General features: G+C 42.2%; 89 protein-coding genes and 2 pseudogenes. 63 read left to right on the top strand and 28 right to left on the bottom strand.

Annotated features, from left to right (window positions below; translation table 11 throughout):
- Positions 1-399 precede the first annotated feature (399 nt).
- The 7 genes from AB5217_RS09445 to AB5217_RS09415 all read left to right on the top strand — a co-directional run bounded on the left by AB5217_RS09445 (position 400) and on the right by AB5217_RS09415 (position 11,930).
- On the top strand, positions 400-3,666 hold the full coding sequence (locus AB5217_RS09445) for a SusC/RagA family TonB-linked outer membrane protein (RefSeq protein ID WP_229036791.1): 3,267 nt from the start codon (positions 400-402) through the stop codon (positions 3,664-3,666).
- Positions 3,667-3,680: 14 nt separating this feature from the next.
- Entirely contained in the window at positions 3,681-5,444 is a 1,764-nt protein-coding gene (locus AB5217_RS09440) for a RagB/SusD family nutrient uptake outer membrane protein (RefSeq protein ID WP_032843250.1), read from the top strand.
- Between the two features lie 38 nt (positions 5,445-5,482).
- Positions 5,483-6,451 carry a phosphodiester glycosidase family protein gene (locus tag AB5217_RS09435; protein WP_004326534.1) on the top strand — a complete coding sequence of 323 codons (969 nt, stop codon included), beginning with the start codon at positions 5,483-5,485 and terminating at the stop codon, positions 6,449-6,451.
- A 12-nt stretch (positions 6,452-6,463) separates the two neighbouring features.
- Positions 6,464-8,383: a BACON domain-containing protein gene (locus tag AB5217_RS09430; RefSeq protein WP_032843251.1), complete on the top strand. Its 1,920-nt coding sequence runs from the start codon at positions 6,464-6,466 to the stop codon at positions 8,381-8,383.
- A gap of 93 nt (positions 8,384-8,476) precedes the next feature.
- On the top strand, positions 8,477-10,909 hold the full coding sequence (locus AB5217_RS09425; protein WP_032843252.1) for a PQQ-binding-like beta-propeller repeat protein: 2,433 nt from the start codon (positions 8,477-8,479) through the stop codon (positions 10,907-10,909).
- Between the two features lie 15 nt (positions 10,910-10,924).
- Positions 10,925-11,263 carry an ADP-ribosylglycohydrolase family protein gene (locus tag AB5217_RS09420; RefSeq protein ID WP_333527318.1) on the top strand — a complete coding sequence of 113 codons (339 nt, stop codon included), beginning with the start codon at positions 10,925-10,927 and terminating at the stop codon, positions 11,261-11,263.
- Between the two features lie 43 nt (positions 11,264-11,306).
- A complete protein-coding gene (locus AB5217_RS09415; protein ID WP_032843253.1) occupies positions 11,307-11,930 on the top strand; it encodes a hypothetical protein in 624 nt (207 codons plus the stop codon).
- 123 nt (positions 11,931-12,053) lie between these two features.
- On the opposite strand, the gene AB5217_RS09410 is transcribed toward AB5217_RS09415, so the two are convergent.
- Complete coding sequence (locus AB5217_RS09410; protein ID WP_032843255.1) at positions 12,054-13,343, bottom strand: DcaP family trimeric outer membrane transporter; 1,290 nt, start codon at positions 13,341-13,343, stop codon at positions 12,054-12,056.
- Between the two features lie 163 nt (positions 13,344-13,506).
- On the opposite strand from AB5217_RS09410, the gene AB5217_RS09405 reads away from it, so the two are divergent.
- Positions 13,507-14,013, top strand: a complete 507-nt coding sequence (locus AB5217_RS09405) for an RNA polymerase sigma factor (protein WP_004326549.1) — start codon at positions 13,507-13,509, stop codon at positions 14,011-14,013.
- A gap of 231 nt (positions 14,014-14,244) precedes the next feature.
- Here the strand turns inward: AB5217_RS09405 and AB5217_RS09400 are convergent, their stop codons facing one another.
- Positions 14,245-15,249, bottom strand: coding sequence for a virulence RhuM family protein (locus AB5217_RS09400; RefSeq protein ID WP_032843257.1), 1,005 nt, complete (start codon positions 15,247-15,249; stop codon positions 14,245-14,247).
- Positions 15,250-15,480: 231 nt separating this feature from the next.
- Between AB5217_RS09400 and AB5217_RS09395 the strand changes: the two genes are divergently transcribed.
- From AB5217_RS09395 to AB5217_RS09370, 6 genes and pseudogenes are all read left to right on the top strand, one after another.
- The gene (locus tag AB5217_RS09395) at positions 15,481-16,161 is read left to right on the top strand and encodes a queuosine precursor transporter (RefSeq protein WP_032843259.1); all 681 of its coding nucleotides are present in this window, start codon (positions 15,481-15,483) and stop codon (positions 16,159-16,161) included.
- Between the two features lie 8 nt (positions 16,162-16,169).
- On the top strand, positions 16,170-16,829 hold the full coding sequence (queC, locus tag AB5217_RS09390; RefSeq protein WP_032843260.1) for a 7-cyano-7-deazaguanine synthase QueC: 660 nt from the start codon (positions 16,170-16,172) through the stop codon (positions 16,827-16,829).
- A 580-nt stretch (positions 16,830-17,409) separates the two neighbouring features.
- Positions 17,410-17,865 (top strand): preQ(1) synthase, encoded by a 456-nt coding sequence (queF, locus tag AB5217_RS09385; RefSeq protein ID WP_004304260.1) that lies wholly within the window; start codon positions 17,410-17,412, stop codon positions 17,863-17,865.
- A gap of 37 nt (positions 17,866-17,902) precedes the next feature.
- Entirely contained in the window at positions 17,903-18,544 is a 642-nt protein-coding gene (locus AB5217_RS09380; RefSeq protein ID WP_032843261.1) for an HD domain-containing protein, read from the top strand.
- Positions 18,545-18,621: 77 nt separating this feature from the next.
- A complete protein-coding gene (locus tag AB5217_RS09375; protein WP_004311349.1) occupies positions 18,622-18,921 on the top strand; it encodes a DUF6922 domain-containing protein in 300 nt (99 codons plus the stop codon).
- Positions 18,876-19,474: pseudogene (locus AB5217_RS09370) on the top strand (nucleotidyl transferase AbiEii/AbiGii toxin family protein). Before AB5217_RS09375 ends, AB5217_RS09370 begins: the two are co-directional and overlap by 46 nt.
- Before the next feature lie 19 nt (positions 19,475-19,493).
- Here AB5217_RS09370 and rlmH read toward each other — a convergent pair.
- Positions 19,494-19,967: a 23S rRNA (pseudouridine(1915)-N(3))-methyltransferase RlmH gene (gene rlmH / locus AB5217_RS09365; protein ID WP_004314516.1), complete on the bottom strand. Its 474-nt coding sequence runs from the start codon at positions 19,965-19,967 to the stop codon at positions 19,494-19,496.
- A gap of 127 nt (positions 19,968-20,094) precedes the next feature.
- Here rlmH and AB5217_RS09360 point away from each other — a divergent pair, with 127 nt between their 5' ends.
- The 7 genes from AB5217_RS09360 to AB5217_RS09330 all read left to right on the top strand — a co-directional run bounded on the left by AB5217_RS09360 (position 20,095) and on the right by AB5217_RS09330 (position 25,708).
- On the top strand, positions 20,095-20,487 hold the full coding sequence (locus AB5217_RS09360) for a DUF4783 domain-containing protein (protein ID WP_004326554.1): 393 nt from the start codon (positions 20,095-20,097) through the stop codon (positions 20,485-20,487).
- Entirely contained in the window at positions 20,480-21,328 is an 849-nt protein-coding gene (nadC, locus tag AB5217_RS09355) for a carboxylating nicotinate-nucleotide diphosphorylase (RefSeq protein WP_004300759.1), read from the top strand. Before AB5217_RS09360 ends, nadC begins: the two co-directional genes overlap by 8 nt.
- Positions 21,329-21,576: 248 nt before the next feature.
- Positions 21,577-22,128 carry an RNA polymerase sigma factor gene (locus tag AB5217_RS09350; protein ID WP_032843268.1) on the top strand — a complete coding sequence of 184 codons (552 nt, stop codon included), beginning with the start codon at positions 21,577-21,579 and terminating at the stop codon, positions 22,126-22,128.
- Entirely contained in the window at positions 22,112-23,161 is a 1,050-nt protein-coding gene (locus AB5217_RS09345) for an outer membrane beta-barrel protein (RefSeq protein WP_004304254.1), read from the top strand. The genes AB5217_RS09350 and AB5217_RS09345 overlap by 17 nt, the downstream gene beginning before the upstream one ends.
- A gap of 11 nt (positions 23,162-23,172) precedes the next feature.
- Complete coding sequence (locus tag AB5217_RS09340) at positions 23,173-23,697, top strand: DUF4943 family protein (RefSeq protein ID WP_004304253.1); 525 nt, start codon at positions 23,173-23,175, stop codon at positions 23,695-23,697.
- 177 nt (positions 23,698-23,874) lie between these two features.
- Positions 23,875-24,600 (top strand): DUF4858 domain-containing protein, encoded by a 726-nt coding sequence (locus AB5217_RS09335; RefSeq protein WP_008648769.1) that lies wholly within the window; start codon positions 23,875-23,877, stop codon positions 24,598-24,600.
- Positions 24,601-24,769: 169 nt separating this feature from the next.
- The gene (locus AB5217_RS09330) at positions 24,770-25,708 is read left to right on the top strand and encodes an NAD(P)H-dependent flavin oxidoreductase (protein ID WP_032843263.1); all 939 of its coding nucleotides are present in this window, start codon (positions 24,770-24,772) and stop codon (positions 25,706-25,708) included.
- Between the two features lie 148 nt (positions 25,709-25,856).
- Here AB5217_RS09330 and ald read toward each other — a convergent pair whose 3' ends face one another.
- From ald to AB5217_RS09305, 5 genes are all read right to left on the bottom strand, one after another.
- The gene (ald, locus tag AB5217_RS09325; RefSeq protein ID WP_032843264.1) at positions 25,857-26,963 is read right to left on the bottom strand and encodes an alanine dehydrogenase; all 1,107 of its coding nucleotides are present in this window, start codon (positions 26,961-26,963) and stop codon (positions 25,857-25,859) included.
- Between the two features lie 129 nt (positions 26,964-27,092).
- The gene (locus AB5217_RS09320) at positions 27,093-27,776 is read right to left on the bottom strand and encodes a WG repeat-containing protein (protein WP_032843265.1); all 684 of its coding nucleotides are present in this window, start codon (positions 27,774-27,776) and stop codon (positions 27,093-27,095) included.
- Positions 27,777-28,216: 440 nt separating this feature from the next.
- Entirely contained in the window at positions 28,217-29,554 is a 1,338-nt protein-coding gene (locus tag AB5217_RS09315; RefSeq protein ID WP_032843266.1) for a RagB/SusD family nutrient uptake outer membrane protein, read from the bottom strand.
- A 10-nt stretch (positions 29,555-29,564) separates the two neighbouring features.
- Positions 29,565-32,912 (bottom strand): SusC/RagA family TonB-linked outer membrane protein, encoded by a 3,348-nt coding sequence (locus tag AB5217_RS09310; protein ID WP_032854660.1) that lies wholly within the window; start codon positions 32,910-32,912, stop codon positions 29,565-29,567.
- Between the two features lie 32 nt (positions 32,913-32,944).
- Positions 32,945-35,578, bottom strand: coding sequence for a zinc-dependent metalloprotease (locus tag AB5217_RS09305; protein ID WP_032843270.1), 2,634 nt, complete (start codon positions 35,576-35,578; stop codon positions 32,945-32,947).
- A 198-nt stretch (positions 35,579-35,776) separates the two neighbouring features.
- On the opposite strand from AB5217_RS09305, the gene AB5217_RS09300 reads away from it, so the two are divergent.
- The 3 genes from AB5217_RS09300 (at position 35,777) to AB5217_RS09290 (ending at position 41,047) form a co-directional block, all read left to right on the top strand.
- Complete coding sequence (locus tag AB5217_RS09300; protein ID WP_032843300.1) at positions 35,777-37,429, top strand: M23 family metallopeptidase; 1,653 nt, start codon at positions 35,777-35,779, stop codon at positions 37,427-37,429.
- Positions 37,430-37,454: 25 nt separating this feature from the next.
- Positions 37,455-39,092 (top strand): C69 family dipeptidase, encoded by a 1,638-nt coding sequence (locus AB5217_RS09295; RefSeq protein ID WP_032843271.1) that lies wholly within the window; start codon positions 37,455-37,457, stop codon positions 39,090-39,092.
- Positions 39,093-39,301: 209 nt separating this feature from the next.
- Entirely contained in the window at positions 39,302-41,047 is a 1,746-nt protein-coding gene (locus AB5217_RS09290; protein WP_032854661.1) for a phospho-sugar mutase, read from the top strand.
- A 360-nt stretch (positions 41,048-41,407) separates the two neighbouring features.
- Here the strand turns inward: AB5217_RS09290 and AB5217_RS09285 are convergent, their stop codons facing one another.
- The 9 genes from AB5217_RS09285 to cdd all read right to left on the bottom strand — a co-directional run bounded on the left by AB5217_RS09285 (position 41,408) and on the right by cdd (position 51,067).
- The gene (locus AB5217_RS09285; RefSeq protein ID WP_032843274.1) at positions 41,408-42,583 is read right to left on the bottom strand and encodes a DUF418 domain-containing protein; all 1,176 of its coding nucleotides are present in this window, start codon (positions 42,581-42,583) and stop codon (positions 41,408-41,410) included.
- Positions 42,584-42,592: 9 nt separating this feature from the next.
- Positions 42,593-43,642 (bottom strand): acyltransferase family protein, encoded by a 1,050-nt coding sequence (locus AB5217_RS09280; RefSeq protein ID WP_032843301.1) that lies wholly within the window; start codon positions 43,640-43,642, stop codon positions 42,593-42,595.
- Positions 43,643-43,722: 80 nt separating this feature from the next.
- Positions 43,723-44,286: a Crp/Fnr family transcriptional regulator gene (locus AB5217_RS09275; protein ID WP_004304240.1), complete on the bottom strand. Its 564-nt coding sequence runs from the start codon at positions 44,284-44,286 to the stop codon at positions 43,723-43,725.
- A gap of 7 nt (positions 44,287-44,293) precedes the next feature.
- On the bottom strand, positions 44,294-45,088 hold the full coding sequence (gene nudC, locus AB5217_RS09270; RefSeq protein ID WP_256387956.1) for an NAD(+) diphosphatase: 795 nt from the start codon (positions 45,086-45,088) through the stop codon (positions 44,294-44,296).
- 431 nt (positions 45,089-45,519) lie between these two features.
- A complete protein-coding gene (locus AB5217_RS09265) occupies positions 45,520-47,220 on the bottom strand; it encodes an ABC-F family ATP-binding cassette domain-containing protein (RefSeq protein ID WP_009040805.1) in 1,701 nt (566 codons plus the stop codon).
- A gap of 379 nt (positions 47,221-47,599) precedes the next feature.
- Positions 47,600-48,973, bottom strand: a complete 1,374-nt coding sequence (locus AB5217_RS09260) for an FAD-dependent oxidoreductase (protein WP_008644648.1) — start codon at positions 48,971-48,973, stop codon at positions 47,600-47,602.
- A gap of 99 nt (positions 48,974-49,072) precedes the next feature.
- Positions 49,073-49,654: a DUF417 family protein gene (locus tag AB5217_RS09255; protein WP_032843277.1), complete on the bottom strand. Its 582-nt coding sequence runs from the start codon at positions 49,652-49,654 to the stop codon at positions 49,073-49,075.
- Positions 49,655-49,742: 88 nt separating this feature from the next.
- Positions 49,743-50,582, bottom strand: coding sequence for an AraC family transcriptional regulator (locus AB5217_RS09250; RefSeq protein ID WP_004304233.1), 840 nt, complete (start codon positions 50,580-50,582; stop codon positions 49,743-49,745).
- 2 nt (positions 50,583-50,584) lie between these two features.
- Positions 50,585-51,067, bottom strand: coding sequence for a cytidine deaminase (gene cdd, locus AB5217_RS09245; RefSeq protein WP_004304232.1), 483 nt, complete (start codon positions 51,065-51,067; stop codon positions 50,585-50,587).
- Between the two features lie 111 nt (positions 51,068-51,178).
- Here cdd and AB5217_RS09240 point away from each other — a divergent pair, with 111 nt between their 5' ends.
- From AB5217_RS09240 to AB5217_RS09105, 28 genes are all read left to right on the top strand, one after another.
- Positions 51,179-52,084, top strand: a complete 906-nt coding sequence (locus AB5217_RS09240) for a glucosaminidase domain-containing protein (RefSeq protein WP_004311330.1) — start codon at positions 51,179-51,181, stop codon at positions 52,082-52,084.
- Between the two features lie 81 nt (positions 52,085-52,165).
- Entirely contained in the window at positions 52,166-53,542 is a 1,377-nt protein-coding gene (locus tag AB5217_RS09235; protein ID WP_022200182.1) for an NAD(P)/FAD-dependent oxidoreductase, read from the top strand.
- 181 nt (positions 53,543-53,723) lie between these two features.
- Positions 53,724-54,971, top strand: coding sequence for an efflux RND transporter periplasmic adaptor subunit (locus AB5217_RS09230; protein WP_022200181.1), 1,248 nt, complete (start codon positions 53,724-53,726; stop codon positions 54,969-54,971).
- A 17-nt stretch (positions 54,972-54,988) separates the two neighbouring features.
- Positions 54,989-55,654 (top strand): ABC transporter ATP-binding protein, encoded by a 666-nt coding sequence (locus tag AB5217_RS09225; protein ID WP_004300704.1) that lies wholly within the window; start codon positions 54,989-54,991, stop codon positions 55,652-55,654.
- Between the two features lie 67 nt (positions 55,655-55,721).
- Positions 55,722-56,348 (top strand): GIN domain-containing protein, encoded by a 627-nt coding sequence (locus tag AB5217_RS09220; protein WP_004326571.1) that lies wholly within the window; start codon positions 55,722-55,724, stop codon positions 56,346-56,348.
- Positions 56,349-56,404: 56 nt separating this feature from the next.
- Positions 56,405-57,682 carry an ABC transporter permease gene (locus AB5217_RS09215; RefSeq protein WP_368112708.1) on the top strand — a complete coding sequence of 426 codons (1,278 nt, stop codon included), beginning with the start codon at positions 56,405-56,407 and terminating at the stop codon, positions 57,680-57,682.
- Position 57,683: 1 nt separating this feature from the next.
- A complete protein-coding gene (locus tag AB5217_RS09210) occupies positions 57,684-58,952 on the top strand; it encodes an ABC transporter permease (protein WP_195647137.1) in 1,269 nt (422 codons plus the stop codon).
- Positions 58,953-58,984: 32 nt separating this feature from the next.
- Positions 58,985-60,274, top strand: coding sequence for an ABC transporter permease (locus AB5217_RS09205; RefSeq protein WP_070782841.1), 1,290 nt, complete (start codon positions 58,985-58,987; stop codon positions 60,272-60,274).
- Positions 60,275-60,303: 29 nt separating this feature from the next.
- Complete coding sequence (locus AB5217_RS09200) at positions 60,304-61,557, top strand: ABC transporter permease (protein WP_032843279.1); 1,254 nt, start codon at positions 60,304-60,306, stop codon at positions 61,555-61,557.
- Positions 61,558-61,641: 84 nt separating this feature from the next.
- Positions 61,642-64,251 (top strand): PAS domain-containing sensor histidine kinase, encoded by a 2,610-nt coding sequence (locus tag AB5217_RS09195; RefSeq protein ID WP_032843280.1) that lies wholly within the window; start codon positions 61,642-61,644, stop codon positions 64,249-64,251.
- Between the two features lie 129 nt (positions 64,252-64,380).
- Positions 64,381-65,859: a TolC family protein gene (locus tag AB5217_RS09190; protein WP_004326575.1), complete on the top strand. Its 1,479-nt coding sequence runs from the start codon at positions 64,381-64,383 to the stop codon at positions 65,857-65,859.
- A gap of 301 nt (positions 65,860-66,160) precedes the next feature.
- Positions 66,161-67,510, top strand: a complete 1,350-nt coding sequence (locus AB5217_RS09185; protein WP_032843281.1) for a sigma-54-dependent transcriptional regulator — start codon at positions 66,161-66,163, stop codon at positions 67,508-67,510.
- A 54-nt stretch (positions 67,511-67,564) separates the two neighbouring features.
- Entirely contained in the window at positions 67,565-68,857 is a 1,293-nt protein-coding gene (locus AB5217_RS09180) for a sensor histidine kinase (protein ID WP_032843282.1), read from the top strand.
- Positions 68,858-68,954: 97 nt separating this feature from the next.
- Positions 68,955-71,507 (top strand): DUF5686 and carboxypeptidase-like regulatory domain-containing protein, encoded by a 2,553-nt coding sequence (locus tag AB5217_RS09175; RefSeq protein ID WP_032843283.1) that lies wholly within the window; start codon positions 68,955-68,957, stop codon positions 71,505-71,507.
- 108 nt (positions 71,508-71,615) lie between these two features.
- Positions 71,616-72,905: an inositol-3-phosphate synthase gene (locus AB5217_RS09170; protein WP_004300682.1), complete on the top strand. Its 1,290-nt coding sequence runs from the start codon at positions 71,616-71,618 to the stop codon at positions 72,903-72,905.
- A 162-nt stretch (positions 72,906-73,067) separates the two neighbouring features.
- Positions 73,068-73,547, top strand: a complete 480-nt coding sequence (locus AB5217_RS09165) for a phosphatidylglycerophosphatase A (RefSeq protein WP_004311319.1) — start codon at positions 73,068-73,070, stop codon at positions 73,545-73,547.
- Positions 73,548-73,561: 14 nt separating this feature from the next.
- Entirely contained in the window at positions 73,562-74,029 is a 468-nt protein-coding gene (locus AB5217_RS09160) for a GtrA family protein (protein WP_004304217.1), read from the top strand.
- A gap of 103 nt (positions 74,030-74,132) precedes the next feature.
- The gene (locus AB5217_RS09155) at positions 74,133-74,783 is read left to right on the top strand and encodes a CDP-alcohol phosphatidyltransferase family protein (RefSeq protein WP_004304216.1); all 651 of its coding nucleotides are present in this window, start codon (positions 74,133-74,135) and stop codon (positions 74,781-74,783) included.
- Positions 74,784-74,906: 123 nt separating this feature from the next.
- Positions 74,907-75,824 (top strand): phosphatase PAP2 family protein, encoded by a 918-nt coding sequence (locus tag AB5217_RS09150; RefSeq protein ID WP_004326585.1) that lies wholly within the window; start codon positions 74,907-74,909, stop codon positions 75,822-75,824.
- A gap of 108 nt (positions 75,825-75,932) precedes the next feature.
- Positions 75,933-76,943, top strand: a complete 1,011-nt coding sequence (locus tag AB5217_RS09145; protein WP_032843285.1) for a lysylphosphatidylglycerol synthase transmembrane domain-containing protein — start codon at positions 75,933-75,935, stop codon at positions 76,941-76,943.
- Between the two features lie 133 nt (positions 76,944-77,076).
- Positions 77,077-78,249 (top strand): iron-containing alcohol dehydrogenase, encoded by a 1,173-nt coding sequence (locus AB5217_RS09140; RefSeq protein ID WP_008644673.1) that lies wholly within the window; start codon positions 77,077-77,079, stop codon positions 78,247-78,249.
- Positions 78,250-78,469: 220 nt separating this feature from the next.
- Positions 78,470-81,607, top strand: coding sequence for a SusC/RagA family TonB-linked outer membrane protein (locus tag AB5217_RS09135; RefSeq protein WP_070782845.1), 3,138 nt, complete (start codon positions 78,470-78,472; stop codon positions 81,605-81,607).
- 8 nt (positions 81,608-81,615) lie between these two features.
- Positions 81,616-83,175, top strand: coding sequence for a RagB/SusD family nutrient uptake outer membrane protein (locus AB5217_RS09130; RefSeq protein WP_070782847.1), 1,560 nt, complete (start codon positions 81,616-81,618; stop codon positions 83,173-83,175).
- A gap of 12 nt (positions 83,176-83,187) precedes the next feature.
- Entirely contained in the window at positions 83,188-83,913 is a 726-nt protein-coding gene (locus AB5217_RS09125) for a DUF4843 domain-containing protein (protein WP_004304209.1), read from the top strand.
- Between the two features lie 9 nt (positions 83,914-83,922).
- Complete coding sequence (locus tag AB5217_RS09120) at positions 83,923-85,563, top strand: PKD-like family lipoprotein (protein WP_070782849.1); 1,641 nt, start codon at positions 83,923-83,925, stop codon at positions 85,561-85,563.
- Between the two features lie 55 nt (positions 85,564-85,618).
- Positions 85,619-86,575, top strand: a complete 957-nt coding sequence (locus AB5217_RS09115; RefSeq protein WP_004311311.1) for a fimbrillin family protein — start codon at positions 85,619-85,621, stop codon at positions 86,573-86,575.
- Positions 86,576-86,617: 42 nt separating this feature from the next.
- Positions 86,618-89,185: a zinc-dependent metalloprotease gene (locus AB5217_RS09110; RefSeq protein ID WP_032854667.1), complete on the top strand. Its 2,568-nt coding sequence runs from the start codon at positions 86,618-86,620 to the stop codon at positions 89,183-89,185.
- Between the two features lie 268 nt (positions 89,186-89,453).
- The gene (locus AB5217_RS09105) at positions 89,454-89,684 is read left to right on the top strand and encodes an AAA family ATPase (RefSeq protein ID WP_004321419.1); all 231 of its coding nucleotides are present in this window, start codon (positions 89,454-89,456) and stop codon (positions 89,682-89,684) included.
- On the opposite strand, the gene AB5217_RS09100 is transcribed toward AB5217_RS09105, so the two are convergent.
- From AB5217_RS09100 to AB5217_RS09080, 5 genes and pseudogenes are all read right to left on the bottom strand, one after another.
- A complete protein-coding gene (locus AB5217_RS09100; RefSeq protein WP_004300662.1) occupies positions 89,653-90,102 on the bottom strand; it encodes an N-acetylmuramoyl-L-alanine amidase in 450 nt (149 codons plus the stop codon). The genes AB5217_RS09105 and AB5217_RS09100 overlap by 32 nt on opposite strands.
- 27 nt (positions 90,103-90,129) lie before the next feature.
- Positions 90,130-90,423 (bottom strand): hypothetical protein, encoded by a 294-nt coding sequence (locus AB5217_RS09095; protein ID WP_032843288.1) that lies wholly within the window; start codon positions 90,421-90,423, stop codon positions 90,130-90,132.
- 121 nt (positions 90,424-90,544) lie between these two features.
- On the bottom strand, positions 90,545-91,051 hold the full coding sequence (locus AB5217_RS09090) for an HU family DNA-binding protein (RefSeq protein WP_004300660.1): 507 nt from the start codon (positions 91,049-91,051) through the stop codon (positions 90,545-90,547).
- A 188-nt stretch (positions 91,052-91,239) separates the two neighbouring features.
- A complete protein-coding gene (gene dnaB, locus AB5217_RS09085; RefSeq protein ID WP_032843289.1) occupies positions 91,240-92,619 on the bottom strand; it encodes a replicative DNA helicase in 1,380 nt (459 codons plus the stop codon).
- Positions 92,620-92,663: 44 nt separating this feature from the next.
- Positions 92,664-93,289, bottom strand: a pseudogene (locus tag AB5217_RS09080) (hypothetical protein).
- 41 nt (positions 93,290-93,330) lie between these two features.
- Here AB5217_RS09080 and AB5217_RS09075 point away from each other — a divergent pair.
- Positions 93,331-93,636: a hypothetical protein gene (locus AB5217_RS09075; RefSeq protein ID WP_221936571.1), complete on the top strand. Its 306-nt coding sequence runs from the start codon at positions 93,331-93,333 to the stop codon at positions 93,634-93,636.
- Positions 93,637-93,792: 156 nt separating this feature from the next.
- On the opposite strand, the gene AB5217_RS09070 is transcribed toward AB5217_RS09075, so the two are convergent.
- On the bottom strand, positions 93,793-94,062 hold the full coding sequence (locus tag AB5217_RS09070; RefSeq protein WP_032843292.1) for a DUF4248 domain-containing protein: 270 nt from the start codon (positions 94,060-94,062) through the stop codon (positions 93,793-93,795).
- A gap of 201 nt (positions 94,063-94,263) precedes the next feature.
- Here AB5217_RS09070 and AB5217_RS09065 point away from each other — a divergent pair, with 201 nt between their 5' ends.
- The 6 genes from AB5217_RS09065 to AB5217_RS09040 all read left to right on the top strand — a co-directional run bounded on the left by AB5217_RS09065 (position 94,264) and on the right by AB5217_RS09040 (position 106,914).
- The gene (locus AB5217_RS09065) at positions 94,264-95,208 is read left to right on the top strand and encodes a tyrosine-type recombinase/integrase (protein ID WP_032843293.1); all 945 of its coding nucleotides are present in this window, start codon (positions 94,264-94,266) and stop codon (positions 95,206-95,208) included.
- A 372-nt stretch (positions 95,209-95,580) separates the two neighbouring features.
- On the top strand, positions 95,581-98,598 hold the full coding sequence (locus AB5217_RS09060) for a hypothetical protein (protein WP_368112707.1): 3,018 nt from the start codon (positions 95,581-95,583) through the stop codon (positions 98,596-98,598).
- A gap of 482 nt (positions 98,599-99,080) precedes the next feature.
- A complete protein-coding gene (locus AB5217_RS09055) occupies positions 99,081-100,019 on the top strand; it encodes a tyrosine-type recombinase/integrase (RefSeq protein WP_032843295.1) in 939 nt (312 codons plus the stop codon).
- Positions 100,020-100,393: 374 nt separating this feature from the next.
- A complete protein-coding gene (locus tag AB5217_RS09050) occupies positions 100,394-102,964 on the top strand; it encodes a hypothetical protein (protein WP_230595675.1) in 2,571 nt (856 codons plus the stop codon).
- 567 nt (positions 102,965-103,531) lie between these two features.
- Positions 103,532-105,088: an ATP-binding protein gene (locus tag AB5217_RS09045; RefSeq protein WP_032843297.1), complete on the top strand. Its 1,557-nt coding sequence runs from the start codon at positions 103,532-103,534 to the stop codon at positions 105,086-105,088.
- 269 nt (positions 105,089-105,357) lie between these two features.
- The gene (locus AB5217_RS09040) at positions 105,358-106,914 is read left to right on the top strand and encodes an ATP-binding protein (RefSeq protein ID WP_032843298.1); all 1,557 of its coding nucleotides are present in this window, start codon (positions 105,358-105,360) and stop codon (positions 106,912-106,914) included.
- A gap of 43 nt (positions 106,915-106,957) precedes the next feature.
- On the opposite strand, the gene AB5217_RS09035 is transcribed toward AB5217_RS09040, so the two are convergent.
- The gene (locus AB5217_RS09035) at positions 106,958-108,532 is read right to left on the bottom strand and encodes a ribonuclease E/G (RefSeq protein WP_004300647.1); all 1,575 of its coding nucleotides are present in this window, start codon (positions 108,530-108,532) and stop codon (positions 106,958-106,960) included.
- 283 nt (positions 108,533-108,815) lie between these two features.
- The gene (locus tag AB5217_RS09030) at positions 108,816-109,091 is read right to left on the bottom strand and encodes an HU family DNA-binding protein (RefSeq protein ID WP_004300646.1); all 276 of its coding nucleotides are present in this window, start codon (positions 109,089-109,091) and stop codon (positions 108,816-108,818) included.
- Between the two features lie 211 nt (positions 109,092-109,302).
- Here AB5217_RS09030 and mutY point away from each other — a divergent pair, with 211 nt between their 5' ends.
- The 4 genes from mutY to AB5217_RS09010 all read left to right on the top strand — a co-directional run bounded on the left by mutY (position 109,303) and on the right by AB5217_RS09010 (position 112,966).
- A complete protein-coding gene (mutY, locus tag AB5217_RS09025) occupies positions 109,303-110,352 on the top strand; it encodes an A/G-specific adenine glycosylase (protein ID WP_008774655.1) in 1,050 nt (349 codons plus the stop codon).
- A 91-nt stretch (positions 110,353-110,443) separates the two neighbouring features.
- Positions 110,444-110,923, top strand: a complete 480-nt coding sequence (locus AB5217_RS09020) for a single-stranded DNA-binding protein (RefSeq protein ID WP_004304191.1) — start codon at positions 110,444-110,446, stop codon at positions 110,921-110,923.
- Between the two features lie 77 nt (positions 110,924-111,000).
- Complete coding sequence (locus AB5217_RS09015) at positions 111,001-112,356, top strand: gliding motility-associated protein GldE (protein ID WP_004300642.1); 1,356 nt, start codon at positions 111,001-111,003, stop codon at positions 112,354-112,356.
- Positions 112,334-112,966 (top strand): 4'-phosphopantetheinyl transferase family protein, encoded by a 633-nt coding sequence (locus tag AB5217_RS09010; protein ID WP_004311252.1) that lies wholly within the window; start codon positions 112,334-112,336, stop codon positions 112,964-112,966. The genes AB5217_RS09015 and AB5217_RS09010 overlap by 23 nt, the downstream gene beginning before the upstream one ends.
- A gap of 161 nt (positions 112,967-113,127) precedes the next feature.
- Here the strand turns inward: AB5217_RS09010 and AB5217_RS09005 are convergent, their stop codons facing one another.
- The 3 genes from AB5217_RS09005 to AB5217_RS08995 all read right to left on the bottom strand — a co-directional run bounded on the left by AB5217_RS09005 (position 113,128) and on the right by AB5217_RS08995 (position 115,117).
- Positions 113,128-113,352: a (4Fe-4S)-binding protein gene (locus tag AB5217_RS09005; protein ID WP_004300640.1), complete on the bottom strand. Its 225-nt coding sequence runs from the start codon at positions 113,350-113,352 to the stop codon at positions 113,128-113,130.
- Positions 113,353-113,360: 8 nt separating this feature from the next.
- Positions 113,361-113,663, bottom strand: a complete 303-nt coding sequence (locus AB5217_RS09000; RefSeq protein ID WP_004300639.1) for a GNAT family N-acetyltransferase — start codon at positions 113,661-113,663, stop codon at positions 113,361-113,363.
- Between the two features lie 80 nt (positions 113,664-113,743).
- Entirely contained in the window at positions 113,744-115,117 is a 1,374-nt protein-coding gene (locus AB5217_RS08995) for a tryptophanase (protein ID WP_032845249.1), read from the bottom strand.
- Between the last annotated feature and the right edge of the window lie 226 nt (positions 115,118-115,343).

Below are 115,343 nucleotides of genomic sequence, written 5' to 3'. Positions count from 1 at the left end.
CCCTTAAAAAGAACAAACCGGATAATATCTGCGAAATATCATCCGGTTCAAATTAGAACTGAACATAACTCACCAAAGTTATAACCAATCTAACAATACAAAAATATGAAAAATAACTCTCAAATAAGGGCTAAAAGTAAATATTTAACCAATATTGGGCTTCGATTTTTACTTTTATGCATTCTTTTAACGTCTTATTTGCCGAAGGTTTCGGCAGAAGACGGATTTATGCTCCTTCAGTCCACGAATGTTACATTGAACTTGACGAATGTTTCTTTAGAGACTTTGTTTAAAACATTGGAAAGAAAGAGTAATTACGTTTTCTTCTTTAAAGAAAATGTTCTTCAAGAAAACGAAAAAGTAACAGTCAAAGCACAAAACGAGTCAGTTGTATCTATTTTGAATAGAATATTGCCCCCAAGACAACTGACATATACAGTAAAAGGAAGACAAGTGATTATTGTCCGCCTTCCCCGAAAAGAAGAAAGAAAATCAGAAACACCTGTAGAATTTAAAGAATACACTGTAAAAGGAACAGTCATTGATGCTACCGGACAACCGTTGCCGGGAGTTAATATAACCGTACAGGGTACTACTCAAGGAGCGACAACCGATCTTTCCGGTTCGTTTACACTACAGATAAAAGATAGCAAACGCGTTCTGCTTGTCGCATCCTATATTGGTTTTTCCACAAAGAAAGTCTGGGTGTCGGGTGAGACTCATTCTTTGAAGATCATGCTTGAAGAAAGCTCGGCATCTTTGAATGAAGTGGTAGTTGTAGGTTATGGTACGCAGAAAAAGCTGAATCTGACAGGAGCCGTAACAACTGCTTCCGGTGAAATTCTTGAAAATCGTCCTATTGGTAATATTGCTCAAGGACTTCAGGGTATGGTTCCTAATCTAAATATAACTTTCAATAGTGGCCAGCCGAATCAAGCTGCCAAGATTAATATCCGTGGTAATACATCTTTGAATGGCGGTAATGCTTTGATTTTAGTAGATGGGGTTGAAATATCCGATTTGTCATTGGTTAATCCGCAAGATGTAGAAAGCGTTTCAGTTCTGAAAGATGCTTCCGCGGCTGCTGTATACGGAGCGCGTGCAGCTTTCGGTGTGATGCTTGTTACTACTAAAAAAGGAAAGCGTAATCAGAAGACACGGGTGACTTATAGCAATAACCTTTCATGGAGCTCACCTGCCCGTTTACCGGAGATGCCCCGTTCGGATGTCTGGGCACGTATGTGGAATAAGATTTCTGATTATGATTCTCCGGGAAGCTATTATTTTAATGAGAAGTTTATGAAGGCTTTGGATGCGCACATTGCTGACCCGGAACATAATCCGGCAATTCTGGTCGATACGGAAGGAATACAGCATTCCAGCTATACTCCCGCAACTCCGGGGTGGGCCTATGTCGGAAACACAGACTGGCTGGATGAGTTCTATAGAAAGTCTGCTTTTATGCAACAGCATAATGCCAGTCTTTCAGGTGGCACAGAACGCAACAACTATTATGCTTCTATCGGTTATAAAGACCAGTCCGGTATTTTTCGTTATGGCAATGATTCGTACAAACGTTTTAATCTGTCGTTCAACTTCGATACCAAGATTACTGACTGGCTGGATATGAGCTTCTCCACTCGAATGAGTAATATAAAGAATGATGAACCATATATGGACAATGGAGGATCGGATGCGGTAACCTGGTATTATGAAGTATATCGTATGTATCCCACATTATCTGTCTTTCTTCCGAATGGTGATTTTGCAGGTATTTATTTAAATGGTGGAAATTATAACATCATAGGTAAGATGGCCCTTGCCGGTCGCAATAAAAAAGAAACCTGGGACCAATGGTATACCGGACGTTTTGACCTTCATCCGATGAAAGGTTTGTCCGTTAAAGGTGATTATTCATGGAATCGTTATTCCACTGTCCAGAAGTTCCATCGTAAGGAAATGACACAGACGTTTCCGGAAGGAAGAGACCCTTATTTAGTGGAGACGCCTAACTATGTGAGAAATTATAATTCGAACAATATTTATCAGGCAATCAATGTATGGGCTGAATATAAGAAATCTTTCAATGATGTTCATAATCTTTCTTTAATGGCCGGTTACAATCAGGAAGAAAAAACATACGCTTCCACTTCATATACCATGACAGATTTGTATGATAATGAAATGCCTATATCCGATCTTGCCATCAACTATAAAGAAAATGAAGAAGGATCTGATATATGGAGGGTACAAGGTGCTTTTTTCCGGTTGAACTACGATTATCGCTCCAAATATTTGTTGGAGGTGAACGGACGTTATGACGGTTCTTCCAAATATGCCAAACATGACCGTTGGGCTTTTTTCCCTTCCGCTTCTGTAGGGTGGCGTATTTCTGAAGAGAAATTTTTCAAATCATTGAGCAAAGTGGTCGATAATCTAAAAATAAGAGCTTCTATTGGTGCTTTAGGAAATCAGATTACTGACGGTAACCATTCTTTCATGTCTATCATTTCAGGTAAGGTACTTACTAATTATATGATGGATGGTAAGATTGTGAATGGGTTGAATATACCTACTCTGCCTAGTATGGTTACTTGGGAGAAAGTTATAACAAAAGATATCGGGTTGGACTGGTCGTTGTTTAAAAACCGTCTGTTTGGTTCGTTCGACTTTTACGTGCGTGATACGAAAGATATGGTACGTTCCGTAACGTTGCCTGCTGTATTGGGAACTTCCGGTGGTAAGGAGAATATAGCAGATATGAGAACCGTTGGCTGGGAATTGGAAATGACTTGGAAAGACCGGATACAGAATGTACTAGGCAGTCCGTTGGACTACTCACTCACAGTCGGATTGTCTGATTATCAGGCAGAAATAACCAAGTATGATAATCCGAACGGCTCGTTGGCTTCCGGTATGTATCATAAAGGACAGAAGTTGGGTGAAATCTGGGGATATGTGACAGATGGATATATTCAGGACGATTTTGAGGCTGCGAAGATGAATTACCTACAGAAGTTTATTTCGAGCAAATGGTATCCGGGAGATATTCGTTATAAAGATTTGAATGGAGATGGTATTATTGATAAAGGCAAAGTGACGTTGGACAATCCGGGTGACCAGAAAGTGATAGGTAATTCTACCCCGCGCTATCGTTTTAATCTGCAAGGAGGAATTGGTTGGCATGGTTTTGATATACGTGCTATTTTCGAAGGTGTAATGAAACGGGATTTGTGGACGGGAAGTGATGTCTTTTGGGGATTTTCCCGAGGAATATATAACTCTAATGTTACCCAATATCATATAGATAATACGTGGACTTATGAAAATCCGACTGCTTATTACCCTCGTCCCAATACAGATGGAAATGGCAGGAGCAGGCAGGTACAGACAAAATATTTGCAGAATGCCGCTTATATCCGTTTAAAGGATATTACCCTTAGTTATAATATACCTAGGAAGTGGTTGTCTAAGTTAAAAATGGAGCAAATCCGTGTTTATGTCAGCGGCATGAATTTGTGGGAGAAGACAGGATTACCACCTTTTATGACTCCGGATATTGTGGACCAGATAACAAGTGAGGGCGTAAGTTTACAAAGCGAAAATGCCGGTAAGCAATACGCTTTTATGAGAAGCTATTCATTCGGGATAAATATTACATTTTAATATAATCAGCTACTATGAAACAGTATATAATTTCATTTATTTGTTTTTCATGTCTCCTTTTGTCCGGATGTAATTATCTGGATACGGAACCCGGTGATGCCATCTCCGGTGATTATTTCTGGGAAACTGCGAATGCTGCTGCCTTGGAGCAATATTGCAATTTATATTATCCAAAGCTGATTAAAGGACATGGAGACCCTCTGTCGTGGAATGTGGGTGCTATGATTATGGCCGATTATCAATCTGATAATATATTAGTGTCAGGAGGTAGTAGCATTACGTATGGTCAGAATACCAAATTGACGAGCAATTCAGATTGGAATTGGTCAACGGTGAGAGGCTGTAATAGCTTTTTGCAGAACTATCAGCGATCTCCGGCTTCGGAAATGGATAAGAAGAAGTATGCCGGTGAAATCTTATTTTTCAAAGCATTCGATTATTATAATAAAGTGCGTCTTTTTGGAGATGTGCCCTGGTATGATACAGCATTGGACAAAGATGACCCAGATTTATATAAGGGACGTGATTCGCGAATAGTAGTGATGGCTTCTATTTTGAAGACGATTAACCAGGCTATTGAATTTTTGCCTCGTAAAACGAAGGTATATCGGGTCAGTCGTGATGCAGCTTTATTGTTGAAAGCGCGTATTTGCCTGTATGAAGGAACCTGGAGGCGCTATCGTGATATGGAAGGAGATGTGGAATATCTGAAAGAGGCTTATAATGCTGCCGGAGAACTGATGGATTATGGATATTCTTTATATAAAGCTTCCGCTACGGGCGAAAATTATTTCGATCTTTTTATTCAGGATAATTATAATGGCAATCCGGAGATTATCTTGTCTCGTGAGTATGACCCGGCTATCAATGAGGGACACAATGTTTCCAGTGGTATTCCTAATGGTGAGATGGGAATGAGTCGTGATTGTTTTGAAGAGTATCTCTGCTCGAATACAGGGAAACCTATTTCTCTTTGTGGTTGCCATCATCCCAATATGGGATATAATGCAGAAATGAAGAATCGTGACGGGCGTTTGTTACAAACCCTTTGTCTTCCGGAACCGGGCAGGTATGCACGCTATCTATATCGTGAAGACGGTGGTTCGCTAAAAGGCGGTGCTCCTAATATCTATACTATCCTTCCTAACTCCGATACGCGAACGTTTTATGGAGCTTCTTGTACAGGATATTCAATATGCAAATTTTACAAAGCATCCGAATTTTTAGTTGGAAATCATAAAGGAGGCATCGATGCTCCGGTAATGCGGTATGCCGAAGCCTTGTTGATTCGTGCTGAAGCGGGAGCTGAATTGGGTGAAGATCCGGAACTGGATAAGACAGTCAATGCGCTTCGTGCCCGTGCCGGTTTTACTTTCAAATTGGATGAGAATCCGTTGGAAGATCCTGATTTAGTGGCCAAATATCCTGATATAAAAGGACCGAATAAAAATCTGATCCGTGAAATCCGTCGCGAACGTCGTGTCGAGCTTTTTGCGGAAGGTTATCGTTGGGATGATGTTTGCCGTTGGAATGTAGGAGAAATTGTTTTCAATCGTGTGCGTAGAGGAACTAAGATGGATCCGGATTTATATACGACCGATGAAATTAAGACTATTCGGGACCAAATCGGGTTCGACCAGGATGGGTTTATTACTCCGTATGCCAAGAAAATCACCTATTCTATGAATTTTAAGGCGAAGAACTATTTGTATAATATTCCGTTGGATGAAATCTCCTTGAATCCGAACTTGTTGCCACAAAATCCGGGATGGGAGTAATTACTGACTCAATTTTAATTAAAGAATAACAGAAGACTATGAAATACAATTATATGTATATACTTAAAAGTTTACGTACCTCATTGCTGTTGATGGTCATGGTACTTTCATGCAGTTGTTCCAATGAAGAAAATTCAGCTCCCCATAAAGGGGCTACTCTTCCGATAATGCAAGGAATAGCAGATAATGTCCCATACATTCAGTCGGTAGAGAAAGAGGCTGCTTATGATCTTCATGAAGGGATTCATATAACCGACGTTACTTTTACATATTGTGCACATCCTACCCGTATGTTGATAGCAGAGATTGACTTGACTAAAAATGTAACGATTGCAGTTTCCACTCCTGATAACAAACCCGAAGTCGGGATACTAAAACAACAAGTGAAAGTGCAAGCGGAAAAGGCGGAGGCTAGCGGGAGAAAAGTGTTGTTAGGAACGAATGGTGATTATTATTCGCAGTCGAAAACGGACGATACATGGATACCGGGTGGTTTAGTCTATAAAGACGGCGTTGCGCTTTGGACTAAACTGGGATGGGAAGCCGACCATGCTTTTTATTTGTTGGATGACGGAACAGCCCATATCACGCCTGTTGAAGAGTTTAATGCTGTGAAAGACCATGTCCGGGATGCTCTCTCCGGTTGGCAACGTTTGCTTATAGACGGACAGTTGGCTGGTAAATTCACGGTTAATGATAATGCGATGCAGTTTCATCCCCGTACATTTGTCGGAGTATCTAAAGATAATAAGAAGGTATATCTGTTTGTGATTGACGGACGCCAACCGGAATATTCCAATGGCATGCTTCTGGAAGACATGATGCTGTTATGTCAGGGAGCCGGGTGTTATCAGGCATTGAATCTTGATGGCGGAGGTTCTACAACGATGGTGCGCAGGGTGGAACAAGCGGGAAGTCCTGTCTCTTTTGAAATAATGAATACCCCTTCTGATGTACCATCGAGAGCAGTATTGAATGGATTGCAAGTCATTGAAAAGAATAACTAAAAGTAGAATATTATGAGAAAATATATTAGTCCTCACTATTTGTTGAGTGGATTATTGGGAATGCTGGCGCTTGTCTTGTCCGTTTCGTGTGACGACACAGATGTGGTGCGCAGGGTAGATCCCCAAATAGAAGTACAGGCTGACCTTTTTACGGGTCCTGCCGCTTCACGGCAAGTATTGCCGCTTCATTCTACTTATCCATGGTTTGCAGAAGCGTCTGCTTCTTGGATTAAGTTGCAACGTTATCGTGGACAGGCTTTGCTGCCGGACTCCATTGTTACGGAAATAGACGAAAATCCAAACATGGAACCGCGTGAAGGCTGGATTGAAATCCGTCTGATGGACCAGATGTCTACTCGTATTGTAGTCAAGCAGAATGGACGTGGTTCTCTTATCACTTTACAGAAAAAAATAATTTATTTTAATGTAAATGGCGGAGAAACAATCTTGGATGTAATAACGGACAAGGACTGGACTACCGATGTACAACAGGAAGATGGGTTTACTTTTACGAAGATTGACAAGAACCACTTGAAAGTAAAAGTTGCTCCGAATACTACAGGTCGTGAATTGAAGAAGGTGGTGACACTAACAGATACAGAGAAGACTATAAAAACTGAACTGACTGTCATTCAGACTAACGTAGAGAAAATGTTGTCTATTTCGTTAACAGAAGCTGATAAAGACAGATTGGTTGTCAAGGCTGGTGAAAATATAGATATGCCGGTTTCCTTAAATGTCGGCTATGACTGTGTTGCGTCCGAAAGTTGGATAAAAGTATTGGCAACTCCACCGTTTGAAGGAGATATTGTACAGGATATCATGATAAAGATAGCTATAGATCCCAATACAGGAGATGAAGAACGTAATGGATATATTGTAGTGAAAAATTCCGGAGACGTTACTGATGTTTCGGATACCTTATTTATCTCACAACGTGCTTGTAATCAGATAGTCTATGTGAAAGCAGGTGCATCTGGTGACGGTACAAGCTGGGAAAGGGCTTTCGGTACAGTAGAAGAGGGGCTGGCGGCATGTACGGATTATGGTAGCATGGAGCTTTGGATAGCGGAAGGTGAATATCATTTGAAGAGCTGGACTTATCTTAAGAAAGGAGTTAATACGTATGGAGGATTTAATGGTACGGAAAATAAACTGAAAGACAGGGATATGACCAAGAAATCTACTCTTGTCGCTGCACCTACCAATACCTGGCCTTCAATATATGGTAATGTTTTGTCTGCCGGTGTTCATTGCTATGTGGACGGATTCGTATTTACAGGTTCAAATGTTACTCAAGGAGAAGGTTCTGTGGCTTTCTGGGGTGGTTGGATTCTAAGGAATTGTATGATAAGAAATAATAAGTCTTATAGAGATGCCGGTGGTGCTTTCTTTAATGTAACGTTGATTAATTGTTTGATTTGCAATAATACGACTGCTGATAACGGATCGGCAAAGGCAACTTCTTCTATTGTTAATGCGCAGGAGGGTACGCGATTGTATAATGTGACCATTGTGAATAATGAAAGTAGCGGGAGCAGTAGTGGCTTGCGTATAAATCGCGGTGCTGTATATAATTCCGTTATTTGGGGCAATGTGCATAAAATCGGTACGAATCATCAAGGATATTTGGATGTAAATAAGAGCACCCTTTTCGTAAATAATGCAATACAGGGAGGTCTTGTCTATAATGGTGGAAATACGCCAAGTTCAACCGAAGGGTGTATCATCTTGAATGCGAGCAATGCAGCTGCCGACGGACCTGGTTTTATGGATGCCGGTTCGGGTGATTATCAGTTGCAGTCTACTTCGCCTTTGATTGATGCCGGTTCAAATCCGGCAGTTCAAAGTGCTTGGGATATTATTGGCAATAAGCGTATCTGGGGTGAGAAAATAGACATAGGAGCTTTTGAATACATTACAAAAGAATAGTTTCAGATAACTATAAGAAGAGGGCGATGGTGCCGATAGATTCAGCTACTGTCGCCCTTTTTATTAAAGATACAGATAGCTAAAGGTGAGTAAATGTGTGGTATTATTATAAAATATGGAATGGTTATTAGTCTGTTGAGCTGCATCGCTCATCAAACTATGGCACAATATGCAGGGAAAGTTTTTGTCGATGAAAACAAGAATGGACTTTTCGACAAAGGAGAAAAATTGTTGCAAGATGTATCAGTCTCTGATGGTTTGAACGTAGTGTCTACAGATTCAGATGGCACCTTCAGACTGCCGGGACATACTCGTGCGCATTTTCTTTTTATAACTACTCCTTCCGGATATAAAACGGACAATGCATACTATCGACCGATAGAGACGGGACGTATGGAATATGATTTTCCTGTATATCCTTGTCGGAATGGTATTCTGGCAGATGGAACCCATCGGTTTATACATATTTCAGATACGGAGATTCGTGGAAAAGAAGGTAATCAAGAGTGGGTAGATAATCTTTGTGATTACTCAAATAATGAGAAAATAGCTTTTATCGTACATACAGGAGACATTTGTTATGAAGCAGGTTTGAATAGTCATATTCAACTGTTGAATACGTCTTTAATGGAAGATACACAGGTATTCTATGGTATGGGTAATCACGATTTAGTCAAAGGAGGTTATGGAGAAGAGCTTTTCGAGAAGATTTACGGACCCACTTTTTATTCTTTTGAAGTAGGAAATATACATTATGTCATGACTCCCATGCTTCATGGGGATTATTCGCCTTACTATACGAAAGAAGATGTATATCATTGGTTGAAGAATGATTTGGCTCATACTGATAAGAGGAAATCTGTGATTGTCTTTAATCATAGTATATCAGAAGATACATTGTCTTTTAAGTATGGTATTAGTGACACAGAATATATAGATCTACCGGCAGCCGGTTTGAAAGCTTGGCTATATGGACATTGGCATGTGAACCAAATGTATAGACATGAACCGACAGGGGTATATACGATTTGTACGCCTTCGCCTGCTTGTGGGGGAATAGATCATGCGCTTTCTTCTTTCCGGGTGCTGACAGTTGATGCGAAAGGCGGACTGACTTCAGAGTTGCGCTACAGTTATCTCTCTCCTTTTTTGCATATCGTGTCATTGGAAAATGGGCAGGTACCTGTGCTGCCTTCGGGCAGTGTCCCCCTATCTGTTAATGCTTATTATACAGCATCGCCAATACGTTCTATACGCTATTGGTGTGAATATGAGGGACGAAAAGTCGTATCGGATAAGTTTTTGGTACGTCAAAGTGATTTTAATTGGTATGATGAGATTCCCTTGTTTTCTCGATGGAAGAATCGGCGAATAACGGTAGTAGTTGAAGCGATTTTCAATAATGGAGAAGTAAAGCAAACTAGACGTTCGGTTCTATATGGAAAACCTATAGAACAACAGCAGCGTTTGAGGTTGACATGGGTTAAAAATATAGGTGCTTCCGTATATATGTCTGTTCCTTTGGTTTATCAAGAATGTGTTTTCATGGCCTCTGTGGATGATAATATGTCGGGAAAAGCATCCGTTGTGTGTATAGATGCTCAGAGTGGAACCATTCGTTGGCGATATTCAGTTCGTGGTTCGGTACGTAGCAGTATAGCTGCTTCTGAAGGATTGGTTTTTGCCCAGGATGTATATGGAAACTTGTATGCGATTGATGCGGAGAACGGAACATTGGTTTGGGGGAAAAATTTGAGGACAGGAATACTCCCTCCTTTGGATGACGGATTGGCAGCGGTTGGCAAAGTGTTGTATGCAGGAACGGGGAAATCATTGTATGCATTCCATGCACCTACTGGTAAACAACTTTGGAAAAATGAGGCCTGGACAAGAGGAGAGGGATGCGTGGCTACACTTTCTTTTGGACAGAATGTTTTGATTGGGCATGCTAACTGGAAAGGATTATATGCTAATGATGCGACTACCGGTTGTTTGTTGTGGGAGAACAAAGATGTTGAACTAATCTATCGTTCAGCTTCAGTTACTTGGGTGGAGAATAACGTATATCTTCTTTCTTCTCATTCATTGTTCATTTTGGATCCGACAACAGGAAAGATCATTTTACGTAAGAAGTTAGGCTGTTCGGTCGATGTGAATTCAACTCCTTTGGTTACTGAATCTGAAATTATATTTGGAACAGCTAATAATGGAATAATAGCTTTAGATCGTCAGACTTTAGATGAAAAATGGCATTTTAAAACGGGGCCATCCTTAATTTATTCATCTCCTTATTCCATACCACCGTCTTCCACAGTGGAAACAACACCTGTATTGATGGGTGATACCGTGTTTATGGGTGCTTCCGATGGAATACTCTATGCGCTGAACCGTACAGATGGTAAGTTAGTGGGGAGATTTAAAACAGGTGTCCCCATATTCTCTTCGGTTGCCGTATTGGGAAATGCATTGTACGTTGCCGATTTTGCAGGTAATGTATATAGATTTATATTAAATAAAACATTGTAATAATGATCAGAAAATATTTGTATTTTATACTTTCAGTTTTCGCAATATGAAGATGATATGTATGTTCAGTTGACTTTCATGGAAACGATGGATAAATACGGGATGGATGCTCCGGCCAAAAAATATCAGGAGTTATTGGCTAAAGCTAACTATAAGCTATGGCATGCTAATGTGCAGGCTCGTAAAAACTTCCATGATAGTATATTTCCACCGCAATCAGGACATCCCGACTACAATCTTCATGCGGATGATATTGACTTTCAGATTGAGGCTGATTATATAGGTTTTATGTGTCCGGGGATGCCGCAAACGGCCAATAAAATGGCTGATAAAATAGGGCATATTATGAACTGATTCAGATTGTAATCCTTCAAATGCAGTTGCCCTTTTAGGAGTTATGAAGGGATTTAGTGGTTTGCCGGTTGATTATCAGAAGGCAGTGAAACAAATGGGAGATTCATTATTTCTACATACTAGTTATTCTTTTCATTCTGCCGTAAAAAGAACAATGGAATATGCTCAGGATATAATCATTCAGAATGAAGGAAAAGTGATGGAGAAAGAAGTAATGATTGTGCGGCAGCAACCTGTAGCTTTTCCGATGGAAGATGCTTTTCAAGGAGTGGCTTTTCATAAAAGATTGAATATGATTGATCCGGGATGGAATTTGAGCGGTTCGTGGATGATGGATAAGGATAAGTCCGCTATATTTAGCAATAAAGCGGGGGATGAACTTAGTCTGAATTTTGAAGGGACGGGAGTATCTATTGAAGGGTGGTGGATAAAAGAAGGTGGTAAAGCCGACGTATATATTGACGGAGTATTGAAAGGCACCATTGATTGTTTCTTTTATTATGCGAATCAAGAGCATCGGGGGATTAATATTTTCCATATTTTGAATTTGCCGCAAGGCAAGCATTCTGTAAGATTAGTCGTAAAGGGAGAAAAAAGGGCAGAATCAGCAGACTGTGTGATAGGAGTGACTGGAGCTGTTATTTTTAGGGCAAGCGGGGAACTCTAGAGAATAATATTTATTGAAATCCAGTATGGGATAAGCTATTGTTTCCCATACTGGTTTATTGGTTGTCGCTCTATATAGAACCGGACAATTCTTTCACACTTAGTTAGAAGAAATATTCATTGGTTAGAAAGAATATTGTACCAGCATATTCAACCGGTTAGCATGACGGGTTGAAGAACTGAAATCAGTACGCCATCCTCTCAAATACTCAACGCCGACTTGCAGGTTACTGCTTACATTCCAAAAAGCATTGGCTACCAGATATTGTCCTTTGCGATAGGATTCCGGATTTTCACTTGGATATCCGTTTTCAGAATAAAGTCTGGATAAACTATATGTGCCGGATATAAAGATGCTCGGACAAAGGTTGTATTGCAACCCTGCATACCATCCCAGCATTGGGAGAACCTGCATTTTCCCCTCATTGTCAGGATCGGGAACGATATCTACGTTTAGATTACTTAAATCGTTCAGGTAAGATCCGATACCTTTTCCATAATTAAACTGTCCGTATGCCTGCAATTTCTTGGTAATATTGAAGGTTGTAGAGGCTTGCAGACCGAAGCCGGTAGCAGAATAGGCTTTTTCATGCACATTGCTCGAATAAGTCATGCTGCGGATAATGGCTCCTAATTTAATATGGCTGTTGCTGTTCCAGTTATACTGTACGGAAGTGGCAAAGTCCGGCATTCGTTGGGTGTTGATAGACAAATCATTGTTGGTTGTTCCGTCTACCGAAGGCATTTCCATAGAAACGCCAAACTTCCAGTTTTTCAACTTATCACACATATAGCTCAATTGCGTAGTGCGGTAAAAGGCTGAACCGTTAGGACCTGCAAAGTCGATGGTGGGAGGCAGTGCGGAGAGGTCCATGAACGAACCGTAGCTATATCCGATCGTGAAACCGAGGAATTGCGCATAAGCATTCTGCAATTCAAAGGTTTTTCCGTCACCCCGGAAGTTTCCGGCTGTGTATACAACGAAGTCTCCCAGATGTTTCGTACGTCCTACCAGTTTGAGGAATAGGGTAGAAGTGGTGATGTCCATCTGGAATTGATTTTTGGCAAAATTGCCGCTTCCGCGTTGTGGAATCAATGCCGGATAGAAATCGACATCATTTACGATACCGTTAAAGTCATACTCTGCTGTTGCACGAACATATCCTCCGATGCCCAGGGCGAATTTCCCTTTCTGGTCGGTGAGCAGGAAGCGGGGAGCATTCGGGTCGTGAAAACGCATCTGTGAACGGTCGTTCATGATTCGGATAATTTCATCTCCTGCTTTGTTCTTCGAGACAAACATGATCGAGTTGGGTTCTTCATCTTCGATGATTACCTTTTTTTGTGCATGGGCACAGAGGGGGAAAATTCCTATCCCCAGTAGCATAGCTACCATTTTAAAGCTTGTTTTCATTATGAGTTAAGTTTTAGGTGAATGCCCAATGAACAACTAAAAAAAGAAATGGTTGAGAGGGGTAAAGGAAAAATTGCCAAACTAATCGGAAGAATTGCTATTTATAATGATTCTAAAAAGACGGATCTTTGTACCATACTAATTAGATAATAGAGATACGACGATGGGAAAAGTAGAATTTACTCAAGGAATATTAGACATACAGCCGGATTTGCACCGTTTTGCGTATAAGTTGACGGCAGACCGTGATTCTGCCAACGATTTGGTTCAGGACTGTGTGTTGCAAGCATTGGACAATCATGAGAAGTTTACGTATAGTAAGAATCTGAAAGGATGGATGTATACGCTTATGCGTAACATTTTCGTCAATAACTACCGTCGTACAGTTCGTGAAATGAATCTGATTGATGACAGTTATTCTATCAATCAGCAACATTTGATCGAAGATGAAGATGCCGACAGATTTGAATTTACCTATGATATGAAACAGCTGTATCGGGTGATACATTCCATACCGGAAGAAATGAAAGTTCCCTTCCAGATGTTTGTTGCCGGATTTAAGTATAGAGAGATTGCCGAAAAATTAGGATTGCCGATGGGAACGGTAAAGAGCCGTTTGTTTTTCATCCGCAAGCGGTTGAAAGAGGAATTGAAAGATTTCTCCTCCTGATGCAGAGGCCTGATTGAGTGATGTGTTTTAAGGTCAAAGTGATGAGCCTACCTGTCAGAATACGACGCTGATGGGAAGGCTTTTTTACTGTCAATCCAGTTTTCCTGTACTCTGTGTTTGGCCTTTTGGGCGTTTCTTGTGCGGTATGGGTTGCTTCTATGGATTTTTCTTTCACAGTAGTCGTCTGAAAAAGGATTCTTTAATAATTAGAGAGTTTTCATTCTTTTTTATTCATCCTTTCTTTTTAGTTTTATGATTCAGTGTTTTGATACTGTTGAGGTAGGCTTGTTCTACGGGTGAAAGCGTGCGCACTTCCCACTTGCGATATTCTATTTTAGCTTTATCCATAGCTTGTTCATGACTTATCATACCGGCATCCATCAATAGAACTTCTCCCGTGGAAGACAGTATGGCATCCAGATGTTTGATGTAATCGTTCATGTACATTGGACGGTGCTTGATAGCTTGTACTTCAGCAAAATCAAAATATCCGGAGACAAGGTTATTCAGCACTTTGAGTTCTTCTGCGCTCAAGTAATTCTTGGCTATCTTTGCATCGCGCAATGTCGGATGGTCGCCTTTAAAGGAAGTTAGTCCCATCATGTGTTGGTCGGCATCGGCTCGTTCATAAATAACTTCTGCAGCTGTATGTCCGTGGGCTGCAAAGTGTAGCTTATTCTGAACAATCTTGAAGAATTCAATAGATTGTTTGGCGCGGGGATCGTAATCTACGGCAGTAGCATAGATATCAAGCACTTGTCTATACATCACCTTTTCAGACGATCGGATGTCACGGATGCGGTCGAGCAACTCTTTCCAATAATAGCCTCCTCCCATCTGCTTCAATCGTTCGTCGTCCATGGTGAAGCCTTTGATGATATATTCTTTAAGGCGTGCCGTTGCCCATTGACGGAAGTGTGTGGCTTGAATTGAATTTATTCGGTAGCCTAAAGATATTATCATATCAAGATTGTAGTGAGGAATTTCTCTTTCAACCATGCGCGCTCCTTCTTGTCGAACCTGTCGGATTTTCCGACAGGTTGACTCTTCAACAAGTTCACCATCTTCATAAATGTGCTTAATATGTTCTACCACATTTGTTCGAGACGTCTGGTAAAGGTCGCCCATTTGCTGTTGGGATAGCCATACGGTATCTTCGTCCATCTGCACTTCTATGTGTGTCTGCCCGTCTTCACTCTGGTAGATGATGATATTGCTTTTATTTTCTTTTGCCATGATTTAGATATCGTTTCTTTAAATATGGTTTATAAGTTTAATCTTTGATACAAACATTAAGCTCTATATTTGGCAAAGTTATGTCTTTTCGGTGAAATGTATGTCAATCATCGGATTTCTTTTGCTTTTTCATAGTTTTTCCTATACCTTTGCACCCTGAAAGAATAAAAAATGTATGATGCCGTGAATAGCGGCCGTGTATTCTAGAACACCACGTAAAAAACAGGAATTATGAAAGAAAAAGTATCTGTACCCTTTATGTTGCTGGGCATTTTGTTTAATGTCTGTCTCATTGCAGCCAATCTCCTTGAAACAAAAGTAATCCAGGTAGGTAGTCTGACCGTGACAGCCGGATTATTAGTTTTTCCTATTTCTTATATTATTAATGATTGTATCGCCGAGGTTTGGGGATTCAAGAAAGCGCGGCTCATCATTTGGAGTGGTTTTGCCATGAACTTCTTCGTGGTTGCTCTTGGGTTGATAGCTGTTGCCATTCCGGCTGCTCCTTTCTGGGAGGGCGAGGAACATTTCAATTTTGTGTTCGGTATGGCTCCCCGTATTGTGGCTGCCAGTCTGATGGCTTTTCTGGTAGGCTCATTTCTCAATGCGTATGTGATGAGTAAGATGAAAGTAGCCAGTCAGGGGCGTAACTTTTCGGCCCGTGCCATCTGGTCGACTGTTGTAGGTGAGACTGCCGATTCATTGATTTTTTTCCCGGTAGCTTTTGGTGGAGTTATTGCCTGGAAAGAACTGCTTATCATGATGGGGATTCAGATTGTGCTGAAATCCATGTATGAAGTTATGATCCTTCCGGTGACAATTCGTGTAGTGAAAGCCATTAAGAAGATAGACGGTAGCGATGTGTATGATACCGATATCTCCTATAATGTATTGAAAGTCAAAGATATTTAAGATAGAATATGAATAGAGAAGCAGCATTGGTTGTGTTTAGTGGTGGACAGGACTCTACGACTTGTTTGTTTTGGGCAAAACGCAACTTTAAGAAAGTATATGCCTTGAGTTTTCTTTACGGTCAGAAACATCAGAAAGAAGTGGAGCTTGCACGGGAGATAGCCCGGAAAGCGGAAGTGGAATTTGATGTGATGGATGTTTCTTTTATCGGACAGTTAGGTCATAATTCATTGACCAATACTACGATGGTGATGGATCAGGAAAAACCTGCAGATAGCGTTCCTAATACCTTTGTTCCGGGACGTAATCTGTTTTTTCTAAGTATCGCAGCAGTATATGCCCGTGAACGTGGTATTAATCATTTGGTAACGGGAGTTTCTCAAACAGATTTCAGCGGTTATCCCGATTGCCGTGATGCCTTTATCAAGTCTCTTAATGTAACTCTCAATCTGGCTATGGATGAACAATTTGTGATTCATACCCCTTTGATGTGGATTGATAAGGCAGAAACATGGGCATTGGCCGACGAACTGGGGGTATTGGAACTGATTCGCACCGAGACTTTGACCTGTTATAATGGCGTTCAGGGAGATGGTTGCGGACATTGCCCGGCTTGTACATTGCGTCGGGAAGGATTGGAAAAGTATTTAAAAAGTAAGAATCAATAATATCTCTACATAGAGATTAAAATGCGTTTTATTGCTGTCATCTGTCACATTGTTGTAGATAAATGTTTGATTATAAGATTTCTAGTTTGTGACAGCAAGTAGTGACAGCAGCTAAATTTGACATTTTGCCGTCACATCTATTGTCACCGGTAAGTTCTAATTAATAAATGATAGTAGCTTCTGTCCGGAATGTATTGGCTTAGATTAGTTTCAATAGCTTGAAACTGTTGTTTCATAGGTGAGAAACTAAAGTTTCAACGGTAGGAAACTAAAGTTTCTAACGCTTGAAACTATAAGTTCCAAGACTTGAAACAGTTTGTTCCAAGTAATGAAACACTTTGTTTCAAGGCGGGAAACACATTGTTTCAAGCAATGAAACACACTGTAACAAGTGAGGTGAGGAGAAAGCAAACGTAGGATAAGAGTTGATGGTGATAGGTGATAGATGCGGTGATAGGTTGTGAAATGAATCCTTCACCACTAAAACCTCGATGAATAAGGCGTTTGAGGCAGGACGGTGATAGGTGAAAGAAGAAATGCGTTTTTTTGTTTAGAGTAGAGTTTGTAGTTAATGAGTGCAATGACAGAATTAAAAGACCAACTTTCCTTATTAGGAAGAAAAACCGAGTATAAACAAGATTATGCTCCTGAAGTACTGGAAGCCTTTGATAATAAGCATCCTGAAAATGATTACTGGGTACGTTTCAACTGCCCGGAGTTCACAAGTCTGTGTCCTATTACCGGACAGCCGGACTTTGCCGAAATACGTATCAGCTACATTCCTGATATAAAAATGGTAGAAAGTAAGAGTTTGAAACTCTACCTTTTCAGTTTCCGCAGTCATGGAGCCTTTCATGAAGATTGCGTGAATATCATAATGAAAGATCTTATCCGATTGATGAATCCCAAATACATAGAAGTAACGGGAATATTTACTCCTCGTGGTGGTATTTCCATTTATCCGTATGCCAATTATGGTCGTCCGGGAACAAAGTTCGAACAGATGGCAGAACATCGTTTGATGAATCGGGAATAATATAAATAAAAGAATTTACTAGCTAAAAAAATCGAATATGACTCATCATGTGCCTGCTGAATTGCAAAACTATGTTCGGCAAAGTATTATTCCTCAATACGCTAACTTTGATAAAGCGCATCAAATTGACCATGTAGAAAAGGTAATTGAGGAAAGTCTGAAATTAGCGACGTATTATGAAGTCGATTATTCGATGGTTTATGTCATTGCTGCTTATCATGACCTGGGGTTGTATGAAGGACGTGAATTTCATCATATAACCTCCGGCAAAGTATTGTTAGCCGACGAAACTTTGCGGCGTTGGTTTACGGATGAACAGCTGTTGCAGATGAAAGAGGCGATAGAAGATCATCGGGCTTCCAATAAACAGGCTCCCAGAACAATCTATGGAATGATTGTTGCCGAGGCTGACCGAATTATTGATCCCGAAGTTACTTTACGCCGTACCGTACAATATGGGCTGTCTCATTATCCGGAGATGGATAAAGAAGAGCAATATGCCCGTTTTCGGAAACATCTAACTGAAAAATATGCAGAAGGAGGGTATCTGACGTTATGGATACCCCAATCGGATAATGCCGGACGGTTGGCAGAACTTCGTCAACTAATTGCGGATGAAAAAAAACTTTTTAGAGTTTTTAATAAAATCTATGAAGAAGAGAATAATACAGTTTTGTGAAATATAGCTATTAGCTTGCGTTCGATTCATTTTTTATTTTTATCTTTGTCATATTAAGGATTGCAATACGATAGACAATGGAAGAATATATTACTCGATTTTCAACATATCTTTTTTGGGATGTCAATAAAGATGATTTGGATATGGAGAAGCATTCACAATATATAATAAAGAGAGTGCTTGAATATGGTATGTTGCAAGATTGGAATATTGTAAAACAATATTATGGACTTGGGAGAATCGTCGAAATAGCTAAGGGGTTTCGTGAATTGGAGCCTCGGGCTTTAGCTTATCTTTCTGCCATTTCACAAACTCCTAAAGAACAATTTAGATGTTACACTTATCAACGGTCGAATCCACAACACTGGAACTTTTAAAAAAGTTGCAACAGTTACCTGTACTTTGTAATACTCGTCTAGTCGGTGGTACTGCATTAGTTTGCAATTAGGACATCGAAAGTCGGTCGATTTGGATTTTTTTGGTCAGATTAATGTAGATTCTCAAGATTTGAAGGAAGCTTTACGAACACTTGGGACACTGACTGTCTTAAATGATTCTAAGAATATACACATTTACGTATTGAATGAGGTTAAAATAGATATCGTGAACTATACTTATCCTTGGCTTGATGATGTCGTATATAAAGATGGGATACGTTTGGCAAGTCCTAGAGATATTGCGGCAATGAAAATTACTGCTATTGAAGGGAGAGGTACTAAAAAAGATTTTGTAGATATTTACTTTTTGTTGAAAAAGTATTCATTGAAAAATCTATTGGATTTCTATTCTCAGAAATATCCTGACTCATCTTCTTTTATGGCTATGAAAAGTTTAGCTTATTTTGAAGATGCGGAGGAGGAGCCAATGCCTTATATGTTTGTGGATGTATCTTGGGACGAAATTAAAAAGTCTATTTTGTCTCGTTTATAATAGTATATGAGATAAGTTACTATTCATGATGATACGGCCCTCCATTCAATATCGTCATTGCCCGATAAATCTGCTCCACGAATATCAGCCGAATCATTTGATGAGAAAAAGTCATCTTCGACATTGAAATCTTTTCGTGTGCTGCCTGATACACTTTTTCTGAAAAGCCATAAGGACCTCCGATAATGAACACCAATCGTTTGTTTACCGTATTCATTTTCCGTTTCATATATTCGGCAAACTCAAGAGAGCGCATTTCTTTACCGTGTTCATCGAGCAGCACCACGACGTCACCCGGTTGAAGGGCTTTCAGTATCAGTTCTCCTTCCTTTTCTTTCTGTACTTCCATTGAAAGACTCTTGGTGTTTTTCAGTTCGGGAATCACTTCCATATCAAAAGTGATATAGCGTTTGGTGCGCTGGATATAGTCGTTGATGGCAGTGATATAGTGCTGTTCTACGGTTCGTCCTACGACGAGCAGGGTTGTTTTCATACGTCTACAATTCTGATTATTGCACAAAAATAGGCATTTTTTATGTTATTCTGCAATTAATGCTTACCTTTGCCTATCATTAGTTGAAAGTTTAAGCCTTTAAACTTCAACTTAAAAGCTTGTAATTATGAAAAAACGAGTGCTCGTAGGAATGACCGCATTGCTTCTTTCCCTCTCGTTGCTAATGGCGCAAGAGATACCGGCAGGAGTGATTACGGCATTTAAAAGAGGAAGCTCGCAAGAGCTAAGTAAGTATATGGGGGACAAGGTAAACCTGGTGCTCCAAGGTCGCTCGACAAACGTTGACAAACAGAAAGCAACAGCTGCGATGCAGGAATTCTTTACGAAGAATAAAGTCAGCGGATTTAATGTGAACCATCAGGGAAAACGGGACGAATCAAGTTTCGTTATCGGCACGTTGGCTACTACTAATGGGAACTTTCGTGTGAACTGCTTCCTGAAGAAAGTGCAGAATCAATATTTAATACATCAAATAAGAATTGACAAGATCAATGAATAAGGAAAAAGAACTGATCGACAAGTTGATCGATCTTGCTTTTGCAGAAGATATAGGTGATGGCGATCATACCACCCTTTCATGTATTCCCGCTACGGCAATGGGAAAATCAAAATTGCTTATCAAAGAAGCCGGTGTGTTGGCTGGCATCGAAGTAGCTAAAGAAATCTTCAACCGTTTTGATCCTACCATGAAAGTGGAAGTGTTTATCAATGACGGAACAGAAGTGAAACCGGGTGATGTAGCAATGGTAGTGGAAGGAAAAGTGCAATCTTTACTTCAGACCGAACGCCTGATGTTGAACGTGATGCAGCGTATGAGCGGCATTGCAACAATGACCCGTAAATATGCAAAGGTATTGGAAGGTACAAATACCCGTGTGCTTGATACCCGCAAAACAACTCCCGGTATGCGTATCCTCGAAAAAATGGCAGTGAAAATCGGTGGCGGAGTAAACCATCGTATTGGTCTGTTCGACATGATTCTTCTGAAAGACAATCATGTGGACTTTGCCGGAGGTATCGACAAAGCCATCACTCGTGCTAAAGAATATTGCAAGGAAAAAGGCAAAGACCTGAAAATAGAAATAGAAGTCCGCAGCTTCGACGAACTGCAACAAGTTCTTGACCTTGGCGGAGTGGATCGTATCATGTTTGATAACTTCACTCCCGAAATGACTAAGAAAGCAGTGGAGATGGTAGCAGGCAAATACGAAACCGAATCTTCGGGTGGTATCACCTTTGATACTCTTCGTGAGTATGCCGAATGTGGCGTAGACTTCATCTCTGTAGGAGCTTTGACTCATTCAGTGAAAGGACTGGACATGAGTTTCAAAGCATGCTGATAGTATAATAAGCGGTGAACTGTAAGCGGTGAACGATAAACAGTAAACGGTGGATATTTTGTAGCATGATTATGCGCAGCTTTGTTCATCATTTACCGTTTATCGTTCACCGTTTTTTCTTTCCCGTTTATTAATTATCTATCCTTTAACTTCTTTTAGCAATATTCCTTGCAGCATTCCTCAAACTCTCGCGTCTAATGAGCAAACGACGCAGACATACGTTCGATTTTAAAAAAAAGTAATTGACTTTGGAAAACGAGATAGAACTGATAAAGGGCTGTCGGGCAGGAAAGGATTCAGCCCGAAAGGAACTTTACACTCTCTATTCCAAGCAGATGCTGGCGGTATGTTTCCGCTATACGGGCGATATGGATGCGGCGCACGATGTACTGCATGACGGTTTCATCAAGATTTTTACCAACTTTTCGTTCCGGGGTGAGTCTTCACTTTGTACATGGATTACCCGGGTGATGGTTACTCAATCACTCGATTTCCTGCGACGGGAGAAGCGAGTCAGCCAGTTGGTAGTGCATGAAGAGCAGCTTCCCGATATACCGGATATATCGGATTCGGGAGGAGGGACTGGAATCTCCGAAGAGCAGTTGATGGCTTTTATTGCCGAATTGCCGGATGGTTGCCGAACCGTTTTCAACCTTTATGTGTTTGAAGAGAAATCGCACAAGGAGATAGCCAAGATGCTTCATATTAAAGAGCATTCATCTACTTCGCAGTTGCACCGGGCCAAATATTTGTTAGCAAAAAGAATTAAAGAGTATAGAAATCATGAAGAAAGAAAATGATGAAATAACCGATCTGTTTCGCACGCGTCTCGCTGATGCCGGGATGAGTGTACGGGATGGCTTTTGGGAAGAGCTCTCGCAGGAAATTCCTGTGGCTTGCCAGCATCGTCGTCGGATTCTGCTCTTCCGTGTAGCGGCTGCGGCATCTGTATTGCTTGTTTTGGCAGCCTCGTCGGCTACTTTCTTGTATTTCTCTCCAAAGGAGGAAATGGAAGAAGCATTTACAAAGATAGCCGTGACGAATGGAGGACAGATGGATGGAGATGGAATACGCGTCAATCAGTTGCCGTTGCCGGTAGAACCGGTGTTGCCGAAACCGGCTCCGAAATCTTACGGTATGCTGTCGCAATATACGGAGGAAGAAGATTCTCTTTCTATCACTTTCTCTATGTCGTTTTCTTTTTCTTCCACTACTTCTACGGGAAATGGTAACAGATATGGTAATCAGGGGCATAATGGTTATTGGCAGGCAACAAACGGTAATACAGGATCATCTGTCGCTTCGGAAGAACAGTCGAATGTCGATATGTCTCAACCCAAAGCAGTGAAAAAGCATCGCTGGGCGATGAAAGTTCAAGTGGGTACAGCACTTCCGGCAGATAACGGTACTTATAAAATGCCGGTTTCCGCAGGGGTGACGGTAGAGCGTAAGTTGAACGATTTTCTTGGCATAGAAACCGGATTACTCTATTCGAACCTCCGTTCTGCAGGGCAGCATTTGCACTATCTGGGAATCCCTGTTAAAGTGAACGTGACGTTGGTAGATACGAAAAAAATCGACCTTTACGCTACTGTAGGAGGAATAGCCGATAAATGTATTGCCGGTGCACCGGACAACAGTTTTAAAGAAGAACCTATCCAGCTGGCAGTGACTGCCGGTATTGGAATCAATTATAAGATTAATGACCGACTTGCTGTTTTTGCCGAACCCGGAGTTTCGCATCATTTCAAGACAGATTCGAAATTGGCTACGGTACGAACGAAACGGCCGACTAATTTTAATTTACTTTGCGGACTTCGCATGACGTATTAATCCTTATGAAAATGAAAAAAACACTACTAATGCTGTGGATGGCTGTTTGCCTGATCGTATCCTTTACAGGATGCACCAGCGAAGAAATGGATTATAACAATCCGGATGTTGCTCTTTTTGTGAAGCAATTGAAGTCGGGTACGTACAAGATGAAGAATGAAAAAGGGGTGGTGGAGGTTCCTCATTTCACGGAAGAGGATATCCCCGAACTTTTAAAATATGCAGAAGATCTGACTATTATCCCTTCTTTTCCGTCGGTTTATAATATGAACAACGGTAAGATTCGGTTGGGTGAGTGTATGCTTTGGGTGATTGAGTCAATCCGTCAGGGCACACCTCCGTCATTAGGTTGCAAAATGGTATTGGCGAATGCTGAAAATTATGAAGCAATCTATTTCCTGACCGATGAGGAAGTACTCGATGCAGCCGCTTGTTATCGTAGTTGGTGGGAAGAGCGCCAATATCCGAAAACAAGATGGACGATCGATCCGTGCTACGATGAACCGCTTTGTGGATCGGGTTATCGTTGGTGGTAATAAAGGGGGAGGAGCCTTCGGAAAGTAAAAAATAGGAAACATTCATGTGGGAATATTTGTTTGTATCAGTAGTCTTTTGCTGCTGACAGGGGGATTATTACGCTCAAAAGATAGCCTCTTATACGTACAAATGTATATGAAGTGCTCCGAAATATAGGTAATGAAAGAGTAAAAAGAATGGATGGATTAAAACGGGTTATAACAACGATGGCACTGTGCCTGACCGCTGTATTTGCATATTCGCAAGTATGGACGGCGCAAGATTCTTTGCATTTGAAGAAATTGCTGGAGAGTGACCAGGAGTTGCATTTAAATATGGATGCTGTGAAGTCGATTGATTTCGGAAGCGCAGTGGGTACTCCCCGGATGTCGGAGGAGAAAAGCTGGATGATGCCTGACGAATCGCTTCCTGAAGCGTTGCCTAAACCGAAAGTGATGTTGACTCTGATGCCATATAAAGCGAATACCCGCTATAACTGGGATCCCATCTATCAGAAGAAGATAAAGATCGATAAAAATACCTGGCGGGGTGATCCTTTCTACGAGATACGCCATCAAAGATCTTATTCAAACTGGGCACGCAATCCGATGGCAAAGGGAATGCGTAAGTCGTTGGATGAGATACAGGCGAGTGGGGTACGTTTCCGTCAGTTGGGTGAACGTGCTAACGGAATGATGGTGAACACGGTAGTGATGGATGCACCTATTCCCTTGTTTGGTGGGAGTGGAGTGTATATCAATGGTGGAACTATCGGCGGACTTGACCTGATGGCTGTCTTTACAAAAGATTTCTGGAATAAGACGGGACGGGATAACCGTGCCCGCACATTGGAAGTGTTGAGAACTTATGGAGATTCTACCACTGTGTTGATAAATAAACCAATTGAACAGATTGCCCGTTGAAGGCGTTATAATGATGTGTTGATGTAGCAATGCGCTAATGTGCTGACTAGAGAATGTTTGTAATTGAATAATTAGTATATTTGTGTGTTGTTATGTTGGCGCATTGTTATATAGCTTTGTCGCTATTATTGGTATCTTAGTATATTAACACATAGATAAATTATTGGTTATGAATAGAATTACTTCTCTTCTGGGTATTCGGTATCCTATTATTCAAGGTGGTATGGTGTGGTGCAGCGGTTGGCGTCTTGCTTCTGCTGTGAGCAATGCCGGTGGACTGGGATTGATCGGTGCCGGTTCCATGCATCCGGACACTTTACGCGAGCATATCCGTAAATGTAATGCGGCCACGAAATTGCCTTTTGGTGTAAACATTCCTTTGATGTATCCCCAGATAGAAGAGATTATGAATATTGTGGTGGAAGAGGGAGTGAAGATTGTTTTTACCTCTGCCGGAAATCCGAAAACGTGGACTGGGTGGTTGAAAGAGCGTGGAATAACGGTTGTTCATGTTGTTTCTTCTTCCCGTTTTGCTGTAAAATGTGAGGAGGCTGGAGTAGATGCGGTAGTGGCAGAAGGGTTTGAAGCCGGAGGGCATAATGGACGCGAAGAAACAACGACTTTCTGTTTGATTCCGGCTGTACGTGAGGCTATAACATTACCTTTGATAGCTGCAGGAGGTGTCGGTACAGGGGAAGGAGTATTGGCTGCTATGGTGTTGGGAGCCGAAGGGGTGCAGATAGGAACCCGTTTTGCTCTTACTGAAGAGAGTTCTGCGAGTTCGGTATTTAAAGATTATTGCTTGAGTCTCAGAGAAGGGGATACTAAGTTGTTGTTGAAAAAGCTGGCTCCGACACGTTTGGTAAAGAATGCTTTCCGCGAAGCGGTGGAGAAGGCTGAAGATAGTGGAGCTAGTGCTGAAGATTTGAGAACTTTATTAGGACGGGGGCGTGCTAAAAAAGGAATCTTCGAAGGTGATCTGGAAGAAGGGGAATTGGAGATCGGACAAGTTTCGGCAATCATATCCCGTCGGCAGTCTGTGGCAGAAGTAATGAACGAATTGGTAGCGGCTTATCAACGGGCGGCAAAGAAAGATTATTTATTTTAAAGATATAGCTCACCACAGAGTAATACAAAGTCTTGCAGAGTTTTTTAAAGGTTATCAATCGAAGACGTAAGACATTGAGATAGCCTTACTTTGAAAAAAAGAAAGAACTCTGTAAGACTTTATATTACTGTATGGTGAAAATGCATAGTTACAGGCTGATAGGATCGTACTTCAAACCAAATACGTCGGCAACGGCCTTATAAATGATTTTTCCTTCTACGATATTTAATCCGAGTGCTAATGCTGGATTCTCTTTGCAGGCTTTTTTCCATCCCTTATTTGCTAAAGCTATCACATAGGGGAGAGTAGCATTGGTTAGTGCAAGGGTGGAAGTGTAAGGTACAGCTCCCGGAATATTAGCTACTGCATAATGAACGATTCCGTCTACAATATAGGTCGGTGCACTGTGAGTGGTCGGGTGAGAGGTCTCGAAACATCCTCCCTGATCGATTGCTACATCTACTAATACTGTGCCGGGCTGCATTATTGAAAGCATCTCTTTGGTAATCAAATGTGGTGCTTTATCACCGGGAATCAGTACAGAGCCGACAACTAAATCAACATCCGGCAATTCTTTTCTGATTCTTAGTTCGGATGAGTACAATGTCTTTACATTCTTCGGCAGTGTCTCGCTCAAATAGCGCAGACGTGCCAGATTTATATCTGTAATAGTGACATCTGCCCCCATTCCAGCAGCCATTTGTGCAGCATTGCTACCTACAACTCCACCTCCTAAAATTAATACTTTAGCTGGTTTAACACCTGGTACACCTCCCAAAAGGATACCTTTTCCGCCTTGCGGTTTTTCCAGGAAACGGGCACCTTCCTGAATAGACATGCGTCCGGCAACTTCGCTCATCGGAATTAATAAAGGTAATGTGTGGTCTGCTTCTTCTACAGTTTCGTAAGCTAGGCATATTGATTTGTTGGAGAGCATGGCAAGGGTTAACTCCCTGTCGGAAGCAAAATGGAAATAAGTGAATAGTAACTGTCCTTTTCTTATTAAGTTATATTCAGTGACTATCGGTTCTTTCACTTTTACTATCATCTCAGCAGTGGCGTAAATATCTTCTATTGTTGGCAGGACATGTGCGCCGACAGCTTGATATGCTTCATCCGGAAAACCGCTATTTACTCCCGCTGTATGTTGGATAAACACCCGGTGCCCTTGTTTTACCACTTCGGCCACTCCTGAAGGTGTCATGCCTACACGGTTCTCATTGTTTTTGATTTCCTTTGGTACTCCGATAATCATAATGTTACGTATTAAAGATTTAACATGTTCGAAAGTACGAAAAATCCCCTTACGTTGTTATTCGTAAGGGGATGTTTTAGAACAGAATGCCTTGCGTGTTGAGATGAATAAATGCGTAGAGTGGTTGTTTTATAGACATTCACTGCCCTGTTTGTTGATTTTCATGCTTTTTCCATAGAGACCCACTCGAGCTATGTTGTTATAAAAGGGTTCTGCAATATCGTACTTAAAAGGAAGTACTTCTTCATTGTCTTTGTTTATATACCCCCACTTGGGCGACTGACTTTCAATACAAACAGCAGCCAATCCTTCAGAGAAAGAGCGTCCATTATCATATTCCAGGGGAATGACAACTTCTCCTTTCTTGTTAATGAATCCTATCTTATTGTGTAGCGAGACGAGAGCTAATCCTTCCGCGAATTGTTCTATTTGACTGTAAGTCGGTGGAAGAATGTAGTTTCCTTGTCTGTCAATCAATCCCCATAATCCATCGTGGCATACCCGTGCACATTCTTGTTCAAACGAGTGAGCGGCTGTGTATTTAAACGGAATCTGTATTTGTCCGGTATGGTCGATGAATCCGTATTGAGAATTGAGTACTACCATCCCTAATCCTTCTTTAAAAGAGAAAGCCCGTTCGTACATTAGAGGAATGACAACGTCATATCCTTTATTGATGTATCCCCATTGGATTTTTCCTTTTACCGGAGCCAATCCTTCGGAGAAACGGCCAATTGCCGAGAAGCGCTTTTTCTTATTAGCTACCCCATAAGCTAAAAAAGAAGCGAAGAACTTTGTAATAGTGCTGCTCATTACCTTTATTGTTTGTGTGGTAAGCGTCCGGATACCATATATATACAAGAGAAGCGTGGACGTCGTTAGTTCATTCTATTCAAGGCTCTGGTAAACCTATTGGGAAATGAACAACAGAGTCCACGCCCTTGCATATAACAAAGACGTGAACGCTTAGTTGCCATTATCTCCCCAATTAAAGAATTTACCAGATTCTGAATAGAGATAATATTCTAAACGCTTCTACGTTATTAATCGTAATAAGTCGCTACAAAGATACGGATTTCTTGTTAAAGAACAATGCTTTTAGGGGATAAAGATTTAATGGTGAATGAGGTAGGTGTACAAAATGAGAAATGGCTAATAGATAGATTAAAAAAAGCTCCTTTTACGCTTTTGGTAAAGGGAGCTTTTTAGTCTATGATGTCAGGCGGTTTGTTTCTATGAAAAATGCTTGGTTATTAGTTTAAAAGTCCGGGATTAGCATCAATTGCATCTTGTGGAATACGCAATGTGTAACGGGAATCATCTTGTACAAGTGTGTAGGTTACATCTTCAATTTCTTTTTTGATTTCCGGTCGGGTAGTTCGGCGTAAATCAAACCAGCGATGGCCTTCAAAAGCAAGCTCGCGAGCACGTTCTTTCAGAATTTCTGTGACTAGCTTTTCTTGGCTCATCGCATTTATTTCATTCTTTTTCTGCTCATAACCTTCTGATGTATAACGATTCTCTATTAGTTTCAAGAGCCGGGTACGTGCTTCAGGTAATTTGTTTAAATGTGCAGCAGCTTCTGCTGAATTTAAATAAAGCTCTCCGGTGCGGAAAGTACATTTGAATTTAGATTCACCACTTTTGATGGAAGTATAATTTCCATTTTTATTTGCTTGATAATACTTGTTTGGACGTAGATCTTTTTCTTCCTCATATTCTTGTAAAAATGAAGGGTAAAGTAAGAGTGATCCGGCATAATCGCTATTTGGAAAAACTTCATAGGCAGTGATCATTTCTACAGATGTAAATTCATTAGGAAGTTTGCCTCCTTCATCATTTAGGTTTACCAATGTCGATTTTCCGGCTAATACACGTTCCGAAGCTTCATAAGATTTGCTCCATTCACCCATGTATAAATATACCCGTGATTCCATAGCATCTACTGATAATGTTGAAAAACGGTATGAATATTGAATTTCCCATTCTTTTTTATTAATCAGTTTCCGTGCTGTTTCTATATCAGATAAAATAGAGGTATATATTTCCTTTACAGTATTTCTTGATGGTATTTCTTCTAAATCAGTATTGAGTTTTAGAGGAACTGCTTTGGTTTCTAATGCTCCGGTAGCTGTATAAGGTTGTCCATAAAGATTGACCAATATGAAATGCATATATGCTCTCATGAGGTAAGCTTCTCCAACTAATTGATTAATATCTTCTTGGCTTCCTTCTGATATTTCATCTTTTTTATCGATGATTGCGTTGGCATAATAGATATTGGTATAATAGGCCGCCCATCCAAATTGTCTCGTACTTGCATTCGGATTAACATCATTCCATTTTTCAACATCTCCTAAAGAATTTTTGGAAGTGGCATCAGACTGTAATATGGTTGCGATATCTGTTCTGATTTCGCATATTCCTCTGTCATTGAGTGCTGTATTGTAAGCTGTTGTGAATAAAGCTCTGTATTCAGCTAGCGTATTGGGAATTACTTGGCCTACTGGTTGTATGTCCAAATAACTATCACAGGAAGATAATAACAGGCTTCCTATTAATGTGAATATATAATATATTTTCTTTGTCATAATATATTTTTTAAAAGTTAAGACTTAGATTGAAGGTAATGGATTTGGGAACTGGGGTAGAGTATAGGTTGCCCATTGATTCCGGATCCATATAATTATCATAATTAGAGCTGATAACGAATAGGTTACGAGCCTCTAATCCTACAGTTGCTCCGCCGATACTTAGTTTATGAAGCCATTCGGATGGAACCCGGTAAGCAAGACGTATATTTTGTAGACGTACAAAGCTTAGCTTTTTTACCCAGATATCCAGTGATCTGTAAATGTCATTTCGAGTACTGAACAAGTAGTAGTCGGCCGGATTGTAATTGTACGTTGCTAATGCAGGGAACTTTCCTGTTGTATTTTCCGGTGTCCATCTATCCAGTATGTCTCTATTCATATTGCGCCCTGGGTCTAAGTCAGATACATTATAACTTGGAGTTGTTTTTACGTGTGCTCCAAAATTATATGAAAAATTCAGATTCAGTTCCCAATTTCGGTAATTGAACGTATTTAGAAAACCGCCTGTGTAGGGAGCATCTGACGTTCCAACATAGCTGTAAAAGTCTCTTTGTTCTTCAGTACTTGGTCCTATTTGGTAAGTGCCAAGACCATCTTCATTCGATGTCATTCTGAATAACTCTTCTACAGTGACAGCTTTCCCCTCTTTATTCTCAAGATAGATTTGTCCTGTATCAGGATTTATACCTTTTGTTTTTAGTGCAAAGATTGCACCTACGGGATATCCTTCCAGACTAGGAGTCACTTGGCTTTTATCTGTAAGTACTTTTAGTACTTTATTTTGATTATATGCGAAGTTGAAAGTAGTGTACCAAGAGAAGTTTTTAGTGGTGATATTACGTGTCTGCAGGTTTATTTCTACACCTTTATTTTCCATACTAGCCCAGTTTATAGACATATTAGTGAATCCATTTTCTAAAGCTAATGCTTTAGAACCAATTAAGTCTGTTCCTTTTCTATAGTAGTAATCTACACTAAGATTGATGGCTTGATTGAGTACAGAAAAATCTATTCCTAGATTGTAAGATGCTGTTTTTTCCCAGCGTAATTTACTGTTGGGAGCACTATTGATAATAATATTTTCTTCACTGTAACCTGGTAAAATATTCACATTATCATATTTTCCGACTAGGAATGGAGAGGTTCCCTTATCAATATTTCCTTGTAAGCCATAAGAAAGGCGAAGAGCTAAATTATCAATCCATTTGTATTGTCTAATGAACGATTCATTAGATAAACGCCACAAACCGCTTACCGAATAGATTGGTAAGAAACGGTATTTCTTATCTACTCCGAATAAATCAGAACCATCCATGCGCACACTTCCTCCCAATGTATAACGATTCATTAAAGTATATGAACCATTGGCAAAGAAAGAAGCAAAAGCGTTTTCCTTGTACGATTTAGTTTTTAGATTCCAATCATTGGCTTGTGCTTCATCTTTAAATATGAGATTCTGGAATGTTAGTTTCTTGGGATCATATCCGTATCCGGTTGAGGCTTGGTTGTCTACCCAGTTTTTGCGAATTTCCGAACCAGCCATTATTTGTATGTCATGTATATCCCCAAATGTGTTTTTGTATTCTCCTTGGATTTTCCATGTGAGTTGTGAGGTTGTACTATTAGTTGTTTTAAGCATGCCTCCTTCTGGTATAAGATAGGTTTGTACACCATTTTTCCAATATTTATTGGTTTCACGTATATTCCTAATATTATATGAATTTATCCCGGCATATTCTTCTTGCGACAATTGATCCCATTGCACACCAATCTGTGAATAAACTTTCCACTGATCGTTAAAACGTAGCTGAACATCAAAGATAGAATTGATGGCTGTGGTGACAGATTCTTTATTGGTGTTTGCTCGTTCTTCGAATATATTAAAGCCTTGCTTTTCATCTGTTTCATTACTTCTGACTACGTCGTAATCGTAAAGGTAGTTTCCTTGTTCGTCAAACGGAGCAAAGTAAGGGTTGGCGATACGTGAATAATATATAGGGTTAATAAGTCCGTAAGTATCAGTCATAAATGTGTTATTCTTGCGTCTGTTGGCAAAAATAGACATTCCAATTTTTAATATTTTGTTGATTTGGTAAGACGTTTTACTGGTCAGATTAAAACGGCTCATGCTTACACCTGGTACATTTCCGTTTTCTTTGACATAACCAAGTGAGTTGTAATAAGTAACCTTTTCGCTACCACCGGAAATGCTAAAGTTATATTCTTGCGTGAAAGCATCTCTGAATAATATATCATTCCAGTCTGTATTGATTGTTTTCAGTTTGTTTATAGCATTTTGGGCTTCAGGTGTCAGTCCGTTCCACCCCTGTTCTTTATAGATGTCTATTAAATTATATTGTTTCATGATAGCAGCAACTTTTCCTTTTTCAGGAAATACCGGTATCGGATCTGTTAATCCCCATAATATGTCAAACCGTGCTTCTTTTAATAATTGAAGTTCCAAATCGACTTTCTCTTCCGAGTTTAGTAAGTTGAGTCGTGAAGTATTGAGATTTGGAGTATAAGTCAATTTAGTATTGAAGTTAATAACAGGTTTTCCGGTTTTTCCTCTTTTGGTTGTTACCACAATTACGCCATTTGCAGCACGTGCACCATAGATAGCAGTAGCAGCTGCATCTTTTAATATCGTAATGCTTTCAATGTCGTTTGGACTTAAACCTGCGATAGAAGATTGTGACATATTTACGATGTCATTATCGTTGTCTTTGTTGATTTCTGGAATGTCCGTACCCTCCAAAGGTATCCCATCCAATACCCACAATGGGTCTTGTGTTCCATTTAATGAAGCCGTACCACGAATACGAATACGTGCTGGAGCTCCCGGTGCACCAGAAGTTGTCGTAACAGCTACACCGGCGATTTGTCCTGCTAACGCCTGATCGATACTTTTTGCAGCACCTACCATTCCATCTGTAACATCTACTTTGGCAATGGCAGCAGTCAGTTTACGACGTTCCAGTTCTTGATAACCAGTTACTACTACGTCTCCTAATGTGTGTGATGAAGCTTGAAGTACAATACGATAAGTATCTTTTCCTGTTTGTAATATGATGTTTTGTTCTTCAAAACCTATATAACTACAATGTAGTCTGGTCACCTTTTCCGGAATGGAAATGGAGAATTTACCATCCATATCAGTGATAGTACCTAGAGAAGTCTGTGATACTCCGGCTTTTTTCAAATCGTCTGCATTAACATATACAGAAGCACCGATTAGAGGTTCATTGTCTTCACCGGATATGACGACTCCGGTGATTGTGCGATTAGCAGCGTTGGCTACAGCCAACGTGCTAACAAGAAAACATATAAGAACGTATAAATATTTTTTTCTCATCAATATAGATTGTTAAAGTGATTGATTTTGTTTTATTTGATTCCCAAAGCCGTATTAATACGTAGAATCATATCCTCATAATGATAGCGTGCAGCAGTATCAGAAGTGCCGAGACGGCTCTGCAACAATTTCTTGATACGTAATAGCTCTCCGCGTTTCACCGAGATAGCATCAGAAATACGGTTGAGCTGACTACCATAGAAGTTAAGCACACGTGGAGCGCCCATTCGGTCTTCTTGGCGAAGTGCCCGTTGTTCGGCTGCATAACAGCTGCAGAAAGGAGTGGCATGGTCAAGCAGGAAATGCTCATTTGCAATCTTCTTGTTGATTTTTACAGCTTCGGGTTCTGCGGCTGCTGTAAGTAATGCATCGAGGAAGTTTTTCTGCAAAGAACGTTCCATTACGTTGGGGATGCCACCACGTTCGGTAATACCGAAAATGTTTTTATGAAGTCCGTCCATAAGCTCCACTACTGTGAAGGCTTTTTTCCCGTTGACAGACTCATTCTCTATCATACGCATCAAACGGGTGTTGCCTAGTAAATCCCAAAGGATATAGGCTTGGGCGTTCTTTAAGATTTGCGTAGGAGCATTCTCCTGTTTTCCGATGGGAGTATTACGAAGTAGATAAGTATATTGTCCTACTTCCGTGTCAAACAGCCATTTAGGATATGTTAATACTTCATCCATCAGAAATTTTAGTGAAGCTTGTTGTTTCTCTTTCTCAACGAATGTATAAGTCTTGACGCCATCTCCAACAATTGTATTTTCAATGTAGATACCGCCAATATTGGCAAGGACATGATATAAATAGTTGTTCCATTGGTTGATTACTGCATAGTAGAGGCGTGATGCTTCTTCATAAGTTTGTCCTTTCTCGCCGGTAGTAGTCCATTGAAGAATTTGCGGAACAATACGTTTCAGATTCTCAATGCCAAGTAAAGAAGAACGAACCGGATCATCACCTAAATCTTCGTTCTGTGCACGTGGATCTACCGCATCACGTACATCCTGTGCTTCACTATATTTATAAAGACGATCAGTATGTTTGCTCAAAAAATCGAATAAAACATCCTTTTCTTCTTCCGGAGTCTTCTTTCCGTACCAACGATAACCATATTCGATAGCAAACATGTCATAAGGACCGATATGCGGAGAAAGAACTTTCACGCCATCTCCTGGTTGTGCGATATAATTGAATCGTGCATAATCCATGATAGATGAAGCGGTAGAATTCATTCTGGAAGTGAATGCTTCGGAACGTAATGAATCCGTCGGGAAAGCCCATGATCCCATCATATTGTGACGGAGTCCCAATGAGTGGCCTACCTCATGGCAAGCAACGAACCGGATGGCATCTCCCATTAAAGCATCGGGTAATTGCACATTGCGTGCTTCCGGACACACAGTTCCAGTTTGCACAGTGATCCATTCGCGTACCATAGAAAGCACATTGTGCCACCACATAATATCAGCTTCCAGAATTTCTCCGGAACGTGGATCTAACAGAGAAGGTCCCATTGCATTTTTCTTTTCTGAAGCTGCATAAGTCAGTACGGAGTAGTTGACATCGTCCATATCTACATGCATACTGTCCGTGATTTCCTTGGCGATAATCGCATTCTTGAAACCAGCCTTTTCAAAAGCAATCTGCCAGTCCTCAATACCTTTCTTAATGTACGTACGCCATTGGTAAGGCGTTGAATTATCAATGTAGAATACGATTGGTTTGGCAGGTTCCACAAGCTGACCTTTCAGATAAGCCTCCCGGTCTTCCGGTTTAGGCTCCATACGCCAGCGAGTGATATACTGTGTTTTATCCGTACGTTGTTGTGCATCACTGAAACTTAATAACGGATTAGTGAAATAACCGACCTTCTGATTGTCGAATCGCCCCATCATCGGCTTTTCGGGTAACAAGAGAATAGAAGAGCTAACTTCCACCGTCACATAAACTGTGGTGGTTCCTTCTGTAACTCTGGTGGTCAACTCGGAAGTTGCCACGACATTGTTTGAAAAGGATTTGATGGATAAAATACGTGATAAGTTCTTGATAGCCGAAGTACCCAGATTGATATTAGTAAATACATTATTAATACTGGTTTCAGTACCGTCATAAATATCATTCACCTTGATTACTAATGCAGTAGAATCTGCATTAATCGCTTCGATTTTGAATGCGGCAATCAACGGAGAGATAAAATTATCCTTTACCGAACGGAAGATAGCATCCGTTTGGGGGGCCAGAGGTAATGGGCGTTGTTGTCGTAGCATTAGTTTGCCCGTAGCTTTATCCCATTCCATGCAAACCATCTGATTCTCGTAGTTTACTCCACGGTTTACACCTGCATCATTAAGTTCGGCAGGAACTCGCTGCAGTTTGTTGACAACTAATAAATCACGTCCCAAAAGTGAGGTAGGAATTTCAAAATAATAGTCATTCTTCTTTTGGTGTACAGCAAACATTCCTTTTGTAGTTTTACTGTCTTCCACTAATTTTTCGTAGTCGCTTTTACTCTTCTCTTCTTTCTCTTCTGGTTTCTTCTTTTTCTTTTTAAACCAACTCAGATTTTCTGTAGCGGGGGTAGTTGCAAATGCCGAGAGCGCTTCTCCACTCAGCAATATACATGCAATGACCGCTGCCATTACTTTTACATACATTCTCATTGAGTCTCTAACTTTTAATTATAATTAAAAAACAGCCACAAAAGTACTAATATTAATAACATAATGACTACTGATTTGCAATGAATATAACATTAAAAAGAAATATTAACTAGAATCTAAGGCCATCATTCCTCCCAGATATTTCATAGTTTAGTGGGAATAGTGTACATTTGCGGGAGTAAAAAAGTGAATGGAATGATGAGACGATATATCACAGCTTTGATGCTAGCTTGCTGCATCGGAGGGTATGGACAAGAGAAAAAGCAAGCTACCTTTGTGCCTCCTTTTGACTTTCCTCTTACATTGAGTGGAAACTTTGGCGAAATCCGCTCCAATCACTTCCATGGCGGGCTGGATTTTAAAACAGGCGGAGTGATCGGTAAACCCGTTTGTGCTCTCGCTGATGGCTATATTTCACGTATTCGTGTCACGAATGGATCGGGATATGTACTTGATGTCTGCTACCATAATGGTTATTCAACTATCAACCGTCACTTGAGTGGTTTTGTTTCTCCCATTGCCGAAAGGGTGGAGAAACTTCAATATGAAGAAGAGAACTGGGAAGTGGAGATTGTTCCCGAACCGGGAGAATATCCGGTAAAAGGAGGTCAGCAGATTGCATGGAGCGGAAACACCGGATATTCGTTCGGTCCGCATCTTCATCTGGATGTGTTTGAAACGGAATCGGGAGATTATATTGACCCTATGCCTTTTTTTCAATCGAAAATAAAAGATACGCGTGCTCCGAAAGCGGATGGCATCATGTTTTTTCCGCAACCGGGCAAAGGAGTTGTGGATGGAAAGCAGGAGAATAAAACGATTCTTCCCAATAGCGAACGTCCCGTGGAAGCATGGGGAGTGATAGGTATGGGTATCAAGGCATACGATTATATGGATGGCGTAAGTAACCATTATGGAGTTTATTCTGTTGTGCTCGCGGTAGATGGGAATGAAATATTTCGTAGCACAGTAGATCGCTTCTCACAGGAAGAAAACCGGATGATTAACTCTTGGACGTATGGACAATATATGAAATCTTTTATTGATCCGGGGAATACGTTGCGTCTGCTGAAAGCGTCGAATGATAATCGTGGTTTGGTGACGATTGACGAGGAACGGGATTATCAGTTCTTATATACGTTGAAAGATGCTTTCGGAAACACTTCCAACTATCGTTTTACCGTACGGGGCCGGAAGCAGCCGGTTGAAGCGTTGAATCATCGAGAGAAATATTATTTCACCTGGAATAAGACTAATTATTTGCAAGAACCGGGATTGAGCCTGGTTATTCCGAAAGGAATGTTGTATGACGATGTCCCCCTCAATTATCAGATGAAGGCGGATAGTGGTGCCGTTGCTTTTACTTATCAACTGAATGATAAGACGGTTCCATTGCATGCAGCTTGTGAACTTCGTATCGGGTTGCGTAGAAAGCCGGTTGCCGATACGACCAAATATTATGTAGCCCGTATCACTCCGAAGGGAGGAAAGTACAGCGTAGGTGGAAAGTATGAAGATGGATACATGAAAGCCGCTATCAGGGAGCTGGGAACTTATACTGTTGCCATCGACACCATTCCGCCGGAGATTATTCCTGTCAATAAGAACCAGTGGGGAAGAAACGGAAAGATTGTCTATCGGTTGAAAGATCAGGGGGCGGGAATTGCTTCCTATCGTGGAACGATTGATGGTAAGTATGCACTTTTCGGACGCCCCAATATTGTGAAATCGTACTGGGAATGTGTACTTGATCCGAAACACGTGAAGAAGGGCGGAAAGCATACTGTCGAGTTTACAGTGACCGATGGTTGTGGGAATGAAACGATAGCTCGTGAAAGCTTTGTTTGGTAAATTACTAAAAGTGAATCATATATTTATGAAAAGAAGAATTATTCTTTGTGCTGCCATGTTTATGGCAGCTGTGGCGAACACTTTCGCTTGCACTAACCTGATTGTTGGAAAGAATGCGTCTGCCGATGGCTCGACGATCGTTTCCTATTCTGCTGACTCGTATGGCCTGTTCGGAGAACTCTATCATTATCCGGCTGCTACCTACCCGAAGGGAACGATGTTGAAAGTGTATGAATGGGATACCGGCAAGTATCTGGGAGAAATAGAGCAGGCACGTCAGACTTACAATGTAGTCGGTAATATGAATGAATATCAGGTTACGATTGGTGAGACGACTTTCGGCGGACGTCCGGAACTGGCGGATTCCACAGGGATTATTGATTACGGAAGTCTGATTTATATTGGTTTGCAACGTTCGCGCACTGCCCGTGAAGCAATTAAAATCATGACCGATTTAGTGCAGCAATACGGTTATTATAGCGAAGGAGAGTCCTTTACTATTGCCGATCCGAACGAAATATGGATCATGGAAATGATTGGTAAAGGTCCCGGAATTCGTGGAGCTGTTTGGGTAGCTGTACGTGTGCCTGATGACTGCATTTCGGCTCATGCTAATCAGTCACGTATCCACCAGTTTGATATGAATGACAAGGAGAACTGTATGTACTCTCCGGATGTCGTTTCTTTCGCTCGTGAGAAGGGATATTTTAATGGAGTAAATAAAGATTTTAGCTTTTCGTTAGCTTATGCGCCTCTTGATTTTGGTGCTCGTCGTTTCTGTGAGGCACGTGTGTGGAGCTATTTTAATAAGTTCACGGATAATGGAAAAGAGTATCTTCCTTATATTGAGGGAAAGACCGATACTCCAATGCCTCTTTTTGTGAAACCGAAACATAAACTGTCTGTACAGGATGTGAAAGATATGATGCGTGACCACTATGAAGGTACGCCTCTTGATATTTCCAATGATTTCGGAGCAGGTCCTTATAAGACGCCATATCGCCTTTCTCCTCTGAACTTCAAGGTAGACGATAAGGAATATTTCAACGAACGTCCCATTTCCACTCAACAAAGCGGATTTGTATTTGTTGCACAAATGCGTGCTCATAAGCCGGACCCGATAGGTGGTGTACTTTGGTTTGGTGTGGATGATGCCAACATGACGGTATTTACTCCGGTCTATTGCTGCGCAACGAAAGTTCCGGTATGCTATACCCGTGTAGATGGAGCCGATTATATAACATTCTCTTGGAATTCAGCTTTCTGGATTTTCAACTGGGTATCTAATATGGTCTATCCGCGTTATGATTTGATGATCGGTGATGTACGGGAAGCGCAGAAAGAAATGGAAACGACTTTCAACAATGCACAGGAAGGCATTGAAGAGATGGCTGCCAAACTGTTGGCTAAAGATAAGAACGCAGCAGTTGATTTTCTGACAAATTATACAAATATGACCGCACAGAGCACTTTCGATACTTGGAAACAATTAGGTACATTCTTGATTGTGAAGTATAATGATGGAGTAGTGAAGCGTGTTAAAGATGGTAAGTTTGAACGTAATTCTATCGGACAACCTGCCGGTGTGATCCGTCCCGGATATCCGAAAGAATTCTTGCAGGAATATGTCAAACAGACTGGCGACAGATATTTGGTAAAATAAGAATTGAAAATGAAAGATTAAAAATGAAAGATTAAAATGGGCTGACAAGTTGTTGCTGTGGGATGGCTATTTACTTTTAATCTCTGGTTTTTAATTTTTAATTTCTAATTTTTAATTGAATACCTAGGATTTATAAACTTATTATTTTACATTTGTGTGCTCGAGAAATTGATAATAAATAATTCATTAACCAATAAATAACAATCGAAATGGAAAATCAGGAACTTATTAAACAGGTCACTGAAAAAGCCGAAAAATGGCTAACCCCGGCTTATGATGCTGAAACCCAGGCTGAAGTGAAACGAATGTTGGAAAACGATGATAAAACCGAACTTATTGAAGCTTTCTACAAAGACCTTGAATTTGGTACTGGTGGTTTGCGTGGTATCATGGGAGTAGGTAGCAATCGTATGAATATCTATACGGTAGGTGCTGCCACTCAAGGGCTTTCCAACTATCTGAAGAAGAACTTCAAAGACCTGCCACAAATTTCTGTAGTAGTCGGTCATGACTGCCGTAACAACAGCCGTTTGTTTGCAGAGACATCTGCTAATATATTCTCTGCCAATGGCATTAAAGTATATCTGTTTGACGATATGCGTCCGACTCCGGAAATGTCTTTTGCTATCCGTCACCTCGGTTGCCAGAGCGGTATCATTCTGACTGCTTCTCACAATCCGAAGGAATACAACGGTTACAAGGCATATTGGGACGATGGTGCACAGGTATTGGCTCCACACGATAAAGGCATCATCGACGAAGTAAATGCCATTGCTTCTGCTGCTGACATTAAATTCCAGGGAAATCCTGATTTGATTCAGATTATCGGCGAAGACATTGATAAAATTTATCTGGACATGGTGAAAACCGTTTCTATTGATCCGGCAGCTATCGCCCGTCACAAAGATATGAAGATTGTCTATACTCCGATTCACGGTACAGGTATGATGTTGATTCCGCGTGCATTGAAGATGTGGGGATTCGAAAACGTATTCACTGTTCCCGAACAAATGGTTAAGGACGGTAACTTCCCGACTGTCGTATCTCCGAATCCTGAAAATGCGGAAGCTCTTTCTATGGCTGTAAACCTTGCTAAAGAAATTGATGCTGAACTCGTAATGGCTTCCGATCCGGATGCTGACCGTGTGGGTATCGCTTGTAAGGATGACAAGGGTGAATGGGTACTGATTAACGGTAACCAGACCTGTATGATGTACCTTTATTATATTCTGACTCAATACAAACAACTGGGTAAGATTAAAGGTAATGAGTTCTGTGTGAAGACAATCGTTACTACCGAACTTATCAAGAAAATCGCAGATAAGAATAATATCGAAATGCTTGACTGCTATACTGGATTTAAATGGATTGCCCGTGAAATCCGTCTGCGTGAAGGTAAACAGAAATATATCGGTGGTGGTGAAGAAAGCTATGGATTCCTTGCCGAAGATTTTGTTCGTGATAAAGATGCTGTATCTGCTTGCTGTCTGATTGCTGAAGTTGCCGCATGGGCAAAAGATAATGGCAAATCTTTGTATCAGTTGTTGCTTGATATCTACGTAGAATATGGATTCTCTAAAGAGTTTACCGTAAACGTAGTGAAACCGGGTAAGAGTGGTGCTGAAGAAATCAAAGCAATGATGGAAAACTTCCGTGCTAATCCTCCGAAAGAATTGGGTGGCTCTAAGGTGATCTTAAGCAAAGATTATAAGACACTGAAACAGACTGATGATAAAGGTAACGTAACTGCCATCGATATGCCGGAACCATCTAACGTTCTTCAATATTTCACAGAAGACGGTAGCAAAGTTTCTGTTCGTCCTTCAGGTACAGAACCGAAGATTAAGTTCTATATGGAAGTTCAGGGTGAAATGGGATGCCGCAACTGTTATGCTTCTGCCGAATCTGCCGCCATGGAAAAGATTGAAGCAGTGAAAAAATCATTGGGTATCTGATTTTGTCTCTTCTGAAATTTCAGATATAGATCATAAAAAGATAAATAATAAAATAGCGCCTCTATAATCTTTTGAAGATTGTGGAGGCGCTTCTTTTTTCTCTGTACATGGCCCTGATTCTGCCTATTTTCGGGTATTTTTCCTCACTTGGTACAGTTCTTTCATTTCCTTTGCATTCTTTAAGTCCACTTGCAAATCCTTCTTGCGAGAATCTTGTTGTATTGGCATCATCTCAATTTCAACAGGCAGGCTGCGGATATACACATGTGTTGTTGATGCTTTAGAGTGATACGTTCAGTTTCATATTCGTAAGTTGTTCGTTTGTAGTTGTGCATATTTCGTAGCCTGCTTTTCTTCCTGTCATTTCTTGGTTCCGATCCAAGTCCATTTATGCCATATTGTCTCCAATGGTCCTTGTTTATGGTTAGATAGCCACCATTTGCAGAACTTAACCTGTAACAGGAAAAGAACGATACCTATAATCAAGCTAAGAGTATATCCACAGTAAGGAGCAAGATAAAGCCCGAATGGAAAATAGATAATAGCTCCTAAAATAGATTGGGAAATATAGTTGGTCAAACTCATTTTTCCGTAGAATCGTAGGTTGGATACGGCTTTCTTGAATTTATCTTTCTGATAAAGCAACATGAAAGAAGAAACAAGTACAATCGTGAATGCAAACTTCTGCCACATATCAAAAGCAGTACCTACTGTTTGCTGAATCAGACTGCTGTCACTTTGCATGATCTGTTCTTTCAGAGAATACAGTGGCGCGAAACTGATAGCTGCAATAATAAGTGCTTTCATCCAGAACTTCAAATGAGATTCGGTAGTTACGAACAATTCTTTGCGTCCGATATATAAGCCAAACAGGAAAAGTCCGGCAGTCTGCAAGAAACGTCCGGCACCGATAGCCCAAAACAGGCTTGCTTTCTGTCCTAAAGTAATATTACCTATCAGAAAATCCCAAAAGTTTCCGGCTTTGGTGTATTCCGCTACTTCAGCATACATGGCTCCAACATTCAAATCGGGTAGGGTATAGGCAGGATTGAAAAGGCTCATTATATAATGAAACCATTCAATCGGTTGCAGTGAAAACAAGATGGCGGTGATTAGAATCGCTTTGTCACTCCATTTACGTACGATAAACAGTACAAGACTGACTACAACAAACAGAAGCAGGACATCTCCTGCCGGGAAGAAAGCAGCATTCAAAGTGGCGAATCCTGCCAGCAATATCATTCTCCATAAAAAGCGGTAACCAAAATCTTTTCCTTTCAACTGCTGGTTGTGCGACTGGATATAGAAAGTGAATCCGAAAAGCAGAGCGAATATGGCATAAGACTTTCCGGCAAGCAGTGAAAATGTCGCATTAAATACTCCGGCATCCAAAATGGTAAGCCATTCAGGAGAACTTTCCGGATATACGGGGAAAATGAAATGCTCCAGGTTATGAACCAGAAGGATGGCCATTACAGCAAATCCTCTAAGAGCATCTACTACTTCAATTCGGGGTGTTTTTGTTGATAATTTCATGGGGCTAATTTATGATTGTTTTTTAGTTAGTATTCGTTTTACCCATCTATTGGCAGGCTTTTCAAAATAATAATAAGAAAGTAAGCTAAGTGCAATAGTGATGCAAAAAATGACGGGGACACTTATCATCCAATGTATGTGCCATTGATACAGAGTAGCCATTTGGAGGTATGTGAGTATAATAAATAAATGTATCAGATAGAAACTATAACTGATTTCTCCTCCTATCACTAAGACCCGATTGGATAGTAACCGGGATATATACCCTCTTTGTAAGGCAAAGATAAGTATCACCAAAGAAACGGGTAGCCAGTAGTAACAAGAATAGCGGTATACTTTGGGAATGTTTGCGGCACAAAAATAGAAAACAAAAAATAAAATGACTACTCCTATTTCTAATAGTGTTCCGGTGGAATAAGAAGTCTTTTTGTTGAATATCGACCGATAAAACTGATAAAGTAAAACACCTACAAAAAAGTCCGGCAGGCGGGTGATTGGATTTACATACCAGTATGCTTTAATTTGTTCTTCAGCAGTCAGATGCATACCTGTCAGCATAACCAGCAGGCAGATGAAAAGAGTGATACATAGATTCCGTTTACTATTTAAGAAAGGAATGATGAGGGGGAAACAGAAATAAAATAACTGTTCGCAGCCCAAACTCCACGAAGGACTATTGAATGAGAAAAAATAATCTGCAGAAGGGAAGAACGGTTGCAATAAAAAAGTGGAAGCGGCGAAGTGTTTTATCCAGTCTGTCGTATCGTTGTATTGAACATACCCTCCTATACATGCGGCAATTAATAGAGTAAGTAGATGGAGGGGGTAAATGCGGGCAATGCGTGCTACCCAAAAAGTACGTTTGGTGGTGATCTTTTCCAATAACTTTTCTTCATAATTATAGGCAATAATGAAGCCACTAAGGATGAAAAAAAAGCTGACTCCAACAAATCCTTCTTTAAAGAAGTGAGTGTCGAAGCTTGGATCCAGAACATAACAATGTGCCCCGAATACCATCAAGGCAAATAATATTCGTAAAGAAGTTAATGTGTTAATCACGATACTTATCAGTTTTTTTGTATTCGCTGTCAAAAGTACTGTTTTCTTGTGATATAAAAATTCACATAGATTAAAAAGATTCAAGATTCGGAGCGTAGGCGGCTAAGATGTTGGGGAGTCATGCCTAGAAAGGAGGCTATATATCCCAATTGGGCACGGTGAATGACATCGGGTTGCTCACGTAAAAGTTGTTCATAACGTTCTTTAGCCGGAAGATACAATCGGTTGATATGGTGAATATCCATGTACAACAAACATTCCTGATGAATGACACGTCCCCAGTTGGCAATTTCTATATTAGTTTCATAAATTTGATTTAAATCTTCAATACGTATGGCATATAATTCACAATCTTCCAGTAATTCTACATATTCGTATCCCGGTTGATTATGATATAAATCTTTCATGGCAAAGGTAATATCACCTTCGCGTGAAAACCAGATCGTGATTTCTTCTCCGTCACGTAAACAATAGGATCTACAAAATCCTTTTTCAATAAAGTAGACGTGGCGGTCTAGTACTCCACCGTGTATTAGTAAATGTTTTTTAGGAAGCTCCATTTTCTTCATATAACTGAAGAGTACTTCCAAAGAACTGTCGGATACCGGATAATACTGTCGGATTCCTTTGATGATATTTTCCATGTTTGATTTATTCATTTGGATGCTCTATCCACCAATCAATCATCTTTCGGGCAAGACTAAGTTTTCTGGGAAGTTCGGGTAAATTGTCTCTTGTATAAAAGTCTCCCGAACTCAATTCTTCATCTTGGAGGTTGATCTCCCCTCCGGCATAATCGGCAATAAAGCCGACCATTAGTCCGCTGGGATAAGGCCAGGGCTGATTACCGAAATAAGTGATATTTTTTACATCCAGTCCGGTTTCTTCTTTCACTTCACGTGCTACACATTCTTCTAGCGTTTCTCCGGTTTCCAGAAATCCGGCAATGAGACTGTTGAATGTTCCTTTAAAATTGCGGGCGTGCACTAAAAGTAGTGAATCTTTTTTTCTCACTAATACAAGAATCGCTGTGGAAATGGAAGGATATACCTCCCGGCCACATTTCGGACAACGCTTCATGATAGATTCTTTCTGTTCCATAGGCGTGCCGCAGGCGGAACAAAAGCGGCTGTTTCTATCCCAATGCAGAATCTCATGTGCTTTTCCTGCTGTCTGATAATGAGACAAAGGAAGATATTCATAGGAGGCACGAAGCCCTATCATGATCCATTGCTCCGATTCTTCAATGGGAGAGGAGAGGGAGAAAGCCTTGCAGTTTTTCCTTTCTAGTGTGGTGATATTGTGTACGGTTGTTTTTTCTTTAATAACAATAGGAGAGCTTTCTCCACACGGGACGGTATATATACCATCCTCTTTTTTCTCAAGAAGCAGTTGGTCTTTGTAAAAGATAAACCACCATGATTGTGCTGTCTGATTCATTTTAATTCTAATTCTTGATCTTCGCGCTGCGAAGTTATAAAAAAACTAGATTGATATTTAGACTTATCAGATAAAATACAGTGCAACCGCACCAAAATTTGATTCATAACTGTGCAGAAACGAGTTAAACGTTGCGCTAATGAATGGGTCCAGGGTGAGGGGTGGTGAGGGTAGATTTATAACTTTCGTATTTTTTTTTTGAGGATAAAAAAGGAGATAGTATAGAAAATAAAATAATAAAAGGTTATAAATCTACCCTCACCACCCCTCACCCTGGACCCATATCTTATAATAAAAAGATAACGGGGAATCTTAAAAACTCAATCATCTTTTTCAGATTTACCACAACGTTTCCAGAATACTCCATTATTTTATTCAAAACTGTGCGAATATGAATTAAATATTGGTGCGGTTGCCCTGGATAAAATATCAATAGACTAACTCAATAAAATGCATTGTTCGACACCAATTTCCTGAATAAAATAATTGTCGTGTGAGATTGCTATCACAGTACCTGCATAATTTTTGATAGTAGCAGTGATAATTTCAATACTTTGTATGTCCAAATTGTTGGTAGGTTCATCCAGGATAAACATATCAGGGGTATTGTTACTAATCATCAGACAGCAGAAAGCGAGACGCATTTTCTCACCACCACTAAGTTTCCGGCAGGATTTGTCCCATTCGGATGCAGGAAACAAGTAACGGTGTAGAATAATCTTTATTTCATGCTCCGGCAGATTCCGGCTGTTGAAAGCGTAAGCCTGTTCAAGAATACTGTTCCGGTCGTCAATGATCGAATACTCTTGATTCAAATAGACATAGCTAAAGTCCGTCCGTGTCAGGGTTCCTTCCTGTGGTTGAAGTTGGCCGGTGATTAATTTCAATAGAGTTGTTTTCCCGCTACCGTTGGCTCCTTCTATACGGAGGCGGTCTCCGCTCTTTAGCTGAAAACTGACAGGAGCTTGCCAAAGCTGTTGTTTTGAGATACTATTTTCCTGAATATCATTGCTATTCGGATTGGGAAGATAACCTGTGTCAGACGAATTTATTTCATTATTCGTCAGAATATCATTGTTAACCGAATTGGAATGATAACTGAAGTTAATCTCTTTTGCTGTCACTAATATCTTCCCGGTATGAAGCGAGGAACTGTTGAAGTCGGTTTTTAATGCCGCAGTCGGAGAGAGCGAACCTCGAAGCTGGTTGCGTTCATTTGTTAACTTCTCGGCTTTTTCCTGATGAACGCCAGTCAGTTTACTAGTGCTCTTCTCGGATTTCCCTTGGAGTGCGTTCAATACAATGCGTGGAACTCCTTTTCTTATATTACTCTTTTCGCCGCGTACATTCTGTTTGTCCCTGCGTTCGGCCGTTTCGCGAGCCACTTTACGGGCAATACGTAGTGCCTTTTCTTTTTCTTCAATACGTTGTTGCAATGCTTCCTGCATCAGCGTTTTTTGTTCTTTGTAGAATTCGTAATTTCCGCCATAATAATTGATTTGATGCTTCTCCAGTTCGCAAATCTCGGGGAGAAGATTGAGCAGGGTACGGTCATGACTTACCACCAACAGGGTGGAACGATATTTCTCTACCCAGTCATATAAACGTTGTCTGCCGGAAGAATCGAGATGATTGGTCGGTTCATCCATAAGTACGACAGATGGGTGATGAATGTCCATCCCTGCCAGAAATACACGGGTCTTTTCACCGCCGCTAAGCAAATTCATCGGGTAGGATAGAGTAAACTGTCCTAGCCCCCATAAATCGAGAGCGGCAATGGAACGTTCTTCAATATTCCAGTCATCATCCAGGATGACGAAATTTTCGTTTGAGGCATCTCCTGACAGGATAGCATGTAAGGCTTGTTGCTTACGTTCTATCTGGAGTGCTTGAGCGATAGTCAATGAATCATATTGCCCGAAATGTTGCGGGATATAATATAGGTCGTCCAGACGGACAATGACACCGGAAGAGGGTGAAAGTTGTCCGGCAATAATTTGCAGCAAAGTAGATTTACCGCACCCATTGTTACCGACTAATCCCAGTTTCTGCCCCTTACTGATGGCGAAATTGAGATCACTGAATAATACTTCTTTATCCGGATGGATATAGCTGATTTGCTGAATACTTATAGACATAATGATCTATTGGGTTTGAGGTTGAAAATAGAGTGAGGGAAAATCACAGGATAGGGGGGAACGACAAACACAATACTGGCTAAACAACACGGATTTCGTGATGCTTAACGAAATAGAAAAAGCATATAAGAAAAGTGATGTTTACTTAGAAGTGTTGTCTTACTTACTAATTCTCATTGCGGTAGGTATATAGTTTAACTTGGTTGCAAAGATAACACTTTCTATTAGATTTCACTCTATTAAGACTGAAAAAGAATGAGTTTCATTTATTTAGAGGCTCCGTTTACCTCATTCAGAGCCTCCGATTACTCCAAATAGAGCCTCTGTTTACCCTATTCAGAGGCTCTGTTTTAGAAGTGAGTTATATTCTTTCTTATTCTTATACATCAAACAGTTGATTTAATCCCTCACTCATACTGGGATGCGTGAAGATAAAATCGCGCAAGAATGTAGAGGTTTGCCCTGTTTTTATCGCCATAGCTACGATATTGATGATTTCTGAAGCATCGGCACAGAATAGAGTACAGCCCATAATCTTCCCGTTATGATTATTGATGATAGCTTTTAGCATACCATCAGTCTGCCTTAATGTGCGGGTACGAACGATAGAGGAAGCCGGCAACCGGGAAACCTTAAATGAATATCCTCTTTTCAGAGCTTCTTCTTCACTGATTCCGATATGTGCCAATGGCGGATCAATAAACACTGCATATTGCACAGGATCACGGTCTCCGATATCACGTTTCTTGTCACCGAAGAGCTGGTCACGGATAATCCGGAAATCATCTAGCGAGACATAAGTAAATTGCGATCCGCCTTTCACATCTCCCATTGCCCATATATGAGGAACAGTAGTGCGTAACTGATCGTTTACGATGATAGCTCCGTGAGCATCAACTCCTACACCCGCTGCTTGCAGATTCAATCCTTCAATCATCGGTTTACGTCCCGTTGCGATAAGAATGGCATCTCCATCTACATAATAAGGAGTACCGTCGGATATGTCCGAGTAAGTCAGTGTCACTCCGTCATTCGTGTCATGGATAGACTGTGCACGAGCGTTCAGATGGATTTCAATACCTTTCTTCTCCATCACTTCTTTGACGCTGTTTGCAATATCCCGATCTTCGCGAGGCATAAATTTGTTTCCTCCTTCGAGTATCGTCACTTTACTGCCGAAACCGGCATACATAGAAGCGAACTCCAGTCCGATATATCCTCCACCTATGATAATCAGGTGATGAGGAAGTACACTTAAGTCCAAAAGCGCACTACTGGTATATACGTGCTGACTTTGCTGAATACCATCTATTGCAGGGATAATGGGAGTAGACCCCGTGTTGATAAATATCTCTTTTCCTTTCAGTTCGATTTCTCCTTCGGGAAGTTCCACTTTTATGGTATCGGCGGATATGAAAGACCCCGTTCCAGTATAGATAGTCACATTAGGACGTTTGCTTAGTCTTTCGTAATTATCATTCCTAAGAAAGGAAGTGAGGCGGTTCTTTCGGCCGATGGCCTGTTTGTACATATTCGCCTGCTTCGGAAAATCATCGTGGTAAAGCAAAGCGGAAACCTCGGCTTCATGCACCAGCGTCTTTGTTGGGATACAGGCTACATTCGGACAGCTTCCTCCATACATCATGTTGGAACGTTCTACGATGGCCACTTGCCATCCGCGGTTGGAAAGTTCGGCAGCCAGGGTTTTCCCTGCCTTGCCGAATCCTATAATAATTGCATCATATTGTTTCATAACTTCTTGTATTAATGATTTGTATGAGACTATATAACAGTCTGAAAATACGATTTGTTCCGCAATGGCAAGAAGTCAGAATCCTCTTTAGTGGTTGTCTTAGTCTTTTTTAAGTGTTTTGAGTACGCGTTGTGACGAGTCGGATAATAACACTACGGCACTGGCCAGGATCACAATGTCTTTAATCACCAACCGCCCTGCACCGGATAGTAATGGGAAACCGAATTCTCCGCTTCCCAAGTCGGGAACCCAGACTTCCGGGGTGGTGACAAGAAAAGAAAGTGTGCCGAGCGTCATGATAATGGCGAGGGTGTCGCCTGCCAATCCCACTTTTGGGAAAAAGATTCCCAAGAATACCAGTATGCCGATCCCCATAATAAGAGCTCCCAGTCCGTAAGAGAAAGTATAAGTGCGGTTTGCTTCGTGCCATGCACGATTTTCCGGGACAAAAGCACCTTCCGCATTTTTATGTTCTTTGTATTCGGGTGCACCTTTAGCATAGAAGAAACTCATAAAAGGACTGCTGGCAACAAACGGAACAATCCCGTCGGCTTCATAATGGAAATACTTCAATCCGCCTATCCATACAAATACTACCAGGATGGCAACGCGGATAAATTTCATACCAAAACTTTTCAGACTTGAAGTGAAGGTCAGTAAAGCGATCAATTTCTCTTTCATTTTGTTGGGGTTTTAATGGGTTTATCTTATGTTGCAAAGGTCGTCCATTTCCACTACCCCCAAAATAGCAATACTTCCGTATGCCTTGTCAATTTTTCCCTTCCTGTGTGTTTCTGAATTGCACGGCGCTCTGTCCAGTCATATTTTTGAAGAAACGGCTGAAAGAAGCCTGGTCTTCAAATCCCAGAATATCGGCAATCTCTTTGGCGCTTTTGTTGCTGTAAAGCAGGAGACGTTTAGCTTCCGCTTCCACCCGTTCGTGGATAACCCGAAGCGGCGAAGGCAGTTTGCAGGTAGAAAAGATGTTCGATAGTGTCTTGGGAGATTTATGCAACATATCGGCATAGTCCTGCACCTGTTTCTTCGTCCGGTAATGCTCGTCGACCAAGTTATAGTATTGGCGGACAATCTCAAAACCGGATTCTTTTTCACGGGTGATATTCATGCGGTGACGTGCAATTCGGGTACATTGGATAATGAAACGTTTTAGCAGGATGCGTAGCATCTCCTCCTGCAGGCTGTCGGAAACGGTAAACTCGTTTTCCAGTGCTTCGGTAATGGTGTCGAGTTCTTTACGTTCTTTTTCATTCAGGGTAAAACGGATCAGGTGAGAAGAACCGTTGAACAGGAAACCGCTGCATGACACTTCATGGTCGTTGCCATAGATACAATAGAAATTGCTGTTGAACAACAAAGTCAGGTATTCACCATCAATCGATTTAAATTCGAGGTGTTGCAGATGAGTGAGTGAAATCACTTCATCTTGGGTAAGTATCATTTCCTGATGGTCGATTTCTACTGTGATGCTTCCGTTGCGTACCCATATAAATTTATAAAGCCCTTTTTCTTTTTGCAGTGCTTTTTCTGTCAGATAAGAGTCTGTAAGTGCGAGTGTTCCTTTTAGTTTCGTGTGATATTGTTGTAACATAATTAATCCTCCATTGCTGATGCGTCAAATGATAACGGCAGTAGATCGCCTATACTTTTTACTTCGTAGATACATTCTTTGCCATATAATAGGATGCGGATGGGTTGTTTGTAACGCTTTTCCGTTTCCAGAATCACTTGCCGGCAAGCACCGCAGGGAGGAATCGGATGGTCGATGAAGTCCTTTTCCGTTCGTGCCGCAATGGCAAGAGTGACAACCGGTTGGTCGGGATATTGGGAGTTGGCATAGAATAGGGTAGTACGTTCTGCACAAAGCCCCGACGGATAGGCCGCATTTTCCTGATTGGTTCCTGTCACTACTGTCCCGTTGCCCAATAGCGCAGCGGCACCTACGGAGAAATGGGAGTACGGAGAATAACTACGAGCTGTTGCCTCCATGGCAGTCTTTATAAGTGACCGATCGCCCTCATTCAACTCATCATATTGATATACTTTAATAATAGCGGTAATTGTGAGGTCTTTCATATACGTCAGGGTATTGGTTTCTACAATTAATGTTACAAAGTTAGGAAAGAGATTGATAATCCCAATTATTTTTCAGATTTTTGTGCCATCTAATTCACATCTGAATAAAAAATGGAGAATAAACTGCATAGACTTATCTTTTTAACCGTTGTTTTTTTCTTTGCCGTAGGAGTGCAGGCACAGAAACGGAATGCCCGTTACGTCGAGTATATAAATAAGTATAGTGATTTGGCTGTTGAACAGATGAAGCTTCATAAGATTCCGGCGAGTATTACATTGGCACAAGGATTGCTGGAAAGCGGTGCCGGATACAGCCAGTTGGCACGAAAGAGTAATAACCACTTTGGTATTAAGTGTGGTGGCAGTTGGCGGGGACGTACGGTTCGTCATGATGATGATGCCCGTAACGAATGTTTCCGTGCTTATAAGCATCCGCGTGACTCTTACGAAGATCATTCCGACTTCCTTAGAAGAGGTGCCCGTTACGCTTTTCTTTTTAAACTGGACATCACCGATTATAAAGGCTGGGCGCGTGGACTGAAAAAAGCAGGCTATGCTACCGATCCTTCTTATGCTAATCGTCTGATTACAATTATCGAAGATTATGACTTGTATAAATACGACCGTAAGGGGGTATATTCGGAACGGAAACTGAAAAAGAATCCTTGGTTGATGAGCCCGCATCAGGTGTATATCGCTAATGATATTGCTTATGTGGTAGCCCGCAACGGTGATACCTTTAAAGATTTAGGCAAGGAATTCGATATTAGTTGGAGGAAACTTGTGAAGTACAACGACTTGCAGCGTGATTATACCTTGATGGAAGGAGATATCATCTACCTGAAGAGCAAGAAGAAAAAGGCTTCCAAACCTTATACTGTATATGTTGTGAAAGATGGAGATTCCATGCATGGCATCTCTCAAAAATATGGTATCCGCCTCAAAAATCTGTATAAGATGAATCGTAAGGATGGTGAGTATGTTCCGGAAATCGGAGATAGATTGCGTCTGCGGTAGAGACTTCTCTCAAAAGTTTCGAATTTCGGAAACTTAATGACTCATTCATGTGTTATTATCTTGATAAAACATGATTAGAATATGAGTCTAAACATTGCAAAAAGTAATAAGAAACGTGTCGTCATAGTAGGCGGTGGTTTCGGTGGCTTGAAACTGGCTAACAAGCTGAAAAAGTCAGGCTTTCAAGTCGTATTGATAGATAAAAACAACTATCATCAGTTTCCTCCTTTGATTTATCAGGTGGCTTCGGCTGGTATGGAGCCAACTTCCATATCCTTCCCCTTCCGTAAAATATTCCAGCATCGGAAAGATTTCTTTTTCCGTATGGCGGAAGTACGTGCCATTTTCCCGGAAAAGAATATGATACAGACTTCCATCGGAAAAGCAGAATATGACTATCTGGTGTTAGCAGCAGGTACTACAACCAACTATTTCGGTAATAAACATATCGAAGAGGAAGCCATGCCGATGAAAAATGTGTCAGAAGCGATGGGATTGCGAAACGCTCTTCTGGCTAATCTGGAACGAGCGCTGACCTGTTCAACGAAGCAGGAACAACAAGAGTTATTGAATATTGTAATTGTGGGAGGTGGAGCTACCGGGATAGAAGTAGCCGGAATACTTTCCGAGATGAAGAAATTTGTCTTGCCGAATGATTATCCTGATATGTCCAGCAGTCTGATGCACATCTATTTGATTGAAGCCGGGCCGCGATTGCTTGCCGGAATGTCGGAAGAATCATCTGCACATGCTGAACAGTTTCTCCGTGAAATGGGAGTAAATATCCTGTTGAATAAACGCGTTGTGGATTATCGTGACCATAAAGTAGTACTCGAAGATGGTACAGAGATTGCCACGCGTACTTTTATCTGGGTGAGTGGTGTCACCGGTGTGACTATCGGAAATCTGGATGCCTCTCTGATTGGGCGTGGAGGACGTATTAAAGTCGATTCATTTAACCGTGTAGAAGGGATGAATAATGTGTTTGCTATTGGCGACCAATGTATTCAGTTAGCTGATGAAAATTACCCGAACGGGCATCCTCAACTGGCACAAGTGGCGATCCAGCAAGGAGAACTATTGGCAAAGAATCTGATTCGTATGGAGAAAGGACAGGAAATGAAACCTTTCCATTACCGCAATTTAGGTTCGATGGCGACTGTCGGGCGCAATCGTGCCGTAGCAGAGTTTAGTAAAGTAAAGATGCAGGGATGGTTTGCCTGGGTGATGTGGCTCGTTGTTCATCTGCGTTCTATCCTTGGAGTACGCAATAAGGTTATTGTACTCTTGAATTGGGTATGGAATTATTTCACTTACGATCAGTCTATGCGTATGATTGTCTATGCCCGTAAAGCAAAAGAGATTCGTGATCGTGAAAAGGTGGAGGAAACTACCCATTGGGGGAAAGAACTGGTACAAGAGGAAAAGAACCCCTCAATTACATCATCATCCAAGTAGACAGGCTTCCTGTCGACAGGATGATAGATGCTATTCTGAACGGTAAATTCGTACAGGGTGTCCGATATCGGACACCCTTTGTTTTTTGTTATCTTCTATTTATCAACCATTTACGATTTTGGCACAGATTTGGTATATAAAGTACCGAATTGATACATCATAAAATAGTAAATGATCGGATATGGACAGAGAAATTCCTAAAGAGGTACGTCAAAAAGAACGTAATAAGAAGATAATTCGTTATTCATCCATTGGAGTGGCAAGTATTATTGTCATCGGTGTACTTATATCTGTATTAAGGGCAGGAGTGGAGGCAAAGGATCTTGTCTTTTCCACAGTCGATAAAGGGGTGATTGAGGTAAGTGTCAGTGCTTCCGGTAAGGTTGTCCCTGCTTTTGAAGAAATTATCAATTCTCCGATCAACAGTCGTATTATTGAAGTCTATAAAAAAGGGGGAGATAGCGTAGACGTAGGTACTCCGATTCTGAAACTGGACCTTCAGAGTACGGAAATTGAATATAAGAAGTTACTGGACGAGGAACAAATGCGCCAGTATAAGCTTGATCAGCTTCGCGTCAATAATCAGACGAAACTTTCCGATATGGCAATGCAGATTAAAGTTTCGGCAATGAAATTGAGTCGTATGAAAGTGGAGTTGAGAAATGAACACTATCTGGACAGTCTCGGTGCAGGAACAACGGATAAGGTACGCCAGGCTGAATTGAGCTATAATGTGGCTCAATTAGAGTACGAACAACTTCAGCAACAATATAAAAATGAGAAGGAAGTAGCTGCTGCCGAATTGAAAGTTCAGGAGCTTGATTTTAATATCTTCCGCAAGAGCCTTTCTGAAAAGAAACGTACGTTGGATGATGCACAAATCCGTTCCCCGCGTAAAGCTATTCTTACCTATATTAATAACCAGATCGGTGCACAGATTTCCGAAGGCGGACAGGTGGCTATCATTTCTGATTTGAGCCATTTTAAAGTGGAAGGTGAGATTGCGGATACGTACGGTGACCGTGTAGCAGCCGGAGGAAAAGCAATTGTTAAGATAGGGAGTGACAAACTGGAAGGTACAGTTAGCAGTGTTACACCACTATCCAAGAATGGTGTGATATCATTTACCGTTCAGTTGAAAGAAGATAATCACCGCCGCTTACGTTCCGGACTAAAGACAGATGTTTATGTGATGAATGCTGTGAAAGAAGATGTAATGCGCGTAGCCAATGGCTCTTTCTATGTGGGACGCGGTGAATATGAACTTTTTGTCTGCAACTCTGATAATGAACTGGTAAAACGTAAAATACAGTTAGGTGATTCTAATTTTGAATATGTAGAAGTGTTGAGCGGATTGCAGCTGGGTGATAAAGTAGTAGTAAGCGATATGAGTGCTTATAAGAACAAGAATAAGTTGAAAATTAAATAAACTAAATACTAGAAGTTATGATAACATTGAACTCTCTTTCTAAGATTTATCGTACGGACGAGATTGAGACGGTAGCATTGGAGAATGTGAATCTGACGGTAGAACGTGGAGAATTTCTAAGTATAATGGGACCTTCCGGATGCGGAAAATCCACCCTGCTGAACATAATGGGATTGCTTGATGCACCTACAATGGGAATGGTGGAAATCAACGGAATACGTACCGAAGGAATGAAAGACAAGGAACTGGCGGTTTTTCGTAATAAAACGCTCGGTTTTGTATTTCAGTCTTTTCATTTGATTAATTCGTTGAATGTGATGGATAATGTAGAACTCCCCTTGCTTTATCGACGTATGGCTGGTAGTGAACGAAAACGGTTGGCACAAGAGGTATTGGAAAAAGTAGGATTAAGCCATCGTATGAGACATTTTCCTACACAACTTTCCGGTGGGCAGTGCCAACGTGTAGCTATTGCCCGTGCGATTATTGGTAATCCCGAAATAATCCTTGCCGATGAGCCGACCGGTAACCTGGATTCAAAGATGGGAGCTGAAGTAATGGAACTGCTTCATCGGTTGAATAAGGAAGACGGACGTACTATCGTGATGGTTACCCATAATGAAGAACAGGCGAAGCAGACTTCGCGCACTATTCGTTTCTTCGATGGACGCCAGGTACAATAGAAACGGCCTCTTACGATTAGAACTAAATGGAAAAATTGATTAATGTATCTCTAAATTAAAAATCATCATGACAAAGAATATTTTCATCGTTGCGATAGCTGTCCTGTTAAGTGTTGCTTTCTGTTCGCTATCGGCACAAAATGTGAGTAAAGATTATAATGTAGACGAGTTTTCTGCCATAAACCTGCAATCTGTCGGGAATATTATTTTTACTCAATCGGCAGGATGCTCCTGCCGTTTGGAAGGTCCTTCTGAATTTGTAGAAAAAACAAGGGTGACAGTGAAAAACGGAACTTTGGTTATCTCGTATAAAGATAGGAATGCGAGGAATATCAAGAACCTTATTTGCTATATTACTGCTCCCGATTTGAGTAAAGTGAAAATTGATGGAGTAGGGAACTTCGATGCAAAAGAAGAACTAAAACTTAAAAATATAGCTTTCGAACTTGATGGAGTAGGCAACTGTAACGTGAAAAGTCTATATTGCGATGAGTTGAAACTAGATGTTGACGGAGTAGGCAATATGAAGTTGAATGTTGATTGCAGCACTATCAAAGCTAAAGTGGATGGAGTAGGAAATATCACTGTATCCGGTAAAGCGGATGCAGCTTTCTTTAAGCGGGATGGCGTTGGTAAAATCAACTCCAAAAACCTGAAGTGTAAAGACGTAACAAAGAAAGGTTGGAATTTCTAATGTAGAACATTCTTCTGTGAACTCCTGTAGAATCAAATCAAAAAAAGAATAAGAAGATGTGGAAGCAATACATAAAGCAAGCTCTTTACCAGTTGAAAGAGAACCGGCTTATTAGTATTGTCTGTATGGTAGGTACAGCTTTGGCTATTTGCATGATAATGGTGATCGTGCTGACATTGCAGATACGGATAAAAGACTGCGTGCCGGAAGTTAACCGTTCACGATCATTGTATGTCAAGGCAATGACGTCCCGGCATAAAGAGCAACACAATAATGCTGCCAGCAGCCAGATGTCCGTCACGACTGCCCGTGAATGCTTTAAGACGTTGACAATACCTGAAGCGGTTACCATTACTTCCGTTAATAATAAGATGCGTGCTTCTCTTCCCGGAGGAGGCAGGATGAGTGTAGATGAAATGGAAACGGATGAAGCGTTCTGGCAAGTCTTTTGCTTTGAATTCTTGTGTGGCAAACCATATACGAAAGCCGATTTTGAGAGTGGGCTGTCCAAGGCAGTGGTTTCTGCCAGTGTGGCACGCCACCTGTTCGGTACAACTGACGTGGTAGGGCGTACCATCCAATTAAATAAAGCGGATTATACCATTACAGGAGTAGTGAAAGACGTATCAAAGTTGGCGACAGCTTCTTATGCACAGATCTGGATTCCCTATACATCAACAGATTTGGCTTCTTTCTCGTGGAGAGAAAATCTGATGGGACCTATGCGGGCGGTCATCCTTGCACGTTCGTCCGACGATTTTCCGGCTATTCGTGCTGAAGTCGAAAAATATCGTCAGGTCTACAATAGTAAGCTGAAGGATATGGAATTGATTTATCGTGGTCAGCCGGATACTCAATTTGCCTACCTTTACCGCCATTGGGGGACAGACTTGGATATGAAACACATTGTCAGGCGATTCATTCTTATCATTGTGATTCTCCTCTTGGTTCCAGCTATCAACCTAAGTAGTATGACTTTATCCCGCATGCGGAAGCGTATGACGGAAATCGGTGTCCGGAAAGCATTCGGTGCTACTGCCAACGAATTGTTCCGACAGGTATTCTGGGAGAATCTGATATTGACACTGCTTGCGGGAGTACTGGGACTGATATTGAGCTATTCAGCTACTTTCCTGTTAAACTCATTCCTTTTTGATAACAGTGAGAATGCAGGTCTTGCCGGGGAAACTTCTCTTTCCACTGATATGCTGTTCAGTCCGTTGACGTTTCTCGTTGCATTCTGTTTCTGCCTGTTATTAAATCTATTGAGTGCCGGAATTCCGGCTTGGAGAGTGTCGAGAATGAACATTGTAGATGCAATAAACCAAAGATGAAATGATGAAACAGTTATTGAAACAAATATATAATGAGCGCCGGAGCAATGCTTTTCTATGGATTGAGCTATTGTTGGTGTTTGTCGTATTGTGGTATATCGTTGATTTGGTTTATGTCACTTTGCATATCTATTATCAGCCAATGGGCTTTAATATAGAAAATACGTATGTATTACGTATGAACCGTCTTACCGATAAATCTACCGATTTCAATCCGGAGCTGACTGTTAAGGATGATATGACTGCTTTAAGGGAAATAGCCGGACGTTTGTCCCGTCATCCGGAAGTTGAATCTGTCTGTATCTCTCAAAACAGTATTCCATACAATGAAGGGTGCAGTGGAGCGAGTTTCCGTTTTCCGGATAACGACACGGTTTGGATAAGTACGATGGATCGTTGGACGACTCCTGAATATTATAAGGTGTTTCGTTTCCGGAATATCGATGGTTCCGGTCATGAAAGTCTGGTGAAAGCTCTGGAGAAAAATACAATAATCGTTCCTGTCGATGTTGCAGACTATTATCCGGATGCTACTTTCCACGGAAAAGACCTTTTGGGTAAAGAAGTTCGCATGAGTGATACCAACTTTCGTATTGCAGCTTTAACAGAGCCCGTTCGCTACGATCATTATAACATTGCCGGAAAACCTTTTACCGGAACCTATATCGGCACTTACCTTTCTGACGAACAAATGGAAACAGTCGAAAACGTAGCCTATCTCGAATTAAGTCTGCGTGTCCGCGAAGGTGTAGACGATGGCTTTGTGGAACGTCTTATGAATGATGCCGACCGTATCTATCAGGTAGGGAATGTTTATATACTTGATGTCACTCCATTAAGCAAAGTCCGGACAGCCAGTGAGATAGACAATGATAATGAATTACGTACCCAGTTCTGTATTCTCTTTTTCCTGTTGTTGAATATCTTTCTGGGAGTGATCGGCACTTTCTGGTTCCGTACCCAGCAACGCCGGGGAGAAGTTGCTTTACGCATGGCAATGGGAGCTAACCGGAAAAACATATTCTATCGTTTGATTACGGAAAGTTTGTTACTGTTAAGCATGTCGGCTCTTCCTGCCGTATTGATTGCATTCAATATTGGATATACTGAACTGGTGGATATATCACAAATGGCATTTACAGTACCCCGTTTCCTGATAGCCATTTTACTGACATATCTCTTGATGGCGATAATGATTATTCTTGGCGTGTTGTATCCGGCTCTGCAATCAATGAAAGTGCAACCGGCCGAAGCACTAAGAGACGAGTAAGAAATATACTGAACTTTATACTGGTAACGATCATGATAAAACTCTATTTTAAACAAGCATTCCATCTGTTGGGAGAAAATAAACTGCTTTCTTCTATTTCTATTATTGGTACAGCTTTGGCTATTGCTATGATAATGGTAATTGTGATTACTTTACGTGCGACTATTGCTCCCTTTGCACCGGAAACCCATCGTGACCGGATGCTTATTTTCCGGTTTGCCGGACTTCAAAGTAAGTCCAACGTGAATTGGCAAAGCAATGGCCCTATCGGATACAATACGGCAAAGGCTTGTTTCAAAGCAATGACAATTCCCGAAGTTGTTTCCATAACCAATATCTGGCAGGAAACAATGCTGGCTGCTAAACCGGCAGGTGAGATGGAAAGTTGTAGTGTGTTGCAAACAGACGATGCTTTCTGGAAAATATTTGAATTTGAGTTTCTATCCGGTAAACCGTATGATAATGCCGATTTTGATGCCGGAGCAGCAAAAGCTGTGATTTCCGAAGATATGGCTCGCCGTTTGTTCGGAACGTCAGAAGTGGTTGGAAAGACATTCCTTCTGAATCATTCGGCTTATATTGTTTGCGGAGTGGTACGTCCGGTCTCTAAACTGGCGAAGTACGCCTATGCACAAGTTTGGATTCCTTTGAGTTCAACAAGTGCCTTCACAGCCACTTGGGGCGATGACAATATCATGGGTATGACTGCCGTCTATATACTGGCTAAATCAAAAGACGATTTTCCGGCTATTCGTCAGGAGGCTGACCGCTTGCGGGCTATCTTTATGGCAGGGCATCCCAATTTCGATTTACTCTATCGCGGACAGCCTGATACTTATTTCGTAGCCGCGCAACGCTATTCCGCCAACAATCTTCCTGCTGTGAAAGAAGCAGTACGGCAATACATACTGACATTACTTGTCTTATTGATTGTTCCTGCCGTCAACTTGTCCGGACTTACTTTGTCACGCATGCGTAAGCGTATCTCCGAAATAGGAGTGCGAAAAGCCTTTGGTGCCCCCAGACGGGAGCTTATGATGCAGGTACTATCCGAAAACATGCTTTATTCCCTGTTCGGAGGAATTCTCGGACTTGTATTAAGTTATGTCGCCGCTTTCCTTTTGGGAGGAATGCTTTTCTCCGTAGACTTTGTATCCAATGGTGTGGAGGATTTGCGGACCATGTGTGTTGACTTACTGTTCGATCCTACCGTATTCCTGCTGGCATTTCTGGCTTGCTTCCTACTCAATTTGCTAAGTGCCGCCATTCCGGCATGGAGAGTAACTCGCACCAATATTGTGGATGCCATCAACGAAAGATAATTCTTCAACTCATCTAAATTCTAAAGAAAATGCAACTATTAAAACAAATATGGAACGAGCGCCGGTCAAACGGATGGTTGTGGTCAGAACTATTAATTGTTTTTGTGGTCCTGTGGTATGTGGTCGACTGGACGTATGTGACAGCGCGTACTTATTACGAACCGGTAGGATTTGATATTACCGATACGTATTATTTGGAACTAAGCCTGAAAAACGACAAGAGTAATTCCTATCTTTCGAAAGAGCAAAAGAGTACATCTTTAGGACAAGATATTATCGAGTTGACCAATCGTCTCCGGAGATTGCCGGAAGTGGAGGCCGTTTCAATATCCAATAATGCGCGTCCCTATATCGGGAGTAACTCCGGTAGTATGTTACGTATCGATACATTAGTTAGTAATCCGCTACGGCGTTCGGTAACCCCTGACTTTTTTCAGGTCTTTCGTTATCAAAGTGCTGATGGGCGTGGTTATCAGCCGTTGGTGCAAGCTTTAAGGAATGGCAATGTCGTTGTTGGTGAAAATTTCTTGCCCAAAGATTATAAAGGCGATCGTACGCTGTTGGGTAAAGAAATGGTCGATGTGGATGATTCTACGAAAGTGTACAAGATAGGGGGAGTTTCGAAGAAGGTGCGTTACAATGACTTCTGGCCTAACTACAGTGATCGGTATGTAGCCATTGAACTTCCTGAAAAGATAATGGTCGAACTTGACGATGAACTTTATCCTTCGAGTGTAGAAGTTTGTCTGCGGGTGAAACCGGGGACTTCCAGAGACTTTGCGGAACATTTGATGAAATTGTCTGTCAACCAGTTGAGTGTCGGCAACTTATTCATCTTGAAAGTGCATGATTATGAAGATATACGGAATGATTTCCAGCAAGAGAGCTATAATCAGGTACAGGTACGTTTCTGGATGATGGGATTCTTACTGCTCAATATCCTGTTAGGTATTGTTGGCACATTCTGGTTCCGTACACAGCACCGTCGTGCTGAATCGGCGCTTCGTATAGCGGTTGGGTCTAGCCGGATACAGCTTTGGCAACGGCTGAATAAAGAAGGATTATTACTGTTAACGCTGGCCGCTTTGCCTGCTGCTGTGATATGTTATAATATCGGCTACCTGGATTTGACGGAAGGATATCTGGAATGGGGAGTGGTACGTTTTCTTATCACATGTGCCATTACCTATTTCTTGATGACTTTAATGATTCTCGTTGGCATTTGGTTTCCTGCTCGTCAGGTAATTCGCATACACCCTGCCGAGGCGTTGCGCGAAGAATAAAAAACTTGGGCTATCTGTTTGTTTTCAATATAATTAACGTATCTTTGTCGGCATAATATTGAAAACACCGCAGGCTTTAATTATATGAATCGACGCTACTATTGTTTGCTTATCGTTCTGTTTTTTGCTGTTCTTATTCAGGCGGCAGCAGCGGAACGTACATACAATATCCTGTTTATACAGTCATACACCTCACAGACTCCTTGGCATAGCGACCTTAATCAGGGGTTGGTCAAAGGATTTAAAGAAAGTGGCCTGAAGGTGAATATAACAACGGAGTATCTTGATGCCGATTTTTGGGCATTCAACTCCGAGAAAGTAATTATGCGTCGTTTTTGTCAGCGTGCTCGTGACAGGCAGACCGATTTGATTATAACAGCAAGTGATGAAGCTTTCTATACTCTTTTTGCCTGTGGAGATTCGTTGCCTTTGCAGATACCGGTCGTGTTTTTCGGCATTAAGTATCCTGATATGGAGCTGATTGCTACTCATCCCAATGTTTGCGGGTTCACTGCCAATCCGGATTTTGATGTCATATTGCGTCAGGCGCAAAAGATATTTCCCCAGCGGAAAGAAGTGGTATGTGTGATAGATAACAGCTTTTTGAGTAACAAAGGCCTTGAAGATTTTGAAGAAGAGTGGAAAATCTTTCAAAAAGACAATCCGGATTATAGAATGAAAGTCTATAATACCCAAAATCATACAACGAGTCACATCATTGCTGCTATTTGTTACCCTCGTAACAGCTACGAACGTCTGGTGGTTGCTCCTAAATGGTCGCCTTTCCTTTCATTCGTTGGCAAAAACTCAAAAGCTCCCGTATTTTCGAGTCAGAATGTGGGGTTAACTAATGGCGTATTCTGTGCATACGATTCCGATAGTTATGCTTCAGCATTATCGGCAGCTCAAAGGGCTGCTTTAGTCTTAAAAGGTACATCTCCCCAAGAAATAGGAGTGACAGAAATCACGCAGGGATTCATCTATGACTATAAACAGTTGGATTATTTTCATATTGACCCTGATAAAGTATCCTCTAGCGGAACCATCGTCAACGAACCGTATTGGGAAAAATATAAATATCTTTTTATACTGCTCTATCCGTCTATCCTGGCGTTGCTGATAGCTTCTATCGTGTGGTTGATGCGTGCCAACCGGCGTGAGTCCAAACGACGGATTCAGGCACAGACTCGTCTGCTCGTGCAGAATAAACTTGTGGAACAGCGTAATGAGTTTGATAATGTATTTCATTCCATCCGTGATGGTGTGATAACGTATGATACCGATTTGCACATTCATTTCACAAACCGCTCCTTATTGCAAATGCTGCATTTGCCGTATGAGTCAGGGGGCCGTTTTTATGAAGGAATGATGGCAGGCAGCATCTTCAAGATATATTATAACGGTCAGGATATTCTTCATTCTATGCTGAAGCAGGTAGCTTCAAAAGGAGAAAGTGTGAAGATACCCCAGGGAGCTTTCATGAAAGAAGTGCATAGTGATAAATACTTCCCGGTGTCGGGGGAAATAGTCCCGATCCGTTCAAAGGATACGATTACCGGTATGGCACTTTCCGCACGGAATATTTCGAATGAAGAAATGCAGAAGCGTTTCTTTGATATGGCAGTAGACGAAAGCTCCATCTATCCGTGGCAGTTTGATATGGAAACCAACTGTTTCATTTTCCCGCAAGGTTTCTTGAAACGTCTTGGATACGATGAATCGGTTACTACCATCTCCCGTGATGAAATGGATCGCACTATCTATCCTGATGATTTGAAGGAAATAAGTCCGTTATTTAATAGAGCATTGACAGGAGAAGATTCTAATACCCGTCTGAATTTCCGTCAGCGGAATGTCAACGGAGAGTATGAATGGTGGGAATATCGTTCTTCCGTAATCACGGGATTGACACAAGATTCATTGTACAATATATTAGGTGTTTGCCAGAGTATCCAGCGATATAAGACTGCCGAGCAGGAGATGAGAGAGGCTCGTGATAAAGCCCTCCAGGCTGACAAACTGAAATCGGCGTTCCTTGCCAACATGAGTCACGAGATTCGGACTCCGTTGAATGCGATTGTAGGTTTCTCCGATTTGCTAAGCGATACGAGTGGTTTTACAAGCGAAGAGATTGCCCAGTTTATCGGAACCATTAATAAGAATTGCGGCCTGTTACTGGCTTTGATTAATGATATTCTTGATTTGTCACGTATCGAATCGGGAACCATGGAATTTATGTTCGCCGAGCATAACCTGCCGCTGTTATTAAAGACCGTCCATGATTCTCAACGCTTGAATATGCCACCGGGAGTAGAACTGGTGTTGCGTATGCCCGAAAGTGATAAGAAATATCTTACGACAGATAATGTACGCTTGCAGCAAGTCGTGAATAATCTGATAAATAACGCTGCTAAATTTACGAGCAGCGGTTTCATTACTTTCGGCTATGAAGATGATGAGGTTCCCGGCTACACCCGCATCTTTGTGGAGGATACCGGAGTCGGTATTTCTGAAGAAGGTATCCGTCATATATTCGAACGATTCTATAAAGTCGATAATTTCACCCAAGGAGCAGGTTTGGGATTAAGTATTTGTCAGACCATCATCGAACGTCTGAATGGTACCATCTCCGTCACCTCCGAAGTAGGTAAAGGCACTCGTTTCACTGTGCGCCTTCCTAACTACTGCGAATAATCGAACGTTCACTTTTGGGCATAGTGTCCGAAAATGGACACTTTTCTTATTTTCTAATCTGTTGATAATAAAAACTTTACTTTTTTGGCACATCGTTTGATTCTCTCATAGTGGAAAATACTGTGCATAATGAAAAAGAAAAGTATATTGTTTGCTCTTGCTGCCGTTTGCCTGCCGTTGGCATTGTCGGCACAGAAGGAAAGGGAAATAACCTTGAATGAAGCTATTGCTATGGCGCGTATTCAATCTGTTGACGCTGCTGTTGCCTTGAATGAATTGAAAACGGCCTATTGGGAATTTCGTACCTTTCGTGCCGATCTTCTGCCGGAAGTCAACTTGACCGGAACCCTGCCCAATTATAACAAATCATATAGTTCCTATCAAAATTCGGACGGTTCTTACGGTTTCGTCCGTAATAACACATTGGGGCTTACCGGTGATCTTTCTATCGATCAAAACATCTGGCTTACCGGTGGTAAACTTTCGCTGACTTCCTCTCTCGACTATATCAAGCAATTGGGAGCCGGAGGAGACCGTCATTTTATGTCGGTTCCTGTCACATTACAACTTACACAACCCATCTTTGGAGTCAATAATATAAAGTGGAACAGACGCATCGAACCGGTTCGTTATGCCGAAGCGAAAGCAGCTTTTATCACTGCTACCGAAGAAGTGACGATGCGTGCCATCACTTATTACTTTAATCTTTTGTTGGCAAAAGAAAATCTTGGCACGGCGAAACAGAACCAGACAAACGCCGACCACCTTTATGAAGTAGCCCTTGCCAAACGCAAAATGGGGCAGATTTCCGAGAATGAACTCTTGCAGTTGAAGCTCTCCGCTTTGAATGCGAAGGCTGCATTGACGGAAGCAGAGAGTGATCTCAATGCCAAGATGTTCCAGCTCCGTGCCTTTTTGGGAGTAGGAGAGGATGAAGTACTAAACCCGGTTCTTCCCGAAGCTGTGGATGGCCCGAGGATGGAGTACAATCAGGTGTTAAATAAAGCATTGGAACGTAATTCTTTTGCACAGAATATCCGTCGCCGCCAGTTGGAAGCCGATTATGAAGTAGCTACTGCACGCGGAAATTTGCGTAGTGTCGATTTGTTTGCAAGCGTAGGGTATACGGGTGAGAACCGGAATTTTCCGGCCGTTTACAGGAACTTGCAGGACAATCAGATTGTTCAGGTAGGCGTTAAGATTCCGATTCTCGATTGGGGAAAACGCCGTGGGAAAGTCCGGGTAGCCAAGAGTAACCGGGATGTAGTGCTTTCAAAAATTCGTCAGGAACAGATAAACTTCAACCAGGATATTTTTCTGTTGGTGGAGCATTTCAATAATCAGGCACAGCAATTGGACATAGCCAAAGAAGCCGATGCGATAGCCCAGCAACGATATAAAACAAGTATTGAAACTTTCCTGATAGGTAAAATCAATACCTTGGATTTGAATGATGCGCAGAACTCTAAAGATGATGCGAGACAGAAACATATTTCCGAACTTTATTATTATTGGTATTATTATTATCAGATTCGCAGTCTGACACTATGGGATTTTCGTACCAATACCGAACTTGAAGCTGATTTTGATGAAATCATCCGGCAATAGAAAGGGGAGGAAAAAGCTTTTGAATCTTATGGAGGAACTTGCCGGAGATTATGGGAAAAGTTTTTCAAGTCTGCAAACAGACTATTGCGTATTTATGCCTGATTCATTTGGTATTACGAACTATTTATAGTACCTTTGAAACTCGATTTTAACACTCGGGAAATGAAAAATACGTAAATAATACAGAAAAATTCATCCCCCATTATAAATAAAGAAAGAAATAAAAAAAGAAATACTTCTTCTTGGAAGATTGAAAAAACAGAAGAAGTTTTCTTGGTAGAGGAATCTTGCAATTTTAACTATGATTCTGATAATTGATGACGACAGTGCAGTGCGTTCTTCGCTTAGCTTCATGTTGAAGCGGGCAGGATATGAAGCACAGACCGTTCCCGGTCCGCGGGAAGCTATGGAAGTAGTACGTTCCGTAGCTCCGGATTTAATCCTGATGGATATGAACTTCACTCTTTCTACAACGGGTGAGGAGGGTTTGACCCTACTCAAACAAGTAAAAATATTCCGTCCCGAAACACCGGTGATATTGATGACTGCTTGGGGAAGTATCCAACTTGCCGTGCAAGGAATGCAGGCAGGAGCTTTTGATTTCATAACGAAGCCCTGGAATAATGCCGCCTTGTTGCAACGCATCGAAACGGCACTCCAACTTTCGGGCACTCCACAGGAAACAACGCAGGAACAGAGCGATTCTTTCGACCGCAGCCACATCATCGGGCGTAGCCAGGGATTGATGGATGTGTTGAATACGATTGCCCGCATAGCAAAGACCAATGCCTCTGTCCTCATTACAGGGGAAAGCGGGACAGGTAAGGAATTGATAGCCGAGGCCATTCATATCAACAGTCAGCGTGCCAAACATCCCTTTGTGAAAGTGAATCTTGGAGGTATCTCCCAAAGCCTGTTCGAAAGTGAAATGTTCGGGCACAAGAAAGGAGCTTTTACCGATGCTTCCGCAGACCGTATCGGACGTTTTGAAATGGCAAATAAAGGGACGATTTTCCTGGATGAAATAGGTGATCTCGACCCTTCGTGCCAGGTGAAGTTACTGCGTGTATTGCAGGATCAGACATTTGAAGTGCTCGGCGACAGCCGTCCGCGCAAGACGGATATCCGGGTAGTATCAGCCACCAATGCCGATTTGCGCAAAATGGTAGGCGAACGTACTTTTCGTGAAGACCTCTTCTATCGTATCAATCTGATAACAGTGAAACTGCCGGCCTTGCGCGAACGTCGTGAAGATATTCCCTTGCTGGCACGTCATTTTGCCGACCGTCAGGCGGTAACCAACGGATTGCCCCGTACGGAGTTCTCTGCCGATGCCCTGCAATTCTTGAGCCGTTTGCCCTATCCGGGGAATATTCGTGAATTGAAGAACTTGGTGGAACGTACCATTTTGGTAAGTGGTAAACCGCTGCTTGATGCTTCCGACTTTGATGCGCAGTATATTCGCCACGATGACGCAAGAGTGACCGAAGGCGCAGCTCTGGTCGGTATGACTTTGGATGAAATAGAACGCCAGACCATTCTCCAGGCGTTGGACCGTTACAAAGGAAATTTGAGTCAGGTAGCTACGGCATTGGGTATCAGCCGTGCAGCACTCTATCGTCGTCTCGAAAAATATAATATAACAATGTGATAAATTTAGGCACGTGCCTAATAATATTAAGATTAACCGTTAACCACAGATAACGTGCGTATAAAAGGATTCTTTTACATACTAGTCTTTCTGCTGCTGGCATTAGGTAGTGTATTGCTGTTCCTTTCCAGTCAACTGAATACAATCTTTTTCTACATAGGGGAGGGGCTGATACTTTTCATCCTCATTTATCTGACCTTTTTCTATCGTAAGATTGTGAAGCCGTTGAATACAATCGGAAGCGGTATGGAACTGTTGCGTGAGCAGGATTTCAGTAGCCGTCTTAGCCCTGTAGGCCAATATGAGGCCGATCGTGTGGTGAATATCTTCAACCGCATGATGGAACAGCTAAAGAATGAACGTCTCCGCCTGCGTGAACAGAATAATTTTCTCGATTTGCTGATTAAAGCTTCTCCAATGGGAGTGATTATAACTTCCCTTGATGAAGACCTTTCGGAATTGAATCCGATGGCTTTGAAAATGCTGGGTGTTCGTTTGGAAGACGTACAAGGCAAGAAGATGAAAGAGATTGATTCTCCGTTAGCGGTGGAATTAGCCAACCTCCCGAAAGGAGAGAAGGTAACCGTCCGTCTGAACGACTCGAATATCTACCGGTGTACTCATTCTTCTTTCATTGATCGTGGATTTCAGCATCCCTTCTACTTGGTAGAAACCCTCACCGACGAAGTGATGAAAGCGGAAAAGAAAGCATACGAGAAAGTGATTCGCATGATTGCCCACGAAGTGAACAACACGACTGCCGGCATTACTTCCACACTGGATACGGTAGAACAAGCCCTTTCCTGCGAAGAAGGAATGGAAGACATCTGCGACGTGATGCGTGTATGTACCGACCGTTGTTTCTCGATGAGTCGTTTCATCACCCGTTTTGCCGATGTGGTGAAAATCCCCGAACCGACACTCTCTTCTGTCAATCTGAATGATTTGGTTTTCACCTGCAAGCGGTTTATGGAAGGAATGTGTAATGACCGTCGCATTACACTCCGCATGGAAATAGACGAAAGTCTGAAAGATGTGATGCTGGATGCCGCTTTGTTTGAGCAAGTACTCGTAAATATCATCAAAAATGCAGCGGAAAGCATTGAAGCCGATGGGGAAATAATAGTCCGCACCCTCGCTCCGGCCACTGTTGAAGTGATAGATAACGGTCAGGGAATCAGCAAAGAAACAGAAGCTAAACTGTTCAGTCCTTTCTTCTCTACCAAACCGAACGGTCAGGGAATCGGACTCATCTTTATTCGCGAAGTACTGATGCGTCATGGGTGCACATTCTCTTTGCGAACCTATGCCGACGGACTGACCCGATTCCGTATTACTTTCCCCTAATTGTGTCAAATAAGAACATTTCTTCCGTCAAATAGACCTTTTTTTGTCTTGAAATCACTCCTACCTTTGCCCCGCTCAATTCAATAGGATTTAAGGTATGAGATTAATGAAAAAAGGCACATTGACGCTCTTTCTTTTATTGGCTATCAGTATTCCGCTCAGTGCGCAGTATGTGGTACAAGGGGTGGTGACTGATTCTCTGACCAAAGAACCTTTGCCTTATGCATCTGTACGCTTAAAAGACACGACCGAAGGAACTACTACCGGAAGCGACGGACGCTTTTACTTCAAAACCCACCGCTCCGAAGCAGTGCTTGTAATCTCTGTAATCGGATATAATGACTATGTCCGCACCATTCGCCCTGCCCGTAATGCATCCTATAAAGTAGCGCTTGCGCCTACCGAATACGCGCTTGGTGAAGTGGTAGTCAAACCCAAACGTGAGCACTACCGGAAGAAAGATAATCCTGCTGTGGAATTTGTCCGCCGTATGATTGAAAGCCGTGACAACTACTCTCCCTACGAGAAAGACTTCTGGCAACGCGAACGTTATGAAAAGACCACCTTTGCGTTGAATAACTTCGATGAAGAGAAACAGAAAAAATGGCTATATCGTAAATTTGATTTCCTGACGGAATATGTAGATACTTCTGCCGTTACCGGTAAACCGATTCTGACGGTATCAGCCCGTGAACTGCTTGCCACAGACTATTACCGGAAATCTCCCCGTTCCGAGAAGCAATGGGTGAAAGGACGCAAACAGGCCGGTGTCGATGAGTTTCTTTCTAAACAAGGGATGCAGGCAGCCATCAATGAAGTCTTTAAAGACGTCGATATCTACGAAAACAACATTTCCCTGTTTACGAATAAGTTTGTCAGTCCCTTGTCCCGTATCGGCACAGGCTTTTATAAATATTACCTGATGGACACGTTGCAGATTGCCGGAGAGCCTTGTGCAGACCTTGCTTTCACGCCTTTTAATTCCGAGTCTTTCGGTTTCAACGGACACCTGTATGTGACGCTCGACTCTACTTACTTTGTTAAACGTGCCGTATTCAACTTTCCCAAAAAGATAAACCTGAACTTTGTAGACTACATGTTGCTCGAACAGGAATTTAAGCGCGCTGAAGACGGCACACGCCTGCTCGATCATGAAAGTATCACTGTTGAGTTTAAACTGACCGAAGGACAGGACGGTATTTTTGCCCGCCGGGTAGCGGATTACAGCAACTACACCTTTACGCCGACTGCCGAAGCCGACAAAGCCTTCACCAAACCCGAACGTATTATTGAAGAGACGGAAGCCCTGTCGCGTCCCGAAACATTCTGGGCGGAGAATCGTCCGCAAGCCGCCATCTCCCAGCAGGAAAACTCGGTAGACCGCCTGATGACACAATTACGCAGTTATCCGGTGTATTACTGGACGGAGAAAGTGCTTTCCATTCTCTTCACGGGATATATTCCTACCTCCAAAGAAGCGCCACTTTTCTATATCGGCCCGATGAATGCCACTATCAGCGGTAACACATTGGAAGGCCCCCGTATCCGTGCCGGAGGTATGACTACCGCCTGGCTCAATCCGCACCTGTTTGGCAAAGGATATGTGGCTTACGGGTTTAAAGATGAAAGAGTGAAAGGATTGGCGGAACTGGAATATTCTTTCAAGAAGAAGAAAGAATACGCCAATGAATTTCCCATCCATTCATTGAAATTGCGTTACGAATCAGATGTGAACCAGTATGGACAAAATTACCTGTATACAAGCAAAGACAATGTGTTCTTGGCCTTGAAACGTGAGAAGGACGACCGTATCGGCTATTTCCGGCAGGCGGAGATGACCTATACCAATGAGTTTTATTCCGGCTTTTCTTTCCAGTTGACAGCGCGTACACGGAAAGATGAGTCCTCCTACCTGATTCCTTTTTTAAAGAAAGAAGGAGATACCTACACCCCGGTAAAAGATTTCTCTATCAGTGCCGCAGAGTTGAAGTTGCGTTATGCTCCGAATGAGAAATTCTTCCAGACTCAATGGAACCGTTTTCCCGTATCGTTGGATGCACCGGTGTTTACCTTGTCTCATACCATTGCCGGAAAAGGAGCGTTGGGCAGCGATTACACTTACAATCATACCGAAGCCGGTATTCAGAAACGCTTCTGGTTTTCCGCGTTCGGCTATACGGACGTTATACTAAAAGCAGGTAAAGTGTGGGATAAAGTACCTTTCCCGTTGCTTATCATGCCTAATGCCAACCTTTCTTATACCATCCAACCGGAATCTTACTCGTTGATGAATGCGATGGAGTTTATGAACGATGAGTATTTCTCGTGGGATGTTACTTATTTCCTCAACGGATGGCTGTTCAACCGGGTACCGTTGTTGAAAAAACTTAAATGGAGAGAAATAGTTTCCTGTCGTGGATTATATGGACATTTGAGCGATAAAAACAACCCGGCTTTGAGTGACGGTTTGTTCGCTTTTCCGATAGAGAACACACAAACAATGGGAAAAACACCTTATGTGGAGGCGGGTGTCGGTATTGAAAACATTTTCAAGGTGTTACGTTTGGACTATATCTGGAGGCTCACTTATCGTGATTCGCCCGGGATTGACAGATCAGGCTTGAGAATAAGTCTCCACATGACCTTTTAAAAGTTAAATCCTGCTAATTGCAATGTTTATATGACAAATAAAGACCGTATTAGTAATTAATTAATCTTATTTTTGCATCAATTTTAGTTTAATTTTAATAGAATAGAAATGAAACAAGAAATTAAACCCGCTACCGGGCGTCTTGGCGTATTGGTAGTTGGAGTGGGTGGTGCGGTAGCTACCACGATGATTGTAGGTACACTAGCCTCTCGCAAGGGACTGGCAAAACCGATAGGATCTATTACACAGTTAGCCACAATGCGCATGGAGAACAACGAAGAAAAACTCATCAAGGACGTTGTGCCCTTGACGAATTTGGAAGACATTGTTTTCGGAGGATGGGATATTTTCCCGGACAACGCATACGAAGCTGCTATGTACGCCGAGGTTTTGAAAGAAAAAGACCTGAATGGAGTAAAAGAAGAGTTGGAAGCTATCAAACCGATGCCGGCTGCTTTCGATCACAACTGGGCAAAACGTCTGAACGGTACACACGTGAAGAAGGCTGCTACCCGTTGGGAAATGGTAGAACAACTTCGTCAGGATATCCGCGACTTCAAAGCTGCTAACAACTGCGAACGCGTAGTGGTGCTTTGGGCTGCAAGTACTGAAATTTACATTCCGCTGTCTGACGAACACATGTCACTCGCTGCTTTAGAGAAAGCAATGAAGGAAAACAATACAGACGTGATTTCTCCGAGTATGTGTTACGCGTATGCTGCTATTGCAGAAGACGCTCCGTTCGTAATGGGTGCTCCTAACTTGTGTGTGGATACTCCTGCTATGTGGGAATTCTCTAAACAAAAGAATGTACCTATCTCCGGTAAAGACTTTAAGAGTGGTCAGACATTGATGAAAACCGTATTGGCTCCGATGTTCAAAACCCGTATGCTGGGTGTGAACGGTTGGTTCTCTACCAATATCCTCGGTAACCGCGACGGTGAAGTGCTTGATGATCCGGACAACTTCAAGACAAAAGAAGTCAGCAAGCTGTCTGTAATCGACACTATCTTCGAACCGGAAAAATATCCGGATCTCTACGGAGATGTTTATCATAAAGTACGTATCAACTACTATCCTCCCCGCAAAGACAACAAAGAAGCATGGGACAACATCGACATCTTCGGATGGATGGGCTACCCGATGGAAATCAAGGTGAACTTCCTTTGCCGCGACTCTATCCTTGCAGCTCCTATCGCTCTTGACCTTGTGTTGTTCAGCGACTTGGCAATGCGTGCAGGTATGTGTGGCATCCAGACTTGGTTGTCATTCTTCTGCAAGAGCCCGATGCACGATTTCGAACATCAGCCCGAACACGACTTGTTTACACAATGGAGAATGGTAAAACAGACATTGCGTAACATGATTGGTGAAAAAGAACCTGATTACTTAGCTTAATCAGTAACCCCAAATAATAAGTTGAGATTGAGATTTACCATCCTATAAAGACTGGTGGATGCTCAACCTCAACTTTTACTTTTTTATTGTACAAATTCCCCATTCGTTTGGGGGACTCGTGACACAACCGACTCGTAGTTTGTAATTAGTAATTAGTAATAAATGAAGCGTCCTCCCTTTCTACCTGTTTTTATAGGCACGGGCTTTGGCTCCGGTTTTTCTCCTTTTGCTCCCGGCACGGCTGGGGCGTTACTGGCTTCTATCATTTGGATTGCACTTTATTTTCTCTTTCCTTTCTCTTGGGTATTATGGCTGACTGCCGCTTTGGTGATTGTATTTACATTCGCCGGCATTTGGGCTGCCGATAAGCTGGAGACTTATTGGGGAGAAGATCCTTCGCGTGTGGTAGTGGATGAGATGGTGGGAGTGTGGATACCGTTGTTGGCCGTTCCCAATGATGACAAATGGTTTTGGTATGTGATTGCGGCTTTTGCCCTGTTCCGTATCTTTGATATAGCCAAGCCGTTGGGCATACGCCGTATGGAAAGCCTGAAAGGTGGAGTAGGTGTGATGATGGACGACGTTTTGGCGGGAGTGTATAGTTTTATTTTGTTAGTGGGAGCAAGATGGGTGATTGGCTGAAAAGAGTTGCACGGATGATTTCCCAGAAAGGTGGCATCTTCATGTTCTTGAGGGCGCAGCTTTCTGCTCAAATGGCAACTATTGCAGACTTTCTCGTTACGATTCTTCTGGTCAGGCTATTTGAAGTCTACTATGTATATGCCACCCTGGCGGGGGCTATTTATGGAGGAATCGTCAATTGTGTTATCAACTATAAATGGACCTTTAAATCGAAAGGAAAGAAAACGAATGTCGCTGCAAAGTTTATCCTTGTATGGATTTGCAGCGTTTGGTTAAACACGTGGGGTACGTATGCACTGACGGAATCATTAGCGAAGATTCCCTGGGTACGCGACACGCTTAGCCTGTATTTCGGAGATTTTTTCATTATTCCTAAAGTGGTAGTGGCAGTCATCGTGGCACTGTTCTGGAACTATAATATGCAACGCTTTTTTGTTTACCGGAATATAGATATAAGAAGTTTGTTCGGAAAAAGAAACTGAAAAACGGATTGAAAAGACTGATGAGAAAACGAAAGAATTAGATATATACAGATTGAGAAAACAGAAGATTTAGATAAAAATAGCTATAAACAGATTTAAACAGATGAATTACAGAGATTATTTACAACAGTTGATTTATAAGATTATCAATCCCCTGATACGCGGAATGATTAAAATTGGAATCACTCCTAACTTTATCACCACTACCGGATTTATCCTGAATGTAGTAGCGGCAGGTATGTTTGTATATGCCGGCATATATGGCGGACAGAACGATTTGGCCATTATCGGCTGGGCAGGAGGTGTGATTTTGTTTGCCGGACTGTTCGATATGATGGACGGACGTGTAGCTCGCCTAGGCAACATGAGTTCCAAGTTCGGTGCGCTTTACGATTCAGTACTCGACCGTTACAGTGAATTGATGACTTTCTTTGGTATCTGTTACTATTTATCAATGAAAGATTATTTCCTTTATGCACTCATTGCATTTGTGGCACTAATCGGCTCACTGATGGTAAGCTACGTGCGTGCCCGTGCCGAAGGCTTAGGAATTGAATGTAAAGTCGGATTCATGCAACGTCCGGAACGCGTAGTGCTGACCAGTCTCGGAGCTTTGTTCTGTGGCGTTTTCAAAGATATCACCGTTTTCGAACCAATCCTGATTATGATTGTTCCTCTGGCTTTTGTTGCCCTGTTTGCCAATATCACGGCATTTGCTCGTGTGAGACATTGCTACAAAGCGATGAAAGAATGAATTAATTTATTGTTGGACGATTTACTATTTACATCGTACATCCTAAATAGTACATCGTAAATAGTCCAATAGTAAATAGTCTAGTTGTCTAATCAAAACATTATAATGATAAAGAATATTCAAATGCCGTCGAAGAGAGAAGCCCTGACTGTGACAGTCATTATGGCTCTTTTCCTTTTGCTGACAAGTATCTTCATCGGGCTTCGTTCCGAGCACCTGTTAATGGCGGTACTCTATTTAGTTTTATTTTTTGCCGGATTACCTACTCGTAAGTTGGCTGTGGCCCTGTTACCTTTCGCCATTTTTGGAATCTCGTATGACTGGATGCGTATTTGCCCCAACTACGAAGTGAACCCGATTGATGTGGCCGGACTGTATAATCTCGAAAAGTCTCTTTTCGGAGTAATGGATAATGGTCTTCTGGTTACTCCTTGCGAATACTTCGCTGCACACAACTGGCCGATAGCGGACGTTTTTGCCGGAATCTTCTACCTTTGTTGGGTTCCCGTTCCCATCCTGTTCGGTCTTTGCCTGTATTTCAAGAAGGAAAGAAAAACCTACCTTCGCTTTGCGTTAGTATTCTTGTTTGTCAATTTGATTGGTTTTGCCGGTTATTATATTCATCCGGCCGCTCCGCCTTGGTATGCCATCAACTACGGTTTCGAACCGATATTAAACACACCGGGTAATGTTGCAGGATTGGGACGCTTTGATGCATTCTTCGGAGTAACCATCTTTGATTCTATCTACGGGCGTAATGCTAATGTTTTTGCGGCAGTGCCTTCACTGCACGCGGCCTATATGGTAGTTGCATTGGTGTATGCCATTATTGGTAAATGCAGGTGGTATGTGGTTACTCTTTTCTCTATTATCATGGTCGGCATTTGGGGAACAGCTATTTATTCATGCCATCATTATATCATTGATGTATTACTTGGCATCTCTTGCGCGTTAATCGGTTGGCTGGTATTCGAATACATATTGATGAGAATCCCGGCGTTCAAAAGATTCTTCGAAAGATATTATACGTATATAAAGTAAGATTATATGTGAATAAAGTGAGATATATACCCATACAAAAAGCAAGTATATACTCATATAAAAGCAGATATATACCCATATAAAAAATAGATATAAGTCTCACAAATAGTGAAGAACAAGTACCGTAATATATTTCTCGCTTTTGGTATCATTGCCGTTCTGATAATGATATTCACTTTTGATATGGATTATCAGGAGCTTTGGCTGAATTTGAAGCGTGCAGGGGTATATTTACCTTTGGTTTTGTTGCTATGGCTGTTTGTCTACCTTATTAATACAGTATCGTGGTACATCATCATCCGTAGTGGTGGTAAGACGGGGGTTTCATTTGTCCGGCTCTACAAATTCACAGTAACAGGTTTTGCGCTTAATTACGTGACTCCTGTTGGGCTGATGGGAGGCGAACCATATCGTATTATGGAGCTGAAACCCTATATAGGAATAGAACGCGCCACCTCTTCCGTGATTCTTTATGTGATGATGCATATCTTTTCCCACTTTTGCTTTTGGTTAAGTTCAGTGTTGCTTTACGTTTGTCTCTATCCGGTGGGGTGGATGATGGGGATAATCTTAGGAGCTATTACTGTCTTTTGCTTGCTGATTGTTATTCTTTTTATGAAAGGCTATCGGCAGGGGATGGCTGTGGCTTTTGTCCGTATGGGTGGTCGTATTCCTTTTCTGAAAAAGAAAGTATTTCATTTTGCAAATGCGCATAAAGAGAAGTTGGAGAATATAGACAAACAAATTGCCCTTCTCCACCAACAAAAGAAACAAACCTTTTATAGCGCCCTCTTACTGGAATATATCGCCCGTGTAGTCAGTTGTCTTGAAATATGGCTGATACTGAACGTGCTGACCACCCATGTCAGCTTTGCCGACTGCTGCTTGATTGCGGCTTTCTCTTCTTTACTTGCTAATCTGCTGTTTTTCCTGCCTATGCAATTGGGAGGTCGTGAAGGTGGCTTTGCCCTCGCCGTAGGCGGCCTTTCCCTTTCCGGAGCTTACGGAGTCTATGCCGCTTTGATTACCCGTGTACGCGAAATGGTCTGGATTGTAATCGGACTTGTACTAATGAAAGTAGGAAATTTTAAACAATCAAAAGAAAGATATTCTGCTTAAATTTATAACTTTGTCTGATCTATAAAGACTCTTATGAAGGGCTCTATAAAAGAACTTATAGAAAAACTTGTCAAAGGAGTTCTATTTGGATCTATAGAAAAGACTGACGAAAAGACCTATAAAGAAAACGACAATGAATAATTTTATCTTTTACAGCCCTACTGAATTCGTGTTCGGTCGGGATACGGAAGCGCAGACTGGAGTGTTAGTACAGAAATACGGTGCACGCAAAATAATGATTGTTTATGGTGGTGGCTCTGTGATACGCAGCGGATTATTGGCTCGTGTTGAGAAATCATTGCAGGAAACAGGTATTCCCTATTGTATGCTGGGCGGTGTACAGCCTAACCCGATAGACACGAAAGTGTATGAAGGAATCGACCTCTGCCGGAAAGAAAACGTAGACATGATGCTCGCCGTTGGTGGTGGCTCTGTGATTGATACGGCGAAAGCCATTGCAGCCGGAGTTCCTTACAACGGAGATTTCTGGGATTTCTACATCGGAAAAGCCATTGTGACGAAAGCATTGAAAGTAGCCGTTGTGTTAACGATTCCTGCTGCCGGAAGCGAAGGTTCCGGTAACACCGTCATCACGAAAGTCGATGGCTTACAGAAATTAAGCCTCCGTGCTCCCGGTGTATTGCGTCCTGTTTTTGCCGTGATGAACCCCGAGCTGACCTACACACTTCCTCCTTTCCAAACCGCCTGCGGCATTGCCGATATGATGGCACACATCATGGAACGCTATTTCACCAACACGAAAGATGTAGAAATAGGCGATCGCCTGTGCGAAGGTACACTGCTTGCCATCATCAAAGAAGCAACCACCGTCATGAAAGAACCTGAAAACTACGGAGCCCGTGCCAATCTGATGTGGTGCGGAACGATCGCCCACAATGGAACCTGTGGTGTAGGTTGTGAAGAGGACTGGGCTTCCCACTTCCTCGAACATGAAATCAGCGCCATCTATAACGTGACTCATGGTGCCGGACTCTCCGTAATCTTCCCTGCCTGGATGACATGGATGACAGAACACAATGTGGATAAGATAGCCCAATACGCCATCCGAGTGTGGGGAGTGGCAGAATCAGACGATAAAAAGGCGGTAGCCCTTGAAGGAATTTCCCGTCTGAAATCCTTCTTTACTTCCATCGGCCTGCCTGTGACCTTCAAAGAACTTGGCATTGAGAATCCCGACATCGACCGCCTTGCAGATAGTCTGCACCGGAATAAAGGTGAATTGGTAGGCAACTATGTCAAATTAGCGAAACAGGACAGCAAAGAGATATACCGTCTGGCATTATAAAAAAAACAGATATAACCGACAGCTGCATCATTTGCCTTTTGATAGAGGATAAATGATGCAGTTATTCTTTTTGCTATTGATTAATACCTAAACAGAAGCAAAAAGATTTTGCTTTAATTATATTTTGGTATAATAGTTGTGTAAAATACCTAAAATTCGTGATTGCTCCGTCTATCATATAAGAATACTTTTGCGGGTGTAATAACTATATATATCCGTTATGCAAAAGCTAAATTCCGGGGCTTTGAATAGAATCTTATTGTTTGTATACATTTTATCACTATCTACTAATGCAATAGCCCAAAACAAAAATAATTCAAAAGAGACATATCTTCTTCCTCCACACGGAAATTATGTTTATGGCCGGGTGATTGAGAAACTCTCTAAAGAACCGATGGTAGGAGTGACGATTCGTTTGGATGGTCATTCTACTGGTGTAATTACCGATATAAACGGTTGCTATGTATTGACCCTGCCCGAAAAAGGCGGTCTGGTTATCTATTCTTACATCGGTTTTGAAACCCGTAAAATCAAAGTCACTTCCCGGCAGAAAGTCGATGTGCAGATGGTAGAAGCTACCGAAAGTATTCAGGAAGTGATTGTAACCGGCTATAACTCCATACAGAAAGAAAGTTTCACAGGAAATACCACAAAGATAGAGAAAGAAGACCTGTTAAAAGTCAACCCGAACAACCTGATTTCGGCCATTCAGACTTTCGATCCCTCTTTCAGAATACAGGAGAATCTGGCTGCTGGTTCCGATCCCAACAGCCTGCCTCAATTCGTCTTGCGTGGTCAGACCGGTATCGGAGAAACGACACTTGGGCAGACCTCCACCTCCTCCATTTCGCGGGAAGTGCTAAGCGGTAATTCCAACCTGCCTATCTTCATACTGGACGGCTTTGAAGTCGATGTAGAAAAGATATACGACCTCGATATGAATAGCATCCACAGCATCAATATCCTGAAAGATGCTGCCGCCACTGCCATGTACGGTTCACGTGCGGCCAACGGAGTAATTGTCATTGAACGGCGTGCGCCTGAAGCCGGAAAGTTCCGTGTACAGTATTCCGGAGTACTTTCTGCCGAACTGCCGGATTTATCCTCCTACAATCTGATGAACGCCCGTGAGAAGCTGGAAACCGAACGCCTGGCAGGACTATATGACAGCAACACCCCGGAAATAGACCCCTATACCAACGGTTACTACCAACGACTCAATAATGTACTGACAGGTGTCGATACCTATTGGCTTTCTCAAGGACTACGCACGGCTCTGAACCATAAGCACTCCGTTTTCATAGACGGTGGAGAAAACGACGTGCGCTGGGGAGTGGAACTGGGATTCAGAGGAACGGAAGGAGTGATGAAACACTCTTCCCGTAAGAATGCCAATGCCGCTTTTTATGTAGACTACCGCATTGGCGGACTACAAATAAAGAACAAAGTGACCTACACTTATAACAAAAGTACAGATGTCCCCTTCAATTCATTCAGCGATTACTCCCATTTACTTCCTTATATGCGTCTGTATGATGAAAATGGCGATTATGTGCGCCGTCTCGAAAAGTTCGACGGGGCTAGCGGCACACAAGTAAATCCACTGTACGAAATCAACTTCTACAACAGCTTCGACCATTCCGGTTATGATGAAGTAACCGATGATCTTAGTCTGAATTGGCGTATCACCGACGGTCTGCGTCTGCGCGGTCAGTTTTCCGTCCTGATGAGAAATTCTACCGGTGATCTGTACAAAGATCCCGCATCGGCCAGTTATTCAGCCAGTACAGGCAACATCAATGGTGAAAAAACAGAATCCACACAAAAGAGAACAGTGATAGACGGAAGCCTGTCACTCATGTACAACAATACCTTCAAGGGACACAATCTCAATATCTGCTTGTCCTCCAACATGAGACAAACGCAGAGCACTGCTTCCGAAACACGTTACCGGGGATTCCCTGGTGGCGACCTTGTCTCTTCAAACTATGCGGCAGAAGTATACGGAAAGCCCAGCAGCTCCGACAATACCACCCGCTTGGTAGGAGCCTTGCTCACTTCCAACTACACCTACAACAATATCTATCTCGCCGACCTTACAGGACGTATCGACGGTTCTTCCGAATTTGGTTCCGATAAAAGATGGTCCATGTTCTGGTCAACAGGAGCAGGAATCAACATTCATAATTATGATTTTATGAAGTCGAATGAACTCTTTTCCATGTTGAAGTTCCGTGCCTCCTACGGACTGACCGGAAAGACCAACTTCTCCCTCTATTCGGCCAAAGATATGTATCAGCTGCAAACAGACAGCTGGTATCCCACAGGCTACGGTGTATTCCTCTATCAGATGGGAAATCCGAACCTGAAATGGGAACGTAAATACACCCTCGACTATGGAGTTGAAATCGGACTGTGGCACGATAAAATCTATCTGAAAGCCTCTGCCTACGACGAGCGTACCATCGACCTGATAACCGATTATACCATCCCTTCCTCTACCGGATTCACTTCCTACAAAGAAAACATGGGAAAGGTGAAAAACACCGGCGTCGAACTGGAACTGCGGGCACGATTTTACAGTGACAGAAACTGGCTCTTCCAGCTCTACGGCAGCTTTGCAAGAAACAAAAACACGATTGTTGAAATCTCCCAGGCAATGCGCGACTATAATAAAAGAGTGGAAGAACTGTTCAGCGGATATAACCCCGAAAGCAGCTCCGATTCAAAATATGCTAAAACATACCTGAAATATTACGAAGGAGCCTCTCTGACCTCTATCTACGGGATGAAGTCATTGGGAATCAGCCCCACAAACGGCAAAGAAATCTACCTTCGCCGGAATGGTGACGTTACCGATGTATGGTCTGCCGACGAATGGACCATCATTGGCGATACAGCTCCCAAGGGACAAGGCTCATTCGGTTATACCCTGTCCTATAAACAGTTATCCATGTTTGCTTCTTTCCTCTATACTTTTGGTGGAGATGCTTACAACAATACCCTCGTCTCCTATGTAGAGAATGCCGACATTAAAAATGACAATGTAGATAAGCGGGTATTGCTCGACCGTTGGCAGAAACCGGGAGACATAACCACCATGAAAGATATTCGTGACCGTAATGTCACCACCGGCGCATCTTCGCGTTTTGTACAGAAAAACAATACCCTGCAATGGAGTTCATTAACAATGAGCTACAATTTCCGTCCCGAACAATTAAAGAAACTCCATCTGTCCGACCTGCGTCTTTCGTTCACGATGAACGACCTGTTCTATTGGTCTACCATCCGTCAGGAACGGGGACTGGATTATCCTTATTCGCGTTCATTCAATCTGACTACTAACATCATATTCTAACCATACAAATGAAGAAACTAATCAGCCATATACTAATAGCCCTGACAGGAATGTTAGCCGTTTCCTGCAATGCCTGGCTGGACGTAACGCCCGACAATGCGATTGCCGACGACGATCTGTTTTCCACCGGTTTCGGCTACCGGAATGCCCTGAATGGTATCTACACCAATCTGGCGTCCGACGAACTTTACGGTAAGCAACTAAGCTGGGGATTCCTTAGTGCCATCTCCCAGCAATACAATCAAAAGGCCGGAACCATCTCTCCGATGTATGCCGACGCTTCCGAACTTATCTATAACACGGTCGACACCGAACCCGTCGTGACAGCTATCTGGGAAAAAGGCTATAAAGTGATAGCCAACCTGAATAAGCTCATCGAGAACATCCGGCCCACGGACATCTCTTTGTTCGAATACGGAGAAGAAGAGAAAAACCTCATTTACGCCGAAGCCTTGTCATTAAGAGCCATGATACATTTTGACCTGCTTCGCTTGTTTGCTCCTGCAACGGCAACCAATCCTTCGGGCTCCTATCTTCCTTACCGCGATAAATACGAAGCCGCAGTGGTAGAAAAATGCACTGTTACCGATTTTATCGAGAAAGTCCTGAAAGACCTGCTCGAAGCGGAAGACATTCTGCGTAAGTTTGACACCGAATACCATCCCGAAGCGATGTACGCTTCACAAATGTACGAACCTACTCCCGAATGGAATGCCCGCTACCGCTTCAACTCCGGTTCCTATATAGACGATATGGGAGCATTCTTCTGGTATCGTGGCATCCGCTTCAACTATCTGGCATTGCTGGGGTTGAAAGCCCGTGTCTGCATCTATGCCGGTCCTGCCTACTACAAGAATGCCGAGACAGCCGCCAAAGAACTTTACAACACCTATTACCAGCAGAAACGGTGGATAGGCTTTACAGAAGGAGAGAACATTACCTGCAATCTCAATTCCCGATATACAAAAGTCTCCCACGACATATTGTTCGGCTTGTACAAGAAACAGCTGGCTACGGATTATGAACAGGCCGTATGGGGCTCTTCCTCTTCTTCGTCAACCACCCGTTTGCCGTTGGCAAATATCCCTTCCCTGTTTGCTTCGGACAACACGGGTGTATATACCGACTATCGGCTCACCTACCTGATCGGGACTACCAATGAAACCCAGTCGAAGTATTACACACTGAAGTATAACCCTTCCGTAGAATCAGTAGTAGAAGCAATGGAGAATCCGATGATACCAGTGATCCGGTTCAGTGAAATCTGTCATATCCTGGCGGAGATCAGTAGCTATAATGGCAAGATAACCGAAGGAATCAACTACCTCGAAACAGTTCGAAAAGCCCGTGGAGCTGAACGTACCCTTAGTCTGACAGTCAGCACCCGTGAACAACTGGATGCCGAAATACTGCTCGATATACGGAAAGAAATGATAGGCGAAGGTGGAACCTTCTACACCTACAAACGGATGAACCTCTCCACCGTGCCCGATTCCGACGAGGAAGGAGAAATCAACATGACAGGTTCTTATGTACTTCCATTGCCTACCAGTGAAACAACCAACTAATGCCCGGATAAGATGAAACGAATATTGACATATACCACCTTCTGCCTGCTGCTTGTTTTCGCCTCCTGCAGCGAAGAGCAACTGGAAGTTTATCATGGAGACAACTACGTCTATTTTACTTACATGAACGATAAGTCTCCCCAGAAAATAACATTCAATTTTGCTACGGATGCACCCTTGCTTCGGGAAGGAACCGTGAAAGTGAAAATGACACTTCTTGGCTACCTGCTCGAAGAAAATGCTACCTGTGATATTTCCGCAGTGGGAGAGAAGAGCACCGCCCGTTCCGGCATCGATTATGCCCCTTTGACTTCCGGCATCTTCCATAAAGGACTGGCAGAAGACACCTACGAAGTCACCGTCTATCGTAATGAAGCACTGCTCAACACAGAATATACACTTACCCTTTCGCTGGATGCAGTGGAAAACTGTCTGGTAGGCCCGGCAGAATATCAATACGTCACGATTCAAGTGACCGACCGGATTTCCTGCCCTGTGTGGTGGAGCCAGAGTTCAGCGGCCAATCTGGGAGTATACTCGGATATGAAATACCGTGTTTTTATCATTTTCATGGATGGCGAGATACTCGAATCATTGGATAAATACACCGGCATTGAGTTTGTCAATCTGATAGCCGACTTCAAGGCTTGGTGGAAAGACCAGTGGCAGCAAGGCAATTACCAATATTATGATACAGATGGAGTGACACCGCTGTATGAAACCATTCTCGATAACTGACAATAAACTATGAAGCGAAAAACAATACTATTCATTTCAATCCTGCAGCTTCTCGTGATAACCGGCTGTTATGACGATTTGGGAAACTATGGCTATACAAACTCTACCAAAGTCTCTTTTGTGAACTCCGCTTCGTCGGACTACACATTTATGGTAGGCGACCTTTTCGAGATGGATGCTCCCGTCAACTTCTCAACCGACATCGGAAACGTAGACGAACTTTTCACCGTCCAATGGTACCTGAACCGTGAACTGATCTACACTGGCTATCATCTGAAATACCAGTTCGAGAAAGGCGGGACATACGAACTGATACTGAAAGTAATCAATAAGGAAACGAACGAAACGTATATCAGCAATAAATACACCCTGACGGGAAAGAATAGTTTCGACTGGGGCTGGATGATTCTCTCCGATAAGGGAGACGGAAAATCTGCCTTGTCTTTCATCAATCCGGCCTTTCGGGTGACGCACAATGTGGAGAGCACCATCGAAGGTGGTTTAGGTACAGATCCGCAGGGAATCTACTACTATTATGTATTAGGCTCTATCTCCGGTTCCTACGTTTCGGGCTTACCGAAAGTCCTGATAAATCAGGGCAGTGGAAGTGTCACGCTGGACGGTAATTTGTTGCAAAAAGACATGTGGCTTGCCGACGAATTCGAGAACCGTAAAGAACCGGATGACTTGAAGATAATGGACCTCGCTTTCAAAGAAGAATATTACGTGATTTGCTCCGAACAGGGGGAAGTGTATATCCGTGCCGTAGGCACTGACAATAAAGCGATTCCTTATTACGGGAAGTACGGCGTCATGCCGTATGAGTTTGAGGGAGGTAGCCGTATCACCTGTTTCGCACCGTTCCACAACGTCACTTATTGGTGTGCCGACGAAGAACGTTGTATCTTGTATGATGAGCAAAATGCCCGTTTTATCGGCATTACACATTATCCGCAGTGGGGAGCAGTTTATACTCCTGCCATCGTCTACTTCAAAACATACGATCAGGATTTGGAAGTTCCCTCCGGTGTGTTGCGGGTGAACAATATGGGAGCGGGAACCCACTGCCTGGCAATAGGCGCTTACGAAAAGAAAGATGTAGCCTCCAACGGCGGGCTGACATTTTGGTCAAACTACGTGTCGCTGATTGACGTGCAGGGAACCGGAAATTATGATTTGCACGAGTTTGCCGTAAAAGACATGGATAATAACTCTCACCTGATAACCGGTACGGATCAATACGGATTCAGCGGCAGCTCCTTATTGACTCCGCAAAGTGTCATTAAGATGTCCTCCAATTTTGAAAAGAACCCTTATTTCTACTTTACCGACGGAGATAAGAATCTCTATATATACAGTATGCAGATGCGCAGCCATATGCTGGCTTACACAGCGGGCAGCCGTATCACCGGCATCAGTGGAAGTCCTGTTGTTTGTGAGTTTTATGGCTATGGGGGAAATAGCACTGATCCGAATTTCCGGCTGGCACTTTCGCAGGAAAATGGGGATATCGCCATCATCGATGTAAACACGAGCCAGATGGTACGTCTCTTCGAAGGTTTTGCTCCCGATTTGGAATTGAAGACTTTTAGCGGGTTTGGCGATGTGAAAGGCATGGTATGGTGCACGAACTATGAAGGAGAATATTAATTGGAAAAAGAAAATAACCTATCAGTAAATAATTAATCATTTAAACGAGAAAAGTATGAAAAATAGACTGTTTTATTTTGCTGCTTGTGTAGCTTTAGTATTGTCTTCAGTAAGTTGCAGCAGTGACGATGGTGAAGAAGAAGATGCAGATATTCCCGTAGTGGGGAAAATTGCTGTTTCCGGTGCTTATAATGTGTATTCCCATGGAAGCCAGGGATGGATTGAAGCGGACAAGATAGGAATATATGTGTTGTCCGATGGCAAACCGCAGGAAAACTTGCCGTATGCTCCGTCGGAAGTAGCGGTGGCTACTACTACAGAATTGGATGGTAAAACGTATATAGTATATGATCGTGATAGTCGTGTGACTGAAGATATTACGCTGAATCCTTCTTCCGAACTTGCTGCAGGATTTAAGGGTGGCGATCACACTATTTATGCCTATACGCCCTATAACGCAGCTTCACAAGATTATAAGGCTGTCGCTTTGCCCAACTTAGCTGTGCAGGAGTATTATGAATCAGAGTTTATGCCGCATCGTAATTATAGCTTTGCTTATGCTTCGGCTACTACATCTAGCTATTCTGCTGCAACTGTTTCTTTGGGAGAATTCAAACCATTGTTTTCTCAAATCACTTTACCGGGTGCGGGATGCCCGGATTCTTTTGTCGGTAAGAAATTTACTAAAGTGGTGGTGAGCTGTGACCATCCGATTGCCTACGAAGATGGAGCAACTGTAGATTTGTCGACAGGTAAAATTTCCGGTACTCCGATAAACAGTATTACTTATAATCTTCCTAATGGCGGCTTCGAGATAACTGCCGGGTATTTTGGTGCCAGTTTGGAGACCTGTTATATGATGATTGCCGTACCTTTTGAAACAGGGCTAACTTATACCTATAATTTTACTTTGACAATTGATGGACAGGAATATACTATTTCAGGCAAACCGAATGAAAAGATGTCTAGTATCAACAACTTAAATATGTATGGCATTGCCGGTATCGAATAATTATTATCTTTGTATCTGTATATAAATATTAAAAAAGAAAGCATGAAGAAATTAGTTTCAATTCTGATGATTCTGGCAATGATTATCCCATTGGCCGGAGCACAATCGACGGACATCTTCAAGAAAAAGAAGAAAAAGAAGAGCAAGACGGAAGCGGTGGATAAAGCCAAGGCTGACTCCATTGCCAAGAGTAAGAAAGATGCTCTGCAACCTTACGCAAAAGTAATCACCGGCAAAGCCAAAACAATGGACGGCTTTTTCAAAGTGCATTATGTAGATGGTAAATATTTTTTCGAAATAGCCGACTCTCTTTTCGGACGTGATATTTTGATTGTGAACAGAGTTGTGAAAGCACCGGTAGACGCGCAGAAGCGGAAAGTCGGCTATCCGGGAGATTACATCAGCGACGAAGTGATCCGTTTCGAGAAAGGACGCGGCGACAAACTGTTCGTGCGTGAAATCTCTTATCTCGAACATTCTGCTGATACACTGGGCATGTATCAGGCCGTATTGAACTCCAATGTTCAACCCATTGTGGCCACCTTCCCGCTGAAAACTGTCCGCAAAGAAGGAGAAACTACCAACTACGTGATCGACATGACCGACTATATCCGTAAGGACAACGAAATGTTTTCATTCACCAGCCGGGTGAAAGACAACATCGGAGCGAGCAGCATGGTAGACGACGCCAGTTATATCGACACACTGAAAGCCTTTCCGCAAAACATCGAAATACGTACCGTGCGTACCTTCCAGCGGAAGAAAGGAGGAGGCAGTGGACTTGAGAAACTGCTGGCAGCTTTCTTTGCCACCTCTACCACTCCGTTGACTTACGAACTGAACAGCTCTATGCTATTACTTCCCAAGGAACCGATGAAACCGAGATTGCACGACGACCGGGTAGGTTACTTTGCTGTGAGCTATAAGGATTTTGACGAGAATCCGCAAGGAGTGAAGTATAAAGCGAATATCACCCGCTGGCGTCTCGAACCCAAAGACGAAGACCGCGAGAAATACCTGCGTGGCGAATTGGTGGAACCGAAGAAACCGATTATCATCTACATCGACCCCGCCACTCCCAAGAAATGGGTGCCTTACCTCATTCAAGGTGTGAACGACTGGCAAGCAGCTTTCGAAAAAGCGGGATTCAAAAACGCGATCTTCGGCAAAGAAGCGCCGACGGACGATCCTTCTTGGAGCCTGGAAGACGCCCGCCATTCGGCTATCGTGTACAAACCTTCCGATATACCCAACGCAAGCGGACCTCACGTGCACGACCCTCGCAGCGGTGAAATCCTTGAAACGCATATCAACTGGTATCACAACGTGATGAGCCTGCTCTACAACTGGTACATCGTGCAGGCGGGAGCCATTGATCCGGGAGCACGCAAACCGATGTTCGACGATGAACTGATGGGCGAACTGATACGCTTTGTCTCCTCCCACGAGGTGGGACACACGTTAGGACTGCGTCATAACTTCGGCTCTTCCAATACCGTCCCGGTAGAGAAACTAAGAGACAAAATATGGGTGGAAGCTAACGGGCACACGCCGTCTATCATGGACTATGCCCGTTTCAACTATGTGGCGCAGCCGGAAGACAACATCTCACGTTCGGGAATATTCCCCCGTATCGGTATCTACGACAAATGGGCGATTGAGTGGGGCTACCGCTGGATGCCCGAATATGAAACGGCGGAAGCCGAAATACCTCACCTGAATAAGTGGATCATCGGGAAGTTGCGCGAAGATAAACGTTACACGTTCGGAACGGAACTCGACAGAAACGATCCCCGCAACCAGAGTGAGGATTTGGGAGACGATGCCATGTTGGCAAGTTCGTATGGCATCAAAAACCTGAAACGCGTGATGCCTGAAATCATGAACTGGACTTATGAACCGAATGAAGGTTATATGAAGGCCGTCCGCTTGTATCAGAATGTGGTGGGACAATTCAGCTTGTACGTGGGGCATGTGACTACCAATGTTGCCGGTATCTACCACAATCCGATTTCTGTGGAACAGACAGACATGAAAGCGGTAGAATACGTACCGAAAGATATTCAGAAGAAAGCGGTCGACTTCTTGAACAAAGAACTGTTCACCACACCGACTTGGCTGATGGATGATAAACTGACCGAAAGAACAGGTATCAATACTTTCAATTCGATCTACCGTGTACAGAGCAGTACATTGAAACAACTGCTTAGTAGCCGCACGCTCGACAAAATGACGGATAACGAACTGGTCAACGGAGCGAAAGCATACACGGCCAACGATTTGTTCCGTGATTTGAAGAAGAGTATCTGGAGCGATCTGCAAGGAGGAAAGAAACCGGATGCTTCCCAGCGTAGCTTGCAGAAGACTTATGTCAATGCGTTGATCGGAATGCTTGATAAACCGAAGAACAGTTCCGGCTCGCTCGGAAGTCTGGGTGGTTATTCGCTTGTGGCTTTCGATTTCCCTTCCGAGGCACCGACCATTGCACGCGGACAGTTGACTGATCTTAAAAGAGACCTGACTAATGCGGCAAATGCTTCCAGCGGAATATACAGAAGTCATTATCTGAACTTGAAAGCACTGATTGAAGCTGCATTCGACGTGAAATAATAGACGAACTTATTAGACGATTAGACGATTTACGATGTACGATTGGAGTCGGTACATAGTAAATCGTCTAATTTGTAAATCAGCTGATTGTAACTATATAAATTCTGTTTTGACCCATTTTTGTAACAGTATTAGTGTGGCTTGCCCCATCTTTAAAACAAAATCACTGGCATCTTGCCCCATCTTTGGAACAAAATCAATGATGTTTTGCCCCATCTTTGGAAACTTTTTATAAATTTATTGCTGAAAATCAATAAGTTTATTGCTTATGTTTAAAAGAGATATATTATTTCATTTGGAAAGATGGAAAGTCGATACGCACAGGAAGCCTTTGATATTGCGTGGAGCAAGGCAAGTCGGTAAGACAACGGTAGTTAATGAATTTGGAAAACAGTTTGACAATTACCTGTATTTGAATTTGGAGAAACGGGAGGCGGCATCTTTATTTGAGTTGAATGTATCTTCTTTCAGACTTTTCCCCAGTCCGTTTCAGCATTAAAACAGGGACAGGCCTTGATCCATTCTTCCGGTTCTATCTCGCCGTTTCCGTTCAGGTCGGGACTTAGATCCCGGTGTCCACATATCCGGCAATTCGGGTAATCTTTCAATAAAGCGAGAATCAATACCCGGAGCGAATGTTTCTGCCATTCGGTACGGGTATCTTTCGGTTGTCCTTTGCAGTCGAGTCCACCCTCATAGCAAATCCCTATACTTTCCTTGTTGAAACCGCGGCTGTGCGCACCGATCCGTTCTATCGGACGGGTAGATTTTATGTCCCCGTTCTTGCGGATATAGAAATGATACCCCGCTCCGTTGAATCCCCGTCTGCGATGACAGACGTCCAGGTCATATTCTGTGAAACTCTTATCTTCGCGCGTAGCGGAGCAATGGATTACTATCAGATTTATAGTTCTCATGGATGGATTAAATAGACTGAATCACTATCATGCCTCTGCCACACTACGTTGTGGACACTCTTTATTGATACATTGCAAGGCAGCAGCCTGTGCCAGTTGACCTCTTAGCGAGAAGATCTCTGTATGCATCTCTTTCACTCTCGAGCTAAGGTCGAAATAATCCTTCAACACTTTTTCCAACTGCTGCATCAGAAATGTATATTGGTCTTTCACCAGTTCACTGAACTCTTTTACTTCTTGCGCCATTGCTTTGCGCTTCTTGCGATTACTACCCAGAAAGGGCAGGATCGTCATAATGATCTCTATGATTTTATCGAGCATTTTAATAAATTGAGAATTGAAAATTGAGAATTAAAAAATAAACGTAGAAGAAAACAGAAACCACATGGAGAGCAATTGTAGAAATCACTCTGTAATACCCATGCGGCACTGTTTTTAATGATTAGGCTGCCGGGTCCGGAGCTTCTCCGCTTCCGCCGCTACCGCTGTTTCCACCACCGTTGCCGCCATCCGCGTCTTCTCCGTCACCCTTTCCGGCCAGGATGAAATCGACATTATTCTCGCCTCGGGTAGTGGCATGACTCGTATTCACCAACTGAAGTGCCTTGTCTGCCACAAAACGAACATTTACTCTGCGGATATTGCGCACCGTGCAATCCTTCTCCTTTTCCGCCCCTTCGCTGCTCAACGTGATATGGAACGTGCCCAATCCGTCAATCTTCACCTTGTCGCCCTGGGTAAGCGACAGGCGCAACTGCTCAACAAAAGCCTCGATGGAATGCTTCACATCTCCTGCTGTAAGCGATGAGTTCGCTTCGATGGCATCGGCCAGCTTGTTGATGTCCATCACTCTCACTGTGCCCGATTTCTGGCGTACATAATACAACATCTGTGAATCCGGCTGATTCACATACTTTCTGCGCTGATAGCGCTCCACTAATACATTCATACAATTAAAAAAGTTAAGGTTTAAGTAATAATATTTTCTGTCCTTGTTGACATTACAAATATACGAAATTTGAAAGGGAAAGTCAAGTATTTTGCTATTTATTTTATATCAATAATGAAATAAAAAAGAAATTCCATACAGCTATATATTGTAATATAAAATTGTATGGAATCGGGATGAATCTGTATCTATTTAGCATGTTTCAGCATGTATTCCAGCGGTGGGACGTATTCGGTGATTTTTGTCATTGCCGAATTATGCCTGAAGTATACGTTTCCCGTCTCTCCGTTGCGTTGTTTGGCTATGATTGCTATGCCTAGTTCTTCGGTAGGGTAACCGCTTTCGCGGTCGGTTGTTATTCGTGCGAGGGCGGGGCGGTAGAGTAATATCACGACGTCCGCATCCTGCTCGATTGCGCCACTTTCGCGGAGATGTGCCAGTTCGGGGCGGCCTGCGGGGCGGTTTTCCGATTCGCGGTTTAGCTGGCTAAGCAGTACCACCGGTACGTTTAGCTCTTTGGCTAGCAACTTCGCTTTGCGGGTGGCTTGCGCCACTTCCTGTTCGCGGTTGCGGTTGTTTTGGCCGGTTGTCATGTCGCAGAGTTGCAGGTAGTCTATAATGATCGCGTCGCACGCATGTTGGCTTTGCAGCAGTCGCGCGCTGGATCGTACGTGTTCCATGTTGACCGAGGTGCTGTCGTCTACGTGTATCGGCAGGCGTTTGAGGTCGGCGGCTGCTGTGCGTGCCTCTGCAAGCTCTTGCGGGCTGACGGTTCCCGACCGCCAATGGCGGGCACTGACTTCGCTGGCTGCTGTCAGCCATCGGTCGGCCAGTCTTTCTCCTTGCATTTCGAGGCTGTAGACGGCTACGGCATGTCCTGCCATGGCTGCGTTTCGTGCCAGGTGTAGTGCGAATGCCGTTTTTCCTACGCCGGGACGGGCGGCAATTACCACTAGTTCGCCGTTTTGGAGTCCGGACGTCATGCGGTCCAGGTCTGCCAGTCCGGTAGGGATGCCGGTCACTCCGTTTATGTTGTTGGCAATACGTCCTTCGGCTTCGGTCATGGTGGCGGTCATCAGTTCATCCATGTCCCGCATGTGGTTGTTGTGGCCGAATTCGCCTTCCAGGCGGTCGAGCAGGTTGTGCGCGTCCATCAACGAGTCGTCGATGTCCATCGTTTCGTCTAGCGCGCAGGCGAGTAGTTTGTTGAATCCCAAGATCATTTCGCGTCGTAGATATTTCTCGTGTACGATCTGCGCGTGATATTCGAGGTGGGCGGAAGTCGCCACTTTGCTGCTCAACTGGGTGATGCCGAACGCTCCGCCCGCCTCTTCGAGCTTTCCGCGGTGGGAAAGCTCTTCTTTTACGGTGAGGATGTCTATTTTCATTCCGGCGTGGTACATAGCCAGTATGGCGGCGTAGATCAGTTGGTGGCGCAGGACGTAGAACATTTCGGGGCGTAGCTTGTCGGCTATCAGTGGTATAGCCCTCTGCTCTATCAGGCAGGCGCCGATGATGGCTTCTTCTATTTCGGGAGCCTGTGGTGAAACTCTGTTTTCGGTATTCATAATCAGTGTTCGTTTAATCAGTCTTCGTTTAATTGGGATTTGTTTTATCTGTATTCGTTTAGGAAAGCTTTGTTGGATAAATAGCTGGCGGCGTGGAGCAGGTAGTTGATGTTTGTTTGGTGGAAATAATAATCTTCTACCTTGTCGATGGCGAGTTGCTGTTCCTTGTCGCTTAATTTTTTCCATTCGCGTTGCGCTTTGGCGATGTTTTCTTTGGGAAGCTGCGTGATGCTGTGAAACTCATTCCAAAACAGGCGGAACTTCTCGTTGACGGCTTTTTTTTCTGCTTGCCGCTGTCGGGGGCTCCTACCCATTTGTCGTATTCGACGACACGAATATGCAGGGACGGGTTGTTGGGATGGGGGACGATTTCGATGATCCCCAGGATGGCAAGGGCGTGTATGAACCGGAAGGTTTTTCCGACAGACCAGCGGAAAATGCGGCTCCAGTCGCGGTAGCTGAACATGCTTTCGCCTCTTTTGCACAGGTAGTCTTTGTGCTGCCGGTCGCTGTATAACGTGTCCGAATAGTTGACTTTCATCAGGATTTTCAGGAGCGCTTCTATTTCTCCGGCTTCTATGTTCGGGTCTTCTATTTGTTGTTGTAGCAGGGCCTTGGGGATAATGAGAAAACCATGTTCCATCATGGTTTGAAAATTGAAATTGTTCATTGGGTTATCGTTTTAAATTTCTGTAAAGGTACGCCGTTCCTGTGCGATGCGCAAGGGGTGTGGTTCCGTGCGGACGGGTGTGGATGAATAAAGGGTGCCGCGATGCGCAAATCGCTGTTTTTTTCTTCTTTCATGAAGCCGGGGAAGGAGTGGGGATGGAACGGATGCTCTGTTGGTGGTTGGCGGAGCTTCTGTTGGTGGTTGGCGGAGCTTTTGTTGGTGGTTGGTGGAGCTTCTGTTGGAGAAAAAACAAAGCCTTCGTTTGGGGGGATTCGAAGGTCTTGTTTGTAGTGAAAAAACGGTCATTTTTGCCGAACGCTTTGTGGAACGCTTTTTTCTTTCTGTAAATAGCTGTATGATTGGTAGTTATCTTCGTTTTGAAAAAAAGTGGTGAACGCAAAGTGGAATACATAATAAACAATAAAAGATAAATGATATATTTAAAAATATATAGTTCGATTTTCCTTTTATTTCTTGTCCGTGTTTTCGTTTTCTGTTACGCGCTAAACGTTTGTCGGCAAGTCAATGTGGGGAGGTCCCCAGTGTCGGTAGATGATTAGCTGCATTTCAGGACTGACATCGATTGTTTGGCTGGTGTAATACGCAGCAACCAGTTGTTCGTTCAATGTCTTGTTTGCTTTAATGCGTTTGCGCATTTTTTTGCTGGCGGAAGAAGCGTTTGCCAGATCGGGAAAATACTCTTTCGCCAATTCGGAGAAATACTTGAATCCATTAATGCTGTAGCGTTCGGCAGCTAGTTCATTGTTGTTCATAAATTTTTTATACTTAAATGGTTAAAATAATATGTTGTTTGAAAAATTGCGCAAATGTATGAAATTTACTTTGATGATTAATGTAAATGTTTTAGTTTTTATTTTTTAGATTTTATGTATGTAAATTTTTGAAGATAGATTTTTGTATTTTACTAAAGTAAAGTGTGGGAAAAGTAAATATTAATTATTAATTTATTTTTAATGAAAAAGGAAAGTTTTACTTCGTTTATGAAACAAGTGGCTGTTGATTTGCAGCAGAGTGGAAATTTAGGGACTGCTCATGTATACAGAAGTACGTTGAATGCGATTCTTACTTTTCAGGGTTCCGATCGTTTGTCGTTTTGGGAAATCACTCCGGAGTGGCTGAAGCATTTTGAGGGTAGTCTTCGTGCACGTGGGTGTAGTTGGAATACGGTGTCTACGTATCTTCGCACGTTGCGTGCGGTTTACAATCGCGCTGTCGATCTTCGGAAGGCATCATACGTGCCGCATCTTTTTCGATCCGTATATACAGGTACGCGGGCAGACCGCCGCCGGGCACTGGATATGGAGGATATGAAGAAGGTGTTTGCCCGTCTGTTGCAGTCGGACGCTATCACTCCTGCCATGAAGGGTGCGCAGGAGTTGTTCATTCTTATGTTCCTGCTTCGGGGATTGCCTTTTGTCGACCTGGCTTATTTGCGTAAGAGTGATCTGCGGGGAAATGTGATTAGTTATCGTCGTCGTAAAACGGGGCGTCCGTTGTCTGTGACGTTGACGACGGAAGCGATGTTTCTTTTGCAAAAGTATATGAATCGGGAGGAACAGTCGCCTTATTTGTTCCCGATTCTTCACAGTGACGAAGGTTCGCCAAAGGCGTATAGGGAATATCAACTGGCATTGCGCAATTTTAATTATCAGTTGGAATTATTAGGAAAGGCATTGGGACTCAAAGACCGGTTGAGCTCGTACACCGCCCGCCATACCTGGGCTACAACTGCGTATTATTGCGAAATCCATCCGGGTATTATCTCCGAAGCAATGGGACATTCGTCCATCACCGTGACAGAAACTTATTTGAAGCCTTTCCGAAATAAGAAAATTGATGAAGCAAATAAACAGGTACTTGACTTTGTGAAACGATCTGTAATAGGTGTAAGTGCTTGATTTTTATTCTGTTACTTCGTAGGTAACGGGTCGAAATATCGGTGCAAATATGAGCATATTTCTTAAAACAACCAAACGAAATCATACATTTTTTCTAATAAACTACTCAAAAAAGGAATTAAACAAATAAAACAAGCGGATTCTTTGTATTAGGGCTTTGTTAACTTCTAAATTTTGCAAAAGGTCTCCCGCCCCTCTGCCGCTTCTAAGAAGCAGGGGTAAAGAATGTAATCGCATATTGTCTCATTTTTCCGTATTGACTACTCCCGAAGAGCAGGCACAAAGGTTTATCCGTTACCTACGAAGTAACGGGCGGCTATTATTGAAACTTAGTGTTTAATAATATATTATTAATGTAATTTTTAAGTAGTTATGAAGAAAAAATTTGTTAGGGTAATGCTTTTCGGAGCATTGACGCTTACAGTCAGTACAGTGGTGACAAGCTGTAAGGACTATGATGATGATATTAAAGGCTTGCAGGAGCAGGTTGATAAGATCACATCGACCAGTCCGGTAAGTACAGAAGACATGAAGAGCGCAGTTGAAAAGGCAAAACAGGATTTGCAGACACAACTGAATGACTTGAGCGCACTTGTGGAAAATCCGGATGGTGAGAAAACTTTGAAAGAAAAAATCGCTGCATTGGAACAAGCTTTGGCAGATGCTACAGGTGATAAAGCTAAAGATTTGGCAGCAAGATTGGCAGACCTTCAAAATCAACTGACCTCTTTGCAAAAGATTCTCAAAGGTGAGGATGGAGTCAGTGGCTTGGAAAAGAAGATTACAGAACTTGAAGATGCCAAAACCGTATTATCTGAACTGATTGCAGCAGAACAGGCATACATCACATCCGGCAAAAAAAATGTAAGTGCTTACGAAAGTACCAGCTTCGGTGCTTATGTAAATCAAGCTATCATCGATGCTCTTAAGCATGATGGAACCGATCAGGATAAGTGGGGAGAGATTGCTAAGTATGTAACAGGAGCTGTTCAAAGCGGAATCACAACAGAACTCGGTAACATCAATGCTGTACTTACTGAAAAATATGGAGTGTCTACAACGCTGGCTACTTTTGTAGGAAATGTGTACGATAAACTTTTCAGTGATGATGCTAAAGCACAGCAGGCACAATTAAATGAATTGCTGACTGCCATCAATGCTTATGTAGCAAAAACAGAAGGCGCAGATTATGCAAACTATGCAGCTCTTATCAAACAGATTGTTGACGCACAGAAAGCTGTTGCTGCTCTCAATATGCCGGAAGGGACTGCCACATTGGATGAAGGTGTAAAAGCGCTGATTGCTGATGAGAAATCAGCTGTCAATCAAGCGATCAAAGATTTGACCGATCATCTTCAGAAAGAAATCGACGCTATCAAAGGCATGATTCAGAGTATCGTGTATGTGCCGACTTATGCAGACGGACAGGTTCAGTTCAATACATACTATGTGGACTTTGCTACGGGTGGTGGTCACGACTGGAAATCGGTAGTCAATGTCAACGAAGTGGCAGTGAGATTCCGTGTATCTCCGGCTGATGTAATAAAAGATTTGGTTGCTTGTTATGGTGAGAATGGTGAAGTAAGTGAGAATGCGAAATATGTTATTTCTGTAGATTGCCAGAAAGTGAAGACGCGTTCTCTAAACGATCCGTTCAAGATAAAAGGAATCAAAGTGGTAGATGCTGAACCTAACTTGATTGAAGTAACATTGGATGCTAGCGCAGTGAAAAATAGTTATGCTGTGGCTCTGACTGTAACAGACAAAGTTGCTGCCGATAAGAAGACTTTGAATGATGTCTCCTCCAACTATTTTGCCGCTGTGAAGAGTAATCTGTATATCAGTAAGGTGGAATGGGCATCTGCAAATGTAGGAGTAGCAACAGTGAAGAAAGGTGCTAGTATTGACTATAAGGAAAATGATGGAGATGCCAAGGTATCTGATTATAACGTAACTGTGAATACAGCAATAAAAGCTAATGGAGATGTAGACGGTACTCCTGATACAAAGACATTGAGCGAACTCGGTATCTCTGATAAGTATTTCAGTGTAGCATTTTCAACGACAGCAAATGTTGCTGCTAACTTTGATTTGAATGCAGAGACTGGTGTATTGAAAGCTAAAGGAGATGCAGGAAGTCAAGCTACTGTACAATCTATTGTAACAGTGACAGATCCTGCAACAGCCGGAGAGGAACATCCTACGACAAAAGTTTATGATGCCAAGGAATATACGGAAGTTAAAATTGTCAGCGAAGGACAGGCACAAACGGCTACACTGGCTTCAACAGATCCTATTTTGTGGAATGCTGCAGAAAAGAAGTATGACATCGCTACTACCAATGACGCTGCTGCTGTTATAACTGCAATAAAAACTGCATTGGGAGATGCTAGTATGAGTGATTTCTCCGGTTGCACCTTTGAAGGTGTTCCACAAGATCAGACTATTAAGTTAGGTTTGAACGGCAGCAATCAACTAGCCTTGGTCGTTCCTGCAAATACAACTTGTGAGGCTACTGATATTACTACGAAGATTACGAATGGTGATTACACTGTTGATGTAACAGTGAAGGGCGTAACCGTAACTCTTCCTAAAGAAACTGATGCGGCATTTAAACTGGAAGCTATTACTCAAACGGACGGAACTTTGCTAACTAACTTTGCTAAAGATCCTAGCAGCAAGATAACAGCAGTAACAGCATCCAGAAGCTTGAAAGAACTTTATTCTAATTATGATGCCGTGTATGGCAAATTAGTTACGGATATGGGCGGTACTATGAAGTTTGCTCTTGCTGCTAATACTCAAAAAGCTGCTCCGGCGAGTCGTGGTGTAACTGTTAATGAAAATGACGGTACTGTAACAGTGACTAACCAATACGATGGCGAACCAATCAATGTTACGCTGCAGGGAAAATGTGGTGAGAACGTAATATTCACCGAAACTATTCCGGTAATCATTCCTGCCGCTAACTTGAACGGAACATTTAGCTATAAAGATGCAGAAAAGACTGAATTTGACTATGATGTGACAGATGAGAGTACAAGAAAAGCCGGTTTTGATTTGACAACAGCATTTATCTGGAAAGATAAAAATAGCAAAGAAGTATGGCCTACTTTTGCTACTGACACCTATGCAAGTGCTGCTATGACTATCTACGGTTTCTCTATCGAGTATTCTCTTTCAGGAAATGATGCGTCTTCTTTTGTGAAGCCTACTATTTCTGATAATAAACTCAAATTGACTGATGCAATGGCTAAATTGAGTATGAACAATGCTAACTTGGTAGTTACTGTGAAAGCTACTCCTACTTCTCCTTGGGGTAGCATGGTTGGTCAGGCTAAGACTATTACAGTCAAAGTTTCAACTTGGGTAGACGATACTACTAATTAATTAGATGATGATATATCTCCTGTGACGTATGGGGTCTTCCTGTCGGGAGCAGGAGATATTATCTCCATAAAGATAAAACCCTTCTTCACCTATGTGTGAAAAAGATATTTTTACCCCAGAACAAAGCGAAGGACACAGCTTGTGAAAGTCCATCCTTCTATCTTTGTTCTTCTATTTAGAAAAGGGATGCCACCCTAATTTCCCACTGGCATCCCTTTTATCTTTATTCTTGGAGCGTCTTTTTTTTGTTGTACTAGAATCAATTGCTAGTCGCCCATTTCCCTATAGGTAAAGGAGACGTCCCCAAGATATAGAAAGCTCGAGCTTGCGAAAGTCCGGGCTTTTCGTCATGTATTTAATAGGACTTCCATAGATAAGGTCTGTTTATAAAACATCTTCGTTTTCAGTTTTGTTCGTATGATGAGTTTTTAGATGAAAGAATACTTGTATCTTTATTGTCGAATAAATTAATAAATTGAGAAATGTTGAAAGTAGTAACATTTATGAAGCAAGTAGCCACGGGGCTACAGGTGGAGGGAAACTTCGGTACTGCACACGTTTATCGTAGCAGTCTGAATGCCATCATTGCTTATTGTGGGGAAGAAGATTTGCTCTTTAGTGAAGTAACTTCGGAGTGGCTGAAGGGGTTCGAAGTTTACCTTCGTAGTCGTGGTTGTAGCTGGAACACCGTTTCCACTTATCTGCGTACGTTTCGTGCGGTTTACAATCGTGCCGTCGATCTTCGTAAGGCACCTTATGTTCCTCACCTGTTCCGTTCTGTTTATACCGGTACTCGTGCCGATCATAAACGTGCGTTGTGTGATGACGATATGAAGAAAGTGTTTGCCAAATTATCTCGTACGTCCGGTGTGCCATTCGCTGTATGTCAGGCGCAAGAGTTGTTCATTCTGATGTTTTCGCTTCGTGGTATGCCGTTTGTCGATCTCGCTTATTTGCGTAAGAGTGATTTGCGTGATAACGTAATAACGTATCGCAGACGTAAGACAGGTCGTCCTCTATCTGTGACGTTGACTGCGGAAGCGATGATTCTGGTGAAGAAGTATATGAATCGTGATCCTTCTTCTCCTTATTTATTTCCGTTGTTGAAAAGCCGTGAAGGAACTAAAGAGGCGTATCGCGAATATCAGTTGGCATTGCGCAGCTTTAACCAACAGTTGATGTTGTTAGGTGAATTATTGGGATTATCCGATAAATTGAGTTCGTACACCGCCCGCCATACCTGGGCTACGACGGCTTATTATTGTGAAATCCATCCGGGCATTATCTCCGAAGCGATGGGACATTCGTCTATCACTGTGACCGAGGCTTACCTGAAACCTTTCCGGAGTAAGAAAATTGATGAAGCAAATAGACAAGTTCTTGACTTTGTAAAACGCTCTGTGATAGGTGTAAACGCTTGAAAATTATCCTGTTACTCTGTAGGTAACGGGAATGAATATCGGTGCAAATATGAGCATATTTCTTAAAACAACCAAACGAAATCATACATTTTTTCTAATAAACTACTCAAAATAGGAATTAACCAAATAAAACACGCGGATTCTTTGTATTAGGGCTTTGTTAACTTCTAATTTTTTGCAAAAGATCTCCTTCCCTCTACTGCCTTTCAGAAGCAGGGGTAAAAATGTTTCATTGCTTATCATATCATTTTTCAGTATTGACTACTCCAAAAGAGCAGGCACAAAGGTTTATCCGTTACCTACAGAGTAACGGGCGGTCTATTATTGAAACTTAGTGTTTAATAATATATTATTAATGTAATTTTTAAGTAGTTATGAAGAAAAATTTTGTTAGGGTAATGCTTTTCGGGGCATTGACGCTTGCTACTGTCACTTATGTAGGCTGTAAAGACTATGATGATGACATCGACAATCTGCAAACGCAGATTGATGCCAATGCGGCAGGTCTTGCTGAACTGCAAGCAAAAGTGAATGCAGGTAATTGGGTAACAGACATTAAAAGTATCACTGGTGGATTTGAAATTACTTTCAACAATGGAAATAAATATTCTATTGTGAATGGTAAAGATGGATCTGTCGTTGAAATTGGAGAAAATGGAAACTGGTTTATAGACGGTGCTGATACTGGGAAACCGGCACGAGGTGAAAAGGGTGAGACCGGTGCTACTGGTCCTGTTGGCCCCGAAGGTCCTGTTGGTCCTGCCGGTCCTGCTGGTCCTGCTGGTCCTGCCGGTCCTGCCGGAAAATCTCCTTTTATTGGCGATGGAACAGGTGAATTTGAAAAAGATTATTGGTATTTTTATGATGACGTTACAAATAAATGGGTAAAAGGTGATTATTCGTCAGCCACTGTTTATGCTGTACAGAATGAGGGATTACCTAGCTTCACTCTACATGTAAAAGATAAAACTACTGGAACTGAATTAACAAGTATTTTGCCTACTGCAGCTTTGATTAGTAGCATTGAAGGAGTGACTATTGAGAATGGTAAAATCACTGCAGGCGGAACAAAGGAACTTAAATTAAGTTATGCTCAATGCAAAGCTGATTTCACTTTTGGTATGGGTGATGAGAAAAAAGAATTTAAGAAAAATGACCTGTTAATAACTAATTCCGGCGTGTTGAATGCGTTGATTAATCCGGTAGGTCCTGACTTTACTGATAGCAAATATCAAATCTATTTGATGAATTCTCAAAATGAAGCTAATTTTGTTATCTCTAAGATCGAACAAAATAAAACTGCAAAACCATTGACACGTGCTACCGAAGCTAAAGTGAATCGTGGTGTTTACGACCTTACTGTTACACTAAAAGATGGCTTGAATTTGGAGAATGCCCTTCCTGCAGATGAAGCATACGCATTCTGTACAAAAGACGCATGGAACAATGAAATAATCTCTGCTTATGATGTTAAAATCAAACCGGAAGCAGTTACAAGTGCTACTAAACTGGCAGATGCAGCAGTGTCCGCAAAAGTTGGTGAGGTACAGGTTTTGGATGACTTGGCAGCTGCAGCTACCACCACTCCTATGGATTTGAGTACAGTCTATGCATATTATTATAAGTTGGCAGCCGATGCTCCTGAAGGTGTAACATTGGGAACGAACGAAGCCGGCAAACAAACCATCACTTCTACCAAAGGGCAAGAAGCAAAGGTTGAAGTCTGCTATATAACTACAAATGGCATTCCTTTTGATGGAGAAGCTCATGAGGGCATTGATTATTCTAGCGTCGGTGGCTCCTCTGCTCCGGCTAAACTGACTGTCACCTTCAAGCAAATAGAAACAAAATCTTTGGCAGCACAGACGGTAGTTTGGAATAAATCAGAAAAATCCGACATTGTTGTGTCAGCAGCTAATATTAAGGCAATCAAAGACGCTATTACTGCTGCTAAACTTGCTAGCTCAACTGCTACGGTTAACGATGGAGACAAAGTGAAGTTCAGTGGTATTGGTGTTTCTGGTGATACTAAATATGATGACCTGAAACTGACAGTAGCCGCTGCATACAAGGGTACTATGGAAGTCGTATTGACAGTTGACGTCGACGCAACGAAGCAAATTATATTCAAAATGCCGGTAACTGTTGACTATAAGATGCCTGTATTTACAAAAACTTCAGGTATGTGGACTGAAGATGACGAGGTATCTCTTCTGATTAATGAAACTAAGAATGGTGATAAGATTCAGAGCATCAGCCTCGAAAGAGAAATGGGCTCAATCTTTACTACATGGAGCGCTATTACTGGTGGAGTTACTTCAGGTATATACAACAGCATTACGTATGCTATAGACAAGAATGGTGAAGATCCTGTAGGAAGTGAATCTGACGGTAAATTCACAGTAGACATGGATCACGCTAAAGACAATATGGCATTGACCGTAAATGTAAATTGTCAACCTAACGATGCTGCTGAACCTGCTTCAATTGCTAACCAAAAGGTGAAATTTATCTCATTATCAAAACTGCTTACATCAACATTTGGTGCAACGGACGCTAAAAAAGGTATCACAACAGCGTATACAGCTGAAACCATAGATGCAGAGATTGATGTACTGGGTGACATTGTATGGAAAGACAGAAAAGGTAAGAATATGTGGCCGACTGCAAATGGTGAAACTTATGACACTAGTGTTTTGACTACTGCTGACGATGTTCTTGCTCTTTATGGATATTCTATTAAGGTAGAACTAAGTGATAAAGTTTACTTCAAGTTTGATGCTAATAAGAAACTGAAATTAACAGCAGATGGTAAGGCCTTGAAGGGTCTTGTGCAAGATTTGGTAGTGACGGTTACTATTACTCCTTCAATCAGCTGGAGCGCGACATCTCCTGCAGCTGTAGTGAAGACAGTAACATTCCCTACTGCTCTCTTTGCAGATTAATTTGAAATCATTCAATGTTCTATTAGATAGTTCCTCTATATTTGCCTCTGGCAGAGGTGCGAGCTATTTCTAGAATGATATAACATAATAGGAGAGCCCGTGCTTGTTGAAGTGCGCTCTCTCCATAAATATGAAACCCTTCTTCACCGAAGTGTGAAGATTATATGTTGAGAAGTGACAAAGCGAAGAGACACAGCTTGTGAAAGTCCATCCTTCCATCTTTGTTCTTCTATTAGAAAAGGGATGCCTCCCCACATTTCCCACTGGCATCCCTTTTATCTTTACTCTTGGAACGTCTTTTTTGTTGTACTAGAATCAAATTGCTAGTCGCCCATTTCCCTATAGGTAAAGGAGACGTCCCCAAGATACAGAAAGCCCGAGCTTGCGAAAGTCCGGGCTTTTCGTAATTTTGTGCAGTCATCATCCCCTTATTTTATCGTCCCTAAGTTTCCGGGGAAATGTGCAGAATGAATGATTGAAAAGAATCTTTTAACCTGCTATGACAAAGAGTTCTATTAAAAATATATATCTTTGCAAGAAAGGCATTGATTAATAAAAGAAGAGAATATGAGCCATAAAATTTATCCGATCGGCATTCAGAATTTCGAAAAAATTCGTAATGACGGTTATTTCTATATTGATAAGACAGCACTGATGTATCAAATGGTAAAGACTGGAAGTTATTACTTCTTGAGTCGTCCGCGCCGTTTCGGAAAGAGTCTGCTCGTCTCCACCTTAGAGGCCTATTTTCAAGGAAAGAAAGAACTGTTTGAAGGGTTGGCTGTGGAAAAACTGGAAAAGGACTGGATAAAATATCCTATACTGCATCTGGACCTTAATATCGAGAAATATGACACATCCGAAAGTCTGGATAATATACTTGATAAATCGCTGACAGCATGGGAAAAACTATATGGTGCCGAGCCGTCCGAACGTTCGTTTTCTTTGCGTTTTGCCGGTATCATAGAGCGCGCCTGTAAGTTGGCGGGGCAACGTGTGGTTATTCTTGTCGATGAATATGACAAACCCATGTTGCAAGCCATCGGTAATGAAGAATTGCAAAAGCAATTTCGGAATACATTAAAGCCTTTTTATGGAGCGCTTAAAACAATGGACGGTTGCATCAAGTTTGCATTCCTTACCGGTGTGACAAAGTTTGGCAAAGTCAGTGTGTTTAGTGACTTGAACAACTTGGACGATATATCCATGCGAAAAGATTATGTTGAAATCTGTGGGGTTAGCGATCAGGAACTTCATGATACTTTGGATGCCGAGCTTCATGAATTTGCTGATGTTCGAGGTGTGACGTATGATAAACTCTGTGCAGAATTGAAAGAATGTTATGACGGCTATCACTTTACACACAATTCAATCGGCATGTACAATCCGTTTAGTTTGCTCAATGCTTTTAAGTATAGAGAATTTGGCAGCTATTGGTTTGAAACGGGCACACCGACCTATCTGGTGAAATTGCTGCAAAAACATCATTATGACTTGGAGCGGATGACGCATGAAGAAACCGACGCCCAAGTATTGAATAGCATAGACTCTGAATCTACTAATCCCATTCCGGTGATTTATCAGAGTGGTTATCTCACTATTAAAGGGTATGATGAAGAATTTGGAATGTATCGGTTAGGTTTCCCGAATCGTGAAGTAGAAGAAGGATTTGTCCGTTTCCTGCTTCCTTATTATGCGAATGTAAATAAGGTAGAATCTCCGTTTGAAATTCAGAAATTTGTTCGTGAAGTACGTTCCGGCGATTACAGCTCTTTCTTCCGTCGTTTACAAAGTTTCTTTGCTGATACCACCTACGAAGTGATTCGCGATCAGGAATTGCATTACGAGAATGTGCTTTTCATTGTCTTTAAACTGGTCGGCTTCTATGCCAAAGTGGAATATCATACAAGCGAAGGGCGCATCGATCTTGTCTTGCAGACAGACAAATTCATTTATATCATGGAATTTAAACTGAATGGTACGGCCGAAGAAGCCTTGCAGCAGATAAATGACAAGCATTATGCTCTTCCTTTCGAGATGGATGAACGGAAACTCTTTAAAATAGGAGTGAACTTCAGTGCGGAAACCCGCAATATTGAAAAGTGGATAGTTGAAGAAAAATAAGTAACATAAAAAGCACTTGTCCGTTTCCCATTTTCTTATTATAGATAAGGAGATGCTTTGAAGAAAATATAGAAAGCCCGAGCTTGCGGAAGTCCGGGCTTTTCATTTTTTGCGCATCCTCCTCCTCTTACTTTGTCGTCCTTAAATTATTTCCTGGTAAATGTGTAGAATGAATTGTTGAAAAGAATCTTTTAACTTGCCATGACAAAGAGTTCTATTAAAAATATATATCTTTGCAAGAAAGGCATTGATTTATAAAAGAAGAGAATATGAGCCATAAAATTTATCCGATCGGTATTCAGAATTTCGAAAGCCTTCGTCAGGATGGCTATTTTTATATTGATAAAACTGCATTGATGTATCAAATGGTAAAAACCGGGCGTTATTACTTCTTGAGTCGTCCGCGCCGTTTCGGAAAGAGTCTGCTCGTCTCTACTTTGGAGGCTTACTTTCAAGGAAAGAAAGAACTGTTTGAAGGGCTGGCTGTAGAAAAGTTGGAAAAGGACTGGATAAAATATCCTATATTGCATCTGGACCTTAATATTGAGAAATATGACACATCCGAAAGTCTGGATAATATACTTGATAAATCGCTGACAGCATGGGAGAAACTATATGGTGCCGAGCCGTCCGAACGTTCGTTTTCTTTGCGTTTTGCCGGTATTATAGAGCGCGCCTGTAAGTTGGCGGGGCAACGTGTGGTTATTCTTGTCGATGAATATGATAAACCCATGTTGCAAGCCATCGGTAATGAGGAATTACAAAAGCAATTTCGGAATACATTAAAGCCTTTTTATGGGGCGCTTAAAACAATGGACGGTTGCATCAAGTTTGCATTTCTGACCGGGGTGACAAAGTTTGGTAAAGTCAGTGTATTTAGTGACTTGAACAATCTGGATGATATTTCAATGCGGAGAGATTATGTTGAAATCTGTGGTGTCAGCGATCAGGAACTTCATGATACTTTGGATGCCGAACTTCATGAATTTGCGGACGTACGCGGTGTGACGTATGATAAACTCTGCGCAGAATTGAAGGAATGTTATGACGGCTATCACTTTACGCACCATTCAATCGGTATGTATAATCCGTTTAGTTTGCTCAATGCTTTTAAGTATAGAGAATTTGGCAGCTACTGGTTTGAAACAGGTACACCCACTTATCTGGTGAAATTACTGCAAAAACATCATTATGACTTGGAGCGGATGACACACGAAGAAACCGATGCCCAAGTATTGAATAGTATAGACTCCGAATCGACTAATCCTATTCCGGTGATTTATCAGAGTGGCTACCTCACCATTAAAGGGTATGACGAACGTTTTGGAATATACCGCTTAGGTTTCCCGAATCGTGAAGTAGAAGAGGGGTTTGTCCGTTTTCTGCTTCCTTATTATGCGAATGTGAATAAGGTAGAATCTCCTTTTGAAATTCAGAAGTTTGTTCGTGAAGTGGAATCCGGCGATTACGACTCTTTCTTCCGTCGCCTGCAAAGTTTCTTTGCAGATACCACCTACGAAGTGATTCGCGACCAGGAACTGCATTACGAGAATGTACTTTTCATCGTCTTTAAACTGGTTGGCTTCTATGCCAAAGTGGAATATCATACAAGCGAAGGGCGCATCGATCTTGTCTTGCAGACAGACAATTTCATCTATATCATGGAATTTAAACTGAACGGTACGGCAGAAGAGGCTTTACAACAGATAAACGACAAGCATTATGCTCTTCCTTTCGAGATGGATGGACGGAAGCTTTTTAAAATAGGAGTAAATTTCAGTGCGGAAACCCGCAATATTGAAAAGTGGATAGTGGAAGAGAAATAGATCAAACAAAAAGGCGACCCGTACCTAACGAGCCGCCTTTTGTCTATTTGATTTCGATTTCTTCCTTCATATCGATTTCCTCTCCATGTGTATCATAGAACACATATTGCAGGAATGCGAGTTTCTGACTTGGAATAATCTTAATACCGAATCCATATTTCATTTGCCACTTCCGTTTCAGGGAAACGAGTCCCTGATTGATGTAGGCGGCAACATACGGATGGACGTGTAACGAGAATTTCTTAACCTTCAGTTTATTGACCAGGTAATCAATTTTACTCTCCAAAGTGTCCGTAAAGAGAATGGACGATTTGATGGTGCCTTTGCCGAAGCAAGTAGGACAGATTTCGGTCGTGTTGACGTCCATTGCCGGACGCACACGTTGGCGTGTAATCTGCATTAGCCCAAATTTGCTAAGCGGCAGAATATTATGCCGTGCCCTGTCTTTCTGCATATTGGCACACATTCGTTCATAAAGCTTTTGACGGTTTTCGGCTTCATTCATATCGATGAAGTCGACGACAATGATACCACCCATGTCTCTTAATCGCAGTTGGCGGGCCAGCTCGTCGGCGGCTCCCAGATTTACTTCGAGTGCGTTACCTTCCTGCCCGTTGGCATTCTTGGTGCGATTACCGCTGTTCACGTCTACTACGTGAAGCGCCTCAGTGTGCTCAATAATCAGATAGGCACCACTCTTGTAAGAGACTGTTTTACCAAACGATGATTTAATCTGCTTGGTGATACCGAAATTGTCGTAAATGGGAAGTTGGCCTTTGTACAGTTTCACGATATTAGCCCGGTCGGGCGCAATCAGTGATACGTAATCCCTAATTTCATTGTACACAGCCTCGTCGTTGACGTGAATATTCTCAAATGATGGGTTGAAGAGGTCGCGCAACAAACCTACGGCGCGGCTGGTTTCTTCATAAATCAACGTCGGGTACTTGGTGGCTTTTTGTACTTTTACCATCGCATCTTCCCAATGCTTAACCAAAACTTTAAGCTCTCCGTCGAGTTCGGCTACGCGTTTGCCTTCGGCTACCGTGCGGACAATGACACCAAAGTTTTTAGGCTTGATGCTCATTAGCAGTTGTTTAAGGCGGGCGCGCTCTTCGCTCGATTTAATTTTTTGTGAAACAGAAACCTTATCATTGAAAGGGATCAGTACGAGATAGCGTCCGGCAAACGAAATTTCGGACGTCAGTCGCGGTCCCTTAGTGGAGATCGGTTCCTTAACGATTTGCACCACTACTTCTTGTCCTACTTTGAGGGTGTTGGATACGGTTCCATCCTTGTCAAGGTCGGGAAGCAGGGTTGCTTTGCTGATGGAGGTCAGCTTCTTTTTGTCGCTTAAAGTCTGCTTTACAAACTTTTCGAGTGAGTTAAATTGAGGACCCAAGTCTAAATAATGAAGGAAAGCGTCTTTCTCGTAACCGACGTCTACAAAGCATGCATTTAGTCCGGGCATCAATTTCTTGATACGTCCCAAATACATATTGCCCACAGAGAAAGAAATATTTCTTCCTTCGCTTTGAAGTTCCACCAGGCTCTTATCTTCGAGAAGGGCGATGGAGACCTCTTTGGGCTGTACGTCAACTACTAGTTCATTTGTCACTGTTTTGTTTCCTTATTATTGATTGAATCTCGTTTATATGAACAACTTTTTTGACAAATTGTTCATTTTGGGTTAGCTACTTAAACAAAGAACAAACTTGAAAGACATTAGCTTCGCAAGTTTGTTCTTTATTTCTGTGTGATCCAGACTTAAAAATTATTTTTTGCTTTTATGTCTGTTCTTTCTTAGTCTTTTTTTACGCTTGTGCGTAGACATTTTATGTCTTTTTTTCTTTTTTCCGCTTGGCATAGCTTCACATTTTATGGGTTAATACTCTTGTTTATTATTTCTTTACTGAAATTGTAAATGTCTTAGCCGGTTTGAAAGCCGGAATGTTGTGCTCCGGAATAATGATCGTAGTGTTTTTAGAAATGTTACGAGCAGTTTTCTGTGCTCTTTTCTTTACTACGAAACTACCAAACCCACGCAGGTATACGTTCTCATCGTTAGACAGTGAATCCTTTACTGCATCCATAAATGCCTCAACTGTTGTAAGAACTGTCTGCTTATCAATCCCAGTTTTCTTTGTAATCTCGTTTACAATATCTGCTTTAGTCATTTTTCCTTAAAAAAAATATTATTACTATGTTATTGCTAATTTTTTGGACTGCAAATATATAGCTTTTTAAGCTCCTAAAAAAATATATTCTGCACATTTTTCTAAAAAAATAGTGGCATAGGGTTTTCTTAGAGCTAAAAGAGTTACTTTTGTGTGCCTTTTGAGTAGGATATACAAGATAAATGTTAGATAATACATTAGGAATGAGGATATGAACGAGTTTACGAAAACGATTGTAGAGTGGTATGAAGAGAATAAACGTGAACTGCCCTGGAGGGAGTCTGCCGATCCGTATCTGATCTGGATTTCGGAGATTATTCTTCAACAGACGCGGGTGGCGCAGGGGTATGATTATTTTCTTCGCTTTATCAAGCGTTTTCCCGATGTACAGACTTTGGCTGCTGCGGATGAGGACGAGGTGATGAAGTATTGGCAGGGGTTGGGGTATTATTCGCGTGCCCGCAATCTTCATGCTGCCGCCAAAAGCATGAATGGTGTTTTCCCGAAAACATATCCGGAAGTGCTGGCTCTGAAAGGAGTGGGGGGGTACACGGCGGCAGCTATCTGTTCGTTTGCTTACGGTATGCCTTATGCGGTGGTGGATGGTAATGTGTATCGGGTGCTTTCACGTTATTTCGGTATAGATACTCCGATTGATTCGACGGAAGGAAAGAAACTTTTTGCAGCATTGGCAGATGAGATGTTGGATAAGAAGCATCCGGCTGTTTACAATCAGGGGATAATGGATTTCGGAGCGATTCAGTGTACTCCGCAGTCGCCCAACTGTTTGTTTTGTCCCTTGGCAGGCGGTTGCTCGGCACTTTCGAAGGGGTTAGTGACAAAGCTTCCGGTGAAACAGCATAAAACAAAGACTACCAACCGTTACTTCAATTATATTTATGTACGTGCGGGCGCGTATACCTTTATAAATAAACGAACAGGAAATGATATTTGGAAGAATCTGTTCGAATTGCCATTGATAGAGACTCCGACGGCTCTTTCGGAGGAAGAGTTTCTTGCTTTGCCGGAATTCCGTACATTCTTTGCATCGGGGGAAGTGCCGGTGGTGCGTTCTGTTTGCAGGGAAGTGAAGCATGTGTTGTCTCACCGGGTGATTTATGCTAATCTGTATGAAGTAACATTATCTGAAAATTTGACTTCTTTCGGTGATTTCCAGAAAATAAAAGTGGAGGAACTGGAGCAGTACGCTATTTCAAGGCTGGTGCAAACTCTGCTGCAAGCACTAAATGGCAAGTATTAAGTTTTAATACTTAAAATTCTTGCATCCTATTGTTATTCTGTTTAATTTTGGCAGCAGATTTAATTTTAAGAATCATAAACTTGATACAGATATGTCAGTAAATAGAGTGATATTGGTAGGAAATGTAGGACAAGATCCTCGGGTGAAATACTTCGATACAGGTTCGGCAGTAGCAACTTTCCCATTGGCTACGACGGATCGTGGATATACGTTGGCTAATGGAACCCAGATTCCCGAAAGAACAGAGTGGCATAATATCGTTGCATCTAACCGTTTGGCAGAGATTGTAGATAAATATGTGCACAAAGGTGACAAGCTGTATCTGGAAGGGAAGATAAGAACGCGTTCTTACAGCGATCAGTCGGGTGCTATGCGCTATATCACTGAAATTTATGTGGATAATATGGAAATGTTGTCTCCGAAAGGAGCCAACCCGGGTGCGGGAGCTTCTGCTTCCGGACAGCCTGCTATGGGACAGCAGCAACAACCGGTTGCCGGCCAGCCGCAACAAACGCAGCAGTCGCAGGCGCAACCTGTACAAGATAATCCGGCAGATGATTTGCCGTTCTAAATAATGTGATAGTGTGCCAATCGATTTTTTCTAACTCATTGGCACATTATCTTTTGTTTAACTAAAATATAAACTCTTTGGACTCAGATGGTTATTTAAGCCAATTGGCTGACATTTTCAACGGTATTACCGTAAACACTCCTTCTATCTCTGCTATTATTGCCATAGCGCTGGCAGGTGTGCTCCTGCTTGCTTCCGGCTTTGCTTCGGCTTCCGAAATAGCTTTTTTCTCGCTATCTCCTTCTGATCGGAATGATATTGATGAGCGCAATCATCCTTCCGACGATAAAATAAGTGCTCTTCTTGGGGACACCGAACGTCTCTTGGCAACGATATTGATTACGAACAATTTTGTGAATGTGACCATTATCATGCTCTGCAATTTCTTCTTTATGAATGTGTTTGTTTTCCATTCTCCGTTGGCAGAGTTCCTGATACTGACCGTCATCCTGACCTTCCTCCTGTTGTTGTTCGGTGAAATTATGCCTAAGATTTATTCGGCACAGAAAACATTGGCCTTTTGCCGTTTTTCGGCACCGGGAATTTACTTTCTGGAAAAGGTATTCCGTCCGATAGCTACTGTGCTTGTGCGTTCGACAACTTTTCTGAATAAGCATTTTGTGAAGAAGAGTCACAATATTTCTGTGGATGAACTGTCGCACGCGTTGGAATTGACGGATAAAGCGGAGCTTTCTGAAGAGAATAATATTCTGGAGGGAATTATCCGTTTCGGTGGGGAAACCGTGAAGGAGGTGATGACATCACGTCTGGATATGGTCGATCTGGATATCCGTACATCTTTCAAGGAGGTGATGCAATGTATCATTGAAAATGCTTATTCACGTATTCCTATCTATTCTGGTTCACGGGACAATATTAAAGGGGTGCTGTATATTAAAGACCTTCTGCCTCATGTCAATAAGGGGGATAATTTCCGTTGGCAGTCATTGATTCGTCCGGCTTATTTTGTGCCGGAGACGAAGATGATTGATGATTTGCTGCGTGACTTCCAGGCGAATAAGATTCATATTGCTATTGTTGTGGATGAGTTTGGAGGAACTTCCGGACTGGTAACGATGGAGGATATTATCGAAGAGATTGTAGGTGAGATTCACGACGAATACGATGATGAAGAGCGTACATACGTTGTTTTGAATGACCATACCTGGATATTTGAAGCGAAAACGCAGTTGACGGATTTCTATAAGATTGCAAAAGTAGACGAAGACGAATTTGAAAAGGTGGTGGGAGATGCAGATACATTGGCAGGTATGTTGCTCGAAATTAAAGGTGAATTCCCGGCGCTGCATGAGAAAGTGACGTATCACAATTATGAGTTTGAAGTGCTCGAAATGGATAGTCGCCGTATATTGAAAGTTAAGTTTACAATTCTGCCGAAAGAAATGGAAGATGGCGTCGTTTCTGCAGTATAAGACGAATGGCATACAGTGGGCTGTCTGGAAGATGGAAGAGTCTTTGGATGCTTTATTGCTTCTTTTGCCCGGTGCGCGAAGAGCTTTCTGTGAGCAGGAATTGAATCGCTTTGTCTCCGAACGTCGTAAGATGGAATGGTTGTCGGTTCGTGTTCTGTTGTATTCCATGTTGCAGGAGGATAAGGAAATCGGTTACTCTCCCGAGGGGAAACCTTATCTCACAGATCATTCTTTTTTTATCAGTATTTCTCATACGAAAGGTTATGTGGCGGTGATGCTTGCTTCTTCGGTTCCGGTAGGCATTGACATTGAACAATATGCCCAACGGGTTCACAAGGTATGCGACCGCTATGTCCGTCCTGACGAGCAAGTAGAATCTTATCAGGGAGATATAACTTGGGGGCTGTTATTGCATTGGTCGGCAAAGGAAGCTGTTTTCAAGCGGATGGAAAATGCGGATGCTGATCTTCGTAAACTCCGGCTGACGCATTTTATTCCTCAAGAGGAGGGGACGTTTCAGGTTCAGGAGTTAGTTACGGCGCAGCAAGAACTTTATTCTGTCGGTTATCGTATTTGTCCGGACTTTGTATTGACGTGGACATTGAATTGAACGGACGAGGAAATGTGTGAGGTTCTTTTCTCGGTGTGTTATCATTGTCCGAATGTAGTGTCTTTCTAAAACGAAAAATGAGACTGCCTCATTTTTTTATTTTGAAGCAATCTCATTTTTATGAATTCAAAGCCTTTCAAGCGAAGTCTTTCACTATTGGGTTATTTCTCTTTTTTATTAAGTCGATAGCTCAATGCTCCTGACGGACATTTGCCGATTTGTGCAATTAATTCTTCTGTTGTCGCATTTTCAATCTGCACCCAGGGTCTTTCTTTGGGATGATAAACATTGGGTAGCATCTTTACACATATTCCGGCGTGCTGACATAATTCAGGCTGCCACACAATGGTCAGTTCACCATTGGTATATTCAATTTTTTTTCCCATATATGTATTTATTTAATATGAATACCACGCATTACAATTCGCTTCCATTCCGGATGTTTGTGAATATATCCGGCTACAAACGGGCAAAGCGGTACCAAACGTAGACCTTGTCGCTCGATGTCTGCCAATGCTTTTTCCGCAAGTTGTGAGCCTACTCCCTTGCCGCCTAATGAGGCGGGTACTTCGGTATGTACAAGGTATATTTCTCCATTGTTTGATTTGATATAGTCTATTTCAGCTATTTTGCCATCGATCTGAAATTCATACCGATGTTTTTCTTCGTTGTCTATTAATTTATAATCTTCTGCCATAATTTTTACGTATTAAGTTCGATTATAATATAAACACTTGGGGAACACTTTTGTTTTACGCGAACAAATATTCTCCAAGTTTATAATCTTTCCAATTGAACTGTGAAGTGTCTCATTAAGGGAGCTTCCCAGGCGATACGTACTCCATGAGTGATGCTTTCTCTGCGTTCATATACATTTTTGAGGGCGACAGCTATTACATTCATGTGATTGTCGGTATATACTCTGCGGGGGATTGCGAGACGAAGTAGGTCAAGGCCGTTAAAGCGATTTTCATGGGTCACCGGATCACGGTCGGCAAGGATATAACCGATTTCGCATCCACGGATACCGGCTTCCAGGTAGAGCTCTACGGTTAGCGTCTGCGCCGGGAATTCTTCTTGAGGAACATGTGTCAGCACTTTAGGCGCATCAATGAAGATGGCGTGTCCTCCGGCCGGACGTTGGTAAGGGATTCCGTATTCATCCAGTTTCTTTGCCAGGTATTCCACTTGTTTGATACGTGTTTCGAGGTTGTCGAATTCGGTGTTTTCGTCCAGTCCGATGGCGAGGGCATTCATATCCCGTCCATTCATGCCTCCGTAGGTAAGATAGCCTTCGTATTGTACACAGAAGCCTTTTGCACCTTCATACCAGTCTGCACGCCGCGTGGCAATAAATCCGCCCATATTGACGATTCCGTCTTTCTTGGCGCTCATTGTCATGCCATCGGCAAGAGAGAACATTTCCCGTGTGATTTCTTTGATAGTTTTGTCTCGGTAACCTTCTTCGCGCATTTTGATGAAGTAGGCATTCTCGGCAAAACGTGCAGAGTCGAAAAGTACAGGTTTGCCATATTTGTCGGCGATGGCACGTACTTCGTACAGGTTTTGCATGGAGACGGGTTGTCCTCCGGCTGTATTGTTGGTGATGGTGACGATGATAAAAGGAATCCGTTCAGCGTATTCTGTGAGGGCTTTCTGTAATTTATCAGGGTCTACATTTCCTTTAAACGGTATTTCTAGTTGGGTTTGTTTGGCTGCATCGACGGTGCAGTCTAATGCGATGGCATGACGTCCCTCAATGTGCCCTTTGGTGGTGTCAAAATGTGAGTTGCCGGGCACAATGTCTCCTTCATGTACCAAATAAGAGAAAAGAACATTTTCAGCGGCACGTCCCTGATGGGTTGGTATGATGTATTCAAATCCTGTTAGTTTCGTAATCATCTCTTTCAATTTGAAGAATGAGGTTGCTCCGGCATAGCTTTCATCACCTAGCATCATTCCCGCCCATTGGCGGTCGCTCATCGCTCCGGTGCCGGAGTCGGTGATGAGATCGATATAAACCTGTTCTGATTTGAGTTGAAAGACATTATAATGTGCTTCTTTAATCCATTGCTCGCGCTCTTCACGTGTGCTTTTCCGGATGGGTTCTACCATCTTGATTTTCCATGATTCAGCAAAAGGTAATTCCATTGTTGTAGATTTAATAGTTTTGAACGACGAATGTAGCTAAAATATGCGTGATTAACAAATATATGATGACCTTTTGTAAGTTGTGGCTGATGGAATTATTTCTCCGTAGGCTAGTGATATATCAATTTGTGGTAAGAAGATATAAAGAGGAGGTTGTGTCAAAACGTTGGCACAACCTCTTTTATATTTTACAGTTCTGCTATATTTTCTTTTGGCTATGCTGCTT

Origin of the sequence: Bacteroides sp. MSSM.1001136sp1_RTP21357st2_D2_RTP21359_211015 (genome assembly GCF_040913205.1) — a bacterium.
GTDB lineage: Bacteria > Bacteroidota > Bacteroidia > Bacteroidales > Bacteroidaceae > Bacteroides > Bacteroides ovatus.
The sequence above is the reverse complement of the archived record's forward strand: the minus strand, read 5'-3'. Positions and strand labels throughout refer to the sequence as shown.

Coding starts and splice junctions, on each gene's coding strand:
- AB5217_RS09105 (WP_004321419.1), top strand. CDS start 89,454: ATGTTTAAAAGAGATATATTATTTCATTTGGAAAGATGGAAAGTCGAT.
- AB5217_RS09200 (WP_032843279.1), top strand. CDS start 60,304: ATGCAACTATTAAAACAAATATGGAACGAGCGCCGGTCAAACGGATGG.
- AB5217_RS09140 (WP_008644673.1), top strand. CDS start 77,077: ATGAATAATTTTATCTTTTACAGCCCTACTGAATTCGTGTTCGGTCGG.
- AB5217_RS09210 (WP_195647137.1), top strand. CDS start 57,684: ATGATGAAACAGTTATTGAAACAAATATATAATGAGCGCCGGAGCAAT.
- AB5217_RS09430 (WP_032843251.1), top strand. CDS start 6,464: ATGAGAAAATATATTAGTCCTCACTATTTGTTGAGTGGATTATTGGGA.
- AB5217_RS09240 (WP_004311330.1), top strand. CDS start 51,179: ATGGAGAATAAACTGCATAGACTTATCTTTTTAACCGTTGTTTTTTTC.
- AB5217_RS09230 (WP_022200181.1), top strand. CDS start 53,724: ATGGACAGAGAAATTCCTAAAGAGGTACGTCAAAAAGAACGTAATAAG.
- AB5217_RS09250 (WP_004304233.1), bottom strand. CDS start 50,582: ATGTTACAACAATATCACACGAAACTAAAAGGAACACTCGCACTTACA.
- AB5217_RS09425 (WP_032843252.1), top strand. CDS start 8,477: ATGTGTGGTATTATTATAAAATATGGAATGGTTATTAGTCTGTTGAGC.
- AB5217_RS09410 (WP_032843255.1), bottom strand. CDS start 13,343: ATGAAAACAAGCTTTAAAATGGTAGCTATGCTACTGGGGATAGGAATT.
- AB5217_RS09330 (WP_032843263.1), top strand. CDS start 24,770: ATGAATAGAATTACTTCTCTTCTGGGTATTCGGTATCCTATTATTCAA.
- AB5217_RS09135 (WP_070782845.1), top strand. CDS start 78,470: ATGCAAAAGCTAAATTCCGGGGCTTTGAATAGAATCTTATTGTTTGTA.
- AB5217_RS09115 (WP_004311311.1), top strand. CDS start 85,619: ATGAAAAATAGACTGTTTTATTTTGCTGCTTGTGTAGCTTTAGTATTG.
- AB5217_RS09295 (WP_032843271.1), top strand. CDS start 37,455: ATGAAAAGAAGAATTATTCTTTGTGCTGCCATGTTTATGGCAGCTGTG.
- cdd (WP_004304232.1), bottom strand. CDS start 51,067: ATGAAAGACCTCACAATTACCGCTATTATTAAAGTATATCAATATGAT.
- AB5217_RS09095 (WP_032843288.1), bottom strand. CDS start 90,423: ATGCTCGATAAAATCATAGAGATCATTATGACGATCCTGCCCTTTCTG.
- AB5217_RS09100 (WP_004300662.1), bottom strand. CDS start 90,102: ATGAGAACTATAAATCTGATAGTAATCCATTGCTCCGCTACGCGCGAA.
- AB5217_RS09225 (WP_004300704.1), top strand. CDS start 54,989: ATGATAACATTGAACTCTCTTTCTAAGATTTATCGTACGGACGAGATT.
- AB5217_RS09415 (WP_032843253.1), top strand. CDS start 11,307: ATGAAGGGATTTAGTGGTTTGCCGGTTGATTATCAGAAGGCAGTGAAA.
- AB5217_RS09045 (WP_032843297.1), top strand. CDS start 103,532: ATGAGCCATAAAATTTATCCGATCGGCATTCAGAATTTCGAAAAAATT.
- AB5217_RS09185 (WP_032843281.1), top strand. CDS start 66,161: ATGATTCTGATAATTGATGACGACAGTGCAGTGCGTTCTTCGCTTAGC.
- AB5217_RS09315 (WP_032843266.1), bottom strand. CDS start 29,554: ATGACAAAGAAAATATATTATATATTCACATTAATAGGAAGCCTGTTA.
- AB5217_RS09215 (WP_368112708.1), top strand. CDS start 56,405: ATGTGGAAGCAATACATAAAGCAAGCTCTTTACCAGTTGAAAGAGAAC.
- AB5217_RS09190 (WP_004326575.1), top strand. CDS start 64,381: ATGAAAAAGAAAAGTATATTGTTTGCTCTTGCTGCCGTTTGCCTGCCG.
- AB5217_RS09300 (WP_032843300.1), top strand. CDS start 35,777: ATGAGACGATATATCACAGCTTTGATGCTAGCTTGCTGCATCGGAGGG.
- AB5217_RS09130 (WP_070782847.1), top strand. CDS start 81,616: ATGAAGAAACTAATCAGCCATATACTAATAGCCCTGACAGGAATGTTA.
- AB5217_RS09345 (WP_004304254.1), top strand. CDS start 22,112: ATGAAGAAAGAAAATGATGAAATAACCGATCTGTTTCGCACGCGTCTC.
- AB5217_RS09005 (WP_004300640.1), bottom strand. CDS start 113,352: ATGGGAAAAAAAATTGAATATACCAATGGTGAACTGACCATTGTGTGG.
- AB5217_RS09055 (WP_032843295.1), top strand. CDS start 99,081: ATGTTGAAAGTAGTAACATTTATGAAGCAAGTAGCCACGGGGCTACAG.
- mutY (WP_008774655.1), top strand. CDS start 109,303: ATGAACGAGTTTACGAAAACGATTGTAGAGTGGTATGAAGAGAATAAA.
- queF (WP_004304260.1), top strand. CDS start 17,410: ATGACAGAATTAAAAGACCAACTTTCCTTATTAGGAAGAAAAACCGAG.
- AB5217_RS09405 (WP_004326549.1), top strand. CDS start 13,507: ATGGGAAAAGTAGAATTTACTCAAGGAATATTAGACATACAGCCGGAT.
- AB5217_RS09400 (WP_032843257.1), bottom strand. CDS start 15,249: ATGGCAAAAGAAAATAAAAGCAATATCATCATCTACCAGAGTGAAGAC.
- AB5217_RS09120 (WP_070782849.1), top strand. CDS start 83,923: ATGAAGCGAAAAACAATACTATTCATTTCAATCCTGCAGCTTCTCGTG.
- AB5217_RS09160 (WP_004304217.1), top strand. CDS start 73,562: ATGATTTCCCAGAAAGGTGGCATCTTCATGTTCTTGAGGGCGCAGCTT.
- AB5217_RS09000 (WP_004300639.1), bottom strand. CDS start 113,663: ATGGCAGAAGATTATAAATTAATAGACAACGAAGAAAAACATCGGTAT.
- AB5217_RS09285 (WP_032843274.1), bottom strand. CDS start 42,583: ATGAAATTATCAACAAAAACACCCCGAATTGAAGTAGTAGATGCTCTT.
- AB5217_RS09255 (WP_032843277.1), bottom strand. CDS start 49,654: ATGAAAGAGAAATTGATCGCTTTACTGACCTTCACTTCAAGTCTGAAA.
- AB5217_RS09440 (WP_032843250.1), top strand. CDS start 3,681: ATGAAACAGTATATAATTTCATTTATTTGTTTTTCATGTCTCCTTTTG.
- AB5217_RS09265 (WP_009040805.1), bottom strand. CDS start 47,220: ATGTCTATAAGTATTCAGCAAATCAGCTATATCCATCCGGATAAAGAA.
- queC (WP_032843260.1), top strand. CDS start 16,170: ATGAATAGAGAAGCAGCATTGGTTGTGTTTAGTGGTGGACAGGACTCT.
- AB5217_RS09060 (WP_368112707.1), top strand. CDS start 95,581: ATGAAGAAAAAATTTGTTAGGGTAATGCTTTTCGGAGCATTGACGCTT.
- AB5217_RS09170 (WP_004300682.1), top strand. CDS start 71,616: ATGAAACAAGAAATTAAACCCGCTACCGGGCGTCTTGGCGTATTGGTA.
- AB5217_RS09395 (WP_032843259.1), top strand. CDS start 15,481: ATGAAAGAAAAAGTATCTGTACCCTTTATGTTGCTGGGCATTTTGTTT.
- AB5217_RS09275 (WP_004304240.1), bottom strand. CDS start 44,286: ATGGAAAATATCATCAAAGGAATCCGACAGTATTATCCGGTATCCGAC.
- AB5217_RS09220 (WP_004326571.1), top strand. CDS start 55,722: ATGACAAAGAATATTTTCATCGTTGCGATAGCTGTCCTGTTAAGTGTT.
- AB5217_RS09175 (WP_032843283.1), top strand. CDS start 68,955: ATGAGATTAATGAAAAAAGGCACATTGACGCTCTTTCTTTTATTGGCT.
- dnaB (WP_032843289.1), bottom strand. CDS start 92,619: ATGAATACCGAAAACAGAGTTTCACCACAGGCTCCCGAAATAGAAGAA.
- AB5217_RS09165 (WP_004311319.1), top strand. CDS start 73,068: ATGAAGCGTCCTCCCTTTCTACCTGTTTTTATAGGCACGGGCTTTGGC.
- AB5217_RS09150 (WP_004326585.1), top strand. CDS start 74,907: ATGCCGTCGAAGAGAGAAGCCCTGACTGTGACAGTCATTATGGCTCTT.
- AB5217_RS09375 (WP_004311349.1), top strand. CDS start 18,622: ATGGAAGAATATATTACTCGATTTTCAACATATCTTTTTTGGGATGTC.
- AB5217_RS09360 (WP_004326554.1), top strand. CDS start 20,095: ATGAAAAAACGAGTGCTCGTAGGAATGACCGCATTGCTTCTTTCCCTC.
- AB5217_RS09020 (WP_004304191.1), top strand. CDS start 110,444: ATGTCAGTAAATAGAGTGATATTGGTAGGAAATGTAGGACAAGATCCT.
- AB5217_RS09010 (WP_004311252.1), top strand. CDS start 112,334: ATGGCGTCGTTTCTGCAGTATAAGACGAATGGCATACAGTGGGCTGTC.
- AB5217_RS09030 (WP_004300646.1), bottom strand. CDS start 109,091: ATGACTAAAGCAGATATTGTAAACGAGATTACAAAGAAAACTGGGATT.
- AB5217_RS09070 (WP_032843292.1), bottom strand. CDS start 94,062: ATGAACAACAATGAACTAGCTGCCGAACGCTACAGCATTAATGGATTC.
- AB5217_RS09090 (WP_004300660.1), bottom strand. CDS start 91,051: ATGAATGTATTAGTGGAGCGCTATCAGCGCAGAAAGTATGTGAATCAG.
- AB5217_RS09065 (WP_032843293.1), top strand. CDS start 94,264: ATGAAAAAGGAAAGTTTTACTTCGTTTATGAAACAAGTGGCTGTTGAT.
- nadC (WP_004300759.1), top strand. CDS start 20,480: ATGAATAAGGAAAAAGAACTGATCGACAAGTTGATCGATCTTGCTTTT.
- AB5217_RS09125 (WP_004304209.1), top strand. CDS start 83,188: ATGAAACGAATATTGACATATACCACCTTCTGCCTGCTGCTTGTTTTC.
- AB5217_RS09260 (WP_008644648.1), bottom strand. CDS start 48,973: ATGAAACAATATGATGCAATTATTATAGGATTCGGCAAGGCAGGGAAA.
- AB5217_RS09435 (WP_004326534.1), top strand. CDS start 5,483: ATGAAATACAATTATATGTATATACTTAAAAGTTTACGTACCTCATTG.
- ald (WP_032843264.1), bottom strand. CDS start 26,963: ATGATTATCGGAGTACCAAAGGAAATCAAAAACAATGAGAACCGTGTA.
- AB5217_RS09320 (WP_032843265.1), bottom strand. CDS start 27,776: ATGAGCAGCACTATTACAAAGTTCTTCGCTTCTTTTTTAGCTTATGGG.
- rlmH (WP_004314516.1), bottom strand. CDS start 19,967: ATGAAAACAACCCTGCTCGTCGTAGGACGAACCGTAGAACAGCACTAT.
- AB5217_RS08995 (WP_032845249.1), bottom strand. CDS start 115,117: ATGGAATTACCTTTTGCTGAATCATGGAAAATCAAGATGGTAGAACCC.
- AB5217_RS09195 (WP_032843280.1), top strand. CDS start 61,642: ATGAATCGACGCTACTATTGTTTGCTTATCGTTCTGTTTTTTGCTGTT.
- AB5217_RS09340 (WP_004304253.1), top strand. CDS start 23,173: ATGAAAAAAACACTACTAATGCTGTGGATGGCTGTTTGCCTGATCGTA.
- AB5217_RS09205 (WP_070782841.1), top strand. CDS start 58,985: ATGATAAAACTCTATTTTAAACAAGCATTCCATCTGTTGGGAGAAAAT.
- AB5217_RS09110 (WP_032854667.1), top strand. CDS start 86,618: ATGAAGAAATTAGTTTCAATTCTGATGATTCTGGCAATGATTATCCCA.
- AB5217_RS09040 (WP_032843298.1), top strand. CDS start 105,358: ATGAGCCATAAAATTTATCCGATCGGTATTCAGAATTTCGAAAGCCTT.
- AB5217_RS09335 (WP_008648769.1), top strand. CDS start 23,875: ATGGATGGATTAAAACGGGTTATAACAACGATGGCACTGTGCCTGACC.
- AB5217_RS09155 (WP_004304216.1), top strand. CDS start 74,133: ATGAATTACAGAGATTATTTACAACAGTTGATTTATAAGATTATCAAT.
- AB5217_RS09235 (WP_022200182.1), top strand. CDS start 52,166: ATGAGTCTAAACATTGCAAAAAGTAATAAGAAACGTGTCGTCATAGTA.
- AB5217_RS09305 (WP_032843270.1), bottom strand. CDS start 35,578: ATGAGAATGTATGTAAAAGTAATGGCAGCGGTCATTGCATGTATATTG.
- AB5217_RS09050 (WP_230595675.1), top strand. CDS start 100,394: ATGAAGAAAAATTTTGTTAGGGTAATGCTTTTCGGGGCATTGACGCTT.
- AB5217_RS09380 (WP_032843261.1), top strand. CDS start 17,903: ATGACTCATCATGTGCCTGCTGAATTGCAAAACTATGTTCGGCAAAGT.
- AB5217_RS09290 (WP_032854661.1), top strand. CDS start 39,302: ATGGAAAATCAGGAACTTATTAAACAGGTCACTGAAAAAGCCGAAAAA.
- AB5217_RS09310 (WP_032854660.1), bottom strand. CDS start 32,912: ATGAGAAAAAAATATTTATACGTTCTTATATGTTTTCTTGTTAGCACG.